The following is a 112,780-nucleotide window of genomic DNA, read 5'->3' on the forward strand; positions in this document are numbered from 1 at the left end:
CAATCACCACAGGCCCCACACCGCCACCGGGAACAAACCACCCGTCAGCCGGCTAACCAACCTCCCTGGGCAGTACAACTAGCTGACAGTTGTTGTCGTTCTGGGGCCTCAAAACGACAACAACTGCGAGTCAGTTGGGTCAGCCGTTGATGACCTGGGGCACGCCGAGTGCTTTGAGGCCTTCGACGCCGAATTCGAGGCCGTAGCCGGATTGCTTGGCGCCGCCGAAGGGGATGCGGGGGTCGACGGCGCCGTGTTTGTTGATCCAGACGGTGCCGGCGTGGAGGCGGGCGGCGACGTCGCGGGCGGCGTCCAGGTCCGTGGACCAGACGGAGGCGCCGAGTCCGACGTCGAGGGCGTTCGCCATCGCTATGGCCTGGTCAATGGTGGTGTAGCGGATGATCGGCAGTGCCGGGCCGAATTGCTCCTCGGCGACGAGCGGGTTGTTGTTGTCGATGTCGGCCACGAGGGTGGTGGGGTAGAAGTTGCCGGCCTGGCCGGTCTCGGGGTTGCCGCCGAGCAGGATCCGGGCGCCGGAGTCGCGGGCGGCGTCGACGAGGCGGGCGACGATGTTGTATTGCTGGCGGTTCTGCAGCGGGCCGAGGACGTTGTTTTCGTCGAGGCCAACGCCCATGGGCACGGCCTTCGCCACGGCAGTGAGTTCGGTGCAGACGGCGTCGTAGATGTCGTCGTGGACGTAGAGGCGCTTGAGCGCGGCGCAGGTCTGGCCGGTGTTGATGAAGGCGCCCCAGAAGAGGCCCTCGGCGATGGCGGCGGGGTCGGCGTCGGGCAGGACGATGCCGGCGTCGTTGCCGCCGAGTTCGAGGGTGAGCCGCTTCACCGTGTCTGCGCTGGAGCGGATGATGGCTTTGCCGGTGGTGGTGGAGCCGGTGAACATGACCTTGCCGATGGCGGGGTGGGTAGCCAGCGCTTCGCCGACGTCGCGGCCGCCGGAGACCACGGTGAGGAGGCCTTCGGGGAGTTCTTCGTTGATCACGGACGCGAGGGCCAGGACGGACAGGGGTGTGTATTCGGAGGGTTTGATGACGACGGCGTTGCCCATGCGCAGGGCGGGGGCGATCTGCCAGACGGTGATCATCATGGGCCAGTTCCAGGGTCCGATCGCGCCGACGACGCCGATGGGCCGGTAGTGCAGCTCGGCGCGGGTGTCGCCGTCGTCCACCACGGTTTCGGCCTCGAGCGGCGTGCCCGCGGCGGCGCGGAGCCAGGCCGCGCAGGCGCCGACTTCGAAGCGGGCGTTGGGGCCGTTCAGGGGCTTGCCTTGCTCGCGAGAGAGCAAGCGGGCGAGCTCCTCGGCGGAGCGTTCGACGGCGTCGGCGGCCTTCAGGAGCGCGGCGGACCGTGCGTCGTGGCCGGCCGCAGCCCATGCCGGCTGGGCTGCCCGGGCGGCGTCGATGGCCGCCTGGAGGTCCTCGACGGTGTGGACCGGCGCCTCGCCGACGGCGGTGCCCGTGGCGGGGTCGAGGATGGTCAGGGTTTCGCCGGTGGCCGGGGTGATTGAAGCGAGGAGGGCGTCGTAGCTTTCCAAGGGGTTACTCCACTCTGAGTTGGTAATGGTTTTCAAGGACAGGGCACTGAGGTCAGACGGCCATCAGGATCATGGCGCCCAAGGCACCAGCCGAAGAGATGGCCTCAAGCGGTGCGGACGCGTGACGACGGTGTCCGCGCCCTTTCCGGCAAAGCGATTGGACCGCCAGGACGATCGAGTAGGCGATGACCGCTGCCGCGAGGACAACTGCCAGGGCCGGGTTCGCTCCACCAAGTCCCGCGTGCGCATGGGTTTGGTGTACAGAACCGGATGGGGCTGTGGGAAGGGTTGTGACGAAAACGGCGAACATCGCCACTATGGACAAAGAACGGTGTATTTCCATGCCGCCGCGGCGATCCTTGGGCAGGAGCATCAGCGGTAACGGTGAAGTGAGAAGCAGCAGAAGGCCCCACACGACGCCCGGAAGGACGCCGGGCCCGACACTCGTGTCCGCCATCGCCACGAGCATGAGTGCCATCGGTCCCCACTGGCTGAAGTTCCTGACCACGCCTTCGCGCAGGGGGCTCCAGATTCCGAGGGCGCAGCAGGCCAGCATGACTATCGAAAGGATTGTGTGCATGGTGTTCACAGGTCATCGGTCCCGGCGCTACACGTCTTCTTCGTCGCCGAGGTGGACAGCAGCAGGCCCCTCTTCGCCGTGCCCGATCCGCCGATACACGCCGGGGTTGTTCCGGCGGATGCGGAACGCCCAGGCGATCCCCACCAGCCCGGGCACGATGATCGTGGCCGGCAGGATGAACGTCAGCGCATTGGTCTCGCTTTGGCCCAGCAGTACGTTGAAGTTGACCACGATCAGAACGAAGATCGCCGTCAGGAGCACGAATCCCAGGGCAGGGGCGACCACGCGGGTCCACAAACCGGCGTCATGCCTGTTCTTCCGGAAGAATCCAATGACCGCCAGGGAGACAACGGTCATCAAGAGGACAAGTCCCATCGCGCCGTCGTTGGTCAGCCACGTGAACATGGTGAGGACAGGGTAGAGATCACCGAGCGAGGATCCGGTCCCGGCGATGGCGAACGCCACCGTGACGACGACGGCTATCACCGTCTGGGCGATCGAGCCGGCGTAGGGGGCGCCGCTGTGCCGCCGTACTGCACTCAGCTTCCGGGGAAGGACTTCTTCCCGGCCAAGGGAGAAGAAGTAGCGCGCGGCGGCGTTGTGGAAGCTGACCAAGGCTGCGAACAGGCTGGTGACGAAGAGCAAGCGGGCCAGGTCGGCGAGGAGGACACCTGCGTGGTCACTCAGGAAACCAAACATCAGGTCCGGTCCTTGTTTCGCGGAGGCGTCGACCACAGCGGACGGACCGGTTCCGACCGCCATGGCCCAGGAAGACACCGCGTAGAACAGGGCAATGATGGCCACCGCCGTATACGTGGCCCGGGCGACGGTGTGCTTGGGGTCCTTGCTTTCCTCGCCATAGATCGCGGCCGATTCGAATCCCATGAACGCCGCGATGCCGAAGGAGAGGACGGCCCCGACGCCCGGGACAAAGAGGCTCTGCGGGCTCAGCGGCGCGCCGCTGACTCCCTCGGGTGCCACGATGAAGGAGGCGATGTCGTAGACAATCACCACGAGGAACTCCAGTCCGACGAGCACTCCGAGGACCTTCGCTGACAGGTCCACCCGGTTCATGCCGAGGAATGCGACGACGGCGATGCAGACGAGCACCGGAATCCACCACGGGACAGTGGCGCCGAATCGTTCGTTGATCAAGCTTGAGACAGTGAACCCGAAGAGCCCGTAGATGCCGACTTGCATCAGGTTGTAGGCCATCAGCGCCACCATGGAAACACCAACGCCGACCGGTCGCGAGATGCCCTGGGCAACGTAGGAATAGAAGGCACCGGCGTTGACGACGTAACGGCTCATTGCCGCGTAGCCGACCGCGAACACAGCGAGGGTTCCGCCGAGCAGCAGGAAGGACAGCGGTACTCCGGTGACTCCGGTGACGCCAAACGTCGTCGTCACCCCGCCGGCGAGGACCGTGAGCGGAGCCGAGGCGGCAATGATCATGAAGGTCACTGCCGGGACGCCGAGACGGCGTCGATGGTGATGCGGGTGGTCCACCTCAGTGGTCTCTTTCCCGGTTGTCAAGCTCATTTCTGGACCTCCATGTGGCAGTGGCCGCCTTCGGCGGGCTTTGAGGCGGGGACATCGAGGACGGGGCTCCGATCGAAGAAGCCTTCGGGGCGCAGTTTGAAGCCCACGGTGTCCACGGGCATGATGGGCCAGTCCTCGGGGCGGGGGAAGTGAGTCAGTCCGAAGGTATGCCAGACGACGATGTCCTGTCCGTCGATGTCCCTGTCGCCGGCAATGTAGGACGGCAGTCCGGCCCCTCCGGCGTGCTGGTTGACGAAGTCGCCGCTCGGGTAGCGCTCGTTCTCGTCGTAGCGGGTCACCCACAGATCCTTCGTTGCGAATGCTGCACGCCGGGCGATGGACGATTCGGGGTCGGCCAGGAGCATGGGATGCCCCTGTCCGTGGAGTTTGTATCCGACGGGGTCGCCCAGGCGGTTGACTGATTCGGGGTTGGAGATGATCCAGGCCCGTCCGGCCGCCATGTCGGACTCGCGGACGGCCTCAGATTCGCTCTTGAGCACCGTCCGACGGCGGGCGAAGGCGTTGCCGCGCTCGTTGCCCTCTCCCATGGGCACACGGACGGCGTCCTCTTCTTCGACCCGGTTGCTCAGGCCGTCGATGGCGAAATCCAGTCGCGCGCTGAAAAGGTGCTGGTGGAAGGGAGCCCCAAGGCCGGGGGCGAGCTCCGAGGCGTACGGGTAGCCCTTTCCGGGGTGGGCGCTGGTGAAGACGACGCCGGTGGCCTTGGCTTCGAACTCGATGGTTCCGTCGAGGTAGAGGTACCAGTAGAAGCCGTAGTCGTAGTTGCCGATGGTCGTGAAGAAACTGATGACGAGCCTGCGGTTCCGGCGAGTGTAGTTCACGCCGCTCCAGAGGTCGCTGTGCTTGGCGAGGATGCTCCAATCCTCTTCGTGCATGCAGATTCCGTTGGGGATTTCCCGTGGCCGGCCGAACGCGTCGCTGACGACCGGGCTGAGGTAGGTGATGTCGCCGAGGCAATCGCAGCCGAGCTCGAGCGAGTTGGCGTACTGGCCCACCAGGTATTCGCCGGTATCGAAGTAGTTCTGCCAGGAGCGCACGGGGGAGGGGTCGCCGTAAGGCACCACCATTTCGGCGATGGAAGCCCGCTTGAGGATGCTGCGACGGCGATCGCCGTCGTCGAACGCCACATTGTGGAGAACGACGCCTTCCCGGACATCGAAGCCGATGTCCAGGCTCCATTTCTCCCACTCGACGTGGTTTCCATCGCGGACCGTGAAGCTCGGGCCTTCCGGCTGGGTGATGTGGATCGGCTTCTGGGTGGTTCGCATCGGCCCGGTCAATTCAGGGTCCATAAAGTTGCCGTGTTCTTCCGGCACCGGGACCGGCCCGAAATCCAGGACCTGGTCCACCGTTTTGCTGACGACGTCGACGTAGGCAACCAGCCCGTCCACGGGGTGGGCCCAGGCACTGTCCCCGGGGAACTCCTGGACGAAAGCCAAGCCCCGCAGAATCCGGCGGCCCTTCTCTTCCGGGTACTCGAAGACTCCGGCCGACAGGGGAGCGACCCTGACCTTGCTGACATCGAGGTTCCGGTCAGCCAAGGCCTTGAGCCATCGTTCGTCCTGGGCGAGGATCTCTTCGACCACCTCGAATTCTTCTTCGATCACCGGAAGCTCGCCCGTCACCGAGGTGTCGAGTTCCACTTTCGAGACCACTTCCTGATGCGTCACGGAGACCACGACGTCCTGTGCCGCACCGGTTGAAACGTTGTGCAGGAACGCCCTGAACCTGCGGTCCACAGCCTCCGCATTCCGCGGTGGCTCAAGGAGGCCAAGATAGGCGATCCGGATGGAGCCGTCGAAGAGTCCGGCGTCGGCCAGGACGCCCCTGACGGCCGTGATGTCTTCGGCACTCGTCAAGGCAAACGGAGAGGGTCCGGCAAACGCAGCCATTTCGGCGATTTCTGGAGAGGAAGTTGTGCTCATGGAAGGCCTTTGTGAGTGGCGGGTTTATTTTCTATGTTTGTAGAGAATAGCATCGTGTAATCTGAGTCACAACGGTTGTAGAAAAAAAGATTTGGGGAACTCGTGCCGAAGATCGTAGACCACGAAAAGCGCCGACTGGAGCTTGTCGAAGCGACGTGGCGGATCATCGCCAGCAGGGGGATCGAAGGTGCCACGATGCGGGAAATTGCCACGGAAGCAGGCTTTGCCAACGGGGCGCTCAAGCCGTACTTTCCAACGAAGGATGACCTGCTGACGTTTGCCTTCTCGCACATTTTCAACCAGACGAACACTCGTATGGGCAGCTCCACTGCAGGACTGCGGGGCTTGCCTGCATTGCGCAGCTATTGCCATGAAATTTTGCCGCTCGACGCCGAGAGGCTCAACGAGGCGCGAATCGCGATCGCCTTCTGGCAACGCGCCCTCACAGACCCGGCGAAGGCCGCTTTGCACGATTCCTCAATGGAGCAATGGCGTGAAGCCCTGTTCGACAAGCTCCGTGAAGCCAGGGAACTCGGCGAACTGAAGGAGGGAGTGAACGACGACGACATCGTTGGCGGGATCATGACCTTCGCGCTCGGTGCCCAGATCACGGCCACGTTGACGCCGGAACATCACTCAGCGGATCAGTTGCGGTCCCAACTGGAGACCTATATATCCCTCATTTCGTCCGCGAAGGGCGATCTTGTGCCGACGGCGGGATCGAAAGGTTCCGCTTAGCGGCGCAGGGTGCTCTGCCTCGCCACGAGTTCCGGCGTGAACACAAGTTGGCTGTGTACATGGCCGGGTTCGGCGTCGATTTCGTCGAAGAGGAGCTGTGCGGCGCGTTCGCCGATCAGCTGCCTCGGCTGGCTGATGGAACTGAGCGGGATGCTCGACTGCGAAGCGAAATCGATGTCGTCGAAGCCCACGATCGCGATGTCCTCGGGCACGCGGAGCCCGTTGGCCGCGAAGGACTGCAAGAGCCCGAGCGCCAATTGGTCGTTCGCCGCAAACACGGCGTCCGGCCGCTTGGCGGGCTGGAGATTCCACATGAGATCGCCAATTTGGCGCCCGCGCTCAAATTTCAGATCGGGCGTTTCGAATAATTGAAGGGGGAGGCCCGCCCGTTGCGCCGCGTCGGCTGCACCCCGGTAGCGGTCCTCAACCTGCTGCAGCGTGAAGGGGCCGCCCACGAATGCAGGGCGGACTGCGCCGATGCTGGCAAGATGGTCCAGGGCGGTCGCCCCGCCGGCGACGTCGTCCACCGAAACCGAGCAGAACTGATCTGTGCTTGCGAGCCTGTCCACGAGTACGGAGGGGATGCCCCGGGTGCGCATTTTCTCAAGCCGTTCAAGGACGTTCCCGAACGGAGTGATCAGGACGCCTTGGACACGCTGCTGCTCGAACAGGTCCAGATAGGCCTGCTCACGCCCGGCGTTTTCGGCGCTGTTGGCCAGGATCAGGGAGTGCTTGTGGTCCTCGGCGACGTTTTCAGCCCCCAGGGCCACATCGGTGAAGAAGGGGTTGCGGACGTCCAGCACCAACATGCCCAGGCTCCGCGTGGATCCGGACCGTAGCGAGCGGGCTGATTCGTTTCGCACGAATCCCAACTGGTCGATCGCGGCCAGGACCCGGCTTCTCTTGTCGAACGACACTTGGTCCGGCCGGTTGAGGACATTCGAAACAGTGCCGACCGAAACTCCCGCAAGAGCGGCGACGTCCGTCAGCTTTGCACCCGGTCCGGTTGACACGCTGAACCTCCCAATTGATGAATCGAATCAATCCGTTTCGTCAATGTTACGTCGTTCACATTGACCATGCGGGGGTTTGCCAGTTGACACGCCACGGAAGCGGCCCTAACGTGTGAGTAGGTTCACAAATGAATCGATTCATTACAAAGGAGTAACGAACATGGCCGAAGCACAGGACGCCACGGTTCGGAGCAACCCGCGAGCCGGGGTGGCCGATGTTCCTGTCTTGGAACTGCGGGATATCCACAAGTCATTTGGCGCAGTGCACGCGCTGCGGGGCGCCAGCCTCGGCCTGTACCAAGGACAAGTCACCGCGCTGGTCGGCGAAAACGGTGCCGGCAAATCCACCCTGGTCAAGACACTGGCGGGCCTGCACCAGCAGGATCGCGGCCAAGTCCTGCTAGATGGCGAAGAGGTCTCATTCCGCGATCCGCTCCACGCCCGTGCGGCCGGAATTGCAGTCATCTACCAGGAACCGACCATGTTCCCGGATCTCACTGTCGCCGAGAACATCTTCATGGGCAGGCAGCCTCTACGGTCCCTCCGCAGGATCGACCGCAAGGCCATGCGCCAGCAGGCGCTGGACCTTTTCGAGCAGCTGGGAGTCAAGATCGATCCGGACCGGGCTGCCCAAGGCCTCTCGATCGCAGACCAGCAAGTGGTGGAAATCGCCAAGGCCATTTCGCTCGACGCCCGGGTGCTGATTATGGACGAGCCTACGGCGGCCCTCAGCGGCGTCGAGGTTGACCGGCTTTTTGCCGTCACCCGCACGCTGCAGGCCCAAGGGTCGGCCGTCCTGTTCATCTCCCACCGCTTCGAGGAAGTCTTTGCCCTGGCGGACTGGATTACCGTAATGCGCGACGGCGCGCACGTCGCCACTGCCCCGGCCTCCGAACTCACGGTTGACGGTGTGATCAGGCAGATGGTCGGCCGCGACGTCGCCTCATTGTTCCCGAAACAGGAAACGCAGATCGGGCACACCGCGCTCGAAGTGAAAGGACTCAGCCGCAAGGGCGTGTTCTCGGATATTTCGTTCACAGTCAAGGCTGGCGAAATAGTCGGGCTCAGCGGCCTTGTCGGCGCCGGGCGCTCCGAAGTGGCACGGGCCCTCTTCGGCATCGACAAATACGACTCCGGTGAAGTGCTGGTCCGGAACGAACCCCTCAAGTCCTTGTCACCCCGGGCATCAATGGCCGCCGGACTCGCGTTCGTGCCGGAAGACCGGCGCAAACAGGGCCTCGTCATGGAACTGAATGTGAGCCGGAACCTCACGCTGACGCTTCGGCGGAAACTGAGCCGTTTCGGCCTCCTTACCAACCAGGCCGAGGCCCAGGCCACCAAGGAATGGACTAAGAAACTACAAATCAAGGCAGGCTCCCCGACGTCCCCGATCTCAACCCTCTCCGGCGGTAATCAGCAGAAAGTTGTCTTGGGCAAGTGGCTTGCCACCGGCCCGAGCGTCCTGATCATCGACGAACCCACCCGTGGCATCGACGTCGGCACAAAGTCGGAGGTACACCGGCTCATCTCCGAACTCGCGGGAACTGGGCTCGCCGTCCTGATGATCTCCTCGGAGCTACCAGAGATCCTGGGAATGTCGGACCGTGTCCTGGTGATGCACGAGGGTCGGATCACCGCAGAACTCAGCCGTAACGATGCCACCGAGGAATCCGTCATGACGGCCGCCACGGGTGTCGACCCGAAAACCAAGGAGACAACAGCGTGACCACCATATCCCTGCAACGTCAGCCCTCACTGGCCTGGATAAGCACGCTGAGCCGGTCCCGCGAGTTCAGCGTTTTCCTCGCGCTAACAATCCTCGTGGCCGTCACGGTAGCTGCAAACCCGCGGTTTTTGAGCGGGCAAAGCATCAAGGACTTGCTGCTCAACTCGTCGATCCTGGTCATCCTGGCCGTCGGACAAGCGATCGTCATCGTCACAAAGAACGTGGACCTATCCGTCGGATCGGTGCTCGGGCTGACTGCCTTCGCCACCGGAAAGATCTTCATCGCACTGCCCGAGCTGCCCGTGATCGCCATGCTCGCCATCGGCCTCACTATCGGCGCAGTGCTGGGAGCAGTCAACGGAGCGCTCATCGCGGTGGCCAAGGTGCCGGCCCTGGTTGTCACCTTGGGAACCCTGTATATCTTCCGCGGCGTTGATTTCGCCTGGGCCCAGGGCCAGCAGATCAGTCCGTCCGACCTCCCGGGACAATTCCTGGCACTCGGTGCCGACGCCGTCCTGGGTTTCCCCTACTTGGCCATGATCGCCCTCGCGGTTGTCATCGTCTTCGGCTTGTACCTGAACAACCTGCGCTCCGGACGCGAGTTCTACGCCATTGGCTCAGATGTCCACGCTGCCCGGTTGTACGGAATCCGCGTGGGGCGGAAGGTGTTCTTCGCCTTCGCCATTTCGGGTGCCCTCGCCGGCCTCGCCGGGGTGATCTATGCGGCCAAATACGGCAACCTGGATGCCACTGCGGGTCAAGGCCTTGAGCTGAATGTTGTCGCCGCGGCTGTGGTTGGCGGTGTGGCAATCGCCGGTGGCGTCGGCACGGTCTACGGAGCCGCTATCGGCGCCGTCCTCCTGACCACCATCACCTCTGCCCTCCCGGTCCTGGGAGTCTCGCCGTTCTGGCAGCGCGCCATGATCGGCGCCTTGATCCTGGCCTCGATCGCCTTGGACCGATACCTTGCCCTGCGCACCGAGCGCCGTTTGAGAGGACACGATTCACATGCTGGTTGATACAGCACCGCCGGCAGCAACAGCCCGCCGCGCTCCCCGCTTTGGCTTCCTGCGCAGCTGGGACGCCGCGATCATCGTGGCGCTCCTTGCCAGTATCGCCGTCGCCTCCATGACCGTGAGCGGGTTCGCCACCGCCCGCAACAGCGGATTCCTTCTCATCGACCTCATTCCGATCCTTCTTCTCGCCCTGCCGATGACGCTGATCATCCTGACCGGTGAGATCGACCTTTCCGTCGCCAGCATTGCGGGCTTCGTCAGCTGTGTGTTCGGGGCGCTCTGGAACGCCGGGATGCCCATGGAAACGATCGTCCCGCTGTGCATTGTCCTCGGAATTGTGTCCGGAGCGTTCAACGGGTTTCTCGTCTCGGTGGTCGGGCTGCCATCGCTGGCGGTGACTATTGGCACGCTTGCCCTGTTCCGCGGCCTGGCTTTCGTTGTCCTGGGGGACCAGGCGGTCACCAGCTTCCCGCGGGCCATCACCACCGGCTTGCAGGCGAAGATCGGCGCAACGGGCATCCCCGTGTGGATTGTCCCGGTCATCCTGCTTGCCATTATTTTCGGTGTCGTCCTGCACTTCACCGGTTTCGGCCGCTCCCTGTTCGCAATCGGCTACAGCGTTGACGCCTCTCGCTTTTCGGGAATCGGTGTCGCGCGGACCAAGTTCTGGCTCTACGTCCTCTCGGGCGCCGTCGCCGCCATGGTCGGCGTGTGGTGGACCCTGCGTTACGGAAGCGCCCGCGGTGATAACGCCACGGGCCTGGAGCTGTCGGTTATCGCAGCCGTACTGCTTGGCGGGGTGTCCATCTTTGGCGGCAAGGGCACTCTGCCCGGTGTCATCGCAGGCGTGGGGCTCTTGGCCATCCTTCGCAACGCGCTCCAGCTTGCCAGCGTCCCCGAGGACACCCTGTCGATGCTTACCGGCGGCCTCCTGATCCTCGCCGTCGTCGCTCCCAATGCCATCGCGTGGGCCGGCTCCCTGTCCCGAAAAGCTTCAACGACCTGACCACCTTCCAAACCACAGAAACAACGACGTTCAGTTGAAAGGCACACCATGAAATTCATCTCCACGACCGGAGCCCGTCGCCTCGCACCGGCCTACATCGCCGCTGCCACGGGAATCGCGCTCGCACTGAGCGCTTGCGGAGGAACCACCAATTCCTCCAGCACCGCGGGCGCTGGGGCTGCGAGCTCCAGCACCTCAGCGAACCCGAATGCTCCGCTCAAGGAAGGCCTGAAGGTCGCTTTCCTGCCCAAGCAGCTAAACAACTCGTATTTCACGGTTACTGACCGTGGCGGCAAGAACGCTGTAGCCGAGTTCAAGGGCACGTTCTCCGAAGTGGGTCCTTCGGACGCCAGTGCTTCCAGCCAGGTGAGCTACATCAATACACTCACGCAGCAGGGGTCCAATGTCATCGCAACCTCGGCGAACGACCCCAAGGCAATCTGTTCGGCGTTGGACGAAGCCCGCAGCGCGGGAGCCAAGGTGGTCACGTTTGACTCCGATACCGATCCCTCGTGCCGTGACCTCTATATCAACCAGGCCACTGCCCAGGGCATCGCGGATACCCAGATCAAGCTCATTTCCGACGCCATCGGAGCTGACGGCGGCGACATTGCAATCCTGTCCGCGACGGCGAATGCCACGAACCAGAACGCCTGGATCGACCTGATGAAGAAGGACCTCCAGAAGCCGGAGTACTCAAAGCTCAAGCTCGTCGCGACCGCCTACGGCGATGACAACGCCCAGAAGTCCCAGCAGGAAGTCCAGGGACTCCTCCAAGCACACCCGACTCTCAAGGGCATCATCTCGCCCACCACGGTGGGTATCGCGGCTGCCGCACAGTACCTCTCGGGGTCCGAGTACAAAGGCAAAGTGCAGCTGACCGGCCTCGGTTTCCCGAGCCAGCTCAAAGAATTCCTGAAGAACGGCACCATGAAGTCATTCGCGCTTTGGGACGTTGAAAAGCTCGGTTACCTTGCAGCGTACGCAGGAGCTGCCCTTGCTTCCGGCCAGATCACCGGCGCCGAAGGGCAGACGTTCAAGGCTGGGACCCTCGGCGACTTCAAGGTCGGCGCAAACTCCACCGTCCTGCTCGGCGATCCCACCGTGTTCACGGCCGACAACGTGGACCAGTACAACTTCTAGGTGACCCGGCAACTCCGGCGCCTTGCCACGATTGGCGCCGGAGTTGCCGCACTGAATTTGAGATTGCTATTGCCTGACTGAATCGATTCAAATAAGCTAGTAATGAATCGATTCAAAACGGGTGGGACCACGTGTTGAAATCAAGTGTTGAGCAAGGAGAATTCCACATGAGGGTGTGTTTCCGTTCCTCGGTCAAACCCAGCCAGATTCCCGAATACCGACGCCGTCACGCAGCTGTGTGGCCGGAAATGCTCCAGGAGCTCAAGGTGGCCGGCTGGAAGAACTATTCGTTGTTCCTCGCCGACGACGGGCTGCTGGTGGGACACGTGGAATGCGACGACTTCGACGCGGTCCGGGCCCGCATGGCCCTGAGCGAGGTGAATTCCCGCTGGCAGGCGGAAATGGCACTCCTGTTCGAAGACGACAGGCAGGCACCTGACGAGGGATTCCTCCAGCTCACCGAAATCTTCAATCTCGAGGACCAGTTGTCCAAGGTCAACTCCTCTGAGGGAAACCAACAAGCGCAGAAGGAACAACAATGAACACCACGGAAACGGCCCTGGGCCGCCTCGGGGAACTGGCCATCGAGGTTCCCTCGTGGGCCTATGGCAACTCGGGCACGCGATTCAAGGTGTTCGGCACGCCCGGCACCCCGCGGACCATCCAGGAGAAGCTGGCCGACGCCGCGAAAGTCCACGAACTGACGGGCCTTGCGCCCACGGTGGCACTGCACATCCCGTGGGACAAGGTGGACGACTACTCGGCACTCCGCGAGTACGCGCAGGACCTCGGCGTCGGGCTCGGGACCATCAACTCCAATACGTTCCAGGACGACGAATATAAATATGGTTCCCTGACGTCCTCTGACGCTGCCGTACGCCGCCGGGCCATCGACCATCACCTGGAGTGCATCGACATCATGCACGCCACCGGCTCCCGGGACCTGAAGGTCTGGCTGGCCGACGGCACCAACTATCCCGGCCAGGACGACATGCGCGGCCGCCAGGACCGCCTCGCGGAATCCCTGCAGGAAATCTACGCCGGGCTCGCCGAAACCCAGCGCCTGGTCCTGGAGTACAAGTTCTTCGAGCCGGCTTTCTACCACACCGATGTTCCGGACTGGGGTACCTCTTACGCCCAGACCCTGGCACTGGGGGAGAAGGCCTTCGTCTGCCTGGACACCGGCCACCATGCCCCGGGCACCAATATCGAATTCATCGTCATGCAGCTCCTGCGCCTAGGGAAGCTCGGTTCCTTTGACTTCAATTCGCGCTTCTACGCCGACGACGACCTGATCGTCGGTGCCGCGGATCCCTTCCAGCTGTTCCGCATCATGCACGAGGTCATCCGCGGCGGCGGCTTCGGGAAAGAGTCAGGGGTTGCCCTGATGCTTGACCAGTGCCACAACCTGGAGGAGAAGATCCCCGGCCAGATCCGGTCCGTGCTCAACGTCCAGGAGATGACGGCCCGCGCACTGCTCATCGACACCGATGCACTGGCCGAAGCCCAGCGTGAAGGGGATGTCTTGGCAGCAAACGGCATTTTCAACGATGCCTTCTACACGGACGTCCGGCCGATGCTGGCGCAATGGCGTGAATCGCGTGGCCTGCCCGCCGACCCGATGAGGGCGTTCAAGGCAAGCGGCTACCAGAAGAAGATCAACGAGGACCGCGTGGGCGGCCAGCAAGCCGGATGGGGCGCATAGAGCATGAGCAACAACAAGACTGTTGAAGAACTGATCACCCGTTCCAACCGCCTCGGTGCGGACAAGCGGAACACGAACTTCGCCGGAGGGAACACCTCCGCGAAGGGAACGGACAAGGACCCCGTCACCGGGGAGGACGTCGAGCTGTTGTGGGTCAAGGGTTCCGGCGGCGATCTGGGCACGCTGAAGGCCGAAAACCTGGCTGTGCTGCGCCTGGACCGGCTGCAGGCACTCAAGTCCGTTTACCCCGGCGTCGAGCGCGAAGACGAAATGGTGGCCGCCTTCGATTACTGCCTTCACGGCAAAGGCGGCGCTGCGCCGTCGATCGACACCGCCATGCACGGACTCGTCGACGCCGCTCACGTGGACCACCTGCACCCGGACTCGGGCATCGCGATCGCGACGGCGGTGGACGGCGAAGCGCTGACGTCCAAGATCTTCGGTAACAAGGTCGTGTGGGTTCCCTGGCGCCGGCCCGGATTCCAGCTGGGACTGGACATCGCGGCGATCAAGGAAGCCAACCCGCAAGCCATCGGCACCATCCTGGGCGGACACGGCATCACCGCATGGGGCGAAACGAGCGGGGAAGCCGAGGCCAACTCCCTCTGGATCATCGAGCAGGCCGAAGGCTACATTGCCCAGAACGGCAAAGCCGAGCCTTTCGGCGCCAAACTCCCCGGCTACGCCGCGCTCCCGGAAGCCGAGCGTCACGCCAAAGCGGCCGCGTTGGCTCCCGCCATCCGCGGCCTCGCCTCGGCCGACAAGCCGCAGGTGGGTCATTTCAGCGACGATCCGCGTGTCCTGGAATTCCTCGAAGGCGCCGGGCATCCCCGCCTTGGAGCGCTGGGCACCTCCTGCCCGGACCACTTCCTGCGCACCAAGGTCAAGCCCCTCGTCCTGGACCTGCCCGCCGACGCCGGCATCGAGGAAAGCATCGCACGCCTCAAGGAACTGCATGCCGCGTACCGCGAGGACTATCAGGCCTACTATGACCGCCATGCCGACGCCGAGTCCCCGGCCTTGCGCGGCGCGGACCCGGCCATCGTCCTGGTCCCCGGCGTCGGGATGTTCTCCTACGGCAAGGACAAGCAGACCGCACGCGTGGCGGGCGAGTTCTACCTGAACGCCATCAACGTCATGCGCGGCGCCGAGGCCATCTCCTCCTACGCCCCGATCGAGGAATCCGAGAAGTTCCGGATCGAGTACTGGGCCCTTGAAGAAGCCAAGCTCGCGCGGATGCCCAAACCGAAGTCCCATGCCACGCGCATCGCTTTGGTGACCGGCGCGGCGTCGGGCATCGGCAAGGCGATCGCCACCCGCCTCGCCGCGGAGGGCGCCTGCGTGGTCATCGCCGACCTCAACCTGGACAACGCGCGGGCAGTCGCGGCCGAGCTTGGCGGCGCGGACGTCGCCATCGGCGTGCAGGCAGACGTCACCGACGAAGCCCAGGTCGCCGCCGCCATCAAGGAAGCCGTCCTGGCCTTCGGCGGGCTTGACCTGGTGGTGAACAACGCCGGCCTGTCGATCTCCAAGCCGCTCCTGGAAACCACGGAGAAGGACTGGGACCTGCAGCACAACGTCATGGCCAAGGGCTCGTTCCTGGTCTCGAAGGCCACGGCGAAGGTCATGATCGATCAGGGCATGGGCGGGGACATCGTCTACATTTCCTCGAAGAACTCGGTTTTCGCCGGTCCGAACAACATCGCCTACTCGGCCACCAAGGCAGACCAGGCCCACCAGGTACGCCTGCTGGCCGCCGAACTGGGCGAGTACGGCATCCGCGTCAACGGCATCAACCCCGACGGTGTGGTCCGCGGCTCCGGGATCTTCGCCGGCGGCTGGGGCGCCAAGCGCGCCGCCGTCTACGGAGTCGAGGAGCAGGAACTGGGCAAGTACTACGCCCAGCGCACCCTGCTCAAGCGCGAAGTCCTGCCCGAGCATGTGGCCAACGCGGCCGCCGTGCTCACCAGCAACGAACTCTCGCACACCACGGGCCTGCACATTCCCGTGGACGCGGGCGTCGCGGCCGCCTTCCTGCGATGAGGGGACAGTCCAGTGCGGGCGGCGTTTTCGCCGCCGTCGATATCGGTGCTTCGTCCGGGCGTGTCATGCTCGGCCGGGTCACCGGCGGGCGGGCCGGACTCGAAAAAGCGGTCTCCCTCGAAACAGTGCACCGTTTCCCCAACGGCGTCGTAGAGCTCGACGGCGGACTCCACTGGGATTTCGACGCCCTGTTCGAGGAGGTGCTCACGGGACTTGCGGCGGCCGCGGAAACGGCCGCCGCAAGCGGGGAGCGGATCGCCAGTATCGGCATCGATACGTGGGCCGTCGACTACGGACTCGTGGATCCCGCCGGTGCCCTCCGGGCCCAGCCGTTCAGCTACCGCGACGAGCGCGGGCGCACCGCCGTCGCGGACGTCCACAAGGTGCTGGACCCGGCACGGCTCTATGCGACCACCGGACTGCAGTTCCTGCAGTTCAATACGCTCTACCAGCTCGCCACCGAACCTGAACTGCTCGGCGTCCAGGCGTTGCTCATTCCGGACTTGATCGCGTTCAGGCTCACGGGGCAACGCCGTACCGAGGCCACGAATGCTTCCACCACCGGGCTTTTTGACGCCGTTGCGGGGGAGTGGGCCACAGAATTCTTCAAGGCACTGGGCCTGCACAAGAACCTGTTCCCGGCCATCATCCAGCCAGGCGAGACGATAGGCACGCTGCTACAGGAAGTGGCAGCCCGGACGGGGTTGCCGCAGGAGACTACCGTGGTTGCGGTGGGATCGCACGATACCGCCTCGGCAGTGGCAGCCGTACCCGCGCAGCAGGAGGACTTCGCCTACATTTCCTCCGGCACCTGGTCCCTCGTGGGCGTGGAATTGGACAACCCCGTCCTGGAGGAAACAAGCCGCTTGGCCAACTTCACCAACGAGCGGGGCGTAGACGGCACCATCCGGTACCTGCGCAACGTCGGCGGCCTGTGGTTGCTCAGCGAATGCCAACGCACCTGGGCCGCCGAGGGTCACCGGCAGGATCTGGCCGCGCTCCTCGAGTCCGCGGCGGCACTGCCCACGGGAGGCCCGCAAATCAATGCCGACGATCCGGCGTTCATCGCCCCGGACAATATGCCTGAGCGCATCAGATCCGCGGTTCGCGCCGGTGGTGCCGTCCTCCCGGACCGTCCGGCCGCCGTCGTGCGCTGCATCCTGGACAGCCTCGCGGCCGCTTACGCGAGGACCCTGGCGCGTGCCGAAGAACTGTCCGGCAAGCAGACGTCGGTGGTCCACATCGTGGGCGGCGGATCGCAGAACAGGCTCCTGTGCCAACTCACCGCTGATGCCACCGGCAAGACGGTTGTGGCCGGTCCCGTGGAAGCCACGGCGCTCGGAAACGTCCTGGTCCAGGCCCGGGCGGCCGGAGTGGTTACGGGAGGCCTGTCCGGACTCCGGGCACTCGGGAGGGCAAGTGTCGGCCTTGAAAGCTACGAACCGGGGCTGGTAGATCAGAGTCCCTATGGCCATCGCCCTGTTGCCCCGCAAAGCCCCTCGATAAACTGAAGGGGCGCCGAAGAGACGCGAGGTACGTTGCGCGAAAGGCAAGATCATGACTGATAGCAGCGGCGTCGAAGAACCCACTGAAGACGACAAAGCCGAAGCTCCCGAGGAACCGGAACTTCGGGGCCGGTACGTCGAGGGCGACTACGGCAAGACGGGAATGGAGCCCGGGCGGCACTCCGAAGACGAAGAAGGCCAATACAGCGAAGGCGACTACGGATCAGCAGGTAGTCAAGGCGGCTTGCCCGAACCGTTGGGTAAGAAGGCCAAGGAATCCGGGCGCTACGCAGAAGCCGACCTCGGCAACGCGGGAGCCGTTCCGGGGCGAACAGCCGAGTCGGAAATCGGACAGTACGCCGAAGGGGACTACGGCACGGACGGGGCAGTGGGACCGCTGCGTGAGGCAGCAAGTCCACCGGCGCCAGCGGATGACGACGGCGACGAATGACCGGGTCGATCACTTCGGCCGGACCGGGCCCCCTTCGGCCTTGGCCAGGATGAAGCTCAGATCCTCGGGAGAGAGGCTGACTTGGCTGTGCCGGTCGGCATCCGGAGTGATGCCGGTTTCCTTATGGATTATTTCCGCGATGGTTCGCGGCAAGACAACGCATCCGGGATTGTCGGTTAGCCAATGCTGCGTTTCGGGGCTGAGCATGTCCCAGTGGTCCCTGATGTTCATGTCCATGGATGGCGCCTAACTGAGTGGGTGCAGGGATAAATGGTGGGTGCAGAGAAGAATGCCGGCCGAGGCCGGTGCCGGAAACGTGATTAGGATACGCCGCGGCATAGGGGAAAGACAGGCCCAGACATGGCAACTCAAAGCGACGGCGTAGGCTTCCGTTCCAAACGGGGCCCGATACTCATAGCCCTGATGCTCTCGAGCGGCCTTGTCGCGATCGATGCAACCATCGTGGCGACCGCTGTGCCTTCGATCGTTCATGAAATCGGCGGGTTCGCCTCGTTCCCGTGGCTCTTCTCCGCGTACCTGCTCGCACAGGCCGTCTCGGTCCCGGTCTACGCGAAACTCTCCGACATGGCGGGCCGGAAGCCAATCATTCTCACTGGCATCGGACTCTTCCTGCTTGGATCCATCCTTTGCGGGCTAGCGTGGAGCATGCCCGCGCTCATCGCCTTCCGCGTGGTGCAGGGCCTGGGTGCAGGGGCGGTCCTGCCCGTGGCCATTACCATCGCCGGCGATATCTACACCCTGGCCGAGCGCGCGAAGGTGCAAGGCTACCTCGCCAGCGTGTGGGCAACCTCGTCGGTTGTCGGCCCAACCCTGGGCGGGGTGTTCTCTTCGCTTGGAGCGTGGCGCGGGATCTTCCTGGTCAACATTCCGCTGTGCCTCGTGGCTGCCTGGATGTTGGTCCAAAGATTCCACGAGAACATCGAACGGGTAAAACACCGCGTCGACTATCTTGGAGCCGCCCTTCTCACGTTCACGTTGACCTTGACCATCCTCGGCGCCCTCGAAGGTGGCCAGGCCTGGGCCTGGGACTCTCCAATCAGCATCGCAGTGTTCGCCATTGGTGCCGTCTTGCTTGTTGCGTTCATCCTGGTGGAGCGACGAGCAGCTGAACCCGTCCTTCCGCCGTGGGTCGTTTCGAGGCGCCTCCTCGCCACGACCGCACTGATTTCCTTCGGTGCCGGAGCGGTCGTGCTTGGCCTCACGTCGTACGTTCCCACGTTCCTTCAGGGCGCGCTTTCAGTCTCGCCCATCACGGCGGGGCTCTCCTTGGCAGCCCTGACAATCGGCTGGCCGATCAGCGCCTCGCAGTCGGGCCGCTTCTACCTGCGGATCGGCTTCAGGACCACATCGTTGATCGGGATCTCGGTCACCGTCATCGGTTCGGCGGCCCTCGCGATCACCGCCTACACACCGAACCTCGTCTTCGTTGCGGGCAGCTGCTTTGTGGCGGGGCTCGGTCTCGGCCTCCTTGCAACCCCGAGCCTGATCGCAGCGCAGTCCAGTGTCGAATGGCACGAGCGCGGTGTGGTGACGGGCACCAACCTCTTCGCGCGGTCCATCGGCAGTTCGCTTGGTGTGGCAGTTTTCGGAGCAGTCGCCAACGCAATCTACGCCGACCGCCCGGATGGCGGAAAGAGTTCGCAGGCGATTGTGTTCGCCTCGGCAGCGGTTTTTCTCGCCGTGCTTGTCAGCGCCGCACTGACCGTCGTCGCCGTCCTCGCAATGCCCCCCACGCCCGTGGAGGCGACTGTTCCACAGGGCAAGGAGCCGGCCCCGCGGCTCCAGAAAGTACGCCGACCAAACGGGCCGGACGACGGTCCTTAGGCTTGCGCCCCCGGCTAGTAACCCGTCGCTTCCGAAGGCGGGTTGGCTTCGCGGCCACCCTTACGGACAACGCGGACTTTCGTGGTCTGCGGCTCTGACTGTTCGGGGAGTTGGATGCGTACTTCGAGGACGCCATCCTCGTACGTTGCGATGATGCCGTCCTGGCTCACGCCGCGGGGCAGCTGGATGCTGCGGGACCGTTCGCCGTAGCGGACTTCGGTGCGGTAACCCTTTTTGTCCACGTGTTCGGCATCCTCTTCGCGTCGCGCCTGGATATGCAGGGTGTCGTCGGCAACGCTGATGTCGACGTCGCTCTCGGGGTCGACTCCCGGCAGGTCCACCCTGACGACGAGCGTGTCCCCCTCTTGGTATTGCTCGATGCGGAGCGAAGAGTCGGATTCGCCTTGAAGGAAGCGTCGGAGCGGCTCCGGGACGTCGAGTCCACCGAGTCCGCCGCGACCGCCGCGTCCGAATAGGTTGTCCATGGTGACCTCCTGGTAGGTACCGGCTGCGGGTCAAGACAGAAGTGCCGGGATGAAAAGAAAGCTACGCCAAGCAACGTCCCGTGGGTAGCCCCCTCGGGACGATTGCGCGTGTCAGCTTTGGTGGAAGTCGGGAGCCTTGGGTGCGTCGAGGATCCCGGCGATCTTCTCCTCCAACGCTGCGATGGTCGCTTCGGGCAGGACAATCAGGCCATCCAGTTCGCGCCGGGCGCGCTTGTAGGCTGTCTGGCGCTCTGCCGGCGTCGCTGCACTGTCCGAAGCGATCCTGAGCAGCTTCCTGGCGGTCGCCAGCCGCTGGCGCTCGGGCTCAGTGAAATTGCTGTCCTTGATGCGTTTGGCTTCCCGCTCCGCCACGTCGAATGCCAGTTCGTAGCTGCGGACGGCCGTTCGATATTCGGCTAGCCGGGCCGCCGTCGTGATTTCTTCCGGCGTCGCCGGGCGCAGGCCGTCAGCCTCCCGTTTGGCCCGAAGAAACGCCACGGTGAGCGGCTCGCGGACATCCGACATGACTGGAAAGTCTATGAGTTTGCCGACGTCAAGTTCGTAGTCAAGCCACCGCCGGTTCACTGCGTCGTGTGCCTGTTGCAGCCGCACCACCTCGGCCTGGCTGGCGTGCTCCGCTTCTGCCGCGCGGTTCTTGAGCTGATAGAGCTCCACCCGACGGCGGTGCCGCCTTTCGCTGGCCCTGGACCACGACCGCGCCCAACCGCCGGCCATTCCGCTCAGGGGGAAGACCAGCCACCAGTAGTGGCTGACAAATTCGAGGAAGGGATTCACCGCTTCATCGTCCCACCGGCCTCCATGTGTCTCAAGGGTCTCGTGACTACATGCAGGCCTAGCCGATGCGGCCCTTTGTGGTCCAGCTTGCCACGCTATTGCCGACAGGGCCCCTTGGAGCGGTCCGCGAACTCACGGCTTCCCATCGACAGGCACCCTGCCCAGGAATAGCCTTAAGCCGTCCCATTGACCGACAAGGATGACGGAGAGGTATCCGAACATGGGAGCTACAGAAAACGCTGAATTGGTCCGGCGGGGATACGAGGCCTTTAACGCAGGTGATCTGGCGACACTCAGCGAGTTGTTCGCGGAAGACGCAGTCTGGCACGTAGCAGGAAGCGGCGTGCTGTCCGGGACGAAGCAAGGACGCGACGCGATCCTGGCGTATTTCGGCGAGTTGGGAGCGCGTTCCCAAGGTACGTTCCAGGCGACGGTCCAGGACATCGTCGGCGGAGAAAACCACACCATCGGGCTCCAGCAAAGCCACGCCGAAAGCGACGGAAAGACCCTGGACATTGCAACCGCCATCTCCTTCGTTCTCCGCGACGGAAAGGTTATAGAGGGCCGGGAGTTCTTCGAGGACACAGCCAAGGCAGACGAATTCTGGACCTAAATCCCGGAGGCGAATCCCGCACCTGAAAACTCATTGACATCCCGGTTTGCGGGGTCTATTGATTGGCATGTCCACACCCGTCAACACCAGCAGGGAGCAGATATGGAGCTGTATGGAGTCGTGCACTTCTTCCCGGGAGGTACGAAGGACCAATATGAGGCGTCAATAGCCGCCGTTCACCCAGGAGAAGGGCTCTTGCCCGAGGGCCAGACTTTCCACGCCGCAGGCCCATCGGCCGGCGGTTGGACGATCATGGCCGTCCACGAGTCGAAAGAAAGTTGGGAGAAGTTCCGCGACGGCATTCTCGTGCCCCGCATGCAGGCAGGCATCGAGGGTGGATTCGAATCACCCCCGGAAGAGACCGTCGTCGATCTCTACAAGGTGATGCCCTAACTATTCGAAAAGGCCGCCCCCAGGTCTCGCGGGCGGCCTTCGGTTATCAGCGGGGGAAGTGGAAAGGAACAGTTTTGGCCGCCGTAGTGAACTACTTCGAAGTCGGTTCCCCCGATCCCGACGGCTCGCGGGCCTTCTACGGTTCGCTCTTCGACTGGACTTTCGGTGAGTCCTCGCCTGCCAGCTACCAGATGGTGAATGGCGAAAAGGGCGGGCTTTGGGACACCTCCTCGCTCGAGGGAACGTCGTGGGCGATCTTCTACGTCCAAGTCGACGACGTTAAAGCCGCGATCGCCAGGGCCGAGTCTCTCGGTGGAAGCGTAGCTATCCCGTTCGTCGACAACGGCGCCATCGAGTTCGCGCACCTCCTGGACCCGCACGGCAACCGTTTCGGTGTGTGGCGTCCGAAACAGCCGCGTTGAAGCGACGGGACAGTGCGGACACTTGCGACGCTCAATGAAAAGGACGAAGTGCGTTGACACTCGATACATTGCCCGTGATCGATCTCTCCCGACTGAATGCAGGCCCGGAGGAGGCAGGCCGGTTCCGTGACGAACTGCGTGAGGCGATGCACGAAGTTGGCTTCCTCTATTTGGCGGGCCACGGTATTCCGCAGGAGTTGACCGACGCCATTCTCGATGTGTCGCGCCGCTTTTTCGAGCTCCCGGAAGAGGAAAAGCTCGCCATCGAAAATGTGCACAGCCCCCAGTTCCGCGGCTACACCCGCGTTGGCGGCGAGCTCACCGACGGCGGAATCGACTGGCGCGAGCAGATCGACATCGGCGTCGACCGGGACGCTGTTGAACCGGGCCCGGGTGTCGCCGAATATTGGCGCCTGGAGGGGCCCAACCTGTGGCCGGATGCGTTGCCGGAAATGCGGGAGATTGTCTCGGAGTGGATGGAACGGCTGAGCACCATCTCGCTGGCGCTGCTGCGGGCCTTGGCAGTTTCGCTCGGGGCACCTGAGGACACCTTTGATGCGGCATTCGCCGCACGGGCTTTCCCGGTCCTCAAAATTGTGCGTTATCCGGGGGAATCGAACCCGGAACCCAAACAGGGCGTGGGGTCCCACCGCGACGGGGGAGTACTCACGCTCCTCCTGGTTGAGCCAGGGAAAGGCGGTCTCCAGGTCGAGTACCAAGGGAAGTGGATCGACGCGCCCCAAGTGCCGGGGACTTTCGTGGTCAATATCGGTGAAATGCTCGAACTGGCCACCAACGGCTACCTCAAAGCGACCCTGCACCGCGTCATTTCACCGCTTCGTGGCACGGACCGGATTTCCCTTCCCTTCTTCTACAACCCTGCACTTGACGCGACCATGCCGAAGCTTGCCGTGAGCCCGGAGTTCCAGGCAAAAGCACGTGGCTTGTCGGTTGACCCGACGAACAGTCCGATTCTGGAAACCTACGGTGACAACGCTCTCCGGTACAGGCTTCGGGCCCACCCGAACGTCGTCGCAGAGCACCACGCCGACCTGCTGTGAGGTTGACTGCACGGTGCCGGATAATGGGGCCATGGATTTCGAATTGCTCACCATCCAGGACTGTCCGCACGGTTCGGCCGCCTTGGAACTGTTCTCCAGGGCCGTGGAATTGGAAGGGCAGGACCCGGTCCTGATTGCTGCGCGGGAGATCGTGAGCGACGAAGAGGCCGAAGCCTCCGGATTCCACGGATCCCCGACGTTCCTGGTGGACGGGAAGGATCTCTTCCCGTCCACCGCGGAACCAGCCATGACGTGTCGGGTCTACCGCACAGCCGGGGGCCTCTCGGGCCTGCCCAGCCTGGAATCGCTTCGACAAGCGATCCAGGCCAGGCTGGCTGCTTAGGATCAGCCCGGGACGTGCGCCGCTGAAACCACAGGGTGGTCCCGGCCCAGGTTTCCCAGCACCGATGCTCCTTGCGGGGATCCGAGTTCCTCGAAGAACTCGACGTTGGCCCGGACATAGTCCGCCCACTCATCCGGAACGTCGTCCGAATAGTAGATCGCCTCGACCGGGCAGACCGGATCGCAGGCGCCGCAGTCCACGCATTCGGACGGGTGGATGTAGAGCGAGCGTTCGCCTTCGTAGATGCAGTCCACGGGGCATTCGTCGATGCAGGCTTTGTCCTTGACGTCGACGCATGGCTGCGCGATCACGTAAGTCATGACGCGCTACACACCGGTGTAAACGGTCTTGCCCCACGTGAAGAAGTCCAGTGCGGACTTGCCCTGCTCGCGGAAGGTGTTGGTGGAGGAGTCCTTCACGCCACCGAACGGGACATTCAGGTCCAGGCCGGCCGTGGGCCGGTTGACCTTGATCACGCCGGCCTGCGCCCGCGCGGCGAAGTCCGTGGACAGGGCCAGGGAGTCGGTGCATATGCCTGCAGTGAGTCCATAGCGGGAGTCGTTGATCGCGGCCAGCCCGGCCTCGTAGTCCGGGACCTCCAGGACTGCGACGACCGGACCGAAGATTTCCTCCGTCACAGCGGCGTCGTCAAACGGAATATCGGTGAGGACAGCGGCCGGGAAGAGCAGCGCGCCGGAAGGGTCGCCGTCGTACTCTCCGTGGAGGAGGGTGGCGCCGCGTTCGACGGCGGTGCGGACGGCGGCCTGGTCCTGCTCGAACTGCTGGCTGCTCACCACCGCGCCCATCTTGGCGCCGTCGAGCCCGTCACCGGCGGTGTAGTTGGCGGCCTCGGCAACAAGGGCATCGAGGAACGCGTCGCGGACACCCGGGGTGACATAGACGCGGGAGGTTGCCGTGCACGCCTGGCCCGTGAGTCCGAACGCGCCGGCTGCGACGACCGCGGCGGCCTTTTGCGGATCGGCGTCGTCGAGCACCAGCACGCCGTTCTTGCCGCCCATTTCAAGCTGGACGCGGGCCCGGCGGCCATTCAGGATTTCCTGGAGTCCAAGCCCCACCTTGGTGGATCCGGTGAAGGACAACCCGGCGATACGGGGATCGCGTGCCAAAGCGTCTCCGACCACGCGGCCCTTGCCGTGGACCACGTTGAAGACTCCGGCGGGCACTCCGGCATCGTTCAGGGCGCGGGCGAGGTGCGTCGCTGAGAGCGGGGTAAGTTCGGCGGGCTTGATGACCACGGCGTTGCCGCTGATGAGTGCGGGGGCTGCCTTCCATGCCGGGATGGCGATGGGGAAGTTCCACGGGGTGATGAGCCCGACGACGCCGAGCGGCTCGCGCCGTGTGGTGATGGTGGTGTCCGGGAGGCCACTGGGAAGTACTTCGCCGGTGGCGGCCCAGCCGAGGGAACCGAAGAAGCGCAGCACGTCCGAGGCGCGCTTGACCTCTCCCTTGGCTTCGGCGAGGGTCTTGCCTTCCTCACGGACGAGGTCCTCGGCGATCGCGCTTTGGCGTTCTGCCAACAGGTTGCCGGCCGTCATGAGGATGGCGCCACGGGCGGGAGCGGGAAGGGCTGCCCACGCCGGTTGCGCGGCGGCAGCGGCTGTGATCGCCGCGTCGACGTCGTCGGCGGTGCCTCGCGGGGAGAGGGCAGCGAGTTCGTCCGGGCGGGCCGGGTTGGTTCGCTGGATGTCGGGCTCTCCGGTCCATTCGCCGTTGATCAGGTGCTGCGCTGCGGCAACATCCTTGTGGGTGGACGTTGCAGATTCGGTGGCGGTGGAAGTCATGGTAATCCTTTGGCTTGTGCGGTTGGGATGGGCGACTGCTGGTCGGGAGGAGACCGGGCCTAGAGGCTGCGGATCAGGCCGCCGTCGCAGCGAAGCGCGACGCCGGTGATGTAGGAAGCCGGGGCACTGCAGAGGAAGGCGCCGGCCGCGCCGAACTCCTCCGGTTCGCCGTAACGCCGGGCAGGGATGGTCTTGCGCGATTCGAGTTGGATTTCCTCCGGTGTGGTGCCGCGGCGTTTGGCCGCCGCCCGGTCCAGTTCGGCGACGCGCTCGGTGGCGATGCGGCCAGGCAAGAGCATGTTGACCGTGACGGCGTCGAGGGCCACTTCCGCCGCAAGGGTCTTGAGGTAGCCCGCCAAGGCAGCGCGGCCCGTGTTGGAGACGGCGAGGTTGGGCAGGGGCGCCACGACTCCGCTGGATCCAATGGCCAGGATCCGTCCCCAGCGCCGCTCCCGCATTCCCGGCAGGATGTGAGAGACAAGGGCGTGGTGCGGTTTCACCAGCAACTCGAAGGCCGCAGCGATGTCGTCGGAGCCAAGGCTCGCGGCAGCGCCGGGCTTGGGGCCGGGGCCGTTGAGGACGAGGATCTCGATGGGACCGAGCAGCTCCACGGCGCGTTCGACGGCGGCCGTCACCCCGTCCAGGGTGCTCAGGTCCGCCTCGACGGCCACGGCGCTGTGGCCGTCGGCCTGCAGCTCCGCCGCGATTTTCTCGGCCAGTTCGCCACGTCGGCCCGTGATGGCCACCCGGACGCCCTCGGCGGCGAGGCCGCGCGCGACGGCCAGTCCCAGCCCTCCTGTGGAGGCGGCGACGAATGCGGTCTTTCCGCTGATTCCGAAATCCATTAGATCCCTCCTGCCGTGTGGGCTGCGGGGGTGAGCGAGAGATTCAATGCCTGGGCGGCTTCAGCCAGATGCGTCAGCATTCCGTTCCTGAGGACCTCCGGGAAGGGAGCCGCGGGCGGGCGGACACCGGAGTCCTTGATGAAGCCCCGCTCGCGGAAGCACTCCTTCCGGACCGCCAAGGCGATCCGGGCCTGCTGCTCGAAGTTGATGAGCGGCAGGTAGGGGAGCAGCGCGTCCCGGGCGGCGTCGTAGCCGCCCGACTGCCAAGCGCGGACGCAGGCAACGAGGGCTTCAGGGTAGGAGAATCCGGTCATGGCGCCAGCTGCGCCGGCCACCAGCTCGTCCAACAGCCCTTGACCGCCCAGCCCGCCGAACACGGAGACGTCGACGGCGGACGCCAGTTGGGCGATGGCCACGCTGGTGGGTGGGGCCTCGGCTTTTACCGCGACGATGAACTTGCAGGCCTGGACCACGTAAATAAGGTCTTCCGTGCTGATGCTGACACCGCTGGCCACGGGGTAGTCCTGCAGGACAACTTTGGCCCCGGTGGATTGGTGGATGGCGTTCAGGTGCGCGATGACCACCTCCGGCCGGGCCGAATTGGCCTGCACCATGACGGCTGCGAGCCGGTCTCCCGCGACGGCCTGGGCAGCACGGATTTCTTCGACGGCGGTGCCCGTGAAGAGCGAGGTCACACCCACCACGAGCGGCGACCGGGTCTCTTCGACCACCACTTCCAGCGCCAGGCTGCGCTCCGCTGCGGTCAGGGCCGCGGCTTCGCCGAAGACACCCAGGACAGTCAGGCCCGTGGCGCCGATGGTTTCATAGTGCTCCACCAGCCGGGCCAGGCTGTCCGTGTCCAGATCGAGGGTGCTGCCGTGGAATGGCGTGGCGACGACGCCCCACACTCCGGGTGTCAGTGATTCCCGCATTGGATTGTCCTTCCGTTCCTGCTGAAGTTCGGTGTCTTGCATCTGTTCGTCCTGCATTCAGCGGCCCGGCCACACCGGCGGACGCTTTTCCTGGAAAGCCCGCACGCCTTCGGCGGAGTCTTCGCTGTCCAGTGCGGCCATGAGGGCCGGCAGCCGGAGGCCGCGGGCTTCCGTGGCGCTCAAGTGGCTGGTCCGGCTGACCATTTGCTTGACGGCCCGGACGGAACTGGGGGCGCAGGCGAGGACCTGGTCCACCCAGCGCTGCACCGCGGCGTCGAGCTCCTCCGCGGGAACCACTTCGTTGACAAGGCCCATCGACTGCATCTCGGCAGCCTCGGCCTTGCGGCCCGTGAGGAGCATGCCCATCGCTTGCGTGTAGGGGACGCGGCGCACCAGCTGGTGGATGCCGCCGTCGAGCGCCAAGCGCCCGACGCGCGGTTCGGTGAGGCCGAAGCGGGCCGTGTCAGCGGCGACCACGATGTCGGCACCGAGCACGATCTCCATGCCACCGCCCAGCGCGTAGCCGTTCACCCGGGCGATCACCGGAATGTCCAGGCTGGTGCGCAGGCTCAGTCCGCCGAAACCGTTGGGATCAAGTTCCGCCCAGTACTGCAAGCCGGTCTTGTCCACGGCCGAGGCGGACATGTCCGCCCCGACGCAGAACGCCCGCGTCCCGGCGCCGGTGATGACGACGGCGCGCAGGTCGGGATCGGCTTCGATCCGGGTCCAGATCTCGTTGAGCCGGGCCTGTGCAGTCCCGTCGACGGCGTTGAGCACGTGCTGGCGGTCGATGACCACCGTGGCGACGTGGTTCTCGATGGTCAGCGTGACCTGGTCAACGATCTTCTTCTCTTCCATCGACACACTCACCGGAGGACTCCCAACTTCTGCAGGCGTTCGATGGTTTCAGCGTCGAAGCCGTTCTCCAGGAGGACTTCCACATTGTGCTCTCCGAGCCGCGGCGCCACGCGCCGGACGGAAGGCGGCGTGGCAGACAGGCGAATCGGGGCGTTGAGCATCCTCACGGTGCCCACGCCCGGGTGTTCGGCCTCGACGATCATGCCGTTGGCCTCGGTCTGGGCATCGGCCAGGGCTTGCTCCAGGGTGTGCACGGGCGCGTTGAGCAGGCCTTGGCTTTCGAGCTGGTTGGTCCAGTACTCCGTGGTGTTCGTGGCGATCCGCTCCCGGAAGATCGCCTGCAGGGCCGGCTTGTGCTTGAACTGCTGCTCCAGGTTGGCGAACTCCGGCCGCTCGGTAAGGTCTTCGTCCAGGCCCAGCGCTTCGGAAATCCGGGCCAGCGGATCGGGGGTGAAACCGCCCACCATGCAGACGGCGCCGTCGGTGGTTTCAAAGACGCCGCTCAGCGGCATGGCGCCCCAGTTGACTTCGTAGCCGCGGTTGAGCTGCATGCAAGCCTCCTGCATCTGCAGGTGGAGCATGGAGTCGTACATTGTCACCTCGACCTTTTGCCCGACGCCGGAGGCCTCCCGGGTGCGCAGTGCCAGCAGGATGCCCTGCATGAGGTGCATGCCCGTGATGTAGTCGCACAGCGTGGTGGGGTAGATGGCCGGCTTCACGTCGTCCGACTCGCGCCGCCACATCACGCCTGAGTACGCCTGTGCGATCGCATCCTGGCCGCCCTTGTGGGAGTACGGTCCAACCGGGCCGAAACCCGTGCCGGAGGCCCAGATGATTCCCGGATTCTCTGCCTTGAGTTCCTCGTAGCCGAAGCCCATCCGTTCCATCACGCCGGAACGGAAGTTGCTGACCACGACGTCGGCGTCGGCCATGACCCGGCGGAGGACGGCCTTGCCCTCGTCGGTGCGGGTGTCCACGGAAACGCTGCGCTTGTTCCGGTTGATGGACAGGAAGATGGGGTTGTCCTGGCCGTCCTTGTCCGGGAACGAGTTGCGCGAGATGTCGCCGGCGCCCGGACGTTCCACCTTGATGATGTCCGCGCCGTAGTCGCCCAGGAGCTGGGTGCACGACGGTCCCATGAATACCTGGGTGAAGTCGACAATCTTGATGCCGTCGAGCGGGAGAGGGATGCCGTTGGAATTGGCAGCAGCGGCGACGGCCGCCGTCGTGGTTTCCTCGAACCCCTCGAGAAGGGTGTCGGTGCTCATGCCCCCACCACCGCTTCGCTGTCGACGGTGGCGTTCGACGACGGGACGTCGCCCGGGTCTGCACCATGCCGGCGCATGCCCTGCTGGACATCCAGCGCGGAGACGTCGCGGACAAGGGTGCCGTTCTGGACCGCCAGAGCGGCGGCGACGCCGACTGCTTGGCCCATGGCCATGCAGGGCGGGATCTCGCGGGACATCTTCTGCGCTTCCGGGGTGGCCGAGTAGTGGCGGCCGGCCACGAGGAGCTGGTCCACTTCCTTGGGAAGCAGGGAGCGGTAGGGGTAGTAGTAGTCGCGGCCGCGGGCCACGGTGTCCGCGAAGTGGCGGCGCGAGGTGACATCGTCCTTCGTCATGACGTATTCGCCCTCCAGCAGGCGGGTTTGCCGGACGCCCATCTGGGAGGCGACGTCGAGCATGAAGCAGTTCTCGAAGCCCGGCAGGTGGGCGCGGACGTACTCCACGGCCTCGCTGATCCGGTCGCGTGCGGCAAACTCGGCGGCGGTCATGTCCGCCGGGTCCACGCCGTCGTACCCGGTCATGTGGGGAGCGTTGCACCAGACGACTCCGTCGATCGGTGTCTTGAGCCACCACAGTTCCCAAGCGCCGCCAAGGAGCCGCTTGATGGTGCGGTTGATGGCGCGGGCTTCCTTCGGGTTGGCCTGCTCGAAGGCTTCGGCGGCGGCGGTGTCTACGTTGCCGAGGCGGAAGACGAGGGTGGTGAGGTAGCTGTCCTTGATGTGGCTGGCGCCGGCACGGGAGGCGACGTCGATGTCTCCGGTCGTGTCGATCACGATGTCCGCCATGAAGGCCTGCGGGCCGGACTTGGTCTCGCAAATGACGCCCTTCATGACGCCGTTGTCCACGATCGGGCGGGAGAACCACGAGTGCAGGCGGAGGTTGACTCCGGCTTCGCGGACGAGGTCGTTGGAGACCCGCTTCCAGCCGTCGGGGTCGAAAGCTGCGGCGTAGCAGATCGGCTTAGGGTTGGTGTGGGAATGGAAGTCGAAGGTGCCGTAGCGGCCCCACTTGTTCCAGAGCTCTTCGGAGGTCTTGCGGTCATCGGCAGGCGGAACGACGGCCAGGCCGAGCTTCTGCAGACGCTCCACGTACTCCGAAACGATGCCCGTGACCGTGATTTCCTGGCCGTTGATCATGTCGTCGAGCACCAGGACCATGCCTCCGGAGGCAAGTCCGCCGAGCGAGGAGTAGCGCTCGAGGAGGGTGACGGATGCCCCGGACCGTGCTGCAGTGACGGCGGCGGCCACGCCGGCGGGCCCACCGCCGACCACGAGGACATCGGAGCGGGAGTTGACGGGCGCGGTGAGATCCGCCGTCGTTGTACTGAGTTCCAGTGACGATGTGGTGGCAAAGGAGTTCATGGTGGAGGATCCTTACTTCCCGGCGGGCATGCCGTTGGCACGGTTGCCGGGGTATAGACGAGGTGCTCAGGAGGAGCCCGCAGCGATGCAATGCGGCGGGCCAGGCCTGGCGAAGGGCATGCCGAGTAGAGGTCCCGGGGGACCTGGACACGGAAATGGAGATGTTTGCGAACGGACGTCCAAGGGTCCGTGCGTGTATGGGAGCGGGCGGCGGCTAGCGCCGGCTGATCACCACACGTGAGGGGCGTTGACCCAGATTGCTACGCATACCTCTTCGTAGCTGTTTTTGTACCAGTGAGGCGTATCCGAGGAGAAAGTGATCGAATCGCCCGCCTCAAGCGTGTAGCACTCACCGTCGAGGAAGATGTCTTTCCTTCCCGAGAGGATGATGCCGAATTCCTCGCCGCTGTGGCGGAAAGGAGTGGCGCTGGTGTCGTGGCCTGGCGGACTCACGATCCATTGGGCCTCCAGCGCACCGTTGAGGTCCGGGGTCAGGAGCTCATAGACTGCCTCTCCCACGGACTTCTTGGTGACGCCTTTGAGGTTTCGCCGCTCCGCCTTGCGGACAACCGGCGACCTGGTTTCTTCCTGGCCGAGGAAAAACTTCCCCACCGGAATGTCCAGGCCGTGAGCCAGCTGTGCCAGGGTGGTGAATGACGGATTGGCCAGCCCGCGTTCGATCTGGCTGACGATCGCCGGGCTGAGACCGGTGATTTCCGAGAGTTTGGACAGGGTCATCCCCTTGTCCTTGCGCATCGTGCGGACCTTGTTGCCGACAGTTGCCAGAAGCGCGCTCGTGCCGGCGGGTGAGGATGCCGTGATGATCTCGTTGGTCATGGTCCAGCTTTCTCTCGGTGAGCTGACTCACACAACTATAGTGAAAAATTTTAGCGAATCAATGGTTTGCTGAAACTTTTCTCTCTCTCGCCCCGCTCACCAGCCCCCTCGCGTGCGGGACTCTCCAGTGTTGGCGGCATAGCGCGGGCTATTTATCTAAAAGCATTGACCTGGTGAATATCTTCAATATAGTTAAGTGAGTCGCATCACGTTGGGAAGTTTGCAACACGATCACAGACGCGGGCATTCAGCCTTCTGGCGGAAGGCCCAACCCAGCCCCACGTCCACCCTCGTGTTTCCCTGCCTGATCCTGCGACACCCAAGCAAGCCATCCACGCTCCCTTTCCGGACTGGATGTCCCCGTTTGCTTCAAAGCGCTACGAAGAGGCACGCGTAGCTATCTGGGCTAACTCGCTTCCCATGAGGTGAGTCGGTTCGGCCCTGCTGAACCAAGCCAAAATGATAGTTTCGATCACCGTCCATACCCCCTGGATGTCAACGGTGATCCGTACCCTCACGCACCCGAAGGTGCGGAGGAAGGAAAGAATCATGACTGACACTGTCGTCAAGAATGGCCCGGAGAGCGCCCGGAAGTCCCGGCTCTCTCCGGAAATCCGCCGTGGGCTGCTGGGCCTCGGTCTCGGGAACACCCTTGAGTGGTACGACTGGATGGTCTTCGGACTCCTGTCGGCCTTCATCGGGCCAAAGTTCTTCCCCTCGCAGGACCCCACCGCCGCGACGCTCAACGCCTTGGCGGTCTTCGCCGTCGGCTTCGCGTTCCGTCCGCTGGGCGGCGTCCTGCTCGGTACTTTCGCCGACAGAATCGGGCGTCGAAAAGTGATGCTCTGGTCCATCATGATGATGGCCATCACCACGCTCGTCATCGCCCTCTGCCCGACGTACCAGCAGATCGGCGGCGCTGCCGGCATGATCCTCCTGGTCTGCCGCATCGTCCAGGGCATCTCCACCGGTGTTGAAGCTCCTCTTTCCACCGCACACGCCGTGGAACTGGTTCCGGTGGGTCGCGAAGGGTTCGTCGCAGGCATCATCTCCTTCTTCGTCAACTCGGGCATCTTGCTCGCTTCACTGGTCAGCTACCTGTGCAGCCTGATGCTCAGCGGCGCTGTCATGGCCGACTGGGGATGGCGTGTTCCCTTCATCGTGGGCGCAATCTTCGGATTCATCGTGGTCTACCTTCGCCGGACCCTTCCGGAAACCATGCGGCCGGAGGAGCTTGCGGAAAACTCCTCGAAAGCCGTGTGGGGCGGAGTGCGCAAGCATTGGCTGAGCGTACTGGCCATCACGTTCGTCGTTGGAGCGGCGCAGGCCTACAACTACGCCTGGAATACGGGACTACCCACCGCGGCCCGCAGCAGCTTCAAGGAAGACGCGACCGCCGTCTTCGCCCTTACCACCATCCTCGGAGCGGTGCTGGTTGTCGGTAGCCTGGTTGTCGGCAAGCTTGCCGACGGCAAGTCGATTTCCAAGTGGTTCCTCATCACCCGCGCCTTGTCCATTCCTTCGGTCTTCCTGATGCTGATGTACGTCCGTCCGGGCATCGGTGGATTCGCCGCGGTCCTCCTGGGCGGCTCGGTTGTCCTGGTCCTGAACATGACCCTGTACAACGTCGTCACCAGTTCCCTGATGCCCAAATCCTGCCGTGGCGCCGGAACTTCCCTCGGTTACGGAATTGGCGTGGCAATCTTCGGTGGCACGGCCTCGTACCTCCTGGTCTGGCTCCAGTCCATGAATGCAGCGTGGATCTTCCCGGTTTACGTCGCAGTACTCTCCGTGCTGAGCATCGTGTTCTACGTCCTGGCGCGTCGGAAGAGCGGCATCTTCATTGGGAGCTAGCAATCTGATCTCGTTTGAACTCAGCCAGCCGGACGTGGAGCTCTACACCGCGGCCCGTGAACTGCTTCTCACGGCTCATCACAGCGAGAACCATCGCGTCGCCGCCGCCATGCGGGGTGCGTCAGGGGCGATCTACCTCGGCCTTCACCTTGGCTCCAAACGAATCAATGTGTGTGCCGAATCCAGCGCCCTCGCCAACGCCAGGATGGCGCAGGAAACCTCCATCGAGTCATCCGTTGCGGTCAGCATGGACGAACACGGCGAGCCCCAGGTCACCAATCCTTGTGGGGTGTGCCGGGAACTGCTTCGGAACTACGGGCCCGAGGCAACTGTCCTAGTCGATGCCGGGGGAGAGGTGGGGACCGTCAGCCTCGAGGAACTCCTGCCGTATCCCTGGATGCGCGCCACCGAAACCGAGTGGACCACCCGGCCGCCAAGCGCCGGGAAGCCTTACTAAATGCGATGGAAAAGGCCGGGACATGAGTCCCGGCCTTTTCTGCCGTCCTGAGCTATTGGCCGGCTTCTATTGTTACTCGACCGGGTTCAGCCATCGCACGGACGCTAGCGCTTTGTGGCTGCGCCTGCGAACGATAAAGGTCCGGCCGAGCCAATGCCGGCCCCGTGGCGGCCCCGCTTCGGACAAAGCCGGCGGGGAGGTTTCCGGTGCTGCTACGGATGCCGCCGGCTGGGCCGGGCACAGGTCTGTGATCAGTCCCATTCCGGCACATGCCCGCACCTCGCGGATTCCCGCCACCGCAGCTCGCTTGGTCTCAAAATCCTTCGAGACGGCCATGACGGTCCCGTCCGCTGCCTTCAACCGGAACCGGTACCGTTCCCGGGCATCGACAAACAGTTCAAATTTTCCTGCCATTTGCTGACCTCCCCCAATAGAGACACGTGGTCCTTATTGGACCATACCCGGCAGGCACTGAAAATGCAAAGCACCCTTAGTGTTTTGGGGTGAGATGCCGTGGAGATGCCGGATCCTCGGCACGTGGTTGCCGGATGAAGTGCCGACGTGTAGCTTTGGCGATGCAAAGTAACCTTAGTAATACCCGCCACCGCCGGGTCCGCGGTTCAGCAGGAGGTATAGCAGTGGGTATCGGATCATCCATCTTCCTTATCGCGATAGGCGCCATTCTGGCCTTCGCCATCCCCGGAGATGTCGTGTCATTCATCGACCTCCATATGGTCGGCTACATCCTCATGGTCGTCGGCGTTATCGGCTTGATCGTTTCCCTCTTCGTGTTCGGCCCGCGCCGGACCCGCCGAATCAGCGAAAGCCGCGCCACCGTCGACCCCGTCACGGGGGACCGCATCGTGACCCGGGACACCCGCGACGGCGGTATCTAGCAACAGCAGGAAACGAAAGGGAGGGTCGGCACGCCGACCCTCCCTTTTTCGATGCATCCGCACGGCAATAGGACGCGCCGTCGCCGACGGCTCGATCCGGCAAGCCGGCTGGCTTCAGCCCGGGCGCCGGCTCCTAACCGCCATTGCCCTTGCCCTTGTGGCGTCCCGGCGCCGGGGCCACGGGAACCGGCGCAAGCGGCATCGATGTCTCAACGCTCGGCGAGGGCGTTGGCGTCGGCGTCGGCGTCGGGTTTGAGGCACTGGGCGTGGGCGTTGGTGTTGTCGAGACGGAGGGGGCAGGGGCCGCGGGAGCGGGCGGCTGGATGGCGCTGACGCCAATGACCACCAGTGCAGCGGTAAGCAGGACGGCCCCGGCAGCCCATGCCGCGCCACGCGGGCGCCTCAGCGCTTTTCCCCGCCATGGGCGGCTGCTACGTACGGTCGGCCCGACGACGGTGCTGCCGCCCGCGCTTTCGCTTGCCGTTGCCACCGGCTGAACGCGCGTCTGCGTAGTTGCCTTCGCTGTGCGGGGCGGACGGTCGGGCATACGGGGAAGGGCCTGAGTGGCTCCGTTGCCGCGAACGGGCATCGCCGCAGGGACGCCGGTACCGAAGCCGATCCGCAGGGCTTGCTCAACGTCTCGCGCGGCAGGTCGCGCGGAGGGTTCAGTCGATGTCATGGCGGTCAGGAGGTCAACCCACTGCGTTCCGAAGGTATCGGGCACGCGTGGCGGGCGGTGGAGCCTCGCAACGGCCGACTCCACGCTGGTTCCCGGGTATTCGAGCTTTCCGGTCAGGCATTCGAGGAGGACAAGTCCCAGGGAATAGATGTCGCTGGCCGGTCCGAGGGCAGAGCCGGTGGCCTGTTCCGGGCTCAGGTAGGCAGCGGTTCCCACCATGGTGCCTGTTGCGGTCAAGCGCGTGCCCTCGATGATGCGGGCGATTCCGAAGTCGGTGAGCTTGGGCCGGATCGGGGATCCTACGGGGGCATCAGGCAGGAGGACATTCGCAGGTTTGATGTCGCGGTGGATGATCCCGCGCCCATGGACGTATTCCAGGGCCGACGCCAGATCCGCCCCGATGTGGGCTATGTCCTGGGTCGTCAGCGGCCGGTCCCGGAGCCTGGCATACAGGTCCGGACCGTGAATCAGTTCCATCGTGAGGAATGTCCTGGCATGCTCCGGATCCCGATGGTCGGTACCGGCGTCGAAAAGAGTGACGAGTGACGGATGGTTGAAGGTCGCCAGGAGCCGCATCTCGTTCTCATGCCGGGCAAGCTCGTCCGGCCCGCCCAGCAGGGGAGCGAAGAGTTTCAGGGCCACCTCGCGGCCCAGCCTCTCATCCCGCGCCCGGTACACCGAGGCCGTCGCGCCTCGGCCGATCAGGGTTCCCAGCCTGTACCGAGCTGCTACCAGCGCATCGCTGTCTCCAGTGATTGGGCCATCCGGCACGCTCACACCTCGCTTTTCTTCGAACCGACGGAGCCCGTACAGTCTAGGCCCCCTTTGCCTGGCCGCGGACATTCGTCCCCGCTGGGGTAATCGTCCCGCACGGACCCCAGGGTACGGTCCGGCCGCAAGTGCCGCGGCGAGGTGAACGGTGGGTGAACAAATGCGCGATCGTTCCTCCGTAGGGCTGATATCCAGCGGCTTCTGTGCCTAGCGTGGCTGTGGGAGTTCCGATACCGGAACGCGCGGTGAGGCAACCGCAACCCAGTCCGTGAAATGTCCAATGAGCAATCAAGAAGAGAATTCCGGAGGTCTCCAATGCCTATCATGCCCAGCCTTGCAGCCAGCAAAGCTTTGATCACTATGATCACAGCGGGCGCCATCGCAGCAGGGGGCGGCGTTGCCGCCTTTGCCAGCATCACCACCACCGAAGCGCCTGCGCCAACGTCCACCGCATCGGCCAGCCCGTCGCCGTCGACCCCTCGGGTCTCCTCACCGGCGACCCCGACGACGGCGGTACCCTCGACGACGGTTCCCCCTCCGCCCGCTCCTGAGGCGGAGTCCCCGGAGCCGCCGTCGTCGGCTCCAGCCGGGGAGGAACCGGCTGAGGATGCGCCGGGCACTCCGGCCCCAGCTCCCGGTTCATCAACGCCGCCCACTACCCATTCGTCACCGTCATCCCATACCCTGGCGGTCGAGCCGGCTGATCGTGACGACGACGGAATGAAGGAAGCCAAGGACAAGGACGCCGGACACGGCAAGACGGACCACGCCCACACCGAGGGCACCCCGGACGCAGGGGAGCGCTAAGCGGTTCTCAGCCCCAAGGCTGGCTGCAGCGTGTGGATCCCGTAGCGGGAGGTGCTCATCTGCCCTCCCGCTACGGGATTGCCCGAAGCGGGAGATGAAGGTCTCGGCTAGGGGGCGGAACAGGAATCCGACGAAGATGCGGTTTGCACAATCCATTCAGGCTGCAGACACTGAGGGTAGGGCCGGGGTAGCTTGTCCCCATGGCTACCGAAGCAACCACCCTCACCGTTGACGGGCCGAACGGTCCTCGCGAAATACGGATCTCCAGTCCAAGCCGCGTCCTCTGGCCGGAGCTCGGCCTGACCAAGCTGGATCTCGCGCGCTATATCGTTGAGGTCGGGGACGCATTCATCTCTGCGAACGGCGATCGGCCGATCTCCCTGCAGCGCTTTTCGGACAACATCGACGGCGACCAGTTCTTCTCCAAAAATCCGCCGAAAGGAACACCGGACTTTATCCGGTCTGTGAAGGTTGTCTATCCGAGTGCGCGCTCACATCCCCAACTGGTGCTCGATGAGCCAGCAGCAGCCGTGTGGGCCGTCCAGATGAACACAGTGGTCTTTCACCCTTGGCCCTCGCGGGTCGAAAACACGGACAACCCTGACCAGCTGCGGATCGACCTGGACCCGCAGCCGGGAACGGATTTCGACGACGCGATTCCCGCGGCCCTTGCGTTGAAGGACGTACTCGCGGACGCCGGGTTGACCACTTTCATCAAGACCTCCGGAAACCGCGGACTCCACGTCTATGCCCCGATTGAGCCTTCGCATGAGTTCCTGGACGTACGGCATGCCGTGATTGCAGCCGCCCGGGAGCTCGAGCGCCGAATGCCGGACAAGGTGACCACCGCCTGGTGGAAGGAAGAACGCGGTGAACGGGTCTTCGTCGATTTCAACCAAGCCAACCGTGACCGGACCATAGCCGGCGCGTACAGCCCGAGGGCGCTCGCCCATGCCCCAGTCTCTTGTCCCATCACGTGGAACGAACTTGAATCAGTGGACCCGAAAAACTTCACCATCCTGAGCGTGCCTGGCAGGTTGAAAACCCTCGGCGATCCGTGGAGTGCGATGAATTCCGAAGCGGGGAAGATCGACGTGCTGCTTCAATGGTGGGAACGCGACGTCGCCGCGGGGCTTGGGGAGATGCCGTTCCCGCCTGACTATCCAAAGATGCCGGGCGAGCCGACGCGTGTGCAGCCGAGCCGAGCGCGCAAGCCTGTCTGACGGGCGCGGATAGTGGCCTCGGCGGCCGATGAGTGGGAGAATGAGGGCTGGACCAAAACGGCCGGCGGCGCATCTTGCCTGCTGAGACCCAGGTAAGTCCCCCAGTGCGCCGTCGGTCCTTCGCTGTCAACCTCTTAAGCCGCGCCGGTCCATCTGGGCGCGGCCGAAGCCCGACCTAGTTCCTTGGCATGCGTGCGGAATCCGTTGGCGGCCTTGCGCGGTTCATCACATGCCTGGGAAGCCGCATTGTGCGGGATCGTGCCCGGAAGAACGGTCGCGGCCGGCTGGCGCACGCCCGTTGCCGGGCAAAGATCGGTGACAAGGCCCATGCCTGCGCACTCCCGCGCAGCCGCGATGCCGGCCACAACCGCGGGCTTGTCCTCGAACGGCGTCGACACGGCAATGACCGTTCCGTCAGGGGATTTGAGGCGGAACCTGAAAAGGGACTCCCCGTCAACAAATACTTCGAAAATGCCGGCCACTGCTACCTCCCGGTCTGCGGATCCTGCTCGGTAGCGACTTCACTACCGGCGAGGACGGAGCATCACTGCAATCCGCGTCCGCTGCTCTGGTCTAACAACCACCGTGAATCGTTTTTCACGTGATATTCAGTCTGTGCTGACTGCGTCGACGCTAACAAGACCGCGTGAGTTAACCCTGTGTAAAACGTGTGCGACTCCGGGACGAGTCAGCTGCCGCTGGCCCGGTTCATCAGGTGTTCGAGCAGGGCCAGCTCGGGGTATCCGGGGTGTCGGGCAATGCTGGACCGTAGTTTCGCCCGGAGATGCTCGCCGCTCGGTTCGGTTCCGCTGAGGACTTCGTCGATGATTTCCTGTGCTTGCCCACGCAGGGCCGCCAGGGTGTCACCCTTGTCACCCGGAACCAGCACGGGCTCCGGCTCGACGAGCGGGTCTTGAGACTCCAAAGGTTCCGACACTGCCAGCTCCTGATTTTTCATCCCGGCAACTCCCAGCTAGGTCCGGAATTCGCCCCCACCACTAGATAGTAATGAGGGCGCCCGGCTTGTTCACCGCTTATTGCTCAGAACGACGAATATGGCATCGAAACGACGGTTTGTGACGCGAACAACATGCGGGATGGCTGGCCCCCTTTGGGCAGCCAGCCATCCCGCGCGGTTAGGAGAACCTGCCGGGGCGGAAGGTGGAGAGCATGGGATGCTTGCTTCCCGTGAGGATTTCGCCCGCCAGCAGTTCGCCCACGATGAGTCCGAGCGTGGCTCCCGAGTGAGTGAAAGCGACATAACAGCCCGGCACGGCGCCGAGCTCTCCGAGCACGGGTTCGCCGTCGCCCGGAATGGGCTTGTAGCCGATCTTCCAGGATGCCGGCTTGAGCTCGGGACTGCCCGCGATGAGCTTGGACGCCTCGTCGGCGAGCTCCTGGACGATGCCATCCGGGATGCTGAAGGAACCGTCTTCGTGCTCGGTGATGTGCTCTTCGTACCAATCGTGGTCCAGTGCGAAAGTGTTTTCCGGGTTTGGCCGGATGGCGGCGCGGGGCGTGTTCATCACGGCTCTCACCTCATGGTCCACGGCTTTGGTCAGCACCAGCATCGAGACGGGGGAGGCGTTCGGGATGACGACGCCGAGTGGTGCGACGACGGCAGGGGTAGCGGCACCGCAAGCCACAAGGACGGTGTCGGCTCGATAGGTCCCGCCAGCAACAGTCTCGACGCCGGTGGCACGGCCGCCGTCGACCGTGACGGAAGCCTTGCCGCCGTTGAGGACGAGCTGGCCACCGCGGGCATGGAATTCCTCCAGAAGGAACTCGATGAGCTCAGGGAGGCTGACCCACCCTTCGCCCGGGTTGAAAATGGCGAACTCCGGGACTGCACCTGCATTGATGCCAGGGGTAGCGAAGTCAATCTCTTCAGGGGTCAGCAGCTTGGAGTCGTATCCGACCGATTTCTCGTAGGCGTGGCGTGATTCCGTGACCGCTTGCTGTCCGGCGGCGTTCCACATGAGGCCGCCCCCGAATTGGAGCCATTCACGGTGTGGATCCGCGGCGAACAATGTACGGTAGCGGTCGACCCCCGCGAGGCGCAGTTGGTGGTAAGGGGTGGAGCGTTCTCCTGCGGAATTGAGCCAGGACAGGGAACGGCCGCTGGCCTCGCTCGCGAGGCCCTTTTCGGTCAGCAGGACAACGGACGCGCCTTCACGGAGCAGGTGGACCGCCGTGGAGACTCCAAGGATGCCGCCGCCGATGACGACGACATGCTTGGTAGGGGGCGTGGAGGACATGAGTCTCCCTTTCTTTGGGGTGTGGTTGTCGGCCGCACGAGGCGGACGGTGGCATGGCTGGAAAGATACGCCTACGCGAAGGCGTGGATTCTTTCGATGACTTTGAGGGTTTCAAGTGATTCCGCGGGGTCCACGGGCAATGGCCCCTCCCCGCGGATGGCGGCCGCGAGTTCGGCATAGAACCGGGGGTAGGCGCCGGTCTGGGCAGGGACGGGCTCAGGGTCTCCGTCAGTCCCCATCACGCCCCAGGATGTTACGGGCTCAACGCCATAGGCGGGATCCGACGGCGGGAGTCCGGCCGCGAGGGCCGCCTCCTGGCTGTCGAGTCCCCACTTGGTGTAGCCGGCCTTGGAACCGAGGATATGGAACCGGGGTCCTGCTTGGGCAGCCATGCCGTTCATCCATAGCCTCGATCGCACTCCTGAGCTATGGAGCAAGGTCACAAACGCTTCGGTGTCTGCGCCGTCCGGGTGCGGTCCATGGTTGGCCGTTTCGCCGTAGCAATCTTCGACGGGACCGAAAAGCTGGATGGCCTGGTCGATCAAGTGGGCGCCGAGATCATGGAGGATGCCCCCGCCTTCGCTCAAGGACGCACTGTCACGCCAATTGCCGAAGCCTTCCGGCCGCCACCACTCGAATCGCGATTCGAAGCTTCGGACCTCGCCGAGGCGGCCTTCCCGCACGACCTTCCGAAGTGTCAGGAAATCGGCGTCCCACCGGCGGTTCTGGAATACCGTTAGCCGCACACCGCCGTCGGATGCTCTAGCGATGAGCTCTTCGCCGTGCGCCGAGGTCGTGGCGAACGGCTTGTCCACCACCACGTCGAGGCCATGGGCGATCGCGGTCGCGGCGAGATCGAAATGGGTGAGCGGGGGAGTGCCGAGGACCACGAGGTCCAGGTCCGGAGCTACTGCGAACAGTGCTTCCGGGGTGCGGAAAATCCGTGCACCGGGATACAGCCTTGCCGCTTCCGCAGCTCGCTGCGGGTCTGCCGTGACGATGACATCGAGGGAGTAGCGGGGGTCGGCTGCGATCAGCGGCGCGTGGAAGACTTTCCCGGAAACCCCGAATCCGGCGATGGCCGTGCGGATAGGAGAGGGGGTGGCGTTCGCCATTACAGCACCTCGGAGAGGAATCGTTGGAGCCGTTCACTGCGCGGGTTGTCGAAGAGGTCTACAGGGGTGCCTGACTCTACGACTTCACCCTCATCCATGAAGACCACCTGGTCGGCGACTTTCCGGGCGAAGCCCATTTCGTGCGTGACAACCAGCATGGTCATGCCGCGCCGACCCAGGCCGGCCATGAGGTTCAATACGCCCTTGACGAGTTCGGGGTCCAGTGCGCTCGTGGCTTCGTCGAAGAGCATGACCTCCGGTTCCATGGCCAGCGCCCGGGCGATGGCCACGCGCTGTTGCTGGCCGCCGGAGAGATCGCGGGGGCGGTGGTCCGCTCGTTCGGCGAGCCCCACTTCGGCGAGGCTGCGGCGGGCACGGTCCCTGGCTGCGGTCTTGGACATTCCCTTCACGCTCCAGAGCGCCAAGGCAACGTTCTCCAGGGCGGTGTGGTCAGGGAAGAGATTGAAGTGCTGGAACACCATGCCGATGCGGCTTCGCAGGATGTCCGGTTTGACCGTGAGTGCGCTTTCACCGGCCAGGAGTACATCGCCGCTCTTGGGTTCGTGGAGCCGGTTGACGCCACGGAGCAGGGTCGACTTGCCGGATCCGGAGGGGCCGATGATGCAGGTGGTGGTGCCGGGGGCAACGTTCAGGCTGACGTTGCGCAGCACCTCGATGTCGCCATAGGCCATGGTCAGGTTTCTTAACTCCAGGCTGGAACCGTGGAATGTCTGGACACCGGCGGCGGTGTTGTTTGTGCTGGTGCTGGCGCTCATGTGTTGCTCCCGGTGATCAGCGGCGATGCCGCGTCGAGTTCTGTGAGTTCCTTGAGGCCGCTGCTCGGCGCGCTCGGACGACGGCGGCCCGTGCGGAATCGGCTGTCGAAGTAGTTCACGAGGTGGGTCAGCGGGACAGTGATCACGAGGTAGAAGACACCGGCCATGACCAGCGGTGACAGGTTCCCGGAGAGCACGGCGGCGTCCTGGCCCACACGGAAGAGCTCGCGCTCGCTGACAAGCAGGCCGAGGAAGTACACAAGTGAAGAGTCCTTGACGATGGCGATGAACTGGTTCACCAGGGCGGGCAGCACCCGGCGGATGCCTTGCGGCACCACCACGAGCCGCATCGATTTGGCATAGCTCATGCCCAGGGCACGGCATGCCTCGCCTTGGCCCTTGTCAACGCTTTGGATGCCGGCGCGGAAGATCTCCCCGATGTACGCGCTGGCGATAAGGCTCAGCGCGATGATGCCGAGCGGGTAGGGGGAGGGGCCGAAGATCGACTGGCTTAGCCGGGCGAAGCCTTGGCCGATCAGAAGGATGGTGAGGATGGCCGGCAGGCCCCTGAACAGATCGGTGTAGATGCGGGCAGGGACGCGCAGCCACGCCGAGGATGAGATCCCCATGACGGCAACGACCATGCCTAGTGCCACGCCGATGATCGTGGCGGAGACCGAAATGATCAGGGTGTTCAAAAGGCCGACGCCGATCAATTGCGGCAGGACTTCGGCCATCGCGCCGAAATCGAAGAATGTACGTGTGATGGTGCTTAACCAGTCCATGGTTTGCTCTCAGACTTAGGTGGCCGTCGGGGGGGGGGGGGCGCGCCCCGGGGCGCCCCCCCCCCGGGGGGGTGGGGGTGTTGGGGGGGGCCGGGGGGGGGGGGGGGGGGCCCGGGGGGGGGGGGGGGGGGGGGGGCGCCCCCCCCGCGGGGGGGCCGGGCGCGGGGGGGGGGCGCCCCCCGCCCCCCCCGCCGGCGCTGTTGTTGGCGTTTGCCCCCTTCATACCAAAAACAACGGCGTGTCTGTTGGGCGGGCCGGACGGGTTGGGTTGGGATCCGGGTTGGGCGGGCCGGACGGGCTTAAATGCAATGGCCCCGGTTCCTTGCAACGCTACGAGTCACGCGCTGCAACGAACCGGGACCATAATCTCCGTTCGCATCAGACTCACCGGAGGCATTTAGTGAATCCGGTTACAGCTTATGACAACTTTGTCACGGATGCAACTTTCCCCGTCAAAGGGTTTTCTTGAGTTTGTCGGGACTTCTGCGTTCCTAATTTCCCCACCTTTGATGGCCCTTGGACCCCGAGGCCTGGATTCTCGGTGTCGGAATCCCAGCAGCTTGCTCAAAGCCGGGGAGTTTCGGCGCTGACCCTTATCCACATAGCGAAGATTTCGCCTTTCGGCGTCAACGCCACACTGCTGGAGTGGCCTTTTGGACCTCGTTGGCTTCCTGAATTACGCAGGCTCCGCTGCGAGAACCTCCACGGTGAAGCAGGCCAGCTTCTCCGACTGTGCCATCCGGGCAGCGGTTGCCGGAGGCGAGATCGTTCGGCGACGCCGGGGTGTGCTGGCGTTGCCCGTCGCCCATGAGGACATCGTCGAGACGCAGGTCGAATTGCCCGGAATAGGCATTGTGGATTTCTTGCTGGAAGGCAGGCTGATCGTGGAGGTCGACGGGGAGAGCCACCTGCAGCCTCGGCAGGTCAAGAAGGATCGGCGACGCAATAACGCAGGAACGGTGAAAGGCTTTCTGGTTCTTAGATACGACTATTCGCAGATTGTGTATCAGCCAGAAACCGTGCTTGCCGAAGTTCTCCAGGTCCTACGCCAAAAAAGCCGCTGAAACTCCCCGTTTTTGGCCACGCTCAGTCCAGACCGACAGAGAACAGCCCCGGAAACACGGGACTTGGGAGCTAAATACAGCCCAAGGGTGGGGAGAAGGCTCCGTGCCCGCGAAAGCCCCCCAAGAAAACCTAGTCTTCGTCGCTGAAAGCCCAGTCGAACATGTCGAACACGAATTCGGAGAACGTGCCTTCTTCGGATTTCCACTGGCCGCGGGCGTTATTGCGGCGCCACACGATGGGATCGGGTACGCCGAGGTCGCCTACGCGGAAGCCCCAGGTGAATTGCTCCTCTTCGTCCTCAAGGAACATGAGGAAGCCTTCGTCGTCCACTTCGAGCTCTTCGGGGTCCCAGAAGTAGTGGTAGGCCTCCATGAGGTCCTCGCAACCACCCAGGGCGAGGTAGAACTCGCGCAGCACCATGGGAATGGTGAACGAGTGTGCGGACAGGGCCTCGTCCAGCTCTGACGCGGACAGTCCGTCTTCTTCCTGCCATTCGTCCTCGAGATACTTCGGTACAAGCGCGCGGAATTTCTCGAGGAACATGTCAGTCATGCTCCCATCCTAGCTAATCCCGGCCGCGTGAATCGGCGCCCGAGGAGACCCCGGCGCGGTGCCATCCCCGGACCGCCAAGGGCACCCGCCAACCCCAACGCCAAGCCACCACCCGGAAGGCGAAAACCCAGGCGGCAATGACCCCGGCTGTTACGCCGTTGAAAGCTCCGATGTTCCAGAGCAGGGCGGTCAAGGCGGCTCCCGTGAAGGCCGGCAGGGCGTAGAGATCCCGGGCATTGAAAAGGGTGGGAATTTCGTTGGCCGTGATGTCGCGGAGCAAGCCGCCGCCCACCGCCGTCGTGACTCCCAACAGGATCGCAGCCACCGGATTCATCCCGGCAGCCAGTGCCTTGAGCGTCCCCGTGATGCAGAACAACGCCAGCCCGCCGGCGTCGAACAGGGTCAAAAGGGACGTGAAGCGCTGGATGCTCGAAAACAGGAAGTACACCAGAACCGCGGCCAACAAGGGTGGCAGCAGGTAGACCGGGTTGGTGAAGGCCGCGGGTGGCCCGGCGTTGATGACGATGTCGCGGATGACACCGCCGCCCAGGCCGACGAGCGAAGCCAACAGCAGTGAGCCGATGATGTCGAACTGCTTCTTGGCGGCGAGCAAGGATCCGGACACGGCGAAAAAGAAGACGCCGGCCAGATCCAGCCATACCAGCGCAAGGTCAAAAGTGAACAAATGCAGCTCCATTCTCCGTTCACAGACGGGCGATCATGCTCGCCCAACGTTACGCTTGCACGCATGAACAGCCCCGTCTTGATCGCGTGCGCCCACGGAACCCGGAACGTCGAAGGGCAAGCCGCTATCCGCCAGGTCATGGCCGAGATCGAGGCGCTCCGGCCCGGCCTGACCGTCGTTGAGGCCTACGTGGACGTCCAGGAACCCGAGTTGGGCGGCGTGGTGGCCAGCCTCCCGGAAGGCACGCCCGCCGTCGTCGTTCCCTTGTTGCTCAGCACCGGCTACCACGTCAAGGTGGACATCCCGAAGGCGATCACGTCCCGTCCCGAAGTGTCCGCGGCGCCGCCGCTGGGGCCGGATCCGCGGCTCGCGGAGCTGCTCGCCGCCCGGTTGCGCGACGCCGGACTGGGCGACGACGACGGCGTCCTGCTCGCCGCCGCGGGCTCATCGCTGCCGGACGGTTCCGTCGATTCGGAAGAGCAGGCGCGCCAGCTCGCCGAGCTGCTGCCCAACAAAGTGCGCGTCGCCTACGGTGCCAGCGCCGAGCCGAACGTGCCCGACGGCGTCGCGGCCCTTCGCGCGGAACTCACCGGGATGGAGGTCACCGAAGGCGGCGGCCGGGTGGTGGTCTCCTCGTACCTGCTGGCCACGGGCTACTTCCATGACCAGCTGTCCAAGGCCGGGGCCGACGTCGTGACGGCGCCGTTGCTGCCCTCTCCCGTGCTCGCGGAGATCGCCCTGGAACGCTACGACGCAGTGGTTGCCGCTCGCTCCTGAGCGGGTATGGCGAATGCACAGCGCGGCCGGGTGAACAAGGCCCGACGGCGGTTTGTGACGAAATGTTTCCCTAGGTGACTCTTCGTTTCTGCGTCGTTGTTGGAGAAATCTGGCCCGCCCTACAGTCGATGCATGACTGATACAGCTCTAGCCGGAGCGTCTGCGGACGAGGCTGCACCCAAGCGCCCGGCCCGCACCGCCCGTCCTGCCGCTAAACCCCACGGCCAGTGGAAGGTTGACGGCACCGCGCCGCTCAACGCCAACGAAACCTGGAAGCAGGAAGACAACGGACTGAACGTCCGTGAGCGTATCGAGTCTGTCTATTCCAAGCACGGCTTCGACTCGATCGACGGCACGGACCTGCACGGCCGTTTCCGCTGGTGGGGCCTGTACACGCAGCGCAAGCCCGGGATCGACGGCGGCAAGACCGCCACGCTTGAGCCGCACGAGCTCGAGGACAAGTACTTCATGCTCCGCGTGAGGATCGACGGCGGTGCGCTCACCACCGAGCAGTTGCGCGTCATCGGCCAGATCTCCGTGGACTTCGCCCGTGGCAGCGCCGACTTGACCGACCGCCAGAACATCCAGCTGCACTGGATCCGCGTGGAGGACGTGCCGGAAATCTGGCGCCGCCTCGAATCCGTCGGCCTGTCCACCACCGAGGCGTGCGGCGACGTCCCGCGCGTCATCCTGGGCTCCCCGGTTGCCGGCATCGCCAAGGACGAGATCATCGATCCCACGCCGCTGATCCACGAACTCGCGGAGCGCTTCATCGGCGACCCCGAGCTCGCCAACCTGCCGCGCAAATACAAGACCGCCATCACCGGCCACCCCTCGCAGGACGTGGTCCACGAGATCAACGACTTCGGCCTGGTCGGCATGGTCCACCCCGAACTCGGCGTCGGCTATGACCTCTGGGTGGGCGGCGCGCTGTCCACCAACCCGATGCTCGCCAAGCGGCTCGGTGCGTTCGTGAAGCCCGAGGAAGCCGCCGAGGTATGGCTCGGCGTCACCAGCATCTTCCGCGACTACGGTTACCGCCGCATGCGCACCAAAGCTCGCCTGAAGTTCCTCCTGGCCGACTGGGGTCCCGAGAAGTTCCGCCAGATCCTCGAGGACGAATACCTCGGCTTCAAGCTTTCCGACGGCCCGGCAGCCCCCAAGCCCTCGACGCCAGGGGACCACGTCGGTATCCATGAGCAGAAGGACGGCAAGTTCTTTATCGGCGCCACACCCTTGGCCGGACGCCTCTCGGGAAGCCAGCTCGTGAAGCTCGCGGACACCCTCGAAGCCCGCGGCTCGTTCCGCCTGCGCACCACCCCGCACCAGAAGATCGTTGTGTTGGACGTCGCCAAGGAGCAGGTGGAAGCGCTCGTCGCCGAACTGGACACCCTGGGCCTCTCCGCCCGCCCGTCCGTCTTCCGCCGCGGCACCATCGCCTGCACCGGTATCGAGTTCTGCAAGCTCGCCATCGTGGAAACCAAGGTCACGGCAGCCACCGCCGTCGCCGAACTGGAACGCCGCCTGGCCGACCTCGCGGACAGCGGCCAGTTGCCGCAGGCCCTGTCCCTGCACATCAACGGCTGCCCCAACTCCTGCGCCCGCATCCAGACCGCGGACATCGGGCTCAAGGGCATGATGCTGCCGACGCCCGACGGCGACCCCACCCCGGGCTTCCAGGTTCACTTGGGCGGCGGGCTGGCTTCCTCCAGCCGCGAAGAAGCAGGCCTCGGACGTACCGTGCGCGGCCTCAAGGTCTACGTCGAGGACCTGCCCGATTACGTAGAGCGGGTAGTCCGGAAGTTCGTGGCCGACCGTGCCGAGGGCCAGACCTTCGCCGAATGGGCACACTCCGCAGATGAAGGAGATCTCCAGTGACAACCACCACCACCTCCCTCCGCTCCCACGACGAACTCAAGGCCCTGGCGGAATCCGGTGCCGCAGAGCTCGGCTGGAACGCGCCCGCCCGCGACGTCATCGCCTGGGTGGCCCGCAACTTCGAGCTGCCCGCCGTCGCCGTGGCCTGCTCCATGGCCGACGCCGTGCTCCCGGCCCTCGTCGCGGACCAGTTTCCCGGCGTCGACGTCTTGTTCCTGGAGACCGGCTACCACTTTCCCGAAACCCACGCCACGCGGGACGAAGTCGCCGCGAACCTTCGCGTGAACATCGTGGACGTGCTCCCGGAAAACACCGTGGAGCAGCAGGACCGCCTTCTCGGCAAGGACCTGTTCGCCCGCGACGCCGCCCAGTGCTGCGCGCTCCGCAAGGTCCAGCCGCTGCGCCGGACCCTCGCCGGCTACGAAGTCTGGTTCACCGGTGTCCGCCGCGACGAGGCCCCCACCCGGACCAACACCCCGCTGATCACCTGGGACGAGGCCAACGGCCTGGTCAAGGTCAACCCGATGGCCGACTGGAGCTTCGACCAGCTGGTCCAGTACTCCGAAGACAACATCCTTCCCGTCAACCCCCTCCTGAGCCAGGGCTACCCGTCCATCGGATGCCAGCCCTGCACCCGCAAAGTAGCCCCGGGAGCGGACCCCCGCTCCGGCCGCTGGGCAGGAACCGACAAGACAGAATGCGGACTACACGTATGAGTACCCAAATCACCAACGAGGACCTGGAGTTGTCTGTGCTGGAAACCGACGCAGCTGAGACGCCGACTGCCGCCCAGGCGCTGCGTTCGGCTCGCCTTTCCTCACTCGACACCCTCGAGTCCGAGGCCATCCACATCATCCGTGAGGTTGTTGCCGAGTTCGAGAAGCCTGCGCTGTTGTTCTCCGGCGGCAAGGATTCCGTGGTGATGCTGCATCTGGCAACCAAGGCGTTCTGGCCTGGCAAGGTTCCGTTCCCGGTGCTTCACGTGGACACCGGCCACAACTTCCCCGAGGTCATCGACTTCCGTGACCGCACGGTGGAGCGCCTGGGCCTCAAGCTCGTGGTGGGTTCCGTGCAGGAGTTCATCGACCGTGGCGAACTTGCCGAGCGTGCCGACGGCACCCGCAACCCGCTGCAGACCGTGCCGCTGCTGGATGCCATCCAGCGCAACAAGTTCGACGCCGTCTTCGGCGGCGGCCGTCGCGACGAGGACAAGGCCCGCGCCAAGGAACGCATCCTGAGCCTGCGCGACGAATTCGGCCAGTGGGATCCCCGCAACCAGCGCCCGGAACTGTGGAACCTGTACAACGGCCGCCACACCGTGGGCCAGCACGTACGCGCGTTCCCCATCAGCAACTGGACCGAACTGGACGTCTGGCGCTACATCGAGCGCGAAGGCATTGAGCTGCCAGGGCTGTACTACGCCCACGAACGCGAAGTCTACGAACGCGACGGCATGTGGCGCGCAGTCGGCGAGGTTTCCATGCCGAAACCCCACGAGGAAGTCGTGACTAAGCTCGTCCGCTACCGCACCGTGGGCGACATGTCCTGCACCGGCGCTGTCGTTTCCGACGCCCGCACAGTTGCCGACGTCGTTGTCGAGGTTGCCGCATCCACACTCACCGAACGTGGCGCCACCCGTGCAGATGACCGCATCTCCGAGGCAGCCATGGAAGACCGCAAGAAGGACGGCTACTTCTAATGAGCACTGAAACCGCACTCCTGGAGACCGGCCTGCGCGAATCAACGCTGTTCCGCTTCGCCACGGCTGGATCCGTCGACGACGGCAAGTCCACCCTCGTGGGCCGCCTGCTGCACGATTCCAAGGCGATCCTCGCGGACCAGCTCGACGCCGTCGCCCGCACCTCCGCGGACCGCGGCTTTGGGGGAGCCGGCGCCACCGGTAGCCAGGCGATCGACCTTGCCCTCCTGACCGACGGCCTTCGCGCCGAGCGGGAACAGGGCATCACCATCGATGTCGCCTACCGCTACTTCGCCACCGACCGCCGCAGCTTCATCCTCGCGGACTGCCCCGGCCACGTGCAGTACACCAAGAACACGGTGACGGGCGCGTCCACTGCGGACGCCGTCGTCGTCCTCATTGACGCCCGCAAGGGAGTCCTGGAGCAGACCCGCCGCCACCTGTCAGTGTTGCAGTTGCTCCGCGTGGCGCATGTGATCGTTGCTGTGAACAAGATCGACCTCGTGGACTTCAGCGAGTCGGTCTTCCGCGAGATCGAGGCCGACGTGCAGAAGGTTGCCCGCGAGCTTGGCTTGGGCAGCGATGGCATTGCCGACGTCGCGGTCATCCCGGTATCGGCGCTCGACGGCGACAACGTCGTGGACCGCTCGGAACGCACCCCGTGGTACAGCGGCCCGGCCCTGCTCGAGGTCCTGGAAACCCTTCCGGCCGCGGACGAGCTCGAAAGCCACCTGGAGAGTTTCCGCTTCCCGGTCCAGCTGGTCATCCGGCCGCAAGGCGCGCTGGCTCCCGACGCCGTCGCCGCAGGACTCGACGTCGGCGCGTACCGCGACTACCGCGCCTACGCCGGCCAGATCACGGAAGGAACCGTGAAGCTCGGGGACAAAGTCACCGTCCTGAGCCCGGGCCACGAACCCCGGATCACCACCGTGACGGGGATCGACTTCGCGGGCAGCGAGTTGACCGAGGCTACCGCTCCGCAATCCGTGGCGATCCGCCTGGCCGATGAAATCGACATCGCCCGCGGTGACACCATCGCCGCGGCAGGGACGGTGCGTGAGAGCTCGGCCGATCTGTATGCGGCCCTGTGCTGGCTTTCGCCGAAGCCGTTGCGAGAAGGTGCCAAGGTGCTCGTGAAGCACGGGACCCGGACCGTCCAGGCGCTGGTCCGCAATGTCACGGGCAAGCTGGACCTGGCCACGTTCAACGTCGAGGCGGCCTCCAGCCTTGAGCTGAACGACATCGGCAACGCCCAGCTTCGACTGGCCGCGCCGTTGCCGTTGGAGAACTACCTGCACCACCGCCGCACGGGCGCGTTCCTAGTGATCGACCCCGTGGACGGCAACACGCTGGCCGCCGGCTTGGTGAAGGACCACCCGGGCGACCACGAGGACGAACGTTACGTCATCTGACGTTTCCGGTGACTGGAACCGCGGCTTGTTTCCCGAACCCCGCCTTCAAGGTCCGGGATGGGAAACAAGCTGCGGTTTTTTGCGTCGGGGCCAGCCCAATTGTGACGCCGCATGAACGTGCGTGACCCCGGGTTTCCGGGTCATTGAACGGCAAATATGACAGTCCCTATGGTGAATCCATGACCTCATCGGATTGGTCCTTGGCTGCCCGTTCGGGGCGATGTCGCAGGGCCTGATAAACGCCCTGCCCCTTCCGCAACGCATCCCAAGGATTCCCCCATGTCAAACACCACAGAACCCACGCCGCCCGCCTCGGACCCGGGAACCACCCGCATCGTCGCCGGCGAAACCAACAAGCCCAAGCGCCGCCGCGCGCTCGAGATCGGCATCGCCGTCGGACTCGTCCTGCTGATCGGTGCCGGCGCCGCCGTCGCATCGGTGGTGGCCAAGAACAACGAAACCCAGGCAGCCGCGGCAACGACGCCCGCCGCTGAACTTCGGCTCGGCTACTTCGGCAACGTCACCCACGCTCCCGCGCTGGTGGGCGTCAGCAAGGGGATCATCGCCGGCAAGCTCGGCAGCACCAAGCTCACTCCCCAGATCTTCAACGCCGGACCCGCCGCGATCGAGGCCCTGAACGCCGGAGCGATCGACGCCGCCTACCTCGGGCCCAACCCGGCCATCAACTCCTTCGTCCAGAGCAAGGGCGCCTCCATCAGCATCATCGCGGGTGCTGCCTCCGGGGGTGCGCAGCTCGTGGTGAAGCCCGGCATCAACAGCGCCGCGGACCTCAAGGGCAAGACCCTCGCGTCACCACAACTCGGCGGCACCCAGGACGTGGCACTGCGCGCCTGGCTGGGCAAGCAAGGTCTGAAGAGCAACCCGAACGGCGGGGGCGACGTCGCCATCAACCCCACCGACAACGCCCAGACCCTCAAGCTCTTCCAGGACGGAAAGCTCGACGGCGCGTGGTTGCCAGAGCCTTGGGCCTCGCGTCTGGTGCTCCAAGCCGGCGGGAAGGTCCTCGTGGACGAGAAGGACCTCTGGGATAAGGGTGCGTTCCCCACCACCATCCTGATCGTGAGCAAGAAGTTCGCCGCCGAGCACCCGCAGACGGTAACGGCCCTGCTCCAGGGCCACGAAGCCTCCGTCAACTGGCTCAACACCGCCTCGGCGGCCGACAAGGCCACCGCGATCAACGCCGCCCTGAAGGCGACCGCCGGAAGTACGCTGCCGGCCGACGTCATCGACCGCTCCTTGAAGAACATCACCTTCACCGTGGACCCGCTCGCCGGAACCTACAAGAAACTCCTCCAGGACGGGGTCGACGCCGGCATCACCAAACCGGCCGACATCAACGGCATCTTCGACCTCCGCGCCCTCAACAGCGTGACCGGGCAGAAGACCTCGGCCGCAGGACTGGGCCAAGACTGAACTGCCAAGACCCAACTGACTCGCAGTTGTTGTCGTTTTGAGGCCTCATAACGACAACGACTGCCAGTCAGTTGGGAATTCAACAACGAAACGAACGAAGGACGGGACCATGCCAGTCGTACTGGAACACCTGGGTAAACGCTTCGGCGACGGAGCCCCGGTGCTGGACGACGTCAACGCCACCATCCAGCAAGGCGAGTTCGTCGCCTTGCTCGGTGCGTCCGGCTGCGGCAAATCCACCCTGCTGAACATCCTCGCGGGGCTGGACCAGCCGACGTCGGGCGCCCTGGAGGTGCCCAGCGACGGTGCCGCCTTCATGTTCCAGGATTCAGCGCTGTTTCCATGGCTTACTGCCCGCGGCAACATCGAACTCGCGCTGAAACTCGCCGACAAGTCCGGCAGCCTGAGCAAAGCGTCGCGTTCTGCCCGTGCAGGCGAGCTGTTGGACCTCGTCCATTTGGGTGGCGCGGGGGACAAGCGCCCGCACGAGCTCTCCGGCGGCATGCGCCAACGCGTCGCCCTGGCCCGCGCGTTGGCGCAGGACCGGCAGCTGTTGCTCATGGACGAACCGTTCGCTGCCCTCGACGCCATCACCCGCGACCTTCTGCACGACGAGCTTGAGCGGATCTGGAAGGAAACCGGCCGCACCATCGTGTTCGTGACGCACAACGTGCGCGAAGCCGTCAGGCTCGGTCAGCGTGTCCTGCTGCTGTCCTCCCGTCCGGGACGGGTCGTTGCCGAGTGGAACGTCACCGAGGAACACCGGACCGACGCCGGCCGTGCCGGGGAGCTGACTGGAACCATTACCCGCCGCCTGCGCGAGGAGATCCGCCGCCATGCCAATTGAACAAGAGACCCGGCTTGCAGAAGGCGAGGCCGCCGAGCAAGCTCAGCAGTCCCGCCACATCACGTCGCCGTCCCTGAAGGGAAACCCGGACGAACTCCGGGACCTTGAGGCCGGCCTGGACAAGCTGCAGTCGGATGCCCACCGCAAGGCGCGCATCGACTGGGCCCGTATTGTCCTCCCGATTGCGGCGCTCTTGGTCCTGATCCTCGCGTGGCAGTTCTATGTCTCCCTTGGTTTCAAGCGCCGCGACCAGGTTCCCGGACCGCTCGACGTCCTGGGCCAGTTCGGTTCTTTGTGGGCCGAAGGCAAAGCCCAGGAAGCCATCTGGACCTCACTTCAGCGCGGCGTGATTGGATTCCTCATCAGCGTCGCCGTGGCCACCCCGGTGGGCTTGCTCCTCGCCCAGGTGCAGCCACTGCGCCGTGCCTTCGGACCGCTCATTTCCGGGCTCCAGGTGCTGCCGTCGGTGGCGTGGGTTCCCGCTGCCATCATCTGGTTCGGGCTCTCGGACGGCACGGTGTACTTTGTCGTCCTCATGGGTGCCATCCCGTCCATCATCAACGGGCTGATTTCCGGCGTCGACCAGATCCCGCCGCAATACCGGAGCGTCGGGAAGGTACTCGGTGCCTCGCGATTGCAGATGGCCTTGCAGATTGTGCTGCCGGCGGCCCTTCCCGGGTACCTTGGCGGGCTCAAGCAGGGCTGGGCCTTCTCCTGGCGCTCGCTCATGGCCGCCGAAATCATCGCGGTGGGCGGCACCATCGGCTTCGGACTCGGTTCGCTCCTGGACCAGGGCCGCACCCTGTCGGACATGGCCACGGTCATGTCCGCCATCCTGGCGATCCTCTTTGTGGGCATCCTGATCGAGCTCGTTGTCTTCGCCCCGATTGAGCGCCGCCTCCTGCTCCGCCGCGGCCTGCTGGCCGGAAGCACGCGCTAACCCGCGCGGAGCACGCGCTAACACGCGGGCAGCACGCGCTAAGGAATTCCCCGGCCCACACCGTGGTTGATGCGGGCATGAAACGAATCGGTTTTCTTTCCTTCGGCCACTGGGGACCCGTCCAAGGATCGCGCACTCCTTCGGCCGGCGACGCCTTGCTCCAGGGGATCGACCTTGCGGTTGCGGCCGAGGAACTGGGCATCAACGGGGCTTTCTTCCGCGTGCACCACTTTGCCCGCCAACAAGCCTCGCCGTTCCCCTTGTTGGCGGCCATCGCGGCGCGGACCAGCCGGATCGAGATGGGCACGGGCGTGATCGACATGCGCTACGAAAACCCGCTTTACATGGCCGAAGAAGCAGCGGCCACGGACCTCATCAGCCAAGGCAGGCTCCAATTGGGCATCAGCCGTGGTTCACCCGAGCCGGCCCTGCACGGCGCCCGGTACTTTGGCTACGCGCCCGCCGAGGGTGAGGACGACTCCGCGATGGCCCGCCGCCACACCGCCGTTTTCCGGCACGCTATCGCAGGCCACGGAGTAGCCGAAGCTGATCCCTCCTTCATGGGCGGCGGCCGTGGCCTCCTGCCGATCCAGCCGACGTCGCCCGGGCTGCCGCGACGGATCTGGTGGGGCGCCGGCACCCGCAAGACCGCCGTCTGGGCCGCGGAACAAGGGATGAACCTCATGAGCTCCACCCTGCTCACCGAGGACACCGGAGTTCCCTTCGACCAGCTCCAGGCCGAACAGATCAGCATGTTCCGGGAGGCATGGGCGGCAGCCGGACACGGTTTCGAGCCCCGTGTTTCGGTCAGCCGCAGCATCATTCCCGTGGTGGATGCCGAAGACGAACACTATTTCGGGCTCCGCGCGCAGGTGGATAACCGCGACCAAGTGGGCATGCTCGACGGTGCCCTGTCGCGGTTCGGCAAGAGTTACGTCGGCCCGCCCGATGCCTTGGCCGAGGAACTCGCGCAGGACGCCGCGGTCCAGGCAGCGGACACCGTACTCGTTACCGTGCCCAACCAACTCGGTGTGGAGTACAACATCAAGCTGCTGGGCAACATCGCCAAATACGTGGCTCCGGCGATCGGATGGGAGGCGCCCGGCGCTCAGGCGTAATGTGACGCCGGGTTACCTAGCGTGAACTGGTGTTTCCGGACCTTTGAAGCATGTTACGGCCCGGCCCTACAGTTTTTTCATGGCAATACAGGACATCTACCCCACAGCCCTGCGGCTGCTTGGCCGCCCGGTGCTGGTGGTGGGCGGCGGACCCGTGGCTGCCCGACGCGCCAAGGGACTGCTCGACGCCGGCGCCCGGGTGACCGTGGTGGCCCCCGTTGCCTCTGACGCGCTCCGCGAACTTGCCGCCTCCGGCCTGCTCACCTGGGAGCCGCGCACCTACCTTTCCTCCGACGTCGACGGCGTGTGGTTCGTCCAGACTGCCACCGGTGTTGCCGCTGTGGACGCCCAAGTAGCCGCCGACGCCGAAGCGCAGCGCATCTGGTGCGTCAACGCCTCGGACCACGAATCGTCGGCAGCCTGGACGCCCGCCGTCGCCGTCGTCGACGACGTCAAGATCGCCATCAATGCCGGGGGAGACCCGCGCCGCGCCATGGCCTTGCGCGACGCGGTTGCCACCGCGCTTGAGACGGGAGACTTGCCGCTCCGCCGTCGTCGTGCGTCCACCGGAAGCGTCGCGCTCGTAGGCGGAGGGCCCGGCGACTCCGGACTCATCACCGTCCGCGGCCGCCGTCTGCTGGGCCAGGCCGACGTCGTCGTTGCGGACCGCCTCGGACCGCGTGATTTGCTGCAGGAGCTCGCTCCGGACGTCCGCGTGATCGAGGTCGGCAAGACACCCGGCCACCACCCCGTGCCGCAACTCGAGATCAACCGGATCCTTGTGGAGGAAGCCCTGGCCGGCCACCGGGTGGTGCGGCTCAAGGGCGGTGACCCCTACGTCCTGGGCCGCGGCGGCGAGGAAGCCGAATTTTGCCGGCAGAACGGCGTCGAGGTTGAAGTGGTTCCGGGCGTGACCTCGGCGATCTCAGTGCCGGCCGCAGCGGGTATTCCCGTGACGCACCGAGGACTCGCGAAGGGCTTCAGCGTGGTGACCGGCCACGAGGAACTCTCCGAGGTCCCGGCCCGACCGGACCACACCGTGATCCTGCTCATGGGCGTCGCCAAACTCCGCGAATCCGCCGCGGCCCTCGCGGAATCCGGAATGCCCCTGGACACGCCAGTAGGTATCGTAGAGAACGGCTACATGCCCGAACAGCGCGTCACGATCGGCACTTTGGCAACCATCGCCGAGCAAGCCGAGGCCACCGGCGTCGCAAATCCCGCAGTGATTGTGATCGGCGATGTTGTGCGTGTCAGCCCGTTTGCCCCCGAACATTTCAAGACCGCTGACTACAGCACACTGACCCCCAACAAGCCCCGCGTCGTTACCCCTTAGCCCCTCACCCAACTAGCTCGCAGTAGGTGTCGTTATGAGCCTTCAAAACGACAACAATTGCGAGCCAGTTGGGAAGCACACTGAAAAGGAACACAGCCGTGTCATCTAGCACCACCGTAGGAACCGCCGCACGTCCGCTGCGCGTCGCCGTCGTCGGCTCCGGCCCGGCCGGCGTCTACGCAGCTGACATCCTGACCAAGAGCGAGGCCGTCAAGAGCGGCGAGCTGACGGTCAGCATCGACCTCTTCGACCGCTACCCGGCCCCCTACGGCCTGATCCGCTACGGCGTCGCTCCGGACCACCCCCGCATCAAGGGCATCGTGAACGCCCTGCACAAGGTCCTGGACCGCGGGGACATCCGCTTCTTCGGCAACGTCGACTACGGCACGGACATCTCCATCGAAGACCTCCGCACCCACTACGACGCCGTGGTCTTCGCCACCGGCGCCATCAAGGACGCGGACCTGAACATCCCGGGCATCGAACTGGAAGGCTCCTTCGGCGGCGCCGACTTCGTCTCCTGGTACGACGGGCACCCCGACGTTTCCCGCGAATGGCCTCTCGACGCCAGCTCGGTGGCCGTGCTCGGCAACGGCAACGTGGCACTCGACGTTGCCCGGGTCCTCTCCAAGCACGCCGACGACCTCCTCGTGACCGAAATTCCGGATAACGTCTACGCCGGGCTCAAGGCTTCCCCGGTGACCGATGTGCATGTCTTCGGTCGCCGCGGTCCGGCGCAGGTGAAGTTCACTCCGCTGGAGCTCCGCGAGCTGTCCCACTCCAAGGACGTGGACATCATCCTCTACGCCGAGGACTTCGAGTTCGACGAAGAGTCGGACCGCCAGATCCAGACGAACAACCAGACCAAGACCATGGTGGGCACGCTCACCAACTGGATCGCCGAGCAGCCCGAGGACCTCTCCGAGCTCAAGGCATCCCGCCGGCTGCACCTGCACTTCCTGCACAGCCCGGTGGAAATCGTGGATTCCGCAGAGACCCCGGGCAAGGTTGCCGCGATCAAGTTCGAGCGCACCGAGCTGGACGGCACAGGCAACGCGCGTGGTACCGGCGAGATCGTCGACTACCCGGTCCAGGCCGTGTACCGCGCGATCGGCTACTTCGGTTCCGCACTGCCGGACGTTGAGTTCGACCACAAGCGCGGGGTCGTCGCGAACGACGGCGGCCGCGTGCTGGACGCTTCCGGCGAGCACGTTCCCGGCCTCTACGCCACGGGATGGATCAAGCGTGGCCCCGTCGGCCTCATCGGCCACACCAAGGGCGACGCACTGGAGACGGTCACGTACCTCTTGGAAGACCGTGAAAACCTGCCGTTTGCCGCCGTTCCCGAGGCGGACGCCGTCGTCGAGCTCCTGGACGCCCGCGGTGTGAAGTTCACCAGCTGGGAAGGTTGGCTGGCCCTGGACGCCCACGAGCTCGCTCTGGGTGCCGCAGCGTCCGACGCCGGCACCTCGCACGGCGTCGAGGTCCAGCGCGAACGCATCAAGGTTGTGCCGCGTGAGGACATGGTGGATATCTCCCGCGACGGCGTGGCTGCCCAGGTCTAAATCTCCAACGCGGGGTCACTTAGCGCCCATCCGGAGCATCGGAATGGGCGCTAAGTGACCCCGCGTTGCGCGTTATCGGGGCTAAACTTTCCGCATGGACGTCGTCGTCGTCGAAACGACCCAATTGGGGGACCGCAGCTACCTCGTTCACGACGGCACGGTGGCGCTCGTGATCGACCCCCAGCGTGACACCGACCGCGTCGAAACAGCGGCCCGCGCTGCGGGAGTGGCCATCACGCATGTCGCTGAGACCCACCTCCACAACGACTACCTCACCGGCGGGCTCATCCTTGCCCGTGACCACAACGCCCGCTACCTGGTGAATGCGGCGGACAACGTAGCGTTTGAGCGGGAGCCGGTTGTCCCGGGGCAAGCGTTCAAGGTAGGCAGACTTTCAGTCAAGCCCGTGGCCACGCCGGGCCACACGCACACACACCTGGCCTACGTCGTTTCGGACCCCGACGCCGGCACTGGCGTCCGGCTAGCCGTGTTCTCGGGTGGCAGCCTGCTTTACGGCTCTGTGGGCCGGACGGATTTGATCGGCCCGGAGGAGACCGCCGGACTGGCCCATGATCAGTACGCCTCGGTCCGGCGGCTCGTCGCTGAGGCAACCCCCGACGCGATCCTGTATCCCACCCATGGCTTCGGTTCGTTCTGCTCCATCGGTCCCGCGAGCAGGATCCCCGCATCGACGATCGGGGAGCAGGCCGCAACCAACCATGCGCTCACTGACCCGGACGAAGACCACTTTGTCAGGCACCTCCTGGCGAATGTCTCGGCCTACCCGAGCTACTACGCGCATATGAGCCCGCTCAATGCACTCGGTCCGGGCCCGGCGATACTCGACATGCCGGAATCCGTGGAACCCGCCGAACTGGAGCGCAGGCTCGAGGCCGGGGAATGGGTGGTGGACCTGCGCAACCGGGTCGCGTTCGCCGCGAGCCACCTGCGTGGCAGCGTGGCCTTTGAATACGGGACGGGATCGAGCTTCACGAGCTACCTCGGTTGGGTCCTGCCATGGAACCAGCCGCTGACCCTGCTGGGTGCCCATGCCGACGTCGAAAAGGCCATCCGCGACCTCGCAAGGATCGGATTCGACTCCCCTGATGCCGCCGTCGGCGTGGATCCCGGGGCTCTGGCACCCGGCGCGTTGTTGGTGCAGTATCCGATCACCGACTGGGCCGGGCTGATGCGGGACCGGGCGCCGGGCGAAACGGTGCTGGACGTGCGCCGTACCGAGGAATTTTCCGCCTCACACGTCCAAGGCGCGGCGAATGTTCCGTTGCACGAGCTTTTGCACCGTGTGGACGAATTGCCGACGGCCAGGATCTGGGTGCATTGCACTTCCGGTTATCGGGCAAGCGTCGCCGCAAGCCTGTTGCATCGTGCAGGCCGCGACGTGGTTCTCATCGACGCGCCCTTCCGCGAGGCAGCTGATGCCGGCGTCGAGCTGACGGGCGCCGCTTCAGGCTAGATCCCGGGGCCGCCGCGGACGCTCGCTCACCTTTGGGGTATTTCCTGCGGACGCTCGCTCACCTTTGGGGTATTTCCTGCGGACGCTCGCTCACTAGATGTGAGCGGTCGTCCGGGAAAATGGCGTCAGCTGTTGAGCCACTCCGCGGCAAAGTCCAAGTTGCGGTACACGCTCGCGACGGCGGCAGCTTCGTCGCGTGCTTCGATGGCGTCAGCCAGTTCGTCGTGGCCTTCGTGCGGGATGCCGTTGAAGCCGGCCTTGCGTTGCTGGCGCAGCAGATCGTCGTTGAAGACCCCGCCGAAGGAAACATACAACTGGTGCAGCAACGGATTGCCTGAAGCCAGCGCCACCCGTTCGTGGAAATCCCAATCGGCCCGGGCCCAGGCGGGGTAGTCGGCCGCGAGCCAAGCGTCGTGGCGTGCTTGGAGGAGGGCCCGCATGGCGGCGATGTCCTCGGCGGTAGCGTGCTTCGTGGCCAGGCGGGCGGCTTGGGTGTCGAGCCCCACCCGGACTTCGACTACGTGCTCCTGCGTGTGTTCCTTGTACATCCGCTGGGCTGCGCCGGAGATCTCGCTCGTGGCCCGGACATACGTTCCGTCACCCCGGCGGACCTCCAACATGCCGCTGTGGGCCAAAGCTTTGATGGCTTCGCGGAGCGTCCCGCGCGAGACTCCGAGCGAGGCCATGAGCTCCGGCTCGGCCGGAATCTTCTCCTGCAGGGGCCACTCACCGGACTGGATCATGCCGCGCAGTTGCCTGGTGACTTCCTCGGCCAAGGCGGGCCGGTGCGAAGGTGTCAGGCTCATGCAACAGGCCTTGGTCCGGCCTTGATCGGCGTCCGTTTGCTGGTCAGCTGGTGGCCCGTCACCATGAGGGCCAGCGCCACCAAGGCAAGGAGTGCCAAGGGAAGGGTCCAAGCGCCGGTGGCACTGTGGAGCAGTCCCATGCCGAACGGTCCCAACGCCGCGATCAAGTACCCCACGGACTGGGCGACAGTGGACATGGCGGTGGTCTCCGCCGTCGTACGCCCGCTGCGGCTGATGATCACGAGGACCAGGGGGAAGATGCCCAGGCCGAAACCGAACATCACGGCGGGAACCGAGGCGAACGACGTCGGCAGCAGAAGCATTGCGGGGATGGCCAGAAGAGTGGTCCCGCTGCCGAGGTACAGGGCAGGCCGCATCATCCCGGGCCGCGAGCCGATGGCCAACAGGATCATGCCGGCGGCCACGGACACCAGCTGCATGAGGCCGAACTGGAGTCCGCTCTCGGAGGCGCTGAGACCCTGGGTTGTCAGGATGTAGGCAAACCAGCTCATCACGGCATACGCCAGGAGCGCCTGGAGCGTGAAGATGGACGTGATGAGGAATCCCAGCCGGGTGCGCAGGAGCGGCCACATCGACACGTGCTCTTGGCTGGCTTTGCGTGATGAGCGGTGGGTGTGGAGGACCATCGGAAGGAAGCCAAGGAGTGCGGCGACGCCAAGGAGGCCCCATGCCGCCAGGCCCATTGACGGCGACCCTAGCTGCTGGGCCAAGGGGACGCTGACCGCCGCGGCGAAGGTGGCACCGCCGGACATGGTGAACGTGTAGAGGCCGGTCATCATGGACGTCTTACTTGCATAGTGTTCGCGGATGTACGACGGCATGGCCACGTTGCACACCGCCAGGCCGGACATCGCTAGCACTGTTCCGGCGAGGAGGGCACCGGTTGCGGGGACGCTGCGGACCAGGAGCCCGGCGGCCAACATGGCGAGCGCGACGAAGATCGATTTCTCGACGCCGATCCGGCGCGATAGCCACGAGGTACCCAAACCCGCGACGGCGAAGCACAGCAAGGGGATCGACGGAAGAATCGACGCGACGAGCGCCCCGTATCCGAGGAATGCCTGCAAATCGTGGAACAGCGCCGCCGCGCTCGTGATGCCGGCGCGCAGGTTCAGGCCGATGAGGATGACGGCGATGATCCCGACGACGGCGACCACCCTGGATTTCGGCGCGACCGTACCGCCGCTGGTGGGCACAGTTGTTGTTTCCGTTGCGTGGGGAGTCGGGTGAGTTGAGGCCATGCTTAAAGGTTAGACGTTTGATGTTTGGCGCGCGAAGTTTTGTGGCGAATCTCTCTGTGCCGCGGCGGGAGCCCAACTGACTCGCACTTATTGTCGTTTTGGACGCTCATAACGACAACAAATGCGAGTTAGTTGGGGAGGGCCGACGACGGCGGGTGGGGAGGGCCGACGGCGGCAGGGAACCTTAGCGCGGGTTGCGGGCGCCCAGCCGCTGCACCGCCAGGGCGAGCCACAGCTGCACGCGGTCCGGCGTCTGGGCGGGGTCGTAACCGGTGAGGTCCGTGATTTGCGCCAGCCGGTAGCGCACCGTGTTGCGGTGCAGGGTCAGGGCTTCGGCGACGGCGGCCACCGAACCATTGTGGTTGAGGTAGCTTTCCAGGGTTGAAACGAGCTCCGAGCCGTGCGCGGCGTCGAACTTGCGCAGGGGGGTGAGCGCCTCGCTGGCCATGTCCGCCAACGGCACATCCTCGCTCGCCAGCAACAGCGAGGTCAGGCTGAGCCGCTCGGGCTCGTTGACCGGCAGGCCGTGCGCCACGGCGTCGCGCGCTTCGAAGTAGCTCCAACGCACGCCGTTCGGCTTCGTGTACGCGCCGCCGATTCCGATCACCGCGTGGATCCCCGCCTCCAAAAGATGATCACTGAGGTCCTTGGCGAGCGCGCTCGCGGAACTGCCGTCGTCGGGCACTACCGTCACCAGGTCCTTCCCGACGACGGCGGTCACCCCGCCGTCGAGCGACTGCGGAAGCGAGGTGCTCCCGAGTTGCTTGTGATGGGCTGTTGAAACCACCAGCAGCACCACGTTCTTGCGCGTGCTGTTGATTCCGACGCCGGCCAGGCGGCGGGCACCCTCCACCGAGTCCAGGGTGCCGTGGATGACATCGTCCAGTACCTGGCCCGCCAAGGCCCGTTGGCTCTGGCGCTGCTTGACCATGTTGTTGAGTTCCACGCTGATCAGGTTCTGCGCATAACTGACAATCCCGGTGTCCCCGAAGGGTTGCCTGATCCATAGCGTGCAGGCGTCGCGACGGCCTGTCGGGATGGGAAAGGACGCCCAATCGTCAGCCGTCGGCGCGGGTTTGCCAGGCACGCTGTTGTAGAGCTGGGCGCTGAACTGGGTGAGCGCGATATCGGTCCGGAGCATGCTGCCCAACTGCTTGAGCAATTCGCCGAGGCCGCCACCGGTCAGCAGGGCCCGGGCCAGGATCTGGTGGCCGGCGATGAGGCGCTCCAGCTTGGAGTAGTGGTCGGCGGATTGGGAATCGGCCACGAGTTTGCCGATGGCGATGAAAGGGGTCTCGTAGGGGACCTCCACGAGGGGCAGGCCCCAGCGGTTCGCTTCCGCAACGAGGGCGGAGGGCACGGCTTCGTGGGTCAGCCCGGTACCGAAGCCGATGCCGACTGCTCCCGCGCGCTGGACCTGGCGCACGAAACGGCGCTGTTCCGCGGCGCCGTTGAGCCTGAGCCCCGTGGTCAGGATCAGTTCGCCGCCATTGAGGAAGCGTTGGGGATCTTCCTGCTCGGTCACGGCCACCCATCGGATGTCTTCGTTCCAGGTGGTTTCCGCGAGGCCGGCTTTGCGGAGTCGAAGTGAGGGGACGGCGACGAGCGCGGCGAGTGACATTGCCATGCCAAAAAGGATATCCCTGCACTGGTCATTCGCACTAAGTCATGGTGGTCGGGGTGTGCACCTGACTATTCCGCGCTGCGGGGTGCTGGCATAGGCTCGGAGCAGCTGCAACCAATGCCTAGACACCGAAAGAGGTTGTACACCGTGGTCCAAACCTTGCAGAACTTCATCAACGGCGAGTTCGTCACGCCGGCAGGCACCGAACTGCTCGACATCGTGAACCCCACCAACGGAGAGATTGTGGCCCATGCGCCTATCTCCACGGCGGCCGACGTCGATGCCGCCATGAACGCGGCGAAGGAAGCCTTCAAGTCCTGGAAGCATGTCACGCCGGGCCAGCGCCAGCTCATGCTGCTCAAGCTCGCCGACGCCATCGAGGCCAACAGCGATGAGCTCGTTGAGGCACAGCACCGCAACACCGGCCAGGTCCGCGCCCTCATTGCATCCGAGGAAGTTGCCGCCGGTGCAGACCAGCTCCGCTTCTTCGCCGGCGCCGCGCGCATCATGGAAGGCAAGTCCGCAGGCGAATACTTCGAGGGCCACACCTCGTACGTCCGCCGCGAACCGATCGGCGTCGTGGCCCAGGTTGCCCCGTGGAACTACCCGTTCCTCATGGGTATCTGGAAGATCGGCCCAGCCCTCGCCGCAGGCAACACCGTTGTTCTCAAGCCCTCTGACACCACGCCGGAATCCACCTTGGTCCTGGCCCGCCTGGCGGGGGAGATCTTCCCGGCCGGCGTCCTCAACGTGGTCCTCGGCAACGGAGCCACCGGGTCCATGATGGTCGAGCACAAGGTCCCGGGCCTCGTCTCGATCACCGGTTCCGTCCGTGCCGGCATTGCCGTAGCCAGCGGAGCGGCCAAGGGCCTCAAACGTGCCCACCTGGAGCTCGGCGGCAAGGCCCCGGCCATCGTCTTCAAGGACGCCGACATCAAGAAGAGCGCAGCGGCCATCGCCGAATTCGCCTTCTTCAACGCCGGCCAGGACTGCACGGCCATCACCCGCGTGCTGATCGAGGACTCCATCCACGACGACATGGTTGCCGCGATGGTGGAGCACACCAAGACGCTGCACACGGGTTCGCAGAACGACGACGAGAACTACTTCGGCCCGCTCAACAACGTGAACCACTTCAACGCCGTGAACTCGGTAGTGGAGCACCTCCCGGCCAACTGCAAGATCGAAACCGGCGGCCACCGCGCAGGTGAGAAGGGCTTCTTCTTCGAGCCCACCATCATCACCGGCGCCAAGCAGACTGATGACGTCGTCCAGAAGGAAACCTTCGGACCCGTCATCACCGTCCAGAAGTTCACCACCGAGGCCGAGGCACTCGAGCTCGCGAACGACGTCGAATACGCCCTGGCCTCCAGCGTCTGGACCACGGACCATGGCACCGCGATGCGGATGAGCCGCGACCTGGACTTCGGCGCGGTCTGGATCAACACCCACATCCTGCTGACCGCTGAGATGCCCCACGGCGGCTTCAAGCAGTCCGGCTACGGCAAGGACCTGTCCATGTACGGCGTCGAGGACTACACGCGCATCAAGCATGTCATGTCCGCCCTTGATGCCTAACTCAGGCGCCTAGCGCCCGACGCCCACACACGGCAAGCATAAGAAAGAAAGAACCATCATGACCGCAACAGCACATGAAATCACCTACCGCCTGGACCAGAAGCGCAGCATCAACGGCGCCTTCCCCGGCCCCAAGTCGCAGGCCCTGAACGAGCGCCGCGCCGCCGTCGTCGCTGCCGGTGTGTCCTCGGGCGTGCCGGTCTACGTTGAGGATGCCGACGGCGGCATCATCCGCGACGTCGACGGCAACTCCTTCATCGACCTCGGCTCCGGCATCGCCGTCACGAGCGTTGGTGCTTCGGACCCCGCGGTCGTCGCCGCCGTCCAGGACGCTGCAGCGCACTTCACCCACACCTGCTTCATGGTCACCCCGTACGAGGGCTACGTCGCCGTCGCCGAGCAATTGAACCGCCTCACCCCGGGCGACCACGAGAAGCGCACCGTGCTCTTCAACTCGGGCGCCGAAGCAGTGGAGAACGCCGTCAAGGTGGCACGCCTGGCAACCGGCCGTGACGCCGTCGTCGCTTTCGACCACGCCTACCACGGCCGCACCAACCTGACCATGGCGCTCACCGCCAAGGCCATGCCGTACAAGACCAACTTCGGCCCGTTCGCGCCCGAGGTCTACCGCATGCCGATGAGCTACCCGTTCCGCGAGGAAAACCCGGAGATCACCGGTGCCGAGGCCGCCAAGCGCGCCATCACCATGATCGAGAAGCAGATCGGCGGCGACCAGGTTGCCGCGATCATCATCGAACCGATCCAGGGCGAGGGCGGCTTCATCGTTCCCGCCGAGGGCTTCCTGCCGGCACTGTCCGCGTGGGCCAAGGAAAAGGGCATCGTCTTCATTGCCGACGAGGTCCAGTCCGGTTTCTGCCGCACGGGTGAATGGTTCGCCGTCAACCACGAGGGTGTTGTCCCGGACATCATCACCATGGCGAAGGGCATTGCCGGCGGCCTCCCGCTGTCCGCGATCACCGGCCGCGCGGACCTGCTCGACGCCGTCCACCCGGGCGGCCTCGGCGGCACCTACGGTGGCAACCCGGTTGCTTGTGCGGCGGCCCTCGCTGCCATCGGCACCATGGAGCAGCATGACCTCAACGCCCGGGCCCGCCACATCGAGGAAGTCGCACTCGGCCGCTTGCGTGAGCTCGCTTCGGAAGTTCCCGCCATCGGCGACGTCCGCGGCCGCGGCGCCATGCTGGCCATCGAACTGGTACAGGCCGGCTCCAAGGAACCGAACGCGGAACTGACCAAGGCCGTTGCCGCTGCGTGCCTCCAGGAAGGCGTCATCATCCTGACCTGCGGCACCTACGGCAACGTCATCCGTCTGCTGCCGCCGCTGGTCATCAGCGACGAACTGCTCCTGGACGGCCTCGAGGTCCTGGCTGCAGCCATCAAGGCCAACGCTTAGCCGCAACCTCCAGGCGGACATGCCCGCCTCTACGCACCAAGGATGGACATAGTGTGACTATGTCCATCCTTGGCGTTTAACAATGAGCATGTCCATTGGACGTCAATGAGCATGTCCGCTGGCGCTGGGTAGCGCTGGGCAGGTCCGGCGGTCCTAGGCCGCGCTGAGCCGTGCGTTTTTCCTGATGACCGAGTTCTTGCGTGCCGTGCGCAGCATGTCGAGGGTCAGGAGCAGCAGCGCCAGCCACACGATCCCGAAGCCCACCCAGCGGTCCGGCGTCATGGTCTCGTGGAGGACCGCCAAAGCCACGATGAACTGGAGGATCGGCGCGAAGTATTGCAGCAGGCCGATGGTGGTCATGGGCAGGCGGCGTGCGGAGGCACCGAAGAAGAGCAGGGGCACGGCGGTGATGATGCCCGAAGCCGCCAGCAGCCAGAAGTGGCCCGGGCCGTTGCTTCCCAAAGTACCTGCTCCCGTGAGGCCAAGGACAAGCATGGTGGCGCCGGCAACGGGAGCGAGGACCACGGTCTCCACCGTGAGGCTCGTGATGGCATTGACCTTCGGCCCTACGCGCTTCTTCACGAAACCGTAGAGGCCAAAGCTGAACGCCAGGACCAAAGCGATCCACGGCAGCTTTCCATAGGAAACCGTCAGGACGCCGACGGCGATGAATCCGATCACGACGGCGGCCCACTGGAGCGGGCGGAGCGTTTCCTTCAGGACGAACACCCCAAGGAGCACCGACACGAGCGGGTTGATGAAATAGCCGAGCGAAGCTTCGACCGCGTGCCCGGTGGTGACGCCGAAGGTGTACGTCAGCCAGTTGATGGCGATCAGCCCGGCAGCCATCGCGAGCGGTCCGAGGACGGCCCGGTCCCTGAAGGCATTGCCGAGGAGGCGCCACGTCCGGGTGATGGTGATGAGCAGGGCGCAGAAAATGAGCGACCACACCACCCGGTTGGCGACGATTTCCACGGCTCCGGCGGGTTGCAGCACCACGAAGTAGAGCGGAAGCAGGCCCCACAGGCCGTACGCCCCGATACCGAACACGACGCCCGCCGTCGTCTCCTTCTTTGCCGTGGCAGCAGCGGCGGCTGAAGCTGAAGAAGCACTGGTGTTGGACTGGGCAGGCACGGTTTGCTCGGGCGTAGACACAAAGTCAACAACATCACATTTTGCGAGGGTATTCCTGACCGTACGGCCGGAAAGTTTTTGTGATTCTCCTCGCCCGGTTGTGTCACCTCCCGCCACGTACTGCCGCTCCGGCCACAACTGAGAACTAGAATTGGAAACTGCGCGCCCCACTACGCGGGGCGGTTTCCTGTCTCAGAAGGGTTCACGGTGTCCAACTCGGCCGAAACCACCTCAAAACGTCCATTGCGCGTCGCCATTGTCGGCGCAGGACCGGCCGGCGTGTACGCCGCGGATATCCTGACCAAATCGAATGAGGTCAAGGATGGCGACGTCGAGGTCAGTATCGACCTTTTCGAGGCATACCCCGCACCGTACGGCCTGATCCGCTACGGCGTTGCCCCGGACCACCCCCGCATCAAAGGCATCGTCAACGCGCTGCACAAGGTCCTGGACCGCGGAGACATCCGCTTCCTCGGCAACGTGACGTACGGCCGCGACCTCACGCTGCATGACTTCCGCTCTTTCTACGACGCCGTGATCTTCTCCACCGGGGCCATCAAGGACGCGGAGCTGAACATCCCGGGCATCGAGCTTGAAGGCTCCTTCGGCGGAGCCGATTTCGTCTCCTGGTACGACGGCCACCCCGACGTGCCACGCGAATGGCCGCTGGATGCCAAGGAAGTAGCAGTCATAGGGAACGGCAACGTGGCGCTGGACGTGGCCCGCATGCTCTCCAAGCACGCCGATGACCTCCTGGTGACCGAAATCCCGGACAACGTGTATGCGGCCCTCAAGGCTTCCCCGGTCACGGATGTCCACGTCTTCGGCCGGCGCGGTCCAGCCCAGATCAAGTTCACTCCGCTGGAACTGCGCGAGCTCTCGCACTCCAACGACGTGGACATTGTCCTGTACCCGGAAGATTTCGAGTTTGACGAAGCCTCGGACGAGGCCATCCGCAGCAACAACCAGATCAAGACCATGGTCAACACGCTGACCAACTGGCTCGTCGAGGAACATGCCGAAGCTGAGCAGCCCTCGTCCCGGCGGTTGCACCTGCATTTCCTGCACAGCCCGGTGGAGATCGTTTCCGAAGACGGCTCCGGGAAAGTGTCCGGCATCAAGTTCGAGCGCATGCAACTGGACGGCACAGGCAACGCCAAGGGCACCGGCGAGTTCGTGGACTATCCGATCCAGGCCGTGTACCGCGCCATCGGCTACCACGGTTCCCCGCTGGACGAACTTGAGTATGACGCCCGCCGCGGTGTCATTCCGAACGACGGCGGACGGGTGCTGGACGCCGACGGCAAGCCGGTGCCCGGGATCTACGCCACCGGCTGGATCAAGCGCGGACCGGTCGGCCTGATCGGGCACACCAAGGGCGACGCCCTGGAGACCATCGGGTGCCTCCTGGAGGACCGCCTCACCCTGCCCCCGGCCGAAAACCCGGATCCGCAGGCCATCATCAACCTCCTGGAAGAACGGGGCATCGAGTACACCACCTGGGAAGGCTGGAACAAGCTCGATGCGCACGAAGTAGCCCTCGGTGCCGCATGGACCGCCGAAAACCCGGACGCCGGCGTCGTACGCGAACGCATCAAGGTGGTTCCACGTGAGGACATGATCGAGATCTCGCGCGGCTAGCGGCTCGCCGCCGGGTGGCGGCGAAACCGTGGGTGTGGGCCGTAGGCTGCGTTCCGGAACGCAGCCTACGGCCCACTGCCGCGAATTCGATCGTACGACCCTACGCCAGCCGGGCAATGCTCCGGCGGATCGGTCGCGGCGCGGTTCCGTCGGAGAAGAGTTCGGGCGTGGCTGCCTGAATGCGCTTGACGTCGTCGAACACGCCCCGCAGGTGGATACGCAGCGAATGGTCCGCGCCGACGGGATCGTTGGTCTCCAGGGCATCCACGATTGCGGTGTGCTGCTCGATCAAGGTCGACACCGGCCGGGTATCAATGAGGCTCAGCCGTCGTGCACGGTCCAAATGCGCCTTGGCTGAATTGACTGCGGTCCATGCTGTTTCGTGGCCCGCGAGGCGCAGCAGTTCACGGTGGAAGTCCTCGTCCAGCCTGAAGAATTCGTCGACGTCGCCGGCGGCCTCGGCATCCCACTGATCTTTGAGTATTTCGCGCAGGCCTGCGAGCCCGTCGCTATCAACCACCGCGTCCCTCAGGGAGGCACATTCAATGGCTTCCCTGACGAACTGTGCCTCGGAGACCCTGCCGAGGTCCACCAAGGAGACGAAAGAGCCAATCTGCGGAAAGACCTGGACCAGGCCTTCTTCGCGCAACAGAATCAGGCTTTCCCTGACCGGAGTCCTGCTGACTCCCAGCTCCTGGGCCAGTTCGTTTTCGGACAACGGCTCTCCGGGAGGCAACTGGAGGGAAATGATCCGACGCCGGAGGGTGTCCAGGGTCTGGTCCCGCACTGAAAGCCGGGGAGCCTGTTCACTTGCTGGTTTCTTGGTAGCCACATGTCCAGTCTAGTAGCCGTTGACAGACTAGAATGGTAGTGCTTGTATGGTAGTAACAATTCCAGTTCAACCCAGCCTCGCCACGGGGCTGCGCCACAAGGGCTGGCATTCCTCCCGAGAACTCTCCGATTTCACTTTTCATCGCCTGCAAAGGAGCAATTGATGACCGAGAGCATCGCCCCACCCACCGCCGAGCCAGGCACCAGGAACACCCGTGACCTTGCCAAGGTTGCCGTTTCCGGTTGGCTCGGCACGGCCATGGAATTCATGGACTTCCAGCTCTACTCCCTGGCCGCGGCCATCGTCTTCAACAAGATCTTCTTCCCCGAGGTGAGCCCGGTCATCGGCTTGATTGCCGCGATGGCGACCTACGGCGTCGGGTACGTCGCGCGGCTCGTCGGAGCCATCTATTTCGGGCGCATGGGCGACCGGATCGGGCGCAAGAAGGTCCTCTTCATCACCATCGCGCTCATGGGCGCGTCCACCACCCTGATCGGTGTGCTCCCCACCTACGCCATGATCGGTATTTGGGCCCCGATCCTGCTTGTCGCACTGCGCCTTATCCAAGGCTTTGGCGCCGGCGCGGAAATCGCGGGAGCAACGGTGATGCTCGCGGAATACGCATCCGCCCGCCGTCGCGGCCTGATCTCTTCCCTCGTATGCCTCGGAACCAACTCCGGCACGCTTGGCGCGTCGGCGCTTTGGGCGATCCTCGTCGCAGCCCTTCCCCAAGACCAGTTGCTCAGCTGGGGCTGGCGCATTCCGTTCCTCGCCAGTTTCGTGCTGATGATTTTCGCTGTCTGGATCCGCCGCTCCCTCAAAGAGAGCCCGGTGTTCGAGGAGCGCGCTGACGTCGTTGATGGCGTGGCACTTTCCAAGCAGGACATCAAGGAGAACGCAAAGACCCCGGCCACCAGCACTATCGAAGCGGCGCTGCACCAGCGCAAGGGCAAGGCGTTCCTGATCGCGCTCGGCCTCCGATTCGGCCAGGCAGGCAACTCCGGCCTCGTTCAGACATTCCTGGTCGGCTACCTCGCCACGGTTTTGCTGGTGGACAAGAGCGTCGGCACTGCGGCCATCGTTTACGGCTCGCTGCTGGGCTTTGTCACTATCCCGGTCATGGGCCTCCTGGGCGACCGTTTTGGCCGACGTCCCCTATACCTGGTCCTGAGCGCCTTGACCGCATTGTTCGCCATCCCCATGATGCTGATGATCACCAGCGGCAACACTGGCCTCATCACCGTGGCCATGGTGGTCGGACTGAACCTGGGCGTCCTCAGCCTCTTCGCCATGGAGAGCGTCACCATGGCCGAGTTCTTCGGAGCACGCACCCGCTTCACGCAGTTGGCCTTGGCCAAGGAGATCGGCGGCATCCTCGCCACGGCCATCGGCCCGCTGTTGGCCGCAACGCTCACCGCAGTAACCGGTCACTGGTGGCCGCTGGCTGCAATGCTCATCGGGTACTCGCTGATCACCCTGGTGTCCGCCGCGGTCGGGCCTGAAGTCCGTGGCCGTGACATGGTCCGTCTGGAAGACGCCGTATGAAAGCTGTCGTGGTCCACGGAGCCAACGACCTCCGCATCGACGAGCGTCCGGAACCCGTCGCAGGGCACGGCGAGGTGGTGCTCAACGTGGAGTGGGGCGGGATCTGCGGCTCCGACCTGTCCTATTGGAAGCACGGTGCGTCCGGCACCGCGACGCTCAATTCGCCGCTCGTCCTGGGCCACGAGATTGCCGGGTGCATCGCCCAGTTGGGTTCCGGCGTCGAGAATTTCGACGTCGGCCAGCCGGTCACCGTGCACCCCGCGGAACTCGTAGGGGACGGGGTCCTGCCCGTGCGCCTGGCTGGGCGCACCAACCTGTATCCGCACGTCCGGTACTTCGGGTCGGCCGCCTTTGACCCGCACACGGACGGTGGCTTCAGCGAACGGAAGCGCGTCCGGGCATCGCAGCTCAGGTCCCTGCCCGACGGCGTCGACACGTTGCGCGGTGCGCTCGCTGAACCGCTCGCCGTTGCCATGCATGCCGTCGGAAGGGCGGGATCCCTCGCCGGGCGGGACGTCTTGGTGAATGGTGCGGGTCCGATCGGTTCCCTGGTGATTGCTGCTGCCAAGTACGCGGGAGCCAGGACTGTCATCGCGACGGACATCAACGACGCCTCGCTCCGGATCGCGAAGTCCATGGGGGCCGACGAAGTGCGCAATGTCGCAAGCGGCGGCGCGCTTCCCGACGACGTCGAACTGGTTTTTGAGGCCTCCGGGGTTCCAGGCGTGCTCGGCCGCGTCCTTCGCGCCGCAGCGCGTGGCGGAACGGTGGTTCAGGTGGGGAACCTGCCCGGCGCCCCGAGTCCCTCAGCTCTCGGCGACCTTGTGACGCGCGAAATCACATGGATCGGCTCTTATCGTTTCGTCGACGAAATCAGCGATGCCTTGGTGGCCATGGCCAACGGCCTGGATGTCTCACCTGTCATCACGCATAAATTCGCCATTGACCAGGCCGCCGAAGCCATGACGGTTGCCACGGACCCGGCATCCGGCAGCAGCAAAGTCATGCTGCAGCTGAGCCAAGCCAATTAACTCGCAGTAGGTGTCGTTTTGACGGCTCAAAACGACACCTACTGCCACCTACTTGAAGGACCAAGCAGTGAAGATCACCGACGCACGGGTAGTGGTTTCGTCTCCGGGACGAAATTACGTCACGCTCGTTATTGAAACCGAGGACGGCATCACCGGCATCGGCGACGCCACGCTCAACGGCCGCGAACTGGCTGTGGCGTCCTATCTGTCCGAGCACCTCTGCCCGCTGCTGATCGGCCGCGACGCACGCCGCATCGAGGACACCTGGCAGTATTTCTACAAGGGCGCGTACTGGCGCCGCGGCCCGGTGACCATGACCGCGATCGCCGCTGTCGACGTCGCGCTCTGGGACATCAAGGGCAAGGCGGCCGGCATGCCGGTCTATGAGCTCCTGGGCGGGGCGGCCCGCGAAGGCGTCATGGTCTACGGCCACGCCAGCGGATCCAGCCTTGAGGATCTGGAGGCGGACTTCCAGCACCACCTTGACCTCGGCTACAAGGCCATCCGTGCCCAGGCGGCGGTTCCCGGGCTGGAAAAGACGTACGGGATCGCACCCGTCGACGGCAAGACCTACGAACCGGCAAGCGGCAACGTCCCGCAAGAAGACACGTGGGAGACCACGGCGTACCTGGATTTTGCGCCGAAGATGATGGCCCACGTGCGGGAACAGTTCGGTTACGGCATCCACGTGCTCCACGACGTCCACCACCGGCTCACGCCCATTGAGGCAGCCCGGCTTGGTGCCTCGTTGGAGCAGTACCGGCCGTTCTGGATCGAGGATCCGACGCCGGCGGAGGACCAGTCGGCGTTCCGGCTGATCCGCCAGCACACGACGACGCCCATCGCCGTCGGGGAAGTGTTCAACTCCATCTGGGATTGCCAGCAGCTCATCACGGAACGCCTCATCGATTACATCCGCACTTCGGTTTCGCACGCAGGCGGGATCACGCACTTGCGCCGCATTTTCTCCCTTGCGGACCTCTACGGCGTCCGCTCCGGCTCCCACGGCGCCGGCGACCTCTCGCCGGTCTCCTTCGCCGCGGCCCTGCACGTGGACATGAGCATCCCGAACTTCGGCATCCAGGAATACATGGGTCACAGGGATCCGGCAGGCGAGGTGTTCAAGACGTCCTACACTTTCACTGACGGCTACATGCACCCGGGCGACGCTCCCGGCCTCGGGGTGGAGTTCGACGAACAGGCAGCGCTGATGTTCCCCTTCGACCCGAAGTATCTGCCGATCAACCGCCGCCTCGACGGCTCCGTCCACGATTGGTGAGGGCGCGACCGGTGAACACTGCGAACCCGCTCCAAAGGGAGCCCTTCGACGTCGTCGTAATGGGTGAAATCCTCCTCGAGGTCGCCACGGATGTACCCGTTGGACACGGTGTACCGGCGCAGCTCGGCATCTCCGGCGACGCGCTGAATGTCGCTGCGTCGGCCGCCGCGGCGGGCGCCCGCGTGGGGCTGCTGGCCGTACTGGGCGACGACGATCTTGGCCAAGCGATTGCCGCCAGGATCGTCGAGCTCGGCGTTTCCACGGAGTTGCTGAAATTCAGGCCGGGACAGCAGGGCATGTACCTGGTGCACTGCGACCCCGAAGGCCAGCGGGAATTCTCCTACGCCCGCCGCGGCAGCGTTGGATCCACGCTGTGTCCCGACGATGTCGATCCGGCCGTGTTTTCGGCCGCCGGTGCCGTGGCAGCTGGCGGGATCGCCTGCGCCATTTCCAGCACATCGCGCGCGGCCGTCGCCAAAGCTGCGGAACTCTCACCCCGCTTTGTCTTCGACCCCAACTTTCGGCCGCGGCTGACCTCCGTGGAGGAAGCGACGGCGGTCCTCTCCGAACTCGCGCCCCGGGCGTTCCTTGTGACCCCATCCTTCCCCGGGGAAACATCGGCACTCCTTGGATGCGAATCCGCGGAGGATGCCGTCGATAAGCTCCGACGGCTCGGCGCGTTGCACGTCGCGGTGACATGCGGAGCTGACGGCATCCAAGTGGGGAGCGCCACCGGCTCACTGTGGGTTGACGCGATACCGGCGCCTGTCGTCGTGGACCAGACCGGCGCCGGTGACGCCTTCGTGGGAACAATGACCGCCCGGATCGTGCTCGGTGACGAGCTGACGACGGCGGCCCGCTACGGTGCCGCGGCCGCCTCCCTTGTGGTGGGTGGCAAGGGCGGAACCGGTTTCGTGCCGACGTTTGAGCAAACGCAGGCGCACAGCATCATCGACAACCACGGGCTGGACGGCCTGAGAAACGAGATCCACCATGGCTGACGCCACCCATATCCTGAAGGCTTCCCCTGTGATTCCCGTAGTCACCATCGATGATCCCCGCCGTGCTGTGCCGGTGGCCCGCGCCCTGGCCGACGGCGGGGTCCGGATCATCGAGCTGACGCTCCGCACGGACAGTGCCCTCGATTCGCTCAAACTCATCGCAGAGGAAGTGCCGGACATCCTGCTCGGTGCTGGAACAGTCCTCACCCCCGGCCAGGCCGATGCGGCAGTGGCCGCGGGCGCCCAGTTCCTGGTCAGTCCGGGTGTCACACCCGCCCTGCTGGGGCACATGCTCACCCTTGACCTTCCGGTACTCCCTGGCGTCGCCACCGTCGGGGAAATCATGGCGCTTTTGGAGCAGGGACTCCAGGCGATGAAGTTCTTCCCTGCGGGCCCGGCCGGCGGCCCCGACTACGTGGCTGCCATCGGAGCGCCCGTCCCGCAGGTCACGTTCTGTCCTACAGGGGGCATCAGCCTGGCGTCAGCGCCCGAATACCTGAAGCTAGCGAATGTCTCTTGCGTCGGAGGCAGCTGGCTGACACCCCGCGGTGCTATCGAAAACGGCAATTGGCAGTTCATCACCGAACTCGCTCAACAGGCTGCCGCTCTCGCTGTCGCCCCATAGGCAAAGCCGTGCGACGCAACTAGACTGGCCCGTACTGTGCTGCGTCCGGTTTTGGGAGTTCGATGAAGAATCCGATCCATCCGGCAGCTTCGGTCTCCGACCCCGCCGAGCTGCTGCAGCATCACGCTCGGGCAGGGCACGAGCAACTGGAATCGTGGCGTTATGGTCTCCGGGACGCCACGGAGCTTCCAGGCCTGCGCAAGCTGATCAAGGAATCCTGGCAGCGATCCGCGCAGCTCAAAGCGAACCCGGACCAACCCGAGGCGCCGCTGGTCATCGACCTCGACGAACTCGAGGAATACCGCCGGCAGCACCCCCTGGCCACCATCATGCCCGTCATCCAGAAGCTCCTCATCCAGCCCAGCTATGAGAGCGGCCTGCTGGTCGCCGTGGGGGATGAGCTGGGCCGCTTGCTGTGGGTGGACGGTAATCCCGCGATGCGGCGCCGCGCCGAAGGCATGATGTTCGTGGCCGGCGCGGACTGGTCCGAAGCCGCGGTCGGCACGAGTGCGCCGGGCACGGCGCTCGCGTTGGGCCGCGGCATCCAGATTTCCGGCGCCGAGCATTACAAACGCTCCGTCCACCCCTGGAGCTGCACCGCGGTTCCGTTCCACGACCCTGACTCGGGGGCCCTGCTCGGCGTCGTCGACATCACCGGCACGGAAGCCGCCGTCGCACCCCACACGCTTTCCCTCGTCGAGGCAACTGTGGCGGCCGCGCAGGCGCAATTGCGCGTGGAGAGGCTCCAGCTCGCGGCCACTAAGCACTCTGCGCCTGCCCGACGCCGGAACTCGCCTCCCGCCGCCGGCTCGCGCCAGGGGACCGGACTATACCGGAACAGCCTCCAGCTGCTGGGCCGGGACCAGGCCTTGTTGAGCATGGGAGGACGCAGTATTCCACTGTCCGCGAGGCACAGCGAGATCCTTGCGTTGCTAGGTACCCGTCCCGAGGGACTCAGCGCCGAGGAACTCGCCCTGGCCCTGTATCCGGGGGACGGCTCGAGCGTGACATTGCGCGCCGAAATGGTGCGCTTGCGGAAGGTTCTCCACGAGCTCGACCCCGCCGCGGTCCCGGAATCCCGCCCGTACCGGCTCCCGATCGACCTCGGCCAGGATGCTGCCCAGGTGCTGTCCTGCCTGCAGCGGGGCGCCCACCGCATCGCGCTGGAGATCTACAAAGGCGCGGTCCTTCCGCATTCGGAAGCACCCGGCATTGTCGAACTCCGCGAGAAGGTATCGGCGCTGTTGCGCGAGGCGGTTCTGAACGACGGCAGTGCCGAGGCGCTGCTCAAGTATGCCGGGCTGCCTGAGGCGAAGGACGACGTCGACGTCCGGCGTGCCGCCCTCAGGCTCCTGCCGCCGCGCTCGCCGAAGCGGGCCGCCGTCGTCGCCGAACTTGAACGCCTGGAAACCGAACTGTCGGCCTGACGCGGGCCCCTCGTGTGGCACTCGGGAAATACGGAGTTTCGGCCCGTATCGTAGAAGCGAGCCAAACGAAAGAAGCCTCCTCCGTGTTGAACAAACGCCTCGCCGTTGCCCTGACCATGTCCGGACTCCTTGCCGGAGCCACAGCATGCGGGGCACCTGCCCAGACAGCGCCCGCATCGGCAACGCCTTCAGCTGCGGCCACCACAGCTGCCCCTGCCGGTTGGGAACTCGATCCAGCCGCTGGCGCCCAGAGAATCAAGGCCGCAGGCCTGGATATCCTGACCGCCGAAGGCACAGCCGAGCACTATCACGCCCACCTGGACGTCCTGGTTGATGGCAAAGCCGTCACGGTCCCGGCTGAGATCGGCTTCAGTTTCGGTGCCGACGGGCAGCCCAACGGAATCTCGGCGCTGCACACCCACGACACGTCCGGCGTCATCCACATCGAAGCGCCCACGCCCGGCCTGAAGTACACACTCGGCCAAGTCCTCAGCGAGTGGGGAGTCCTGGACGGTAAGGATGCCACCGGAGCACCGCACAGCGGGACCGGCGGTTGGACCGCCTACGTGAACGGCGCAAAGCAGAATGCGCCGGTGTCGACCGTGGTTCTCAAGGCCCACGACGAGGTGGTCCTCTCCTTTGGAACCGCACCTTCGCCGGTTCCGAGCTCCTACGATTTCCCCGCAGGACTCTAACTTCCCCGGCGCGGCAGGGGAGTACGTCCCCGAAGTGATCTGAACCACAGGGTTGCAACCTGCTTGCAACCTTCCCGCTCCTACGCTGATGGCACAGCAACGCCACCATCATGCGCAGCAAAGGAGCTACAGATGACTGTTTATGCACAGCCGGGTGCCGAAGGTTCGAAGGTCACGTTCAAGGACCGTTACGAGAACTGGATCGGCGGGGAGTGGGTTGCCCCGGTCAAGGGGCAGTACTTCGAGAACATCACCCCGGTGACCGGGAAGGCCTTCTGCGAGGTGGCCCGGGGCACGGCCGAGGACATCGAGCTGGCACTGGACGCCGCGCACAAGGTGGCTCCTTCCTGGGGCAAGACCTCTGCGACAGAACGCGCCGCGATCCTGAACAAGATCGCCGACCGGATCGATGAGAACGTCGAGCTGCTTGCTGTGGCCGAGACGTGGGACAACGGCAAGCCGATCCGGGAAACCCTGAACGCGGACATTCCCCTCGCGGCGGACCACTTCCGCTACTTCGCCTCCGCGATCCGTGCCCAGGAAGGCCACTTGTCCCAGCTGGACGAAGACACCACGGCATACCACTTCCATGAGCCGCTGGGCGTGGTGGGCCAGATCATCCCCTGGAACTTCCCGATTCTCATGGCCGTGTGGAAGCTCGCCCCGGCACTTGCCGCGGGCAACGCCGTCGTCCTCAAGCCCGCAGAGCAGACTCCGTCCTCCATCCTGGTCCTCATGGAACTGATCGGCGATCTGCTGCCCGCCGGCGTCGTGAACGTGGTCAACGGGTTCGGCGTCGAGGCCGGCAAGCCTTTGGCGTCCAGCCCGCGGATCCGCAAGATCGCCTTCACCGGCGAAACCACCACGGGCCGGTTGATCAGCCAGTACGCGTCCCAGAACCTGATCCCGGTGACCCTGGAGCTGGGCGGCAAGAGCCCGAACATCTTCTTCGACGACGTCGCCGCGCAGAATGACGCGTTCTACGACAAGGCCCAGGAAGGCTTCACGCTCTTCGCCTTCAACCAGGGCGAAGTGTGCACCTGCCCCTCCCGCGCCCTGGTCCAGGAAGGCATCTACGACTCCTTCATGGCAGACGCCGTGGCGCGAACCAACAAAATCATCCAGGGCAATCCGCTGGACACGGACACCCAGCTCGGTGCCCAAGCCTCCAACGACCAGCTCGAAAAGATCCTTTCCTACATCGACATCGGACAGCAGGAAGGCGCCAAGGTCCTCACCGGCGGCGCCCGCGCACAGCTCGACGGCGACCTCGCCGGCGGCTACTACGTCCAGCCGACCATCTTCGAAGGCCACAACCGGATGCGGATCTTCCAGGAGGAGATCTTCGGCCCCGTGGTGTCCGTGACGAAGTTCAGCGACTACAACGACGCCATCGGCATCGCCAACGACACCCTCTACGGGCTCGGCGCCGGCGTCTGGTCTCGCAACGGCAACGTCGCCTACCGGGCAGGACGGGAAATCCAGGCCGGCCGCGTCTGGGTCAACAACTACCACGCCTACCCGGCCGGCGCCGCGTTCGGCGGCTACAAGTCCTCCGGCATCGGACGCGAGAACCACGCCATGATGCTGGACCACTACCAGCAGACCAAAAACCTGCTGGTCAGCTACAACGAAAACAAGCTCGGCTTCTTCTAAGCCGCGCCCCACCCGGCGGAGGGACCAATCCAGGTCCCTCCGCCGGCCCTCCCTGGCCACCCCTCAGGAAAGCAGCACCCGTACCGCACTTTTAGTTTTGACGACGCAAGGATTTCGCCAATGACGACGACAATGCAAGCAGCCGTGGTAACCGAATTCGGAAAAGAGCTACAAATCCAGTCCCTTCCCCTTCCCACTCCCGGGCGCGGGGAAGCGCTGGTCAGGGTCATCACCAGCGGTGTCTGCCACACAGACCTGCACGCCGCGGAGGGGGACTGGCCGGTCAAGCCTTCACCGCCCTTTGTGCCCGGCCACGAAGGTGTGGGCGAAGTGGTGGCCCTCGGTGAAGGCGTCACCGATCTGGCCATCGGAGACCTCGTGGGCAACGCCTGGCTCTGGTCAGCGTGTGGCGACTGCCAATTCTGCCGGACGGGTTGGGAGACCCTGTGCGAAGCCCAGAAGAACGCCGGCTACAGCGTGGACGGCTCTTTCGGGGAATACATGCTGGTGGACAGCCGGTTCGCAGCCAGGATTCCGGCAGGTTCGGATCCCGTGGAGGTCGCTCCGGTGCTGTGCGCCGGAGTCACGGTCTACAAGGGCCTGAAGATGACCGAAGCCAAGCCGGGCCAATGGGTCACCATTTCCGGCATCGGCGGCCTGGGTCACATCGCTGTCCAGTACGCAGTGGCCATGGGCCTGCGGGTTGCCGCAGTGGACATCGCCGACGACAAGCTCGCCCTCGCCAAGAAACACGGCGCCGAGCTGACGGTCAACGCGCTGCACGAAGATCCGGCGGAAGTCATCCAGCGGGACACCGGAGGCTGCCACGGGGTCCTGGTCACGGCCGTGCATCCTTCGGCTTTCGGGCAGGCGATCGGCATGGCCAGGCGTGGCGGGACCATTGTCTTCAACGGACTCCCTCCCGGCGACTTTCCTGCGCCGATCTTCGAGATTGTGCTCAAGGGCCTGACCGTCCGGGGCTCGATCGTGGGAACGCGCCAGGACTTGGAGGAAGCGCTGGACTTCTACGCGCAAGGCAAAATCCACCCGACCGTTTCCACGCGGGAGCTCTCCGAGGTAAACGCGGTCTTTGACGAAATGAAGCATGCCAAGATCGACGGCCGCGTGGTGTTGAGGTTCTAATGCGCCACAACAGGCTTGACGCCGCAGTGACGCTGCCCGGGGAAGACTTTTCCCGGGTGGCGCTCACCGCCGTTTCCAGAGAACTCCTCCGGAAGTTGTGGGAGCAGCACGGTCCGCTCATGTTCCATCAGTCAGGTGGTTGCTGCGACGGCTCCTCACCCATGTGCTACCCGGCCGGCGAATTCATTACCGGTGATTCGGACGTTCTGCTCGGACTTTTCGACATTGGCGAGCCCGAACGGCCGCAGCCTGTGGAGTTCTGGATGTCCCGGGAACAGTTCAATTACTGGTCCCACACCCATCTGACCGTGGACGTAGTGGACGGCCGTGGGAGTGGCTTCTCGGTGGAATCGCCTGAGGGGAAGCGTTTCCTTATCCGTTCCACCTTGATGGATTGGAACGTCCCCAAGCTCTGAAGATGGGCTGCGCTTTTGTCTCACGATTCGGGACAAATGTGGGGGTCCATTGGCTGGACACTACTCTTGATGAGTCTGTTTCTACCCCCTCATCAAGATTGTGGACTCTCCTATGAACCTCTTCCGGACCAAATCGATCGAGCAGTCCATTGCGGACGCCGATGAGCCCGGACGCAAGCTCAAGCGTTCCCTCAGTACTTGGGATCTGATGATCATGGGCGTTGCCGTGGCGGTCGGCGCCGGGATCTTCTCTGTTGGCGCCAAGGCCGCCGCGAACTTTGCCGGCCCGGCCGTGACGATCTCCTTTGCAGTCGCAGCCGTCACGTGTGCCTTGGCCATCATGTGCTACGCCGAGTTCGCTACCGCCATCCCGGTGGCTGGTTCCGCCTACGTCTTCACCTACGCCACGATGGGAGAAATCCTCGCCTGGATCATTGGCTGGAACCTCATTCTTGAACTGTTTACGGCTGCCGCAGTCATCGCCAAGTACTGGGGCATCTACTTGAGCAACGTGTTTGCCCTCATGGGTGTGGACATGCCCCCGGCCTTGAACATCGGCGGCGTGGATCTCTACTGGGGCGCTTTCCTGATTGTTGCGATCTTCACGGTGCTCCTCGTTCTCGGTACCAAGCTCTCCGCCCGCGTGGGCAATGTCTTCACGCTCATCAAGATCGCCGTGGTGCTGTTCGTCATTGTTGTCGGCTTCACCTACGTGAAATTCTCCAACTACGCGCCGTTTGTCCCGGCATCGCAGCCTACAGGGGGCACTGACGGCGCGGATGTCATGAAGCAGTCCTTGTTCGGCTTCCTCACCGGCGCGGTTCCGGCACAGTACGGAACGCTGGGTATCTTCGCCGGCGCAGCCTTGGTGTTCTTTGCCTTCATCGGCTTCGACGTGGTTGCGACTTCCGCGGAAGAGGTCAAGAACCCGCAGAAGACCTTGCCGCGGGGTATCTTCGGCGGGCTGGCGCTCGTGACGTTGCTCTACATCCTGGTCTCCCTCGCCCTGACCGGCATGGTGCCGTATACCCAGCTGGCGCAAGCGAAGAACCCCACTCTGACCACGGCCTTCGAGGCGGTCGGAAACACCGACGCGGCCAAGGTCATTGCCTTTGGCTCACTGATTGGCTTGACCACTGTCATCATGGTGCTGCTCATGGGCCTGGCCCGCGTGGTCCTTGCGATGAGTCGCGACGGTCTGCTTCCGCGCGCCCTGTCCAAGACCAGCGACAAGCGCTCGACGCCGGTCCGCCTCCAGATCATCTGTGGCGCTGCCGTGGCCATTGTTGCCGGTCTGACAAACGTGGATGTTCTCGAAGAGATGATCAACATCGGCACCCTCTCGGCCTTCGTCATGGTCAGCCTCGGCATCCTGGTCCTGCGCAAGAAGCGCCCGGATCTGAGGCCGGCCTTCCGGGTTCCCTTCGGCAAGGTGCTTCCGGTGGTTTCGGCCGTCCTGTGCGTCTACCTGATGACAAACCTGGCCGTGGAGACGTGGATCTTTTTCGCCGTCTGGCTGGCAATCGGCCTGGCAATCTACTTTGCCTACGGTCAGCGCCACTCCCGCCTGAACGAGAAGTTCGCGTCCGCGAAGGCCGCGGTGTCCGGGCAAGACGCTGCGTCCGACCGGGCCTCCGCGTCCGACGGGGCCTCCGCGTCCGACGGGGCCTCCGCGTCCGACGCGAGCGGCGACGACGAGGACAGCCTCAGCAAGGTCTGAACAGACACGGATTCGTTGCCGCGGCCGAACTCACGGCCGCGGCATCGACCCCAATGATTATGGCGCGGCGTGCTCGTTGACCCACTCCACGAGCGGGCGCAGCACCTCCCAACGCTTGGCGATTTCTTCCTTGGCTGAGGGCTCGGACATCCATGCCGGTTCTCCCAAGGTGACCCCTGCAGACAACGACTTGTGCTTCAAGAGCTCGGCGCGTGGATGGTCTTTGTCGAAACCACGCGGAACGGTCTTGAGCTTCTCGCCCTCCACCGTGAAACCTGCGGCGGCGATGGCATCGACGATCTTCTGGAGTTCTTCCCCGCTGGCCGGCGAATCCGTAGCGGCACGGAACCGGGCGATCTGTTCCGGGGTGCGCGAGTGGCATCCGCCGCCGATCAACAGGCCGTCTGCACTGAGCTGGAGGTAGAAGCCCACGCCCTCGTTATCGGCTGCAAATGCTCCCTGTGCCGTCTTATACGGGGACTTGTCCTGGGAGAAACGGATGTCACGGTTGGGACGGAAAACCTTGCCCGGCCCGAATCGGGGCTCAAGCTCCTCCAGCAACAGTGTCAACGGCTCTTTCACGGCGGAGTCGTAGATGTCTTTGTGCGCCAGCCACCATTCGCGGTTGTTGTTCTCTTCAAGCTCGGCATAGAAGGCGATTGCCGCTGCGGGGATCCCGGTAAATGTGCTCATGTAAGGATCCTATGGATGACAAGGCCGGGCTAGCCAGAGACGTTGTCGGCTATGTGGAAAACCTGCCGACAGCCCCCGATTTTCATGCGCTTCAAAAAAGCAACCCCGCCGCGGAGATTCCGCAGCGGGGTTGCTTCATGGGTGGCGTTGTTACAGCTTGTTGGCTGCCTCTGCAGCTGGCTCGCCTTGGCCGGCGCCGAGGTTGGCGCGCAGTTTGGCACCGAGTTCAGCATCGACGTTGGTCCAGTACTGGATGGCGCGTTCCTTGATGCCGGGGCTCTTGACGCCGCCCACGGCGCCCGTGATGGTCTCGAGCAGGCGGGCCTTGGCGCCGTCGTCGTAGACCTCGCGGTACAGCGCGCCGGCCTGGACGAAGTCGCCGTCCTCGGCGTGCAGGGAGTGCGCGGAGAGCGTCAGCTCGCCGTCGTTCTCCCAGCCACCGGCCGGGTTCTGCGGCTCAACAGCGGCCGGGCCGCCCACGGAGTTCGGTGCGTAGACCGGAACCGAAGGAGCATTGAACAGGTAACGTCCCGCGCCGTCCTGGCTGTAGTTGTTGACCTGGTTCTTCGGCTGGTTCACCGGGATCTGGGCGTGGTTGGTGCCCACGCGGTAGCGGTGTGCGTCAGCGTAGGAGAAGATGCGGGCCTGCAGCATCTTGTCCGGGGAGGCGGCGATACCCGGAACGAAGTTCGACGGCGCGAAGGTGGCCTGCTCGATCTGCGCGAAGTAGTTTTCCGGGTTCTTGTTGAGCTCCATGGTGCCCACGTGGATCAGCGGGTAATCCGAGTGCGGCCACACCTTGGTGAGGTCGAACGGGTTGAAGCGGTAGGTCTTGGCGTCCTCGTAAGGCATGACCTGGACGTGCAGTTCCCAGGACGGGAAGTTGCCGGCGGCAATGTTCTCCTGGAGGTCGCGAATGTAGAAGTCCGCATCCGAGCCGGCCAGCTCAGCTGCTTGGTCGCCCGTGATGGTCTTGACGCCCTGGTTGGACTTGAAGTGATACTTGACCCAGAAGCGCTCGCCCTCGGCGTTGATCCACTGGTAGGTGTGCGAGCCGTAGCCCTGCATTTCACGCCAGGAAGCCGGCAGGCCGCGATCGCCCATGAGCCAGGTGACCTGGTGTGCGGACTCGGGCGAGAGGGTCCAGAAGTCCCACTGCATGTCGGCGTCGCGCAGGTGGGTGCCCGGGAGCCGCTTCTGGGAGTGGATGAAGTCCGGGAACTTGATGCCGTCGCGGATGAAGAACACCGGGGTGTTGTTGCCGACGAGGTCGTAGTTGCCCTCGGAAGTGTAGAACTTGACGGCGAAGCCGCGCGGGTCGCGCCACGTGTCCGGGGAGCCGTTCTCGCCTGCGACGGAGGAGAAACGGATGAGCATGTCCGTCTCGACGCCGGGCTGGAACAGGGCAGCCTTGGTGTACTGGGAAACGTCCGAGGAAGTCTTGAAGGTACCGAAAGCGCCGCCGCCCTTGGCGTGGACAACACGCTCCGGGACGCGCTCGCGGTTGAACTGGGCGAGCTTTTCCACCAGGTAGTGGTCGGTCAGGATGATGGCACCATCGGCACCAACGGACTTGGAATGAGCGTCCGAGGTGACGGGGGCGCCCGACTGGGTGGTCGAGATGTTCGCGGTCATCGTTCTCCTATTTCGTGGTTACTTGCGTTTGAGTAGGAAGCTGTTGTTTGGCCTGGCAGTCCTGGCAGATGCCTTGGTAGAGGACGTCTGCGATCTGGATGGTCATGGGTTTGGAGTGCTCATCCCAATGCGGGGTGAGGCAGGGGGCATGGCCTACTGCGCAGTCGACATCCTCCACCCGGCCGCAACTGATGCAGACGGCGTGGTGGTGGTTGTCGCCCACCCTTGTCTCGTAGAGAGCGGGAGAGTGGGGCGGTTCGAACCGTCGCAGCATCTCCAGGTCCGTGAGGTCGCTCAGCACCACATAAACAGACTGCGCTGTCAGTTCGGGAAGATCCTTGCGTGCGGCAGCCAGGATGCCTTCGGCGGGGGAATGTGGATTGTGCTGAACGGCAGCAAGGACGGCAAGCCGCTGCTTGGTCACGCGGCGTCCGTGGGAATGCAAGGCGGAAGCCCACGCTTCCTGGTCTGCCGTGTGATCTGCCATACGCCCATTGAAGCACTTATTATGAGTGCTTCACAATAAGGCGAGGCTAACTTCAGGTGAACCCGTCCGACGGCGGCCCTCACCGCAGCCGCTAACCCCACGCCCGCGGCGCTCCGGGAGGGTGGGCGGGTTGGTGGGTAGGGTTGGACGGTGGCAAAACTCCTGGCTGACATGACCCCGCTTCGCGAAAGCCCCGCATTCCGCCGCCTGTGGCTGGGCTCGTCGGTGTCGATGGTCGGATCCCAGTTGACCCTGGTTGCCGTAAGCCTCGAGGTCTACAGCATCACCCAGCAGAGCCTCTATGTGGGTCTGCTCAGCATCTTTGCCCTGGTTCCGCTGGTGATTGCGGGTTTGTTTGGCGGCGCTCTTTCGGATGCCTATGACCGGCGGAAAGTCGCCATTGTTGCGTCCCTCGTTTTGTGGGCCTGCAGCGTGGCCCTGGCACTCCAGGCGTGGTACCAGCTGAACAATGTCTGGATCCTGTTCCTCCTCGTCGCGATCCAGAGCGGCGCGCAAGGCATCAACGGACCGGCACGCAGCGCCATTATTCCCTTGCTGGTCCGCAAGGAACTGCTGCCCGCCGCCAACGCGTTGAGCATGCTCAACATGGGTATTTCCATGACGGCCGGCCCCCTGCTGGCCGGCGTTCTGGTCGCGTCGAGCGGTTTTGGCTGGACCTACACGATCGATGCCCTGAGCTTCGCCTTCGCGCTGTGGAGCCTTTTCAAGCTCCCGGCCCTTCCCGCGGCAGCGAACGCGTCGGCACCCGGCCTGCGCTCCGTCGTCGAGGGCTTCCGTTTCCTGGGCACCCGGCCGAACCTGCGGATGACCTTCATCATCGACCTCATTGCGATGATCTGCGCCCAGCCGCGCGCCCTCATGCCCGCGATCGGAGCCACGATGATCGGGGGTGGCGACACCACCGTGGGTGTGCTGCTCGCCTCGGTGGCTGTCGGCGCCTTCCTGGCGGGGTTGTTCTCCGGACCTTTGGGGAGGGTGCGGCGCCAGGGCACTGCGGTGGTGTGGTCCGTGGCCGGATGGGGATTCTCGATCGCGGCTTTCGGCCTGGTAGTGGTCCTTGCCGGGGACGCCGGACGCGGCGGCGTGACGCTCTGGATCATCCCGGCGGCGATGTGTTGTGCCCTTGCCGGAATCTCGGACTCGGTCAGCGCGGTCTTCCGCACCACCATCCTGCAATCGGCCACTCCGGACCACATGCGGGGACGGCTGCAAGGAGTGTTCATCGTGGTGGTTTCCGGTGGTCCGCGAGTGGGGGACATGCTCGCCGGTGGCGTCACCAAGGTTCTCAGCGAAGGCTGGGTGCTGCTCCTGGGCGGCGTGCTGTGCGCAGTGCTTGCGTGGCTCGTGGCGCGCGGGCAGCGCGGATTCCTCCGCTACGATTCCCTCCATCCGGTGCCCTAGCCCGGACCCAGCCGGAACGTCCGGGCCGCCGTCGGCGTTAATCGGAACAGAACCAACACCGGGACGACTGCAAGAAAGTAGTGAAGTGCACAATCATCACAATGGACTGAAGACCGCAGCGCTTTTCGGTGTGCTCTGGGCAGTGCTGCTGGGACTTGGCGCCCTGATCGCCGCGAGCACCCGCAGTGCTGGGCCCATCTGGATCATGGCTCTGATCGGCGTCGCGACAACGGCCTACGGATATTGGAACAGCGACAAGATCGCCATCCGCTCGATGGCCGCGTACCCGGTGTCGGAAGCGCAGGCTCCGCAGCTATACCAGATCGTCCGGGAACTCTCCGTGCGGGCGAACCAGCCCATGCCGCGGATCTACATTTCTCCGACCATGGCCCCCAACGCCTTTGCCACGGGACGCAATCCGAGGAACGCCGCCGTGTGCTGCACCGCGGGCATCCTGAACTTGCTCGACGCCCGCGAACTCCGTGGCGTCCTCGGGCATGAACTCATGCACGTCTACAACCGCGACATCCTCACCTCGTCCATCGCGGCTGCCGTCGCCGGCGTCATTACCTCGGTGGGCCAGATGCTGCTGTTCTTCGGCGGCGGGGACCGGCGGAACACCAACCCGTTTGCCATGATCGCCATGGCCCTCTTGGCCCCGTTTGCCGCGTCGCTGATCCGGCTCGCCATTTCCCGCACCAGGGAGTACGACGCCGACCACGACGGTGCGGAGCTCACCGGCGATCCGCTGGCGCTCGCCTCAGCCCTGCGCAGGATCGAAGCCGGCGTGAAGCAGGTGCCGCTGCCACAGGATCAGCGACTCGTGAACACTTCGCACCTCATGATCGCCAACCCGTTCCGCGGCGGCGCCATGACCAAGCTGTTCGCCACCCACCCGCCCATGCGTGAGCGCATCGAGCGGCTTGAGCGGATGGCCGGACGCCCGCTCTCCTAGCCGGCGGTCCCGTAAGTCTCACCCCACGGGTGCCGCGTCCGACGACGGGCGGCTTCATGCGAACAGGCCCTCACCAATGAAGCCGCCCGCCTTACTGCCCGGGGGCACCGCGAAGAGGCCCGATCCCGTGTGCTTGAGGTACTCCAGGGCCAGCTTGTCGCTTTTCGCCATGGCCATCTGCATGGGCACGTAGTGCGTCCGCGGGTCCTTGACGAAGGCGACGAAGAACAGGCCCGCGTCGAGGTGGCCGAGCCCGTCCGAACCGTCGGTGTAGTTGTAACCGCGGCGAAGCATCTTGACGCCGTTGTTCTGGTCCGCGTGGGCGAGGCGGACGTGGGAGTCGATGGGAACCAGCGGCGCGCCGTCGCGGCCCTTGATCCCGAAGTCCGGCGCCGTGAATTCCTCGCCACCGGACAAGGGGGCTCCAACACCCTTGGTGCGGCCGATCAGTCCTTCCTGTTCCCGCAGTGAAGTTCGGTCCCAGATCTCGATGTGCATCCGAATCCGACGGGCGACTGGCCCAGACGTGCTCGTTGAGGAGTGCCGTGTCTTCCGACGTCAGGTTTGCCGTGCCGTCGTTGAATCCGAAGAGGTTGCGCGCGGTCGTCTGGGCCCTGGACGTGGAGGAGGTCCGGCCGAAGCCCAGCTGGGACCAGCGGACGCGCACCCTGCCGAAGCCGATGCGTGCGAGGTTCCGGATCGCGTGCACGGCGACGTGCGGATCGTCGGCGCACGCCTGGACCACAATGTCGCCGCCGGTGCGTTCTGGCTGCAAGGCGTCGCCGGGGAAGTGCGGCAGGTCAATCAGGGCATCGGGCCTGCGGCCCTCAAGGCCGAAGCGGGGCTTGCCGTCCTTTTCGAAGAGGCCCGGGCCAAAGCCGAACGTCAAGGCCAGCTTGGCCGCCGCGAGATCGAGCGTTTCCCCGGTGTCTTCCGGCGGCGCATCGTAGGGGCCATCGACGGCGCCAGTCGAGCCCGTTGTGCGGCCGGGGAATCCCGGGGTATGCGCCAGCCCCGACCCCGAAAAGTTGCCTGGTGTGACGCACCGCCCATCAACGACTGCCGCATTAACGACGACGGCGCGTCGCCCGCTCAGGGGGCAACGCGCCGTCGTCGTACTTCCGGATAACGGCCTGGGCCGCGGCGAACTCCTAGCTGCGGAAGTTCACGAACTGGAGATCGGCCTCTTCGAACTTCTTCAGGATGTTCATGGTTTCCTGCAGGTCATCGCGGGACTTCGACGTGACGCGGAGTTCGTCGCCCTGGATCTGGGACTTGACGGACTTCGGGGCTTCGTCGCGGATGATCTTGTTGATCTTCTTTGCGATGTCCTGGGCAATGCCCTCCTTGATGGAGCATTCCAGACGGAATTCCTTGCCGGAGGGGTAAGGCTCGCCCTGGTCGAGGGACTTCAGGGAGATGCCACGCTTGATGAGCTTGGACTGGAAGACGTCCAGGACGGCGAGGATGCGGTCCTCGGAGTTGGCCTTCATGAGGATCTTCTCGCCGCTGAAGTCGATCTCCGCGCCGACGCCCTTGAAGTCGTACCGCTGTGCGATTTCCTTCTGGGACTGGTGGAGCGCGTTGGCGACTTCCTGCTTGTCTACCTTGCTGACGACGTCGAATGTGGATTCGCCTGCCATGACTCTCCTTGTGATCGTTGGGGGTGGCCCGGAAACGGGCGGTTTTGTCTGCCATCCAGCCTAGTACGGAAGCGCCCGGCGTGTGCCGAGCGTTCACAGTTCGCTCACAGCACACGTATGGCCGGAACTGAGACTGCCCCGACAGAGTTGTATCAGTTTGAAGAGCCCATCCTGAAAGGGAGCACCATGAGCAACCAAGCCGTCCGCTACGTCACCAAGTCAGCCGCTGCCGCCGCCGGTTCAATCGGAGCCGCTGCCGCCACCGCCGCAAGCGCGGTTGCAGCCGCAGCACTTGCGGCCTCCGTGGTCTTGAGCCCGGTCCCGGACGCGGCATCTCGGATGGATGGCATTCATGCGGACCTGTTGCGGGCCGTGCAGCTCAACCAGATCACGCTGGAGCAGGCGGCCAGTTTCGAGGCCAAGCTGGCCGGGCGGATACTTGGTGACGCCTGAGATTTTTGCCTGCTTTGAGGCTTCGAGGCCTCGATTCGATTCTTCGGCAGAAGTTCTGTAAGGTTGTCTTGCTCGCGCTTACCGGATCGGAAACGAAACGATGATCGGGAGTGACTTCTTTGAAGTTCGGCAGATTACCCGAGCGGCCAAAGGGGGCTGACTGTAAATCAGCTGGCAACGCCTACGGGGGTTCGAATCCCTCATCTGCCACAAAATTAAATCCCCGGAACCATATGGTTCCGGGGATTTTTTGTTTGTCCGTGGCGTTTTTTGAGCGTCCCGTTCGACGCGGAAAATTTCCTGCGCGGCGCGGATGGGCTCTCGACACTCGGATTCCGGCGTCGACAGGAATTTTGCGTGTCGACGACGGAAGCCCGGGCTAGCTAGCGCTGCCCGGCTCCAGCCAGTATCCGTCCTTGTGATGCACGAGTTGCCGGCCCAGGCCTCCGGAGAGCTGGATCCAGAGCGTGCTGCGATCATCGGTCATGCCGTCCAAGGTGCCCACGATCCTGTTGCCGCGGGTGTCCTGCAACACCAGCTCCTGGTGGAGGGGAAGTTCCGGCCACACGTCTGCGTGTGCCGTGATCGTCGAGGTGGTGCTCACTGGATCTCCTTGGTGCTTTCTGCAAATTGTTTTCAGACATTCTTCCCGGGGCATGTGAACCGGCGGTAAACGACATGCCATGGAGCGACACACAAAACAAAGGCACCCGAAATGTTACCGAGGAGTAACATGGCGATTATGCATTTGCTTCTCCGAACCCTCTTGATCTTGTTCACCTCGTCCAGGCGGAGCCGGCTCAGCGTTTGGGGCACGTCCTCGTTGCCTATGCGCGTGCTACCCACAGACATCGACATTGCGATGCATGTGAACAACGGCATGTATTTTTCGCTGATGGATCTTGGACGCTTCGACCTCATGGTGCGGGCGGGGATCTGGCAAAAGATGCGACGCCGCCGCTGGAGTCCCGTGGCCGCGGGGGAGACCATTGCGTTCCGGAAGTCGTTGCAGCTTTGGCAGCAGTACACCATCGAGTCCAAGATCATCGGGCTCGATTCCAAGGCGATCTACTTTGAACAACGCATGGTGGTCGACGGCGAGATCTACGCCCGTGCGCACATTGCCACCCGGCTTGTCGCGAAGGGGCGGCCCGTGAGCCAGGAGCAGATCCTGGCCGAGTTTGGCGAGCCTGCCGCGGACCTCGAGCTTCCGGAATGGCTCCACGAGTGGCGCGAGAACAACGCGCTCCCCGGCGCGCGAAAGACCGCCCCGCACTTCTGGCGCTAACCGAAGGTACCGGGCGGCGCCAAACCGCCCGGCCGCCGTCGTGGTTTATTCCCGGTTTGCCGGGTAGCGAACAAGGGCGACTTCGAAGGCGTGGTCGCGTACCGTGGAAGCATGGCTACAGTTGACATCACCGGCGAGCAGTTCGCATCGACCATCGAGGGCAATGACATTGTCTTGGTGGATTTCTGGGCTGCGTGGTGCGGCCCTTGCAGGCAGTTTGCGCCCACGTACCAGGCCGCTTCCGAGAAGCATGACGATGTGTTCTTCGCCAAGGTGGACACCGAGGCCGAGCAGCAGCTCGCTGCCGAAGCAGGTATCTCCTCGATCCCCACGCTCATGGCCTTCCGCGAAAAGGTCCTCGTGTTCTCCCAGCCGGGCGCACTGAACGGACCCCAGCTGGAGCAGGTCATCGAGGCCGTCAAGGGGCTCGACATGGATGAGGTCCACGCGCACATCGCGAAGCAGCGCGCGGAAAACTCCTAGAGGCGCTCGAGCTTCACCGGCTCCGCGAGCAGCGCGCTGAGGGATTCGTTGAGGTCCTGGACCGCGATGCCCTTGGAGTGGATGTCGAGGTGCTCCTCGGAGGCCCACTGCTCGGTCAGGACGAGCTTGTCCTCGGTGGCTTCGGTGAGCTCGTAACGGATGCAGCCGGGTTCGTTCACTACTTCGTCGATCGCGATTTCCAGCGCGAGCTTGACGCGGAAGAATTCGCCGTCGTTGGGAATGAACGTGGCCTGCAGGTCAATGGGTGCACTCATGGCATTCACCTTACCGGCTGGCCCGGCGAGGCCCTGAAATATTTTGTAGGACTTCCAAGCAAAAGTCTTCTCTTGGCCCCGCGGAGTTGGTAGCGTGCGTTCATGCTTTCCTACACAGCCGGGGACACTGACGTCCCGCTGCTTGAAGAGACCATCGGCGCCAACTTTGAACGCGTCGCGGCGCGGTTTCCGTTGCGGGACGCGCTCATCGAAGCCGCCGTGGTGCCCGGCGATGAGGCTCGGCGCTGGAGTTACGAAAAACTGAACGACGACGTCGACCGGCTCGCGCGTGCGCTGCTCGCGATGGGCGTCGCGAAGGGCGACAGGGTAGGCATCTGGAGTCCGAACTGCGCCGAATGGACCATCCTGCAATACGCCACGGCGAAGGCCGGCGCGATCCTGGTCAACGTCAACCCGGCATACCGGAGCCACGAACTCGAATTCGTGGTCCGACAGAACGGCATGCGGATGCTGGTGGCCGCGCCTTCGGACAAGAACAGCGACTATGTGGGCATGGCCCGGGAGGCCTTGGCTAGCTGCCCTGAGCTTCGGGAGCTCGTGTTCCTTCCCGATCTTGGACTGGACATGCTCAACGCAGGCGAACCGCAAAGCGACGCCGAGCTGACGTTCGCCGAGCTGCTCAAGCGGGCGGACGACGTCGGGCCCTCGGCGCTCAAGGCGCGCATGGCGGAACTGGATCCGCACGATCCCATCAACCTGCAATACACCTCGGGAACTACAGGATTCCCCAAGGGTGCCACGCTGACACACCACAACATCCTCAACAACGGCAACCAGATCGGCAGGCTGCTGGGATACACCGAACGCGACCGCGTGGTCCTTCCGGTGCCGTTCTACCACTGTTTCGGCATGGTCATCGGGAACCTGAACGCGCTGAGCTTCGGAGCTGCCACCATTATTCCCGGGCGCGGATTCACCCCGGGTGCCGCCCTGGAAGCGGTTCAGGATTTTGGCGGCACCTCGCTGTACGGCGTGCCCACCATGTTCATCGCCGAGTTGGCTTTGCCGGACTTCGCCTCCTACGACCTCTCCACGCTGCGCACAGGGGTCATGGCCGGCTCACTGTGCCCTATCGAGGTCATGGAGCGCGTCATCGGGGAGATGAACATGCGGGACGTGGCCATTTGCTACGGCATGACCGAGACTTCGCCGGTATCCACCATGACCCTCGCGGCGGACACCCTGGAACAGCGCACCACGACTGTGGGCCGCACGATGCCCCGGCTCGAGTCCAAGATCGTGGATCCGGGCACCGGCGAAACCCTGGAACGCGGGGGCATCGGCGAGTTGTGCACACGGGGCTACGCAGTGATGGACGGGTATTGGGGCCAGCCGGAGAAGACAGCCGAAGCCATCGACGAGGACGGCTGGATGCACACCGGCGATCTCGCCCGGATGGACCCGGACGGGTTCATCGTGATCGAAGGCCGCATGAAGGACATGGTCATCCGGGGTGGCGAGAACGTCTATCCCCGCGAGATCGAGGAGTTCCTGTACCGGCATCCGGCCATCCAGGACGTCCAGGTCATTGGGGTTCCTGACCCCAAATACGGCGAAGAACTGATGGCCTGCATCATCCTCAAACCGGGAGCAACTTTGGACCTGGACGGGGTGCAGGAGTTCTGCCGCGGCAGGCTGGCCCACTTCAAGATCCCGCGCTACGTGGACATCAGGGAGAGCTTCCCCATGACGGTGTCCGGCAAGGTGCGCAAGATCGACATGCGCGAAGAAGCGATCGCCCGCCTGGGACTCTAACTCCAACGCGGGGTCACTTACGGCCGATGCCGGGCAGCAACACGGGCCGTAAGTGACCCCGCGTTGCTAGTGTCCCCGGTGGTCCTGGATAGTCATCCGCGGTCCGAACGTCGGCTTGCGGAAGCCGCTGAGCCCGAGCATCCGGACCACCCGCTGCCGGTGCCCGCGCCACGGTTCCAGGAGGGCGATCATGCCGGCGTCGTCCGTTTTCCTGCCGGTGAGCGCGTAACCGACGTACGAGGCCAAATGGTAGTCGCCCACCGCGATCGAGTCCGGGCAGCCATGGGTCCGCTGGACAACCTCCGCGGCCGTCCAGATGCCGATTCCCGGGATGGTCTGCATCTTGGCCCCGGCTTCCGCCGCGCTGAGTGAGGCGAGCCGTTCAAGCGCGACGGCGGATCGCAGCGCCCGCATGACAGTCGCCGAGCGCTGGGGACCCACTCCGGCTTTGTGCCACACCCATGAAGGGATGGCCAGCCATTGGGCGGCGGTCGGCGCCACGAGGAGGCCCGATGGCATGCCCGACGTCGGGAGGCGGCCAGCGCCGGGGGCTGCGGTGCCGTACCTGTACATGAGGTAGCGGTAGCCCCGGCGGGCTTCGATGGTGGTGACCTTTTGCTCAAGAATCGTGGGAACAAGGGAGTCCACCACGCGGCCGGTGGTGGGCAAACGGACGGCGAGGTTCCGGCGTCGGGCTTCCCTGACCATCCGCGGAAGGGTCGCATGGAAGGCGGCGTCGTCAAAGCCGGACCAGTCGTCCCGGCTCCCCAGCAGCGCTGGTACGGAAGCAATGGCAGAGCCCGCGCCGGGGCCCCAGGCCTGGGCATCGACCCGCGTGTCTTGGCCCGTTCCCGCGGCGGTGAGGCGCAGCGTGGCCGGGCCGTCCGGCGTCGTGAAGGCCATCCAAACGCCGTCCTGCCGTGCGGCGAAGGACGGATCACCGTTGCCGCGCATGAGGATTCCCACGGTCTGCAGAAGGTCGAAGGGGGCGCCGGGGTGCCATCGCATGGACGCGTCCGCCGCGGCTGCTGCGGCCGGTGGGACATCGACGATGGTCATTCATTCATGGTCGCATGCTCGTCGGACAACACTCGAAAAGAGCGGCGCCCGAGCCCTTACGCCGCGAAACCCACACGACTAGACTCCACGTGTGGCGCGGGGCGTCTGCGCCTTCCAGGACAATCTCAGGAGAACGCAATGGCCGGTGTAGTGCATTTTGAAATCCCCGCGGACGACAAGGAGCGGGCCAACACTTTCTACCAAGGTGCCTTCGGCTGGATGCTCAACCCCATGCAGGAAATGGACTACACGATCGCCATCACCACGCCTTCAGACCCGCAGACAGGCATGCCGAGCGCGCCCGGGGCCATCAATGGTGCCCTGTTCCCGCGCTCGGAAGAACTGAAGACGCCCATCATCACGGTTGACGTCGAAGACATCGAGGCTTCTCTCGGCCAGATCGAGAGTGCGGGCGGATCCGTGCTCAAGGGCAAGGACGCTGTTCCGGGCATGGGCTACTACGCGTACTTCAAGGACACCGAAGGCAACATCCTCGGCCTCTGGCAGACCGATCCTTCGGCAGGAGGCTCTGCACCGGCTGAGTGAGCGTGTCCCGCTAGCTTGACCCGCGTCGCCGTCGCTTGGTGAGGAGCGAAGCGGACGCGGCCCGGCACAGGTCTGAGCCTCGGCTGCACCGGAGCAGTCCCGACCAAGCGGTAACTTGGTACCTATGAAGTACGCCCAGTCCGTCCTGGACCTCATTGGCAATACACCGCTCATCAAGCTCAACCACGTGACCGGGGACATCAAAGCCACCATCCTGGTGAAGCTCGAATATGTGAACCCCGGAGGCTCGATCAAGGACCGCATCGCGGTGAAGATGATCGAGGAAGCCGAGCGGGACGGAAAGCTCAAGCCGGGCGGAACCATCGTGGAGCCGACCTCGGGCAATACCGGCGTCGGACTTGCCCTGGTGGCGCAGCAAAAGGGTTACAAGTGCATCTTCGTCGTCCCGGACAAGGTGGGCGAGGACAAGCGTGCCGTGCTCCAGGCGTATGGCGCCGAAGTTGTGGTGACTCCCACCTCCGTGGCCCCGGACAGCCCGCAGAGCTACTACAGCGTCTCCGACCGGCTCGTGTCCGAGATCCCCGGGGCGTACAAGCCGGACCAGTTCTCCAACCCCGCTGCTCCCGGCAGCCACTACGAAACCACCGGGCCCGAAATCTGGCGCGATACCGATGGGAAGATCACGCACGTCGTGATCGGCGCGGGCACGGGCGGCACCATCACCGGCACAGGCAGATACCTCAAGGATGTATCCGCCAACCGGCCGGAGTCCGACGGCGGCCGCGTCAAGGTCATCGGTGCGGACCCGGCAGGCTCGGTCTACTCGGGCGGCACGGGGCGGCCCTACTTCGTGGAGGGCGTCGGCGAGGACATGTGGCCGGCCAACTACGACAAGACCGTGCCGGACGATGTCATTGCCGTCAGCGACGCAGACTCCTTCGAGATGACCCGGCGCCTGGCCCGCGAGGAAGGCCTCCTGGTGGGCGGATCCTCGGGCATGGCAGTGGTTGCCGCCTTGCAGGTGGCCAAAGACCTTGGCGAGGAAGCCGTCGTCGTCGTCATCCTGCCGGACTCCGGCCGCGGCTACCTGGCGAAGATCTTCAACGACAAGTGGATGCGCTCGTACGGCTTCCTCTCCGGTGGCGAGGAAGCCTCGGTGGGCGAGGTCCTGAAGTCCAAGACGGGCGAGATGCCGGACCTCGTCCACATCCATCCCAACGAGACCGTCCGCGATGTCATCAACATCATGAACGAATTCGGGGTCTCGCACATCCCGGTCCTCTCGCAGGAACCGCCGGTGGTCATGGGCGAGGTCCTCGGCGCCGTCGATGAGCGCACGCTGACCACCAAGCTGTTCCGCGGCGAGGCGAAATTGACCGACAAGATCTCCGAGCACATGGGGGAGCGCCTGCCCGTGATCGGCTCCCTGGAGACCATCTCCGCCGCACGCGAGCTGCTGTCCGACGTCGATACCGTCATGGTGACGTTCGTCGGGGCTCCCGTGGGCATCCTGACCCGCCACGACCTTCTCGCCTACCTGAGCAACTGACACTAGGAGTTCACATGTCTGCAAACGAAGCAGGATTCAACACGCGTGCCGTCCACGCCGGCCAGGCCTTCGAGCCGCGCACCGGCGCCGTGGTTCCGCCGCTGCACTTCAGCTCGACATATGCCCAGGACGGCATAGGCGGTTTGCGCGACGGCTACGAATACGGCCGCGGCGGCAACCCCACGCGCGATGCGCTGCAGGAGCAGCTCGCCGCGCTCGAGGGCGGCACCCACGCCTACAGCTTCAGTTCGGGCCTTGCCGCGGAGGACTCCCTGATCCGTGCCGTTGCCCGGCCCGGCGACCACATCGTCCTCGGCAACGACGCCTACGGCGGCACCTATCGGCTCATCAACCGCGTGCTCGGTGAGTGGGGCATCGGCAACACGCCGGTGGACATGTCCAACCTTGATGCCGTGGCGGCGGCCGTCGCGGCGAACAAAACGCGCATCGTCTGGGTGGAAACTCCTTCCAACCCAATGATGAAGGTCACCGATATCGAAGCGCTCGCCAAAGTAGCGCACGACGCCGGTGCCCTCCTTGTCGTCGACAACACCTTCGCGTCGCCCTACTTGCAGACCCCGCTCGCCCTGGGCGCCGACGTCGTGGTCCACTCGACCACCAAGTACATCGGCGGCCACTCGGACGTCGTGGGCGGAGCGATCGTGGTGAAGGACGCCGAACTGGCCGCGAAGATCGGCTTTGTGCAGTTCGCCGTCGGCGCCGTGTCCGGACCCATGGATGCGTTCCTGACGACCCGTGGTCTCAAGACGCTCGGCGTGCGCATGGACCGCCACAGCGAGAACGCCCAGGCGGTGGCCGAATGGCTGCTGGAGCGCCCCGAGGTCGAAGCCGTGCTGTATCCGGGACTGCCTTCCCACCCGGGCCACGAACTCGCGGCCAAGCAGATGAAGAAGTTCGGCGGCATGATTTCCGTGCAGTTCAAGGGCGGCGAAGCTGCGGCCCGCAAAGTGGCGGAGTCCACCCAGGTGTTCACGCTCGCCGAGTCCCTGGGCGGCATCGAGTCCCTCATGAACTACCCCTCGGAGATGACGCACGCTTCGGTCAAAGGCACCGAGCTGGCCGTACCGGTCAACCTGATCCGGCTTTCCTGCGGGATCGAGGACGTCGAGGACCTGATCGCCGACCTTGAGCAGGCGATCGGCAACATCGCGGACTGAATGCCCCTCCGCTTCTGACCTTCTTTGATTGTCGATCCGGCCGGGACACGCCATCACCACGGCATGTCCGGGCCGATCCTCTTTCGAACCTGGTCGCAAGGGGACAGCGTCCCCGTCACAAACCTAGCTTTCTTTAGAAAAGCCAGCTAATCTCGGACCATGCCCTTACGATCCGATTGGTCCGAGCGGACGTGCAGCCTGGCGCGCGGCCTCGATATCCTCGGCGACCCTTGGGGTAGCCTGGTGCTGCGGGAGGTCTTCTTCGGCAACGGCCGGTTCGATGCCATCAAAACCCGCCTCCACATCGCAGACAACGTCCTCAGCAAAAGGCTGGCTTGGCTGCTTGAGTCGGGCCTGCTCGCCCAACGGCCCTACCAGGATGGCGCCCGCACCCGCCAGGAATACGTCCTCACGGCCAAAGGGGAAGATGCCTTGCCCGTTTTGAACGCCATCATTCTCTGGTCCGAGAAACATCTCGATGCGCCTGCGGACAACGCCCACATGCGTGTGATCCATACCGGTTGCGGACTGCCGACGGCGTCGGCTGATACATGCTCCCACTGCGGTTCCCGCCTGACCGCGGCCAACACCAGCTGGCATAGCCTCACGCGATCGGAACACCCCGTGGCCTTGGCCACTGCCCCCGCCAGACGTGACCTCCTGGACGAATCGGAGCCCTCCGCATGACCGCACCCATTCCCACCAAACTTTCCGCTGGCAAGACTCCGCGGAAGCGTCGACTCCACCCCGCCTGGATGGTCGCCGCCGTCGCGTTCCTGGCACTCGTAGGCGCGGCCGGTTTCCGCGCGGCACCCGGCGTGCTCATGGTGCCGCTGCAGCAGGAATTCGGCTGGTCAACAACCGTCCTGTCGCTTGCGGTCAGCATCAACCTGGTGTTGTTCGGCCTCACGGCGCCCTTCGCTGCCGCGCTCATGGAACGCTTCGGCATCCGCACCGTCACCTCGATCGCCCTCTGCCTGATCGGCCTCGGCTCCGCGCTGACGGTGTTCGTCAGCCAGTCCTGGCAGATCCTGCTGACCTGGGGTGTGCTGATCGGGCTCGGTACCGGATCCATGGCCCTGGTTTTCGCGGCCACCATCGCCAACACGTGGTTCTCCAAGAACCGTGGACTCGTGATCGGCATCCTGACGGCAGGCAGTGCCGCCGGGCAACTTGTGTTCCTGCCCTTCATCGCGGTGCTCGCGCAGAGCCCGGGCTGGCGCGGCGCCTCGCTGTTGATCGCCGCCGGAGCGCTCGCGGTAGTGCCGCTCGTGTTGCGCTGGCTCAAGAACTCACCCGCCGACGTCGGGGTCCAACCTTACGGTGCGGAATCCGAGGAGCCGACGACGGCGGAAGCCGCCCCGGTCCCGGAAGTCGCCAACGCTGAAGGCGCCAAGACGCCCAACGCCGCCGTGCGCGCACTGCAGGTCCTCAAGCGCGCCAGCAAAGTGCGCACGTTCTGGGCACTGGTTGCCGGTTTCGCCATCTGCGGTGCTACCACCAACGGCCTGATCGGCACCCACTTCATTCCCTCGGCGCACGACCACGGCATGCCGGAAACCACCGCGGCCGGCTTGCTGGCCGTCGTCGGGATCTTCGACATCGTGGGCACCATCGCTTCCGGTTGGTTGACGGACCGCTTCAATCCCAAGGTGCTCCTTGCCGTGTACTACCAGTTCCGCGGGGTCGGGCTGCTGGTGCTGCCCGTGCTTCTGAGCTCCACCGTGCAACCGAGCATGATCCTGTTTGTTGTGGTGTACGGCCTGGACTGGGTGGCCACGGTGCCCCCGACGGCGGCCATCTGCCGCAAGGTGTTCGGGGCGGACGGATCAGTGGTGTTCGGCTGGGTCTTCGCCGCGCACCAGCTTGGAGCCGCGGCTGCAGCGTTCCTCGCGGGTTACATCCGGGACGCCACGGGCCACTACACCTATGCATGGATCGGTGCTGCCGCGATGTGCACCGTGGCTGCCGTCATCAGCGCCACCATGCGTAAAGACGCGGCCAGGAAGGAACCGGTCCCGGTCGGAGCCTAGGCCCGTCGGCTAGGTCGGGCGCGGGACCCGCGCTTGGCCTGTGCCAGTGAAGTCAGCGGAAAGCGGGGATGCCCGTGATGTGCTGGCCAAGGATGAGCGTGTGGACCTCGTCCGTCCCTTCATAGGTGCGGACCGATTCCAGGTTGTTGGCATGGCGCAGCGGCGGGTAGTCCAGCGTAATGCCGTTGCCGCCCAGGATGGTGCGGGCGTCGCGGGCGATCTTGATTGCCTCGCGCACATTGTTGAGCTTGCCCACCGAGATCTGTTCCGGCCGCAGTTTGCCAGCGTCCTTGAGCCGTCCGAGATGCAGCGCGAGCATGGTGCCCTTCTGGATCTCCAGGACCATGTTCACGAGCTTCTCCTGGGTCAACTGGTAGCTGGCCAGGGGCTTGCCGAATTGCACGCGGCTTCCGGCATACTGGAGCGCGGCCTCGTAGGAGTCACGTGCCGCGCCCATGGCACCCCAGGCAATGCCGTACCGCGCCTCGTTAAGGCAGGAGAACGGGCCCCGGAGGCCCAGGGCGCCCGGGAGGAGGGCCTCGGGACCCAGCCGGACGGCGTCGAACACCACATCGCACTGGATCGAGGCCCGCATGGAGAGCTTCCCGTTGATGGGAGCCACGGTGACTCCCTGAGTGCCGGCCGGAACCAGGAAGCCGCGGATGCCGTCGTCGGTGTTTGCCCACACCACCATGACGTCGGCGATCGAGGCCATCCCGATCCAGCGCTTCGAACCATTCAGCACCCAGCCGGCGTCGTCTCCCGTCCCGTCGCGGCGCGCAAAGCTGGCCATGGACGACGGGTCCGAACCCGCCGTCGGCTCCGTCAAGGCAAAGCAGCCGATCAGTTCGCCGGCAGCCATGCGCGGGAGCCATTGTTCCTTTTGCGCTTCGCTGCCCCAGCGATGGATCGCGGTCATGGCCAGGGAGCCTTGGACGGACACGAAGGTGCGGATGCCGGAATCGCCGGCCTCGAGTTCCATGGCTGCGAGTCCGTATTCGACGGCGGAGCGGCCCGGGCAGCCGTAGCCCTCCAGATGCATGCCAAGGACTCCGAGCTCGCCGAGTTCCGCCGGCAGTTCCCGCGGGAACAATGCCTCCTCGTACCAGCGGGCAATGTTCGGGCGGATCCGCTGGTCGGTAAAATCGCGTACCTTCTCACGAATCTCCAGTTCCTCGGGGGCCAAGAGGGAATCGAGGGCAAGGACATCGGAGGTATTCGTCGTTGAATGGCTCATGCCAGCATCCTAGGCCGGACATGTTCCTCGCGGCGGCCTGCGGGCGCAGGAGCGGCACCTCCGCCGTGCCAGAATTGAGCCATGGCCGCGGCAGACGTGAACGCAATAGGACTGCCGCTACGGGCAGTCAAGGGGATCGGGCGACGCCGCATTCTGGCGGGCCTGGCCCTGGCCCTGCTGCTGCCCGTCGCGATCGAAGTCCTGGTGTCCGCGCTGCAATACCGGAATTTCGCCATGATCATGCTGTTCCAGCTGGCCGTCTCGGCAGCGGTTGCCGCAATCGGGGGCCTGTGGCCGGCCGTGGTGTCCGCCGTCCTCGGCAGCATGCTGTTGAACTACTTCTCGGCAGATCCGGTGGGCTCCCTGTCCATCGCGGATCCCGCTACGCTTCTCACCCTGGTCATCTTCCTTGCTGTGGCGTGCGGAGTGGCGCTCGCCGTCGGTTTGGCGACCAGGCGGGCCCAGGAGGCCGCGCATTCCGGCGCCGAGGCAAGGGCCCTCAGCGAGCTGGCCCTTCGTATCCTGAGCTCGGACGGCAGCCTCGAGTCATTCCTGGACAAGATCCGCGTCAACCTCGGCATGGAGGCGATGACGCTGCTCGCCACGTTTGACTCGCCGGACGCCCCCGGGCCCAACTGGCAAGTCCTTGCAAGCTCCGGGATTCAACCGCCGGTGACCCATGCGGCAGCCGACCATGCCGCCGTCGTCGATCGCAACTACACGCTCCTGCTCCGGGGCGGACCGCTTTCCGAACAGCATCGCCGCATGCTCGCCGCGTTCGGCGCCTTCGTGGTGGCGTTGAGGGAGCGCCAGCAGCTCGTCAAGAGCAGGCAGGACAACGTGCGCCTGGCCGAAGGCAACAAAATGCGGACCTCCATCCTGCGCGCCGTCTCCCATGATCTCCGTACTCCTTTGGCGGGCATCAAGCTTGCTGTCAGCAGCCTGCGACAGGAAGACGTGACCTTTGCCCCCGAAGACGAACGCGAACTGTTGGCCACCATCGAGGACTACGCGGACCGCTTGGATCACCTGGTGGATAACTTGCTGGACATGTCCCGGATCACTGCGGATGCCGTGAATCCGCTGCTGCGAGGGCTGGGCTGGCACCAGATCATGCCGGAGGCTTTGCGCGGCGTGACGGGGGAGCGCATCCGCAACGAGCTTCCGGCAAACCTTCCCCAGATAGAGGCCGACGCCGGGATACTGGAACGCGTCGTGGCGAACCTTGTCGAAAACGCAGTGAAATACGCGCCTGATTCCGATGTTGTGCTGGTGGCTCGGACCGGAGCGGGCATCACGGTGGATGGTCGGCCGGCCAGCGAACTCCGCGTGATGGACCATGGTTCGGGGATCGGGCCAGCGGCAGTCCTGGAGCTTTTCCAGCCTTTCCAGCGACTCGATGATTCTCCATCCAGCCGGGACGGCCGCAGCGGAATCGGTTTGGGACTCGCTGTCGCCAAGGGATTCACCGAGGCCATGGGCGGTACGCTCATGGCTGAGGCGACGCCGGGAGGCGGGCTGACCATGGTGGTCACACTCCCTCTGTGGACGGGAGGGCGGCCATGAACCTCGTGCTGATCGTGGAAGACGAAGCCCAGATCGCCAGGGCAATGCAAATCAATCTCCACGCCCACGGCTACCACGCCATCAGCGTGGGCAACGGCGCAGATGCCCTCAAAGCGGCGGCCCAGCAGCCCGTGGACATCGTTGTGCTCGACCTTGGGCTTCCGGACATGGATGGTGTGGATGTGATCAAGGGAATCCGCGGCTGGAGCACCATGCCCATTATCGTGCTGTCCGCCCGGCATGGTTCGGAAGACAAAGTAGAAGCGCTCGACGCCGGAGCCGACGACTATGTGACCAAGCCCTTCGGCCTGGACGAACTCCTGGCCAGGCTCCGTGCCGCCTCGCGGCGGGCAGCACCCAGGGATGAAGCGCCGACGCTCCAGACCGCCGACTTCCTGGTTGACCTGGCCGGAAAGAAGATCACCAAGGACGGCGCGGAAGTACGGCTGACGCCCACGGAGTGGAACATCCTGGAATTGCTCGTGCGCAACGCCGGACGGCTGGTCAGCCAGCAGCAGATCCTCACCCAGGTTTGGGGACAGGCCTACGCCAAGGAGACCCAGTACCTGCGTGTCTACATCGCCCAGCTCCGGCGCAAGCTCGAACGCGACCCCGCCCGGCCCCGCCACCTCCACACCGAGGCCGGCATGGGATATCGCTTCGATCCGTAGCTGCGTACGTAGACTGTAGTCATGGATACCGCATCGTTGCTTGCCGTTTGCCGGGTATACGAGCTCCTGCCCGATCCCGAAGGGTCGGTGGGAGTGACGGCCATCGACAAGCGCCCGGTCGACGGGCCGGTGAAGGTCCACAAGCTGGGAATCCACGGGGACATCCAGGCGAGCCGGATCCACCACGGCGGCGAGGACCAAGCTCTCTACGCGTACTCGCAAGCGGACGCCGATTTCTGGGCCAATGAACTCCAGCGGGACATGCCCGCCGGGATCTTCGGCGAGAACCTCCGCGTTGCCGGAATCGAGACCAGCGGTGCCGTGATCGGCGAACGGTGGAAGATCGGCCTGGATGTCGAAGTGGAGGTCACATCGCCGCGTGTACCGTGTGCGACTTTCCAGCGCCGCATGAATGAACCCCAATGGGTCAAGCGTTTCACGGAGGCAGGGCGGGTCGGCACCTACCTGCGCGTGGTTAAGACCGGCTCCATCTCGGCCGGCGACTACATCCACAAACTGTTCGTGCCGAAGCACGGCATCACGGTGGGGCAGTGGTTCAGCAACCCCAACCTCGATGACATGCAGTTGCTTCTCGACGCTGAGGCGGACGGAGAGATCCTGCTGCAGTCCGACTACCATGACAGCTTCGAAAAGCTCCTGCGCCGCAACGGGGTGGACGCCTGAAAGCGGCCTTTGAGCGGACAGCCTGAAGTGCGGTATTAAAGGCGGCTTTGAGGGCGCCGGCGGCGCGTTTGTGCGCAAGCTCACCGCCGCCGTCGACCGTTATGTCGCCACGGGACTGATCTGTGCCCTACACTTGAACTATCCCCCACTCCGGAAATCCCTTTTTCCTGCCCAATTCTTGAGGCAGGACTGGTCAGTGTTGGGGCCCGCAAAATGTGTGTGGGCAGTTTCATAGGGAGAGCCGGGCGAAGAAAACGCTGTACAGACTGCTGAGATAGCAGCCAAGAGATGCAGCGGGAAGTCCTGCCATGGGATTGCGACAGCGCCGGACTTCTTGCGAGCACCAGAGCCTCCTGGTTCTTTTGCCCGCAACGTGTACTGCGGCCAAGCCCAACCGGGCCGCGCCGACTGGCCCCCTATGGATGAGGAAACTTTCCCCTATGCCCGAAAACCTGAACGACCCGTTCGTCGCCGAGTCTGCTGAAGAAGCAGAGACCGCCGTCGAGATCGCCGAAACCGCACCCGCCGCTGAGTTCATCGAGGCTCCGGCCCCGGTCGAGGCTCCAGCCTTCACTGAGGCACCCACCGAGGCTTCTGCCAGGGCTGAAGCGCCCGCCAAGGCTCAGGCTGAGGCACCCGCCGAAGACGAGGAAGACGGCATCCGCTTCGTCGACCTCGGAATCGACCCCCGCGTCCTTGCAGCCCTGCAGGACGTCGGCTACGAGAAGCCGTCCCCGATCCAGGCAGCAACCATTCCGTTGCTGCTCGAAGGCCGCGACGTCGTGGGCCTCGCCCAGACCGGCACCGGTAAGACTGCAGCTTTCGCAGTACCGGCACTGTCCCGCCTGGCCGAACTCCACGACCTCAACGGCCCTTCCCGCAAGACCCAGGCACTGGTTCTCGCTCCGACCCGCGAGCTTGCGCTCCAGGTTGCCGAGGCGTTCACCTCGTACGCCAAGCACATCGACGACTTCACGGTCCTCCCCGTTTACGGTGGCTCCGCCTATGGCCCGCAGCTTGCCGGCCTTCGCCGCGGTGCACAGGTGGTTGTCGGTACCCCCGGCCGCGTCATCGACCACATCTCCAAGGGTTCCCTGGACCTGTCCGAGCTGCAGTACCTCGTACTGGACGAAGCCGACGAGATGCTCCGCATGGGCTTCGCCGAGGACGTGGAGCAGATCTTCCAGCAGACCCCGGAAGACCGCCAGGTTGCACTGTTCTCCGCCACCATGCCGAGCCAGATCCGCCGCATGTCCAAGCAGTACCTGAACAACCCGGCTGAGATCTCGGTCAAGTCCAAGACCACCACCGGCGCCAACACACGGCAGCGGTACCTGCAGGTCATGGGCCCGCACAAGCTTGACGCCCTGACCCGCATCCTCGAGGTGGAAGAGTTCGACGGCGTTATCGCCTTCGTGCGCACCAAGATGGCTACCGAGGACCTCGCTGACAAGCTGAAGTCCCGCGGCTTCCAGGCTGCCGCCATCAACGGTGACATTCCGCAGCAGCAGCGCGAACGGACTGTCGACGCACTGAAGGAAGGCCGCATCGACATCCTGGTGGCCACCGACGTCGCGGCCCGTGGCCTTGACGTTGAGCGCATCAGCCACGTGGTCAACTACGACATCCCGCACGACACCGAGTCGTACGTCCACCGCATCGGCCGTACCGGCCGTGCAGGCCGTAGCGGCGACGCCATCCTGTTCATGACGCCGCGGGAGAAGTACCTGCTGCGTTCGATCGAGAAGGCCACCCGCCAGCCGGTTGAGCAGATGCACCTGCCCACCGCCGAGACCGTCAACACCTTGCGCCTTGGCAAGTTCGCGGACAAGATCACGGAGACCCTCGAGTCCGAGGACGTTGCCGCGTTCCGTGACTTGATCTCTTCCTACGAAGAGGAGCACAACGTTCCGGCGTCGGAGATTGCTGCTGCGCTGGCCGTCATGGCACAGGGCGGCCAGCCGCTCCTCGTCAAGGAACTGCCGGCTGCACCGGAATTCCAGAAGCGCGAGCGCTCCAAGGACGGCTTCGGTTCCCGTGGCCCGACCCGCGCCCTGACCGAGGGCAACGCCACGTACCGGATCGCCGTCGGACGCCGTCAGCGCGTCATGCCCGGTTCGATCGTTGGCGCCATTGCCAACGAAGGCGGCATCTCCTCGGCACAGATCGGCGGCATCGACATCCGCTCGGACCACTCCCTGGTGGAGCTTCCGGCGGACCTGAGCCCCGAGCAGCTGCGCGCACTGTCCCGCACCCGGATCGGCGGCGAGCTGATCCACCTTGAGCTGGACAACGGTCGCAAGCCGGCGTCTGACCGCGGCGGCGAGCGTGGCGGTTACTCCGGTGGCAGCCGCGGCGGCGACCGTGGCGGCTACTCCGGTGGAGACCGTGGCGGAAACTTCAAGGGCAACGGGGGCTTCAAGAAGGAGTTCCGTAAGACTGAAGGCGACCGTGGCAGCTACGCCGGCGGCGAGCGTTCTTCCGCTGACCGCGGCGGCCGTTCCTACAGCGAGCGCAGCAGCGCCGGTACCGGAACAGGCAGCTACGCCGACCGGGGTGCACGCAAGCCGCGCACTGGTGGCGACACTGGCAACCGCGATTTCAACCGCAAGGGTAAGTGGTAAACAGGACTAGTTCCTGGGTTTTTGGCAGAGGCCGGCTTTCGAGCCGGCCTCTGGCTGTTTAACGGTTGGCCATGTGTCGAGATCCAGGAAGACGTGCGGCCCGCGGCTGTGGAAAGGTTGGTTCATGGGTTTCCTCGATGGGTTGAAGAAGAACCTCGGCTTCGACAAGGCCGACCACAGGCAGACTGGATGGCCCTCGGAGGCCCCGCAGGAGGCCGTTGAAGCCTCAACGGGGGAGACGGTCCAGACTGCCGGGCCGGAGCCGTCAGCGGAAGCTCTCGTGGTTCCGGACCCCGCAGTGCCCGACGCCGGTGCTCCCGCCGACGGCGGAGGGCAGGTCACCGAAGTCGTAGTGGAAGCAGACGATACCTTGAGTGGCATCGCCTTGCAGTTCGGCGTCGACTTGGATGCCCTGATCGCCGCGAACGCGGATACCGTGCCCAACCCGGACCACATCTACCCTGGACAGGTGCTCCGCCTCCCCTGATTCAGACCCTTTCCGGCTCAAGAATCCGGCGCGGATGCAAATTGTGTCGGGGCCGTTTTTCCCCGTCCCGCAGCCGATTTGTGGCCTGAGAAATCGTCCGGTAGAGTATTTACTCGTTGCCCCCCTAGCTCAGTGGTAGAGCGCGTTCTTGGTAAGAACGAGGTCACCGGATCGATTCCGGTGGGGGGCTCTGAATGAGGGCCTGTGTCAAGGCGGTTTTTGGCCGGCTTGACGCAGGTTTTTCTCATTCGTGGCGGTGTAGCTCAGTTGGTTAGAGCGCACGACTCATAATCGTGAGGTCGGGAGATCGAGCCTCCCCACCGCTACAAGTTTCAGCAGGCCAGAAGCGTTTCGCTTCTGGCCTGCTGCTGTTTTGAGCCTGCTTCCGGGGCCGTGGCTAGGGTTTACGCTTTGGTCATGAGATCCCGGAGCAAGGGAAGGAAGCCCCCATTCGAAGTGGTCTTCTCCGTATGGGCGTTCATGGTTGCCTTAGCGGTGATCGACGTCCTCGGCGATCGAAACATGCGCTATTACTTGAGCTTCGCCGTCGTGGTGTGCGGTTTTGGCTTTTCTTGGCCGCCGTCATGGAGATGGTTGCTCTTCCTTGTTCCTATTGCCCTCATCAGCCCGCTTTGGCTGCCGCGAGCCCGGCGTTTCTTTGACGATGCCCGCGATGAGTCCTCTTCAAATGCGGGCGGTCCGCGCGGACAGGGCACTGATGATGAAACTTAGAGTCGCCATTATCGGGTTCGCTTTGTTCATTTTGATGGCGATGGCGCTCCTCGCGGCCCTCTTCCCAAACCTCGTGCGGCTTCTCACTGCTGGCATGCCCGTCGTCATGGGCGCCGCGCTGTTGACTGTGGTCATCCTGGAACGGTCGCGACGACGGTCGGAACAAGTAATGCCAGGTGACCGGCAAAAGACTCCGGTCGCCACCTGACCCCGGCGAGCTGAGGCTCCTCCCGGTCCTGACCGCAGCCCGCAAGCCTGCTGGGCACTAGCCGTAAAGATTTCGTAAAGATCCTGCTGAATGGCTGGGAGCACCGTCGAGCTGCCGATAGTTTTTAGAGGGCGCCGCCACTTGGGTGTCCCCCAATCCTCAGGTGGCGGCGCTTCTCGACGATGGCCCGCTCTTACGCGCTTGCGGTGGAGTTACCCGCACCATCGAAACTCCGCTTGCCAGCCATCTCACTAGACACCCGCGAGCTATGCAGAATCCTGGCTTCGGGCAGCGCGCAAGTCCCCGAGAGCGGCCGCAGAGTAGGGTTCAGGATTAACACTAAATCAGATTTTGCAGGAGCATTTGGCGCCCGGTCGAACACTCTTAGTTGAATCTTGATCTTTTCTTAGTGTTTCCTTGAGGTTCACCCTGTAATGAGGCTGTTTCGTTTGTGTGGCCATCTCAAGCTACGATCAGGAGGTTGTCCGGACCGAAAGGCATCACTGCTCGTGGATTTTGGCCGCTTTCTCATTGACCTTGTGGTCTTCGTTGGCATCACAGTCGTGCTGATGTGTTCCTTCCATCTGCTGGTGCTGTGGCACTCGAAGCGGAAGCATGCGAAGCTGTCGCGCCCTGAAAAGCAGCCCCAACCAATCCGCGATGCACAACCGGGCGCGGAGCGGTTGATATCTGTTCCTGATCGAGCCTGACCCCCAGTGCGTCCTGTTCTGACGGCGAGTCGGTGATGCGAAAGCTTGTCTCTCCGTTTGCGTCGGACTGGCAACGCGTTTTGCGATCACACGGCGACTATCCGCGGCGTCCGAAGGCCATGACAATGGCTACCACAGCCGCGACGACCAGTACCGTCGCAACCCAGATCCACTGTTGTCCGTCCAACTTCGCCCCAATCTCAGGTCTTGACTCAGTCTCCCAAAATGGAAGCTATTGAGCGAGGTCTTATCGGGAGATCGAACATCCCCATCACCACAGAAACAGGAGAAGGCCAGGAGCGTTGAGCTCCCGGCCTTCTCATATTTGGGCTGCAGGGTTCCGCAAGCCTCCCGTCCTGCCTTCCCGGATTCAAAGAGGGTCAGGAAGGGCGCCGTCGCCAGCTGCGCCGAAGGGGCCAGCCCTAGTTCAACGCGATTACCAGCATCTGGTTGGTTCCCGGGATGCACGTCTGGAGTACCGCCCGGGGAAACCCGCCGAATACCGCTGCGACGTTGTTGGTGGTCCCGCCTTGGGGCACCTGGCCGCGGGCTGTCACGGTGTACATGCCGTACCCTGGGATGCTCACCTTCTCGCCGACGCCGATCCCAGAGAATTGTGCCCATCCTCCGCAGAAATCGTGTTCTGTAATGAACAGCGAGTAGGCGTCCGTGGGCGTGAAGTGGATCGGGCCAATGCAACTATCCACAGCGGCCTGGCCGCCTGAACCCGCAACGTAGATGGTCTGCACCGCCGGAGCCGGAGCAGGAGAGGGTGCTGGTGCCGGAGCGGCTGCCGGCGCAGGGGCTGCCGGGGCCGCGGCAACCGACGGTCCTGTCAGCTTCAGCACCTGGCCGGGCACGATCACCGAATACGCGCTGAGCCCGTTGGCTGCCAGCATAGCGTTGACGTCGACGCCGAACCTGGCGGCTATCGAGCCGACGGTGTCGCCGCTGACCACCGTGTAGGCGTTCGTGTCCGTCGCAGGAGCAGGAGCCGCAGCGGGTGGAGCTGCGACCACCGGCGCCGCTGCGGGGGCTGAAGGCGCGACGGCGGCTGGTGCCTGTGCGGGCACGGGCACCAGTGTGGCTGCCGGGGCAGCGCTTTCAACCGGCGTCGGATTGGCAGCGGCCGGCGAAGGCAGGGTGAGCCCGGCTCCCGAGCCCAGGAGCGGTGCGATGGCGGAACTGGTGCCTCCTGGCGCCAATACCTGTGAGTAGTTCTGCATCGTCACGGCCGCAACGGCGACGACTGCCACGATTGCCCAAGTGACTATTGATGCCTTGTACCTGGTGAGTGTTCTTACCCCCGCGGATATCAGGGCGAGGACGCTGCCTCCGCTGATCCCGCTGTGCCTGTACTCCTGTTGATACATGTCATATCCCCGTGATTCATCGTTTCTGGGGCAAGTCGGTTGGCTGGCCCTGGAGGTGATGCGCAGGCGCAGGGGACGGCGCTTGTTGAGACCCTTTTGCTTAATTGCGCAGCACTGAGGAAGCCCTCAATTCAGCCCATTTCGAATAAATCCATCAACGGGATGTAACCCGGCTATTTGGATAAATCCATCAATGAGACTTATGAATGAGGCATTCCTTTTCCTGCTGCAGGTGACTTGAGTCTAGAAATTCGAAATTAACTCCACACGAGTGGGTGCCACTTGCTTTTACTTCCCGCCACCCACCCAACACTCGCAAGGCGTCTCCGGCAGCGAGGGTGTGCCTGAAGTGCCCAGGTCCTCCGGTCTTCGAACGGAAAATGTGATGGTGATTAAACTAAGTCTGCTTAGTTTTTGAAGGCCTTATTTGTTCGAAGGATTTACGAATTAGTCATTCCGTTCCGCAAATGCGGAGAGGGCTATTGTCGGGAATTTATCCACCGACTTGGGGAGGTTGTGGCCGAGGTACTTGACCACTGCGACAGAATGGGTCCATGAGTCGAATCGCAATCATCGGCGGCCACGGCAAGGTGGCCTTGCACCTGTCCCGCATCCTGAGCAACGAAGGCCACGCGGTCACTTCCTTCATCCGCAATCCCGAACACGCGCCCGACGTCACGGTGACGGGTGCAGCCCCGGTAATACTCGACGTCGAGAAGTCGACGACGCCGGAGATCGCCTCCGCGCTTGACGGCCACGATGCGGTGGTGTGGTCAGCCGGGGCAGGGGGCGGCAGCCCGCAACGCACGTATGCGGTGGACAGGGACGCCGCAATCCGCTCGATGGATGCCGCGGCGCAATCGGGCGTGGCCCGCTATGTGATGGTGTCCTACTTCGGGGCCGGGCCCAACCATGGCGTTCCCGAGGACAACAGCTTCTATGCCTATGCGGAAGCCAAAGCCGCGGCCGACGAGTACCTGCGTGGGACAGACCTCGACTGGACGATCCTGGGTCCGGGGGCGCTGACCAGCAATCCGGGCTCTGCGCTCATCGAGGTAAGCCCCGCGGACCCGGGCGCCGGGACGGAAACCTCGCGGGCCAATGTCGCCTTGGTGGCTGCCGCCGTCTTGGAACTGCCGGAAACTGTGCGCCGCACCATCGAGTTCAGGGACGGTGGGGTGCCGGTGGTCGAGGCCCTCACAGCGTCTTAACCGCGCCCAGCGCGACTACGCCATGCCGGCTACAAAACCGGCCTCGGGACCGCGCCCAGCCGCGATATGTTGGTAGGGCCAGTCCACGGCATGCGCCCGGGACGCTACCGCTACGACGTCTGGGGAAATCGGGAACATGGACCAGTTGGCACTCATTGTCGGTTTGCTGCTTGCAACGGTCGTGGCCGTGGGCTTGGGGGACCGCTTGCGGCTCCCGTACCCGGTGTTGATGCTGTTGCTGGCTGCAGCGATGACCTTCATCCCGGGGTTCCCGGATTTTGAGCTCGCGCCCGAGCTGATCCTGCCGATATTCCTCCCGCCCTTGCTCTTTGCGACCGCGCAGAAGAGCTCCTGGGCGGTGTTCCGGGTTCGATGGCGGACGCTGTTGCTTATGGCCGTGGCCCTTGTTGTGGTCTCGACGGCGGTAGTTGCCGGAGCCGCGTGGCTCATGATTCCCGGGATCGGCATTCCTGCGGCGATCGCACTGGGGGCCATGGTGGCTCCGCCGGACCCGGTTGCGGTTGAATCCGTCGCCGGCCGCGTCCACATGCCGCGCAGGCTCATCACGGTGCTCCAGAGCGAGGGCTTGTTCAACGACGCTGCAGCCATCGTGATCTTCCAGGCCGCGGTGGCGGCGACGGTTTCCGGCACCAAGCTGGGGGCCGGCGTCGTGCTCCAATTCGTGATCGGTGCGGCACTGGCCGTCATCGTCGGCATCGCGATGGGCTGGTTGACGAGGCTGATCACCAAGCTGGTCACCTCCATGGT

At 64.5% G+C, this 112,780-nt stretch carries 109 protein-coding genes, 3 tRNA genes and 1 pseudogene (1 of these 113 cut by a window edge); 72 read left to right on the top strand and 41 right to left on the bottom strand.

Annotated features, from left to right (window positions below; all coding sequences use genetic code 11):
- Positions 1-139 precede the first annotated feature (139 nt).
- From BMF89_RS15160 to BMF89_RS15175, 4 genes are read right to left on the bottom strand one after another with little or no spacing between them, the layout of a single operon-like run.
- Positions 140-1,549 (bottom strand): aldehyde dehydrogenase family protein, encoded by a 1,410-nt coding sequence (locus BMF89_RS15160; protein ID WP_078107940.1) that lies wholly within the window; start codon positions 1,547-1,549, stop codon positions 140-142.
- Between the two features lie 52 nt (positions 1,550-1,601).
- The gene (locus tag BMF89_RS15165; RefSeq protein WP_139359700.1) at positions 1,602-2,129 is read right to left on the bottom strand and encodes a hypothetical protein; all 528 of its coding nucleotides are present in this window, start codon (positions 2,127-2,129) and stop codon (positions 1,602-1,604) included.
- A 27-nt stretch (positions 2,130-2,156) separates the two neighbouring features.
- Entirely contained in the window at positions 2,157-3,671 is a 1,515-nt protein-coding gene (locus tag BMF89_RS15170) for an APC family permease (protein ID WP_078107942.1), read from the bottom strand.
- Positions 3,668-5,584 (bottom strand): primary-amine oxidase, encoded by a 1,917-nt coding sequence (locus BMF89_RS15175; protein ID WP_253190846.1) that lies wholly within the window; start codon positions 5,582-5,584, stop codon positions 3,668-3,670. Before BMF89_RS15175 ends, BMF89_RS15170 begins: the two co-directional genes overlap by 4 nt.
- 135 nt (positions 5,585-5,719) lie before the next feature.
- Between BMF89_RS15175 and BMF89_RS15180 the strand changes: the two genes are divergently transcribed.
- Positions 5,720-6,355 carry a TetR family transcriptional regulator C-terminal domain-containing protein gene (locus BMF89_RS15180; RefSeq protein ID WP_078107944.1) on the top strand — a complete coding sequence of 212 codons (636 nt, stop codon included), beginning with the start codon at positions 5,720-5,722 and terminating at the stop codon, positions 6,353-6,355.
- On the opposite strand, the gene BMF89_RS15185 is transcribed toward BMF89_RS15180, so the two are convergent.
- On the bottom strand, positions 6,352-7,368 hold the full coding sequence (locus BMF89_RS15185) for a LacI family DNA-binding transcriptional regulator (protein ID WP_078107945.1): 1,017 nt from the start codon (positions 7,366-7,368) through the stop codon (positions 6,352-6,354). The genes BMF89_RS15180 and BMF89_RS15185 overlap by 4 nt on opposite strands.
- Before the next feature lie 160 nt (positions 7,369-7,528).
- On the opposite strand from BMF89_RS15185, the gene BMF89_RS15190 reads away from it, so the two are divergent.
- From BMF89_RS15190 to BMF89_RS15230, 9 genes are all read left to right on the top strand, one after another.
- The gene (locus BMF89_RS15190) at positions 7,529-9,094 is read left to right on the top strand and encodes a sugar ABC transporter ATP-binding protein (RefSeq protein WP_078107946.1); all 1,566 of its coding nucleotides are present in this window, start codon (positions 7,529-7,531) and stop codon (positions 9,092-9,094) included.
- A complete protein-coding gene (locus BMF89_RS15195; protein WP_078107947.1) occupies positions 9,091-10,113 on the top strand; it encodes an ABC transporter permease in 1,023 nt (340 codons plus the stop codon). Before BMF89_RS15190 ends, BMF89_RS15195 begins: the two co-directional genes overlap by 4 nt.
- Positions 10,103-11,116: an ABC transporter permease gene (locus BMF89_RS15200; RefSeq protein ID WP_078107948.1), complete on the top strand. Its 1,014-nt coding sequence runs from the start codon at positions 10,103-10,105 to the stop codon at positions 11,114-11,116. Before BMF89_RS15195 ends, BMF89_RS15200 begins: the two co-directional genes overlap by 11 nt.
- Before the next feature lie 48 nt (positions 11,117-11,164).
- Positions 11,165-12,259, top strand: coding sequence for a rhamnose ABC transporter substrate-binding protein (rhaS, locus tag BMF89_RS15205; protein WP_078107949.1), 1,095 nt, complete (start codon positions 11,165-11,167; stop codon positions 12,257-12,259).
- Positions 12,260-12,426: 167 nt separating this feature from the next.
- Complete coding sequence (locus BMF89_RS15210) at positions 12,427-12,801, top strand: L-rhamnose mutarotase (protein ID WP_078107950.1); 375 nt, start codon at positions 12,427-12,429, stop codon at positions 12,799-12,801.
- Positions 12,798-13,964, top strand: a complete 1,167-nt coding sequence (rhaI, locus tag BMF89_RS15215) for an L-rhamnose isomerase (RefSeq protein ID WP_078107951.1) — start codon at positions 12,798-12,800, stop codon at positions 13,962-13,964. Before BMF89_RS15210 ends, rhaI begins: the two co-directional genes overlap by 4 nt.
- Before the next feature lie 3 nt (positions 13,965-13,967).
- Entirely contained in the window at positions 13,968-16,007 is a 2,040-nt protein-coding gene (locus BMF89_RS15220; protein ID WP_078107952.1) for a bifunctional rhamnulose-1-phosphate aldolase/short-chain dehydrogenase, read from the top strand.
- Positions 16,004-17,518 (top strand): rhamnulokinase family protein, encoded by a 1,515-nt coding sequence (locus tag BMF89_RS15225; protein WP_078107953.1) that lies wholly within the window; start codon positions 16,004-16,006, stop codon positions 17,516-17,518. The genes BMF89_RS15220 and BMF89_RS15225 overlap by 4 nt, the downstream gene beginning before the upstream one ends.
- 46 nt (positions 17,519-17,564) lie before the next feature.
- Positions 17,565-17,963, top strand: coding sequence for a hypothetical protein (locus BMF89_RS15230; protein ID WP_078107954.1), 399 nt, complete (start codon positions 17,565-17,567; stop codon positions 17,961-17,963).
- Between the two features lie 9 nt (positions 17,964-17,972).
- Here the strand turns inward: BMF89_RS15230 and BMF89_RS15235 are convergent, their stop codons facing one another.
- Positions 17,973-18,200: a hypothetical protein gene (locus BMF89_RS15235; protein ID WP_253190838.1), complete on the bottom strand. Its 228-nt coding sequence runs from the start codon at positions 18,198-18,200 to the stop codon at positions 17,973-17,975.
- Between the two features lie 123 nt (positions 18,201-18,323).
- On the opposite strand from BMF89_RS15235, the gene BMF89_RS15240 reads away from it, so the two are divergent.
- Positions 18,324-19,808: an MFS transporter gene (locus tag BMF89_RS15240; protein WP_078107955.1), complete on the top strand. Its 1,485-nt coding sequence runs from the start codon at positions 18,324-18,326 to the stop codon at positions 19,806-19,808.
- A gap of 14 nt (positions 19,809-19,822) precedes the next feature.
- Here BMF89_RS15240 and BMF89_RS15245 read toward each other — a convergent pair whose 3' ends face one another.
- Both BMF89_RS15245 and BMF89_RS15250 read right to left on the bottom strand, forming a co-directional pair.
- Entirely contained in the window at positions 19,823-20,293 is a 471-nt protein-coding gene (locus BMF89_RS15245; protein ID WP_078107956.1) for an Hsp20/alpha crystallin family protein, read from the bottom strand.
- 111 nt (positions 20,294-20,404) lie between these two features.
- Positions 20,405-21,088 carry a hypothetical protein gene (locus BMF89_RS15250; protein WP_078107957.1) on the bottom strand — a complete coding sequence of 228 codons (684 nt, stop codon included), beginning with the start codon at positions 21,086-21,088 and terminating at the stop codon, positions 20,405-20,407.
- Between the two features lie 220 nt (positions 21,089-21,308).
- Here BMF89_RS15250 and BMF89_RS15255 point away from each other — a divergent pair, with 220 nt between their 5' ends.
- The 5 genes from BMF89_RS15255 to BMF89_RS15275 all read left to right on the top strand — a co-directional run bounded on the left by BMF89_RS15255 (position 21,309) and on the right by BMF89_RS15275 (position 23,920).
- Positions 21,309-21,701: a nuclear transport factor 2 family protein gene (locus BMF89_RS15255; protein WP_078108075.1), complete on the top strand. Its 393-nt coding sequence runs from the start codon at positions 21,309-21,311 to the stop codon at positions 21,699-21,701.
- Between the two features lie 102 nt (positions 21,702-21,803).
- A complete protein-coding gene (locus tag BMF89_RS15260; protein WP_078107958.1) occupies positions 21,804-22,094 on the top strand; it encodes a hypothetical protein in 291 nt (96 codons plus the stop codon).
- Between the two features lie 74 nt (positions 22,095-22,168).
- The gene (locus BMF89_RS15265; RefSeq protein WP_078107959.1) at positions 22,169-22,516 is read left to right on the top strand and encodes a VOC family protein; all 348 of its coding nucleotides are present in this window, start codon (positions 22,169-22,171) and stop codon (positions 22,514-22,516) included.
- 53 nt (positions 22,517-22,569) lie between these two features.
- Positions 22,570-23,577, top strand: a complete 1,008-nt coding sequence (locus BMF89_RS15270) for a 2-oxoglutarate and iron-dependent oxygenase domain-containing protein (protein WP_078107960.1) — start codon at positions 22,570-22,572, stop codon at positions 23,575-23,577.
- Between the two features lie 31 nt (positions 23,578-23,608).
- The gene (locus BMF89_RS15275) at positions 23,609-23,920 is read left to right on the top strand and encodes a hypothetical protein (protein WP_078107961.1); all 312 of its coding nucleotides are present in this window, start codon (positions 23,609-23,611) and stop codon (positions 23,918-23,920) included.
- Between the two features lie 2 nt (positions 23,921-23,922).
- Here the strand turns inward: BMF89_RS15275 and fdxA are convergent, their stop codons facing one another.
- The 8 genes from fdxA to BMF89_RS15315 all read right to left on the bottom strand — a co-directional run bounded on the left by fdxA (position 23,923) and on the right by BMF89_RS15315 (position 31,841).
- Positions 23,923-24,240 (bottom strand): ferredoxin, encoded by a 318-nt coding sequence (gene fdxA, locus BMF89_RS15280; protein WP_078107962.1) that lies wholly within the window; start codon positions 24,238-24,240, stop codon positions 23,923-23,925.
- A 6-nt stretch (positions 24,241-24,246) separates the two neighbouring features.
- Positions 24,247-25,722: an aldehyde dehydrogenase family protein gene (locus BMF89_RS15285; protein WP_078107963.1), complete on the bottom strand. Its 1,476-nt coding sequence runs from the start codon at positions 25,720-25,722 to the stop codon at positions 24,247-24,249.
- Positions 25,723-25,781: 59 nt separating this feature from the next.
- Positions 25,782-26,567: an SDR family oxidoreductase gene (locus BMF89_RS15290; RefSeq protein ID WP_078107964.1), complete on the bottom strand. Its 786-nt coding sequence runs from the start codon at positions 26,565-26,567 to the stop codon at positions 25,782-25,784.
- Positions 26,567-27,499 carry a dihydrodipicolinate synthase family protein gene (locus BMF89_RS15295; RefSeq protein ID WP_078108076.1) on the bottom strand — a complete coding sequence of 311 codons (933 nt, stop codon included), beginning with the start codon at positions 27,497-27,499 and terminating at the stop codon, positions 26,567-26,569. The genes BMF89_RS15290 and BMF89_RS15295 overlap by 1 nt, the downstream gene beginning before the upstream one ends.
- Before the next feature lie 57 nt (positions 27,500-27,556).
- Positions 27,557-28,369 (bottom strand): enoyl-CoA hydratase-related protein, encoded by an 813-nt coding sequence (locus BMF89_RS15300; protein WP_078107965.1) that lies wholly within the window; start codon positions 28,367-28,369, stop codon positions 27,557-27,559.
- Positions 28,366-29,625, bottom strand: a complete 1,260-nt coding sequence (locus BMF89_RS15305) for a CaiB/BaiF CoA-transferase family protein (protein WP_078107966.1) — start codon at positions 29,623-29,625, stop codon at positions 28,366-28,368. The genes BMF89_RS15300 and BMF89_RS15305 overlap by 4 nt, the downstream gene beginning before the upstream one ends.
- On the bottom strand, positions 29,622-31,004 hold the full coding sequence (locus tag BMF89_RS15310) for an FAD-dependent oxidoreductase (RefSeq protein WP_078107967.1): 1,383 nt from the start codon (positions 31,002-31,004) through the stop codon (positions 29,622-29,624). The genes BMF89_RS15305 and BMF89_RS15310 overlap by 4 nt, the downstream gene beginning before the upstream one ends.
- A 228-nt stretch (positions 31,005-31,232) precedes the next feature.
- Positions 31,233-31,841, bottom strand: coding sequence for a cupin domain-containing protein (locus tag BMF89_RS15315; protein ID WP_078107968.1), 609 nt, complete (start codon positions 31,839-31,841; stop codon positions 31,233-31,235).
- Between the two features lie 549 nt (positions 31,842-32,390).
- Here BMF89_RS15315 and BMF89_RS15320 point away from each other — a divergent pair.
- Together BMF89_RS15320 and BMF89_RS15325 are read left to right on the top strand one after the other, a co-directional pair.
- Positions 32,391-33,695, top strand: coding sequence for an MFS transporter (locus BMF89_RS15320; protein ID WP_078107969.1), 1,305 nt, complete (start codon positions 32,391-32,393; stop codon positions 33,693-33,695).
- The gene (locus tag BMF89_RS15325) at positions 33,685-34,152 is read left to right on the top strand and encodes a hypothetical protein (protein WP_078107970.1); all 468 of its coding nucleotides are present in this window, start codon (positions 33,685-33,687) and stop codon (positions 34,150-34,152) included. Before BMF89_RS15320 ends, BMF89_RS15325 begins: the two co-directional genes overlap by 11 nt.
- A 72-nt stretch (positions 34,153-34,224) precedes the next feature.
- On the opposite strand, the gene BMF89_RS15330 is transcribed toward BMF89_RS15325, so the two are convergent.
- Positions 34,225-34,566 (bottom strand): DUF1508 domain-containing protein, encoded by a 342-nt coding sequence (locus tag BMF89_RS15330; RefSeq protein ID WP_078107971.1) that lies wholly within the window; start codon positions 34,564-34,566, stop codon positions 34,225-34,227.
- A 224-nt stretch (positions 34,567-34,790) separates the two neighbouring features.
- Between BMF89_RS15330 and BMF89_RS15335 the strand changes: the two genes are divergently transcribed.
- Positions 34,791-35,048, top strand: a complete 258-nt coding sequence (locus BMF89_RS15335) for a DUF6458 family protein (protein WP_078107972.1) — start codon at positions 34,791-34,793, stop codon at positions 35,046-35,048.
- 133 nt (positions 35,049-35,181) lie between these two features.
- On the opposite strand, the gene BMF89_RS15340 is transcribed toward BMF89_RS15335, so the two are convergent.
- Entirely contained in the window at positions 35,182-36,498 is a 1,317-nt protein-coding gene (locus BMF89_RS15340; RefSeq protein WP_253190839.1) for a serine/threonine-protein kinase, read from the bottom strand.
- A gap of 324 nt (positions 36,499-36,822) precedes the next feature.
- Here BMF89_RS15340 and BMF89_RS15345 point away from each other — a divergent pair, with 324 nt between their 5' ends.
- Together BMF89_RS15345 and ligD are read left to right on the top strand one after the other, a co-directional pair.
- On the top strand, positions 36,823-37,305 hold the full coding sequence (locus BMF89_RS15345; RefSeq protein ID WP_139359701.1) for a hypothetical protein: 483 nt from the start codon (positions 36,823-36,825) through the stop codon (positions 37,303-37,305).
- A gap of 200 nt (positions 37,306-37,505) precedes the next feature.
- Entirely contained in the window at positions 37,506-38,528 is a 1,023-nt protein-coding gene (gene ligD, locus BMF89_RS15350; protein WP_078107975.1) for a non-homologous end-joining DNA ligase, read from the top strand.
- 134 nt (positions 38,529-38,662) lie between these two features.
- Here the strand turns inward: ligD and BMF89_RS15355 are convergent, their stop codons facing one another.
- From BMF89_RS15355 to BMF89_RS15380, 6 genes are all read right to left on the bottom strand, one after another.
- Positions 38,663-39,010, bottom strand: coding sequence for a YegP family protein (locus BMF89_RS15355; protein ID WP_078107976.1), 348 nt, complete (start codon positions 39,008-39,010; stop codon positions 38,663-38,665).
- A gap of 206 nt (positions 39,011-39,216) precedes the next feature.
- Entirely contained in the window at positions 39,217-39,486 is a 270-nt protein-coding gene (locus BMF89_RS15360) for a hypothetical protein (RefSeq protein ID WP_139359702.1), read from the bottom strand.
- Positions 39,487-39,664: 178 nt separating this feature from the next.
- A complete protein-coding gene (locus tag BMF89_RS15365) occupies positions 39,665-40,786 on the bottom strand; it encodes an FAD-binding oxidoreductase (protein ID WP_078107978.1) in 1,122 nt (373 codons plus the stop codon).
- Positions 40,787-40,857: 71 nt separating this feature from the next.
- A complete protein-coding gene (locus BMF89_RS15370) occupies positions 40,858-41,901 on the bottom strand; it encodes a Gfo/Idh/MocA family oxidoreductase (protein ID WP_078107979.1) in 1,044 nt (347 codons plus the stop codon).
- Positions 41,901-42,677, bottom strand: coding sequence for an amino acid ABC transporter ATP-binding protein (locus tag BMF89_RS15375; protein WP_078107980.1), 777 nt, complete (start codon positions 42,675-42,677; stop codon positions 41,901-41,903). Before BMF89_RS15375 ends, BMF89_RS15370 begins: the two co-directional genes overlap by 1 nt.
- On the bottom strand, positions 42,674-43,462 hold the full coding sequence (locus tag BMF89_RS15380; protein ID WP_078107981.1) for an amino acid ABC transporter permease: 789 nt from the start codon (positions 43,460-43,462) through the stop codon (positions 42,674-42,676). The genes BMF89_RS15375 and BMF89_RS15380 overlap by 4 nt, the downstream gene beginning before the upstream one ends.
- A gap of 707 nt (positions 43,463-44,169) precedes the next feature.
- Here BMF89_RS15380 and BMF89_RS15385 point away from each other — a divergent pair.
- Entirely contained in the window at positions 44,170-44,526 is a 357-nt protein-coding gene (locus BMF89_RS15385; protein ID WP_253190840.1) for a DUF559 domain-containing protein, read from the top strand.
- A gap of 130 nt (positions 44,527-44,656) precedes the next feature.
- Here the strand turns inward: BMF89_RS15385 and BMF89_RS15390 are convergent, their stop codons facing one another.
- Entirely contained in the window at positions 44,657-45,079 is a 423-nt protein-coding gene (locus tag BMF89_RS15390) for a hypothetical protein (RefSeq protein ID WP_078107983.1), read from the bottom strand.
- A 13-nt stretch (positions 45,080-45,092) separates the two neighbouring features.
- Positions 45,093-45,764: a trimeric intracellular cation channel family protein gene (locus tag BMF89_RS15395; RefSeq protein ID WP_078108077.1), complete on the bottom strand. Its 672-nt coding sequence runs from the start codon at positions 45,762-45,764 to the stop codon at positions 45,093-45,095.
- A 63-nt stretch (positions 45,765-45,827) separates the two neighbouring features.
- On the opposite strand from BMF89_RS15395, the gene BMF89_RS15400 reads away from it, so the two are divergent.
- From BMF89_RS15400 to BMF89_RS15455, 12 genes are all read left to right on the top strand, one after another.
- Positions 45,828-46,541: a sirohydrochlorin chelatase gene (locus BMF89_RS15400; protein ID WP_078107984.1), complete on the top strand. Its 714-nt coding sequence runs from the start codon at positions 45,828-45,830 to the stop codon at positions 46,539-46,541.
- Between the two features lie 132 nt (positions 46,542-46,673).
- Positions 46,674-48,419: a nitrite/sulfite reductase gene (locus BMF89_RS15405; RefSeq protein ID WP_078107985.1), complete on the top strand. Its 1,746-nt coding sequence runs from the start codon at positions 46,674-46,676 to the stop codon at positions 48,417-48,419.
- Positions 48,416-49,135 carry a phosphoadenylyl-sulfate reductase gene (locus tag BMF89_RS15410; RefSeq protein WP_078107986.1) on the top strand — a complete coding sequence of 240 codons (720 nt, stop codon included), beginning with the start codon at positions 48,416-48,418 and terminating at the stop codon, positions 49,133-49,135. The genes BMF89_RS15405 and BMF89_RS15410 overlap by 4 nt, the downstream gene beginning before the upstream one ends.
- A complete protein-coding gene (cysD, locus tag BMF89_RS15415; RefSeq protein WP_253190841.1) occupies positions 49,132-50,118 on the top strand; it encodes a sulfate adenylyltransferase subunit CysD in 987 nt (328 codons plus the stop codon). Before BMF89_RS15410 ends, cysD begins: the two co-directional genes overlap by 4 nt.
- The gene (locus tag BMF89_RS15420) at positions 50,118-51,530 is read left to right on the top strand and encodes a GTP-binding protein (protein ID WP_078107987.1); all 1,413 of its coding nucleotides are present in this window, start codon (positions 50,118-50,120) and stop codon (positions 51,528-51,530) included. The genes cysD and BMF89_RS15420 overlap by 1 nt, the downstream gene beginning before the upstream one ends.
- A gap of 279 nt (positions 51,531-51,809) precedes the next feature.
- Positions 51,810-52,964 carry an ABC transporter substrate-binding protein gene (locus tag BMF89_RS15425; protein WP_078107988.1) on the top strand — a complete coding sequence of 385 codons (1,155 nt, stop codon included), beginning with the start codon at positions 51,810-51,812 and terminating at the stop codon, positions 52,962-52,964.
- 109 nt (positions 52,965-53,073) lie between these two features.
- Positions 53,074-53,811, top strand: coding sequence for an ABC transporter ATP-binding protein (locus BMF89_RS15430; RefSeq protein WP_078107989.1), 738 nt, complete (start codon positions 53,074-53,076; stop codon positions 53,809-53,811).
- Positions 53,801-54,751 carry an ABC transporter permease gene (locus BMF89_RS15435; protein WP_078107990.1) on the top strand — a complete coding sequence of 317 codons (951 nt, stop codon included), beginning with the start codon at positions 53,801-53,803 and terminating at the stop codon, positions 54,749-54,751. The genes BMF89_RS15430 and BMF89_RS15435 overlap by 11 nt, the downstream gene beginning before the upstream one ends.
- A 77-nt stretch (positions 54,752-54,828) precedes the next feature.
- Positions 54,829-55,869 carry an LLM class flavin-dependent oxidoreductase gene (locus BMF89_RS15440; protein ID WP_078107991.1) on the top strand — a complete coding sequence of 347 codons (1,041 nt, stop codon included), beginning with the start codon at positions 54,829-54,831 and terminating at the stop codon, positions 55,867-55,869.
- 79 nt (positions 55,870-55,948) lie between these two features.
- On the top strand, positions 55,949-57,205 hold the full coding sequence (gene cobA, locus BMF89_RS15445) for a uroporphyrinogen-III C-methyltransferase (RefSeq protein WP_078107992.1): 1,257 nt from the start codon (positions 55,949-55,951) through the stop codon (positions 57,203-57,205).
- Positions 57,206-57,303: 98 nt separating this feature from the next.
- Positions 57,304-58,770, top strand: a complete 1,467-nt coding sequence (locus tag BMF89_RS15450; RefSeq protein ID WP_078107993.1) for an FAD-dependent oxidoreductase — start codon at positions 57,304-57,306, stop codon at positions 58,768-58,770.
- Positions 58,771-58,864: 94 nt separating this feature from the next.
- On the top strand, positions 58,865-60,244 hold the full coding sequence (locus BMF89_RS15455; RefSeq protein WP_078107994.1) for an MBL fold metallo-hydrolase: 1,380 nt from the start codon (positions 58,865-58,867) through the stop codon (positions 60,242-60,244).
- Positions 60,245-60,369: 125 nt separating this feature from the next.
- Here BMF89_RS15455 and BMF89_RS15460 read toward each other — a convergent pair whose 3' ends face one another.
- The 3 genes from BMF89_RS15460 to BMF89_RS15470 form a co-directional block, all read right to left on the bottom strand.
- Entirely contained in the window at positions 60,370-61,050 is a 681-nt protein-coding gene (locus BMF89_RS15460; protein ID WP_078107995.1) for a FadR/GntR family transcriptional regulator, read from the bottom strand.
- Complete coding sequence (locus BMF89_RS15465; RefSeq protein WP_078107996.1) at positions 61,047-62,312, bottom strand: MFS transporter; 1,266 nt, start codon at positions 62,310-62,312, stop codon at positions 61,047-61,049. The genes BMF89_RS15460 and BMF89_RS15465 overlap by 4 nt, the downstream gene beginning before the upstream one ends.
- A 184-nt stretch (positions 62,313-62,496) precedes the next feature.
- Positions 62,497-63,939 carry a PucR family transcriptional regulator gene (locus BMF89_RS15470; protein WP_078107997.1) on the bottom strand — a complete coding sequence of 481 codons (1,443 nt, stop codon included), beginning with the start codon at positions 63,937-63,939 and terminating at the stop codon, positions 62,497-62,499.
- Between the two features lie 144 nt (positions 63,940-64,083).
- Here BMF89_RS15470 and BMF89_RS15475 point away from each other — a divergent pair, with 144 nt between their 5' ends.
- Both BMF89_RS15475 and gabT read left to right on the top strand, forming a co-directional pair.
- A complete protein-coding gene (locus BMF89_RS15475; protein ID WP_078107998.1) occupies positions 64,084-65,514 on the top strand; it encodes a gamma-aminobutyraldehyde dehydrogenase in 1,431 nt (476 codons plus the stop codon).
- 58 nt (positions 65,515-65,572) lie between these two features.
- Positions 65,573-66,928, top strand: a complete 1,356-nt coding sequence (gabT, locus tag BMF89_RS15480) for a 4-aminobutyrate--2-oxoglutarate transaminase (RefSeq protein WP_078107999.1) — start codon at positions 65,573-65,575, stop codon at positions 66,926-66,928.
- 153 nt (positions 66,929-67,081) lie between these two features.
- Here the strand turns inward: gabT and rarD are convergent, their stop codons facing one another.
- Entirely contained in the window at positions 67,082-67,978 is an 897-nt protein-coding gene (gene rarD / locus BMF89_RS15485; RefSeq protein WP_253190847.1) for an EamA family transporter RarD, read from the bottom strand.
- A 291-nt stretch (positions 67,979-68,269) separates the two neighbouring features.
- Here rarD and BMF89_RS15490 point away from each other — a divergent pair, with 291 nt between their 5' ends.
- Entirely contained in the window at positions 68,270-69,703 is a 1,434-nt protein-coding gene (locus BMF89_RS15490) for an FAD-dependent oxidoreductase (protein WP_078108001.1), read from the top strand.
- A 100-nt stretch (positions 69,704-69,803) separates the two neighbouring features.
- Here the strand turns inward: BMF89_RS15490 and BMF89_RS15495 are convergent, their stop codons facing one another.
- Positions 69,804-70,535, bottom strand: a complete 732-nt coding sequence (locus BMF89_RS15495; protein ID WP_078108002.1) for a GntR family transcriptional regulator — start codon at positions 70,533-70,535, stop codon at positions 69,804-69,806.
- Positions 70,536-70,697: 162 nt separating this feature from the next.
- Between BMF89_RS15495 and BMF89_RS15500 the strand changes: the two genes are divergently transcribed.
- The 11 genes from BMF89_RS15500 (at position 70,698) to BMF89_RS15550 (ending at position 83,073) form a co-directional block, all read left to right on the top strand.
- Entirely contained in the window at positions 70,698-72,080 is a 1,383-nt protein-coding gene (locus BMF89_RS15500; RefSeq protein ID WP_078108003.1) for an MFS transporter, read from the top strand.
- A complete protein-coding gene (locus BMF89_RS15505; protein ID WP_078108004.1) occupies positions 72,077-73,111 on the top strand; it encodes an L-idonate 5-dehydrogenase in 1,035 nt (344 codons plus the stop codon). Before BMF89_RS15500 ends, BMF89_RS15505 begins: the two co-directional genes overlap by 4 nt.
- 67 nt (positions 73,112-73,178) lie before the next feature.
- The gene (gene manD / locus BMF89_RS15510; protein WP_078108005.1) at positions 73,179-74,390 is read left to right on the top strand and encodes a D-mannonate dehydratase ManD; all 1,212 of its coding nucleotides are present in this window, start codon (positions 73,179-73,181) and stop codon (positions 74,388-74,390) included.
- Between the two features lie 59 nt (positions 74,391-74,449).
- A complete protein-coding gene (locus BMF89_RS15515; protein ID WP_078108006.1) occupies positions 74,450-75,391 on the top strand; it encodes a PfkB family carbohydrate kinase in 942 nt (313 codons plus the stop codon).
- Entirely contained in the window at positions 75,384-76,016 is a 633-nt protein-coding gene (eda, locus tag BMF89_RS15520) for a bifunctional 4-hydroxy-2-oxoglutarate aldolase/2-dehydro-3-deoxy-phosphogluconate aldolase (RefSeq protein WP_078108007.1), read from the top strand. The genes BMF89_RS15515 and eda overlap by 8 nt, the downstream gene beginning before the upstream one ends.
- 62 nt (positions 76,017-76,078) lie before the next feature.
- A complete protein-coding gene (locus BMF89_RS15525) occupies positions 76,079-77,443 on the top strand; it encodes a GAF domain-containing protein (protein ID WP_078108008.1) in 1,365 nt (454 codons plus the stop codon).
- An 83-nt stretch (positions 77,444-77,526) separates the two neighbouring features.
- Positions 77,527-78,138 carry a hypothetical protein gene (locus tag BMF89_RS15530; RefSeq protein WP_253190842.1) on the top strand — a complete coding sequence of 204 codons (612 nt, stop codon included), beginning with the start codon at positions 77,527-77,529 and terminating at the stop codon, positions 78,136-78,138.
- A gap of 132 nt (positions 78,139-78,270) precedes the next feature.
- A complete protein-coding gene (locus tag BMF89_RS15535; protein ID WP_078108009.1) occupies positions 78,271-79,794 on the top strand; it encodes an aldehyde dehydrogenase family protein in 1,524 nt (507 codons plus the stop codon).
- 120 nt (positions 79,795-79,914) lie between these two features.
- Positions 79,915-80,937, top strand: a complete 1,023-nt coding sequence (adhP, locus tag BMF89_RS15540) for an alcohol dehydrogenase AdhP (RefSeq protein ID WP_171983512.1) — start codon at positions 79,915-79,917, stop codon at positions 80,935-80,937.
- Entirely contained in the window at positions 80,937-81,353 is a 417-nt protein-coding gene (locus BMF89_RS15545) for a DUF779 domain-containing protein (RefSeq protein ID WP_078108010.1), read from the top strand. Before adhP ends, BMF89_RS15545 begins: the two co-directional genes overlap by 1 nt.
- 112 nt (positions 81,354-81,465) lie before the next feature.
- Positions 81,466-83,073 carry an amino acid permease gene (locus BMF89_RS15550; protein ID WP_078108011.1) on the top strand — a complete coding sequence of 536 codons (1,608 nt, stop codon included), beginning with the start codon at positions 81,466-81,468 and terminating at the stop codon, positions 83,071-83,073.
- Positions 83,074-83,130: 57 nt separating this feature from the next.
- On the opposite strand, the gene BMF89_RS15555 is transcribed toward BMF89_RS15550, so the two are convergent.
- The 3 genes from BMF89_RS15555 to BMF89_RS15565 form a co-directional block, all read right to left on the bottom strand.
- Complete coding sequence (locus BMF89_RS15555; RefSeq protein WP_078108012.1) at positions 83,131-83,766, bottom strand: DUF2461 domain-containing protein; 636 nt, start codon at positions 83,764-83,766, stop codon at positions 83,131-83,133.
- Positions 83,767-83,916: 150 nt separating this feature from the next.
- Positions 83,917-85,401, bottom strand: coding sequence for a catalase (locus BMF89_RS15560; RefSeq protein ID WP_078108013.1), 1,485 nt, complete (start codon positions 85,399-85,401; stop codon positions 83,917-83,919).
- A 7-nt stretch (positions 85,402-85,408) separates the two neighbouring features.
- Positions 85,409-85,888, bottom strand: a complete 480-nt coding sequence (locus BMF89_RS15565; RefSeq protein ID WP_078108014.1) for a Fur family transcriptional regulator — start codon at positions 85,886-85,888, stop codon at positions 85,409-85,411.
- Positions 85,889-86,038: 150 nt separating this feature from the next.
- Here BMF89_RS15565 and BMF89_RS15570 point away from each other — a divergent pair, with 150 nt between their 5' ends.
- Both BMF89_RS15570 and htpX read left to right on the top strand, forming a co-directional pair.
- A complete protein-coding gene (locus BMF89_RS15570) occupies positions 86,039-87,310 on the top strand; it encodes an MFS transporter (RefSeq protein ID WP_078108015.1) in 1,272 nt (423 codons plus the stop codon).
- An 85-nt stretch (positions 87,311-87,395) separates the two neighbouring features.
- Complete coding sequence (htpX, locus tag BMF89_RS15575) at positions 87,396-88,265, top strand: zinc metalloprotease HtpX (protein WP_078108016.1); 870 nt, start codon at positions 87,396-87,398, stop codon at positions 88,263-88,265.
- 54 nt (positions 88,266-88,319) lie between these two features.
- On the opposite strand, the pseudogene BMF89_RS15580 reads toward htpX, so the two are convergent.
- Positions 88,320-89,244, bottom strand: a pseudogene (locus BMF89_RS15580) (Dyp-type peroxidase); the annotation flags it as partial.
- 172 nt (positions 89,245-89,416) lie between these two features.
- Positions 89,417-89,908 carry a YajQ family cyclic di-GMP-binding protein gene (locus tag BMF89_RS15585; protein ID WP_059387254.1) on the bottom strand — a complete coding sequence of 164 codons (492 nt, stop codon included), beginning with the start codon at positions 89,906-89,908 and terminating at the stop codon, positions 89,417-89,419.
- A 186-nt stretch (positions 89,909-90,094) separates the two neighbouring features.
- Between BMF89_RS15585 and BMF89_RS15590 the strand changes: the two genes are divergently transcribed.
- Both BMF89_RS15590 and BMF89_RS15595 read left to right on the top strand, forming a co-directional pair.
- Positions 90,095-90,361, top strand: coding sequence for a hypothetical protein (locus BMF89_RS15590; RefSeq protein WP_078108081.1), 267 nt, complete (start codon positions 90,095-90,097; stop codon positions 90,359-90,361).
- A gap of 128 nt (positions 90,362-90,489) precedes the next feature.
- A tRNA-Tyr gene (locus BMF89_RS15595) sits at positions 90,490-90,571 on the top strand.
- A gap of 169 nt (positions 90,572-90,740) precedes the next feature.
- Here BMF89_RS15595 and BMF89_RS15600 read toward each other — a convergent pair.
- On the bottom strand, positions 90,741-90,965 hold the full coding sequence (locus BMF89_RS15600; RefSeq protein WP_078108017.1) for a hypothetical protein: 225 nt from the start codon (positions 90,963-90,965) through the stop codon (positions 90,741-90,743).
- Between the two features lie 138 nt (positions 90,966-91,103).
- Between BMF89_RS15600 and BMF89_RS15605 the strand changes: the two genes are divergently transcribed.
- Both BMF89_RS15605 and BMF89_RS15610 read left to right on the top strand, forming a co-directional pair.
- Positions 91,104-91,649, top strand: coding sequence for an acyl-CoA thioesterase (locus tag BMF89_RS15605; RefSeq protein ID WP_078108082.1), 546 nt, complete (start codon positions 91,104-91,106; stop codon positions 91,647-91,649).
- Between the two features lie 111 nt (positions 91,650-91,760).
- On the top strand, positions 91,761-92,132 hold the full coding sequence (locus tag BMF89_RS15610) for a thioredoxin domain-containing protein (RefSeq protein ID WP_059387274.1): 372 nt from the start codon (positions 91,761-91,763) through the stop codon (positions 92,130-92,132).
- Here the strand turns inward: BMF89_RS15610 and BMF89_RS15615 are convergent.
- Entirely contained in the window at positions 92,129-92,407 is a 279-nt protein-coding gene (locus BMF89_RS15615) for an antibiotic biosynthesis monooxygenase (protein WP_078108018.1), read from the bottom strand. The genes BMF89_RS15610 and BMF89_RS15615 overlap by 4 nt on opposite strands.
- 102 nt (positions 92,408-92,509) lie before the next feature.
- Between BMF89_RS15615 and BMF89_RS15620 the strand changes: the two genes are divergently transcribed.
- Positions 92,510-94,183, top strand: a complete 1,674-nt coding sequence (locus BMF89_RS15620; protein WP_078108019.1) for an AMP-binding protein — start codon at positions 92,510-92,512, stop codon at positions 94,181-94,183.
- Positions 94,184-94,249: 66 nt separating this feature from the next.
- On the opposite strand, the gene BMF89_RS15625 is transcribed toward BMF89_RS15620, so the two are convergent.
- Complete coding sequence (locus BMF89_RS15625; RefSeq protein ID WP_078108020.1) at positions 94,250-95,242, bottom strand: 3-methyladenine DNA glycosylase; 993 nt, start codon at positions 95,240-95,242, stop codon at positions 94,250-94,252.
- A 138-nt stretch (positions 95,243-95,380) separates the two neighbouring features.
- Here BMF89_RS15625 and BMF89_RS15630 point away from each other — a divergent pair, with 138 nt between their 5' ends.
- The 5 genes from BMF89_RS15630 (at position 95,381) to BMF89_RS15650 (ending at position 100,509) form a co-directional block, all read left to right on the top strand.
- Complete coding sequence (locus BMF89_RS15630) at positions 95,381-95,788, top strand: VOC family protein (RefSeq protein ID WP_078108021.1); 408 nt, start codon at positions 95,381-95,383, stop codon at positions 95,786-95,788.
- A gap of 124 nt (positions 95,789-95,912) precedes the next feature.
- Positions 95,913-97,298 carry a cystathionine beta-synthase gene (locus BMF89_RS15635; protein WP_078108022.1) on the top strand — a complete coding sequence of 462 codons (1,386 nt, stop codon included), beginning with the start codon at positions 95,913-95,915 and terminating at the stop codon, positions 97,296-97,298.
- 14 nt (positions 97,299-97,312) lie between these two features.
- The gene (locus BMF89_RS15640) at positions 97,313-98,476 is read left to right on the top strand and encodes a cystathionine gamma-synthase (protein WP_078108023.1); all 1,164 of its coding nucleotides are present in this window, start codon (positions 97,313-97,315) and stop codon (positions 98,474-98,476) included.
- Between the two features lie 159 nt (positions 98,477-98,635).
- Positions 98,636-99,163 (top strand): helix-turn-helix domain-containing protein, encoded by a 528-nt coding sequence (locus BMF89_RS15645; protein WP_078108024.1) that lies wholly within the window; start codon positions 98,636-98,638, stop codon positions 99,161-99,163.
- Complete coding sequence (locus tag BMF89_RS15650; protein WP_078108025.1) at positions 99,160-100,509, top strand: MFS transporter; 1,350 nt, start codon at positions 99,160-99,162, stop codon at positions 100,507-100,509. Before BMF89_RS15645 ends, BMF89_RS15650 begins: the two co-directional genes overlap by 4 nt.
- A gap of 52 nt (positions 100,510-100,561) precedes the next feature.
- Here the strand turns inward: BMF89_RS15650 and BMF89_RS15655 are convergent, their stop codons facing one another.
- On the bottom strand, positions 100,562-101,746 hold the full coding sequence (locus BMF89_RS15655; RefSeq protein ID WP_078108026.1) for an acyl-CoA dehydrogenase family protein: 1,185 nt from the start codon (positions 101,744-101,746) through the stop codon (positions 100,562-100,564).
- Between the two features lie 81 nt (positions 101,747-101,827).
- Here BMF89_RS15655 and BMF89_RS15660 point away from each other — a divergent pair, with 81 nt between their 5' ends.
- From BMF89_RS15660 to BMF89_RS21715, 10 genes are all read left to right on the top strand, one after another.
- On the top strand, positions 101,828-103,312 hold the full coding sequence (locus BMF89_RS15660; RefSeq protein WP_078108027.1) for an ATP-binding protein: 1,485 nt from the start codon (positions 101,828-101,830) through the stop codon (positions 103,310-103,312).
- Positions 103,309-103,983, top strand: coding sequence for a response regulator (locus tag BMF89_RS15665; RefSeq protein ID WP_078108028.1), 675 nt, complete (start codon positions 103,309-103,311; stop codon positions 103,981-103,983). The genes BMF89_RS15660 and BMF89_RS15665 overlap by 4 nt, the downstream gene beginning before the upstream one ends.
- Positions 103,984-104,004: 21 nt before the next feature.
- Entirely contained in the window at positions 104,005-104,667 is a 663-nt protein-coding gene (locus BMF89_RS15670) for an MOSC domain-containing protein (RefSeq protein ID WP_078108029.1), read from the top strand.
- Between the two features lie 440 nt (positions 104,668-105,107).
- A complete protein-coding gene (locus tag BMF89_RS15675) occupies positions 105,108-107,291 on the top strand; it encodes a DEAD/DEAH box helicase (RefSeq protein ID WP_078108030.1) in 2,184 nt (727 codons plus the stop codon).
- Positions 107,292-107,415: 124 nt separating this feature from the next.
- Positions 107,416-107,778, top strand: coding sequence for a LysM peptidoglycan-binding domain-containing protein (locus tag BMF89_RS15680; protein WP_078108031.1), 363 nt, complete (start codon positions 107,416-107,418; stop codon positions 107,776-107,778).
- Between the two features lie 118 nt (positions 107,779-107,896).
- Positions 107,897-107,968, top strand: a tRNA-Thr gene (locus tag BMF89_RS15685).
- 62 nt (positions 107,969-108,030) lie between these two features.
- Positions 108,031-108,104, top strand: a tRNA-Met gene (locus BMF89_RS15690).
- A 130-nt stretch (positions 108,105-108,234) separates the two neighbouring features.
- A complete protein-coding gene (locus BMF89_RS22190) occupies positions 108,235-108,510 on the top strand; it encodes a hypothetical protein (RefSeq protein WP_139359703.1) in 276 nt (91 codons plus the stop codon).
- A complete protein-coding gene (locus BMF89_RS15695) occupies positions 108,500-108,718 on the top strand; it encodes a hypothetical protein (RefSeq protein ID WP_139359704.1) in 219 nt (72 codons plus the stop codon). Before BMF89_RS22190 ends, BMF89_RS15695 begins: the two co-directional genes overlap by 11 nt.
- A 509-nt stretch (positions 108,719-109,227) precedes the next feature.
- Positions 109,228-109,428 carry a hypothetical protein gene (locus tag BMF89_RS21715; protein WP_139359705.1) on the top strand — a complete coding sequence of 67 codons (201 nt, stop codon included), beginning with the start codon at positions 109,228-109,230 and terminating at the stop codon, positions 109,426-109,428.
- Positions 109,429-109,850: 422 nt separating this feature from the next.
- On the opposite strand, the gene BMF89_RS15700 is transcribed toward BMF89_RS21715, so the two are convergent.
- Entirely contained in the window at positions 109,851-110,801 is a 951-nt protein-coding gene (locus BMF89_RS15700; protein ID WP_078108033.1) for a LysM domain-containing protein, read from the bottom strand.
- Between the two features lie 554 nt (positions 110,802-111,355).
- On the opposite strand from BMF89_RS15700, the gene BMF89_RS15705 reads away from it, so the two are divergent.
- Positions 111,356-112,012, top strand: coding sequence for an NAD(P)H-binding protein (locus BMF89_RS15705; protein WP_078108034.1), 657 nt, complete (start codon positions 111,356-111,358; stop codon positions 112,010-112,012).
- A 136-nt stretch (positions 112,013-112,148) separates the two neighbouring features.
- A protein-coding gene (locus BMF89_RS15710; protein ID WP_078108035.1) for a Na+/H+ antiporter crosses the window boundary here: on the top strand, positions 112,149-112,780 show its start. It continues 940 nt past the right edge of the window; 632 of the gene's 1,572 nt are visible here — the first part of the coding sequence; it begins with the start codon at positions 112,149-112,151; its stop codon lies off the right edge, out of view.

Origin of the sequence: Arthrobacter sp. SRS-W-1-2016 (assembly GCF_002009585.1) — a bacterium.
Lineage (GTDB): Bacteria > Actinomycetota > Actinomycetes > Actinomycetales > Micrococcaceae > Arthrobacter > Arthrobacter bambusae_A.

What these genes read in the sequence shown, in the direction of transcription:
- BMF89_RS15165 (WP_139359700.1), bottom strand. Translation starts at nt 2,129, where the DNA reads ATGCACACAATCCTTTCGATAGTCATGCTGGCCTGCTGCGCCCTCGGA.
- BMF89_RS15170 (WP_078107942.1), bottom strand. Translation starts at nt 3,671, where the DNA reads ATGAGCTTGACAACCGGGAAAGAGACCACTGAGGTGGACCACCCGCAT.
- BMF89_RS15175 (WP_253190846.1), bottom strand. Translation starts at nt 5,584, where the DNA reads ATGGCTGCGTTTGCCGGACCCTCTCCGTTTGCCTTGACGAGTGCCGAA.
- BMF89_RS15190 (WP_078107946.1), top strand. Translation starts at nt 7,529, where the DNA reads ATGGCCGAAGCACAGGACGCCACGGTTCGGAGCAACCCGCGAGCCGGG.
- BMF89_RS15200 (WP_078107948.1), top strand. Translation starts at nt 10,103, where the DNA reads ATGCTGGTTGATACAGCACCGCCGGCAGCAACAGCCCGCCGCGCTCCC.
- rhaS (WP_078107949.1), top strand. Translation starts at nt 11,165, where the DNA reads ATGAAATTCATCTCCACGACCGGAGCCCGTCGCCTCGCACCGGCCTAC.
- BMF89_RS15210 (WP_078107950.1), top strand. Translation starts at nt 12,427, where the DNA reads ATGAGGGTGTGTTTCCGTTCCTCGGTCAAACCCAGCCAGATTCCCGAA.
- rhaI (WP_078107951.1), top strand. Translation starts at nt 12,798, where the DNA reads ATGAACACCACGGAAACGGCCCTGGGCCGCCTCGGGGAACTGGCCATC.
- BMF89_RS15220 (WP_078107952.1), top strand. Translation starts at nt 13,968, where the DNA reads ATGAGCAACAACAAGACTGTTGAAGAACTGATCACCCGTTCCAACCGC.
- BMF89_RS15225 (WP_078107953.1), top strand. Translation starts at nt 16,004, where the DNA reads ATGAGGGGACAGTCCAGTGCGGGCGGCGTTTTCGCCGCCGTCGATATC.
- BMF89_RS15230 (WP_078107954.1), top strand. Translation starts at nt 17,565, where the DNA reads ATGACTGATAGCAGCGGCGTCGAAGAACCCACTGAAGACGACAAAGCC.
- BMF89_RS15235 (WP_253190838.1), bottom strand. Translation starts at nt 18,200, where the DNA reads ATGGACATGAACATCAGGGACCACTGGGACATGCTCAGCCCCGAAACG.
- BMF89_RS15240 (WP_078107955.1), top strand. Translation starts at nt 18,324, where the DNA reads ATGGCAACTCAAAGCGACGGCGTAGGCTTCCGTTCCAAACGGGGCCCG.
- BMF89_RS15245 (WP_078107956.1), bottom strand. Translation starts at nt 20,293, where the DNA reads ATGGACAACCTATTCGGACGCGGCGGTCGCGGCGGACTCGGTGGACTC.
- BMF89_RS15255 (WP_078108075.1), top strand. Translation starts at nt 21,309, where the DNA reads ATGGGAGCTACAGAAAACGCTGAATTGGTCCGGCGGGGATACGAGGCC.
- BMF89_RS15260 (WP_078107958.1), top strand. Translation starts at nt 21,804, where the DNA reads ATGGAGCTGTATGGAGTCGTGCACTTCTTCCCGGGAGGTACGAAGGAC.
- BMF89_RS15275 (WP_078107961.1), top strand. Translation starts at nt 23,609, where the DNA reads ATGGATTTCGAATTGCTCACCATCCAGGACTGTCCGCACGGTTCGGCC.
- fdxA (WP_078107962.1), bottom strand. Translation starts at nt 24,240, where the DNA reads ATGACTTACGTGATCGCGCAGCCATGCGTCGACGTCAAGGACAAAGCC.
- BMF89_RS15285 (WP_078107963.1), bottom strand. Translation starts at nt 25,722, where the DNA reads ATGACTTCCACCGCCACCGAATCTGCAACGTCCACCCACAAGGATGTT.
- BMF89_RS15290 (WP_078107964.1), bottom strand. Translation starts at nt 26,567, where the DNA reads ATGGATTTCGGAATCAGCGGAAAGACCGCATTCGTCGCCGCCTCCACA.
- BMF89_RS15295 (WP_078108076.1), bottom strand. Translation starts at nt 27,499, where the DNA reads ATGCGGGAATCACTGACACCCGGAGTGTGGGGCGTCGTCGCCACGCCA.
- BMF89_RS15305 (WP_078107966.1), bottom strand. Translation starts at nt 29,625, where the DNA reads ATGAGCACCGACACCCTTCTCGAGGGGTTCGAGGAAACCACGACGGCG.
- BMF89_RS15310 (WP_078107967.1), bottom strand. Translation starts at nt 31,004, where the DNA reads ATGAACTCCTTTGCCACCACATCGTCACTGGAACTCAGTACAACGACG.
- BMF89_RS15315 (WP_078107968.1), bottom strand. Translation starts at nt 31,841, where the DNA reads ATGACCAACGAGATCATCACGGCATCCTCACCCGCCGGCACGAGCGCG.
- BMF89_RS15320 (WP_078107969.1), top strand. Translation starts at nt 32,391, where the DNA reads ATGACTGACACTGTCGTCAAGAATGGCCCGGAGAGCGCCCGGAAGTCC.
- BMF89_RS15330 (WP_078107971.1), bottom strand. Translation starts at nt 34,566, where the DNA reads ATGGCAGGAAAATTTGAACTGTTTGTCGATGCCCGGGAACGGTACCGG.
- BMF89_RS15345 (WP_139359701.1), top strand. Translation starts at nt 36,823, where the DNA reads ATGCCCAGCCTTGCAGCCAGCAAAGCTTTGATCACTATGATCACAGCG.
- ligD (WP_078107975.1), top strand. Translation starts at nt 37,506, where the DNA reads ATGGCTACCGAAGCAACCACCCTCACCGTTGACGGGCCGAACGGTCCT.
- BMF89_RS15360 (WP_139359702.1), bottom strand. Translation starts at nt 39,486, where the DNA reads ATGAAAAATCAGGAGCTGGCAGTGTCGGAACCTTTGGAGTCTCAAGAC.
- BMF89_RS15365 (WP_078107978.1), bottom strand. Translation starts at nt 40,786, where the DNA reads ATGTCCTCCACGCCCCCTACCAAGCATGTCGTCGTCATCGGCGGCGGC.
- BMF89_RS15370 (WP_078107979.1), bottom strand. Translation starts at nt 41,901, where the DNA reads ATGGCGAACGCCACCCCCTCTCCTATCCGCACGGCCATCGCCGGATTC.
- BMF89_RS15375 (WP_078107980.1), bottom strand. Translation starts at nt 42,677, where the DNA reads ATGAGCGCCAGCACCAGCACAAACAACACCGCCGCCGGTGTCCAGACA.
- BMF89_RS15380 (WP_078107981.1), bottom strand. Translation starts at nt 43,462, where the DNA reads ATGGACTGGTTAAGCACCATCACACGTACATTCTTCGATTTCGGCGCG.
- BMF89_RS15390 (WP_078107983.1), bottom strand. Translation starts at nt 45,079, where the DNA reads ATGACTGACATGTTCCTCGAGAAATTCCGCGCGCTTGTACCGAAGTAT.
- BMF89_RS15400 (WP_078107984.1), top strand. Translation starts at nt 45,828, where the DNA reads ATGAACAGCCCCGTCTTGATCGCGTGCGCCCACGGAACCCGGAACGTC.
- BMF89_RS15405 (WP_078107985.1), top strand. Translation starts at nt 46,674, where the DNA reads ATGACTGATACAGCTCTAGCCGGAGCGTCTGCGGACGAGGCTGCACCC.
- cysD (WP_253190841.1), top strand. Translation starts at nt 49,132, where the DNA reads ATGAGTACCCAAATCACCAACGAGGACCTGGAGTTGTCTGTGCTGGAA.
- BMF89_RS15420 (WP_078107987.1), top strand. Translation starts at nt 50,118, where the DNA reads ATGAGCACTGAAACCGCACTCCTGGAGACCGGCCTGCGCGAATCAACG.
- BMF89_RS15425 (WP_078107988.1), top strand. Translation starts at nt 51,810, where the DNA reads ATGTCAAACACCACAGAACCCACGCCGCCCGCCTCGGACCCGGGAACC.
- BMF89_RS15430 (WP_078107989.1), top strand. Translation starts at nt 53,074, where the DNA reads ATGCCAGTCGTACTGGAACACCTGGGTAAACGCTTCGGCGACGGAGCC.
- BMF89_RS15435 (WP_078107990.1), top strand. Translation starts at nt 53,801, where the DNA reads ATGCCAATTGAACAAGAGACCCGGCTTGCAGAAGGCGAGGCCGCCGAG.
- BMF89_RS15440 (WP_078107991.1), top strand. Translation starts at nt 54,829, where the DNA reads ATGAAACGAATCGGTTTTCTTTCCTTCGGCCACTGGGGACCCGTCCAA.
- cobA (WP_078107992.1), top strand. Translation starts at nt 55,949, where the DNA reads ATGGCAATACAGGACATCTACCCCACAGCCCTGCGGCTGCTTGGCCGC.
- BMF89_RS15455 (WP_078107994.1), top strand. Translation starts at nt 58,865, where the DNA reads ATGGACGTCGTCGTCGTCGAAACGACCCAATTGGGGGACCGCAGCTAC.
- BMF89_RS15460 (WP_078107995.1), bottom strand. Translation starts at nt 61,050, where the DNA reads ATGAGCCTGACACCTTCGCACCGGCCCGCCTTGGCCGAGGAAGTCACC.
- BMF89_RS15465 (WP_078107996.1), bottom strand. Translation starts at nt 62,312, where the DNA reads ATGGCCTCAACTCACCCGACTCCCCACGCAACGGAAACAACAACTGTG.
- BMF89_RS15470 (WP_078107997.1), bottom strand. Translation starts at nt 63,939, where the DNA reads ATGGCAATGTCACTCGCCGCGCTCGTCGCCGTCCCCTCACTTCGACTC.
- gabT (WP_078107999.1), top strand. Translation starts at nt 65,573, where the DNA reads ATGACCGCAACAGCACATGAAATCACCTACCGCCTGGACCAGAAGCGC.
- BMF89_RS15500 (WP_078108003.1), top strand. Translation starts at nt 70,698, where the DNA reads ATGACCGAGAGCATCGCCCCACCCACCGCCGAGCCAGGCACCAGGAAC.
- BMF89_RS15505 (WP_078108004.1), top strand. Translation starts at nt 72,077, where the DNA reads ATGAAAGCTGTCGTGGTCCACGGAGCCAACGACCTCCGCATCGACGAG.
- BMF89_RS15515 (WP_078108006.1), top strand. Translation starts at nt 74,450, where the DNA reads ATGGGTGAAATCCTCCTCGAGGTCGCCACGGATGTACCCGTTGGACAC.
- eda (WP_078108007.1), top strand. Translation starts at nt 75,384, where the DNA reads ATGGCTGACGCCACCCATATCCTGAAGGCTTCCCCTGTGATTCCCGTA.
- BMF89_RS15525 (WP_078108008.1), top strand. Translation starts at nt 76,079, where the DNA reads ATGAAGAATCCGATCCATCCGGCAGCTTCGGTCTCCGACCCCGCCGAG.
- BMF89_RS15535 (WP_078108009.1), top strand. Translation starts at nt 78,271, where the DNA reads ATGACTGTTTATGCACAGCCGGGTGCCGAAGGTTCGAAGGTCACGTTC.
- adhP (WP_171983512.1), top strand. Translation starts at nt 79,915, where the DNA reads ATGACGACGACAATGCAAGCAGCCGTGGTAACCGAATTCGGAAAAGAG.
- BMF89_RS15545 (WP_078108010.1), top strand. Translation starts at nt 80,937, where the DNA reads ATGCGCCACAACAGGCTTGACGCCGCAGTGACGCTGCCCGGGGAAGAC.
- BMF89_RS15550 (WP_078108011.1), top strand. Translation starts at nt 81,466, where the DNA reads ATGAACCTCTTCCGGACCAAATCGATCGAGCAGTCCATTGCGGACGCC.
- BMF89_RS15555 (WP_078108012.1), bottom strand. Translation starts at nt 83,766, where the DNA reads ATGAGCACATTTACCGGGATCCCCGCAGCGGCAATCGCCTTCTATGCC.
- BMF89_RS15560 (WP_078108013.1), bottom strand. Translation starts at nt 85,401, where the DNA reads ATGACCGCGAACATCTCGACCACCCAGTCGGGCGCCCCCGTCACCTCG.
- BMF89_RS15565 (WP_078108014.1), bottom strand. Translation starts at nt 85,888, where the DNA reads ATGGCAGATCACACGGCAGACCAGGAAGCGTGGGCTTCCGCCTTGCAT.
- BMF89_RS15585 (WP_059387254.1), bottom strand. Translation starts at nt 89,908, where the DNA reads ATGGCAGGCGAATCCACATTCGACGTCGTCAGCAAGGTAGACAAGCAG.
- BMF89_RS15590 (WP_078108081.1), top strand. Translation starts at nt 90,095, where the DNA reads ATGAGCAACCAAGCCGTCCGCTACGTCACCAAGTCAGCCGCTGCCGCC.
- BMF89_RS15605 (WP_078108082.1), top strand. Translation starts at nt 91,104, where the DNA reads ATGCATTTGCTTCTCCGAACCCTCTTGATCTTGTTCACCTCGTCCAGG.
- BMF89_RS15610 (WP_059387274.1), top strand. Translation starts at nt 91,761, where the DNA reads ATGGCTACAGTTGACATCACCGGCGAGCAGTTCGCATCGACCATCGAG.
- BMF89_RS15615 (WP_078108018.1), bottom strand. Translation starts at nt 92,407, where the DNA reads ATGAGTGCACCCATTGACCTGCAGGCCACGTTCATTCCCAACGACGGC.
- BMF89_RS15620 (WP_078108019.1), top strand. Translation starts at nt 92,510, where the DNA reads ATGCTTTCCTACACAGCCGGGGACACTGACGTCCCGCTGCTTGAAGAG.
- BMF89_RS15625 (WP_078108020.1), bottom strand. Translation starts at nt 95,242, where the DNA reads ATGACCATCGTCGATGTCCCACCGGCCGCAGCAGCCGCGGCGGACGCG.
- BMF89_RS15630 (WP_078108021.1), top strand. Translation starts at nt 95,381, where the DNA reads ATGGCCGGTGTAGTGCATTTTGAAATCCCCGCGGACGACAAGGAGCGG.
- BMF89_RS15635 (WP_078108022.1), top strand. Translation starts at nt 95,913, where the DNA reads ATGAAGTACGCCCAGTCCGTCCTGGACCTCATTGGCAATACACCGCTC.
- BMF89_RS15640 (WP_078108023.1), top strand. Translation starts at nt 97,313, where the DNA reads ATGTCTGCAAACGAAGCAGGATTCAACACGCGTGCCGTCCACGCCGGC.
- BMF89_RS15645 (WP_078108024.1), top strand. Translation starts at nt 98,636, where the DNA reads ATGCCCTTACGATCCGATTGGTCCGAGCGGACGTGCAGCCTGGCGCGC.
- BMF89_RS15650 (WP_078108025.1), top strand. Translation starts at nt 99,160, where the DNA reads ATGACCGCACCCATTCCCACCAAACTTTCCGCTGGCAAGACTCCGCGG.
- BMF89_RS15655 (WP_078108026.1), bottom strand. Translation starts at nt 101,746, where the DNA reads ATGAGCCATTCAACGACGAATACCTCCGATGTCCTTGCCCTCGATTCC.
- BMF89_RS15660 (WP_078108027.1), top strand. Translation starts at nt 101,828, where the DNA reads ATGGCCGCGGCAGACGTGAACGCAATAGGACTGCCGCTACGGGCAGTC.
- BMF89_RS15665 (WP_078108028.1), top strand. Translation starts at nt 103,309, where the DNA reads ATGAACCTCGTGCTGATCGTGGAAGACGAAGCCCAGATCGCCAGGGCA.
- BMF89_RS15670 (WP_078108029.1), top strand. Translation starts at nt 104,005, where the DNA reads ATGGATACCGCATCGTTGCTTGCCGTTTGCCGGGTATACGAGCTCCTG.
- BMF89_RS15675 (WP_078108030.1), top strand. Translation starts at nt 105,108, where the DNA reads ATGCCCGAAAACCTGAACGACCCGTTCGTCGCCGAGTCTGCTGAAGAA.
- BMF89_RS15680 (WP_078108031.1), top strand. Translation starts at nt 107,416, where the DNA reads ATGGGTTTCCTCGATGGGTTGAAGAAGAACCTCGGCTTCGACAAGGCC.
- BMF89_RS15695 (WP_139359704.1), top strand. Translation starts at nt 108,500, where the DNA reads ATGAAACTTAGAGTCGCCATTATCGGGTTCGCTTTGTTCATTTTGATG.
- BMF89_RS15700 (WP_078108033.1), bottom strand. Translation starts at nt 110,801, where the DNA reads ATGTATCAACAGGAGTACAGGCACAGCGGGATCAGCGGAGGCAGCGTC.
- BMF89_RS15705 (WP_078108034.1), top strand. Translation starts at nt 111,356, where the DNA reads ATGAGTCGAATCGCAATCATCGGCGGCCACGGCAAGGTGGCCTTGCAC.